The following is a 115,343-nucleotide window of genomic DNA, read 5'->3' as shown; positions in this document are numbered from 1 at the left end:
GAAGGTGAGTTCGTCGCCAGCAACGGCGCCACCATCAAGGCCTCCGTTGCAGCCAATCCCTCTCACTTGGAGGCGGTCAATCCGGTTCTCCAAGGAATAGCCCGGGCGAAGCAGGACATGATCGGGAGGGACGACTTCCCGGTCCTACCGCTTCTTCTGCATGGTGACGCGGCTTTCTGCGGACAGGGGATCGTTTTCGAGACCTTGCAGATGAGTCAGCTGCGCGGCTACAAAACCGGCGGCACCATACACATCGTGGTCAACAACCAGGTGGGATTCACCACGGCCCCCATCGAGTCGCGCACATCCACCTACTGCACGGACGTCGCGAAGGCCATCTCCGCTCCGGTACTGCACATCAACGGCGATGATCCCGATTCCTGCATCCGTGCTGCCCGGCTGGCTTTCGCCTACCGGCAGCGGTTCCACAAGGACGTCGTAATCGATCTGGTCTGCTACCGACGTCGCGGCCACAACGAGGGCGACGACCCGAGTTTCACCCAGCCCAAGATGTACGACTTGATCGAACAGAAGCGGTCCGTCAGGCGTCTGTACACCGAAGCCCTGATCGGGCGCGGCGACATCTCCGTCTCTGATGCGGAGAACGTGATGGACAAGTTCCGGACGCGCTTGGAGAACGTGTTCAAGGAGGCACGCGACGCCAAGAACACCGATGCGGTGATCGAGGAGTACACGAGGGTTCCCTACTACCCGACGAAACAGGGCCAGCGCCTCACCGAGATCACTCCCGAAATGATGCGCCGAATCAGCGAGGTGCACACGGTTCTTCCGGAAGGTTTCCCCCCCCCCCCGAAGGCCCTGCCCCAATGGGAGCGCCGAGCCGAGCAGATCCTCAACGGCCCCATCAACGGGGCAACCGCCGAGCTGCTGGCCATTGGTTCGCTGCTGATGGAGGGACGACCCGTTCGCTTGGCCGGTCAGGACTCGCGTCGAGGAACCTTTTCGCAGCGCTTCGCCGCCATCGTCGATCGTGTCACCAACGAGGCCTGGGTCCCCCTGAAACACCTGAGCGACGATCAGGCCACCTTCGATGTCTACGATTCGCTGCTCAGCGAGTACGCGGCCTTGGGTTTCGAGTACGGCTACTCAGTGGCCAGACCGGATGCACTGGTGGTGTGGGAAGCACAGTTCGGCGATTTCGCCAACGGCGCCCAGATCATCGCTGACGAGTTCGTTGTCTCAGGACAGGCGAAGTGGGATCAGAAGTCCGGTGTGGTGTTGTTGCTGCCACACGGTTTCGAGGGGCAGGGCCCGGACCACAGTTCCGCACGTATCGAACGCTGGCTGCAGTTGTGCGCTGAGAACGCTTTTGCGGTCAGTCAGCCCTCGACAGCGGCCAGTTACTTCCATCTGCTGCGCCAACACGCCTACGTGAACTACCACCGCCCGGTCGTGGTCGCCACCCCGAAGTCAATGCTGCGAAGCAAGCTGGCCGCCTCACCGCCGGAAGAGTTCACATCAGGAACCTGGCACCCGGTGCTGGACGACCCGACGATCACCGACCCGTCGGAGGTCACCCGTCTGCTGTTCTGCTCGGGAAAGATTCGCTGGGAGCTCATGACCAATCGTGAGAAGTTCGGTCTCAACGGGAAAGTGGCCGTGGTCTCACTGGAGCGTCTCTACCCGCTGCCCGGTGCCGAGGTGGCCAAGATCTTGGAGCGCTACCGCCATGTCACCGACATTCGGTTCGTTCAGGACGAACCTGCGAACCAGGGCCCTTGGCCGTTCATCTCCGTCCACCTGCCGAATTCCGTGGCGAATCACACGGATCTTCCATTGCGAATGCGCCGGGTGGCACGCCCTTGGTCCTCCGCGCCATCCGTCGGCTCCGCGAAGGTTCACCAGCAGCAAACGGAAGATCTGATGAACAGCGCCTTTGGTGCATGAGAACGCGCTCTCCCGTAGCGGTAACCCATGCCTGCCGCAAGCAGACCACACCTGATTCATCGAATCCTGAGAACGAGGAGGATGCCGAGTCATGGATCCCGCTGAGAAACTGGTCAGCCGTTATCGAGAATTGGCATGTTCTGCTCCGGAAGGAATCTGGTTCGCCCCCGGACGGGTGAACCTGATCGGGGAGCACACCGACTACAACGACGGCTTCGTACTGCCTTTTGCACTCGAACGGCGTGCCGTCGTAGCAGCAGGTCATCGCCACGACGACCTCATCGTCATGCATGCAGCGGACCTCTCGGAAACCGTTGAGCTTCCGCTGTCCGATCTCTCTCCCGGGCGAGAAGGTTGGGCTGCTTATCTGGCCGGCGTGTTGTGGGTGCTGCGCGAGGAGGGATATCCGATCGCCCCGGCCACCCTCGTGCTCACCTCGAATGTGCCTCTCGGCGCAGGACTGTCGAGCTCCGCGGCAATCGAGTGCGCGGTGATGGCTGCGGCCTGCGACCTCTTCGGCCTGGACATCGCCCCCATGGAGCGCGCACGGCTGGCGCAGCGGGCTGAAAACGTCTACGTGGGCGCTCCCACCGGCATCCTGGACCAGGCAGCCAGCATCCTCTGTCACGCGGGCCACGGACTCTTCCTCGACTGTCGCACTTTTGAGACCACTGATGTACCGCTGCCGTTGCGTGGGCAGGGGTTCGAAATCCTGGTCCTCGACACCCGCACCCCGCACAGCCATGTCGAAGGGGAGTACGGGGAGCGCCGCGCCACATGCGAGCGGGCTGCTGCGATCCTGGGGGTCAGGGCTCTGCGTGATGTCACGGACCTGGACACGGCGCTGGCAAGACTTCCCGACGAACTGATGCGCAGGCGGGTCCGGCATGTGGTCAGTGAAAATGATCGAACCTGCGCAGCGCTGAAACTGGCCAGGAAGGGTCGCCTCGCCGATCTTCCTCCCCTGCTGAACGAATCCCACGCATCCATGCGCGATGACTACGAGATCACGGTGCCGACCGTCGACCTCGCCGTGGAGACGGCCTTGGCACACGGAGCACTTGGAGCCCGGATGACGGGCGGCGGATTCGGTGGCTGCATCATCGCGTGGTGCTTCAGCGGTCAGGCCGAGCACATCGGTTCAGCCATTCGTGAGGCCTTCGAGAAGGTTGGTTTTCAGGAGCCCTCATGGTTCACGGCGGTTCCCGCCGATGGCGCCGGCCGCTTGAGTTGAAGTCTGAATTCCTCCACTGTCGCGGAGCGGCAGGGTTGTTTATTGCTGAGGACCGGAGTAAGTTCTATCCGCTCGAAAGATCATCTAGCCGAAAAAGGAGTGCCATTCATGGACTGGCGCCACAGGGCAGCCTGCCTGACAGAGGACCCGGAGCTGTTCTTCCCTGTCGGCAACACCGGCCCTGCACTCCAGCAGATCGAGGATGCCAAGAAGATCTGCCAGAGCTGCGCGGTCAAGGACCAGTGCCTCAACTGGGCGCTGGACGCCGGCCAGGACCATGGCGTCTGGGGCGGCATGAGCGAGGACGAGCGACGGGCCATGAAACGCCGCGCTGCCCGCTCCCGGGTGCGCGCCAGCTGAGGCGAACTCCACGGGCGAGTTGTGACATGAGGACAGTCTTCGCTGCAATGAACCAGAAAAATACTCGCACGGGAGAGCCGCAGCGAAGAAGTCAGGGCCAACCAGCACGTCACACGGCGGGCCAGGAGTCTCTTGTCCCGCCAGTTTGGAGGATGGGATCACGACAGCGGGGGCAACACCAAGCGGGCACACGCACCAGGCCCGTCCTCCCGATCCCCAATCTCCAGCGTTCCACCCAGGTCTCCGACCAGCGTTGAGATGATAGCCAGGCCAAGACTGGTCTGACGCCCGAGGATGAATCCTTCGGGCAGGCCCGCTCCGTCGTCAACCACGTCGATGACCAGTCCGTCCTCCGACTGTTCCGGTCTCACCTCGATGCGTCCCGTTCCGCCATCCAAACCGTGCTCCACGGCGTTCTGGCAGAGCTCTGTGATCATCATGGCCAGGGACGTGGCGGTCTCGGCCCTGATTTCCCCGAAACTGCCCACACGAACTGCTTCGACCGCTCCCGATGTGGCGGCGAGATCACCAATCATGCGGAGAATGCGATCACACACGCCATCGAAGATCACATCCTCGTCCGAGTTGTGGCTCAGCATGTCGTGCACGACGGCTATGGACGAAACCCTGCGCATCGCGTCCTGCAACGCCTCCCGACCCTCCTCGGATTTGATCCGCCGAGCCTGCATCCGCAGCAGAGCAGCCACCGTCTGGAGATTGTTCTTGACCCGATGGTGGATCTCCCGGATGGTGGCGTCCTTGGTCACGAGCATGCGATCCCGGCTCCGAAGGTCCGTGGTGTCACGACAGAGGATCAAGGAACCCATCGGCTCGTCCTGCACCACGAGTGGAAGCACCACCACACGCATGGAAGCACGTGGCTGTTCCACGTCAAATACAACACTGCGCTGTTCCGCCAGATCGGCCTGCACGGTCTGGCCCATGGATTCGACACCTCGCATGACACTCCGTATCAGGGTGGCGAAATCCTCGTCCGCAATGTCGCCCTGCGCGCCCAGGCGCCGGAAGGCGGTGATCGCATTCGGTGAGGCGTAGCTTATCCGCCCCCCCGGCTGAACCCGGAGCACCCCATCGCAGACCCGGGGGGCGAATGCCTTGTCGGAAACCGGCGCCAAGGGGAAATCTCCCTCGAGGATCATACTGGTCAGGATGTCCGCGGCCTCGAGGTAGTTCTCCTCCAGGATCCCGGTGGCGCGCATCCCCATCTGGTTGGTGTGACGCTCCAGCACAGCTATGCAACGCCCTCCCCTGAGGATGGGTATCGCCCACACGTCCACAGGGATACCGGCGGACAACGCGTTGTCGCTGGTTTCGCTGATCTCGTGGCTCATGTACGCCACCACCACCTGGTGGTCCAGTTCGTAGGCGATCTGTTCCCCGATGACGTCATCCTCCAGGGCTGTCGGACCGGTCACCGGACGGATCTGGGCCACGCACGTGAACACTTCACAATCGGGGCCGTCCTCCTCGGGAACCCACAACAGAAGATCCGAGAAGGACAGGTCACTCAACAGGTGCCACTGCCCCTGGAAGGCCAGGAGCCAGTCGGAGTCGGAGAGTTCCTCGGGGAGATGTGTCCTCGCCATGACCCTACTCTGCCATCGTCCCGGCTGGTGGCGCTACGAGGCATCTGGCACAATGGGCCGTCGCAACTCGAAGAAGGAGGCCCCGATGGGCAAGACCGGTCGTAAACGTCGCGCACGTCGCAAGAGCAAGGCCAACCACGGCAAGCGTCCCAACGCCTGACACGTGGAGGCGATTCGCCCCCGTTCCTACATCAGGAACGGGGGCGTCGGTTCTCGGAAAGATTCAGGAAGAGAGGCAGAGGACCGTGAGTTTGTCGCGCAGCGCTGCCGGAGCGGCGGTGGCCGGCTGGCTTCGGCGGATCATCGCGGTGATGACGGATTCGATTTCGAAGCTCTCCATACATCGCTCGCAGGCGTGAAGATGGTGTCGCACACGATCGGCCTCCGTTTCTGGCAGTTCTCCGTGAAGGAAGGCGTGCACCGCGTCCAGAGCCCGCACGCACTCGTCCATTCCATCGTGCTCATGGCCCGACATGTCAGGATCGCTCATGCCCTGGCACCTCCGATACCACGTTCAGCGGCGTAGGCGGCGAGAGCTTTGCGCAGCTGTGCCCGACCACGATTCAGGCGGGACATGACGGTTCCTATCGGGGTTCCCATGATGGCGGCTATCTCCTTGTAACTGAATCCCTCGACATCGGAGAGGTACACCGCCAGCCGGTAGTTCTCGGCGAGCCCGGCCATCGCCTCCGCGACAACGGTGTCCGGGGTGTTGTCAAGGGCCTCCATCTCTGCCGAACGCAGGCCCTGGGAGTCGTGGGATGCGGCTCTCGCCAGTTGCCAGTCCGTGACCTCCTCGTCGCCACTCGTCCGTGGTGAGCGGGTGGCCTTCCGGTAGGAGTTGATGTAGGCGTTGGTGAGGATCCGGTACAGCCAGGCCTTCATGTTGGTGCCGGGCCTGAACGAGTCGCGGCCTCTCAGAGCCTTCACATAGGTCTCCTGCACCAGATCCTCGGCGTCGGCGGGATTCCGGGTCATGCGCAGGGCAGCCGAATAGAGGCGATCGAGATGGGTCAGGGCCTCGTTCTCGAACGCGAATCCGAGCTCCGCTGCGTCCAGGAGCGTGGTTTCCGTTTCTTCCATCACGGAAGAACATACCGGTGTCCGGTTCCACACCCAAGGAGGGTCCGTCGACAGGGCGGCAGGTGTCATGTGGAGGGAACACGCAGGAGACCGGGAAAAATTCCCGACTTCACCCACCCAATGTCCACGAAATCGCCCCCCGGCCGTTCCAACCGGGCGTGGACATGGGTAAGTTTGGAGCCATGAGTCTGTTGCGCTTCCTAGCCCGTAGCCTTTTCGCCAGCGCCTTCGTCGCCGATGGCGTGCGCAAGGTCAGCTCACCAGCCGAGCTGGCGCCGGAAGCCGAGGCGTTCACGTCTCGCTTCACTCCCCTCGTGCAGCGAGTCGTACCCTCAGGCTATTCCTCGCACGTACCTGATCGTGCCGAGTCCTGGGTGCGTATCTGCGGCGCCGTCGAAGTCGTCGGTGGCGTGATGTTCGCAACCGGGATCGGCCGCCGTATCGGTGCCTGCCTACTCGCCAAGGCCAGTATCCTGAACATCGCAGTGGCCCTTCCCGACAAGGACGCTGACCCCGACGAAAAGCAGGAACGCCGCCCCGATGTGCTGAAGAACGTGGCGCTCCTCGGTGCCTCCCTGTTGGCGACCCAGGATCTTCAAGGCCGCCCCAGTGCATCCTGGCGCCGCAGGAACTCCCCACACAGGTTTCGCCGCGCGAAGGCGCGGGCTGCCAAGAAGGCGCGTCAGGCGGTGGCGTCCTGAGCGTTGTCTTCCTCGCGACGGCTGAAACAGCAGTCCGGGGAGTCGTCGAGGTGCCCGGCTCCAAATCCGAGACGAACCGGGCGCTGGTGTTGTCCTCACTCGCGAGTGGTCCGTCGACGCTGACAGGAGCACTGGAGTCGCGGGACTGCGATCTCATGATTGGTGCGTTGCGCGCTCTCGGGACAGTCATCAAGGAACTCGGCCCGGGCACGTTACACGTCGTCCCTCCGGAACGTTTTCACGGGGCGCCGGAGGGTATCGACTGCGGCTTGGCCGGTACTGTGATGCGCTTCATCCCCCCGTTGGCGCTCCTGGCCGATACCCCCACCCGTTTCTTCGGCGACCCGCAGGCCGCCGCTCGCCCGATGTCCGGTCTTCTGAGCGCTTTGCGTCAGCTGGGCGCGAGAGTCGATGCCGATTCACTACCTTTCACCGTGTTCCCGGGCCCGCTCGCGAGCGACCCCGACGTGACGGTGGATTCTTCCGCTTCCAGCCAGTTTCTCTCCGGGCTGCTGCTGGTCGGGGCACGTCTGCCCTCAGGCCTCAGGCTGCGCCACATCGGAGAGTCCGTGCCTTCCCAACCTCACGTGGCGATGACCCTGGCGATGCTGCGCGCCCGCGGCGTGCGCATTGATGAGGATGGGACGGATGCCTTCTCGTGGCGGGTCCAGGCCGGTCCCGTCATGCCCCTCGATCTTCGTGTCGAACCGGACCTGACCAATGCTGCGGTCTTCTTGGCTGCTGGCGCCGCCACGGGCGGCTCCGTCACGGTGTCGGGCTGGCCCGGGTCCAGCCTTCAACCGGGCGAGCAGTTCTTGGACGTGGTGGAACGGATGGGATGCACCACGACCCGCGATCAGGAGAACGTGACCGTCACCGGTCCCGATCGGCTGCGAGGGATTGACATCGATCTGCACGGCGCCTCGGAGCTGACCCCCGTCGTGGCCGCTCTCGCCGCGCAGGCAGAGGGAACCAGCCGGATCACGGGGATCGCTCACATCCGCGGCCACGAGACCGATCGTCTGGCCGCGCTCACGGCCGAGCTCCGGAAGTTGGGTGTCACGGTCGCCGAGCAGCGCGACGGTTTGGAGATCGTGGGCAGGCCTGAGGCAGGAGACCCCGCCGTGTTGTCCTCCTATGCTGATCACCGCATGGTGCACTTCGCTGCGATCATCGCATTGAACAGGCCGGGAACGGCCGTCGATGACATTGGCTGCGTCTCGAAGACCATGCCGGATTTTCCGCGACTGTGGAATCGCCTGGTGACCGCCTGATGACACGCTGGCAGGACGACCACGCGGCCTTCGACCGTCCCCGGAAACGCAATCGCCCCCGCACCAAGGATCGCCCCGACTACTCGAGCGCTCCGGGTGCTCTGGTTGTTTCCATCGATCGAGGCAGGTATCGCTGTTTTCTCGACGACGGTACTGCGGTCACCGCCACGAAGGCACGCATCCTGGGGCGCAAGGGCGTCATCGTCGGAGACCGGGTGAAGTTGGACGGTGACGTCTCCGGCACGGACGGATCACTCGCTCGTATCGTCGAGGTCGAAGAGCGTCGCACATGGTTGCGCCGTTCCGCCGATGACGCTGACACGTTCGAGCGTCCCATCGTCGCCAACGCTGATCAGTTGATGATCGTGACTGCGCTGGCGGACCCGGAACCAAGAACGGGAATGATCGACCGCATTCTGGTCGCCGCCTACGATGCCCACGTCTCCCCGATCCTGTGCCTGACCAAGGCTGACCTCGCTTCCCCCGATGAGCTCCGCGCCTCGTACACCCCTTTGGAGATCCCCATCGTTGTTGTCCGCCCCGGAAGCGATCTCTCCCCCGTCCAAGACCTGTTGAGACATCACATGACGGTACTGATCGGCCATTCCGGAGTGGGAAAATCAACCTTGGTCAATGCGCTGGTTCCCGGAACGGGCAGGGCCACCGGAGCGGTCAGCGACGTGACCGGCAAGGGCCGCCACACATCCACCTCGGCCGCTGCCATCGCCCTTCCCGATGGCGGCTGGATCATCGACACTCCTGGTGTGCGTTCCTTCGGGATCAGCCATGTTCACACAGACGCCTTCATCGGGGCCTTCCCGGACCTCGAGGAGTTCGTCGCCGACTGCCCTCGAGGCTGTCGGCACGACTCATCCGCACCGGAATGTGCTCTTGACGAAGCAGTTCGCTCCGGCAGGCTCTGCGCGGAAAGGCTGTTCTCCTTCCGGCGTATGGAGCGGGCCTTCGCCTGACGGCTGAGGTCTCGGCTACCTTAGGAACATGGTCGCCAGCAAAGAACTCACCGATGACGTCCGCCTGGCTCATGTGATGGCCGATGATGCCGACTCCATCTCCATGAGCCGTTTCAAGGCCCAGGACCTGAGGATCAGGACCAAACCGGATTCCACCCCGGTCACGGAGGCCGACACTGCCGTGGAGGAGTCGATCCGGCGCACCCTGTCCCGCACCCGGCCCCGCGACGCCGTTCACGGCGAGGAGATGCAGGACACCGGAGAGTCCAATCGCCGCTGGATCATCGACCCGATCGACGGGACCGCGAACTATCTGCGCGGGGTTCCGGTGTGGGCGACGCTCATCGCCCTCGAAGTGGACGGACAGATCGTCGCTTCCGTGGTCTCCGCCCCAGCGCTCGGGCGCCGCTGGTGGGCCAGCCTGGAGGGTGGTGCCTACACGGGTCGTTCGATTCTGAACGCCACCCAGATCCACACCAGCCGGGTGTCACAACTTTCCGACGCATCCCTGTCCTACGCGAGCATCAACGGTTGGGTTGAATCCGGGCGCGGCCAGGGTTTCGTCGACCTGATGCGCGAATGCTGGCGTTCCCGTGGCTACGGCGACTTCTGGAGCTACATGCTGGTTGCCGAGGGAGCCGTGGACATCGCCTGCGAACCGGAGCTCGCACTCTACGACATGGCTGCGCTCGACATCATCGTCCGCGAGGCCGGCGGCCGGTTCACCAGCATCGACGGTGAACCGGGCCCGTACCACGGAAACGCCTTGGCGACCAACGGCCTGCTCCACGACATCGTCCTCGAAAGGCTGCGCCCCTCCGAGGCCGGGTGACGGAGCTTCTTTCAGATCATCCGCACCCGGATGCTCTCCTCAAGGTCCTGGAGTTCGGCCAGTAGGCCCTCGTAACGTTGGCCGGAGACGTCTGTGACGACGTAACCGTACGCGCCCGAGGTGGCCAGGGTCTGGGAACCGATGTTCATGTTGTGGGATGCGAGCGCGTGGTTGAGCCGCGCCAGCACCCCGGGAACATTCCGGTGCAGGTGCAGAATGCGCTCCGCTCCCGGCGCGGAGACGGAGACCTCGGGAAGATTGACGGACATCGATGTGTTTCCATAGGCCTCGTAGTCGGCGAGTTTGCCGGCCACGTAGCGGCCGATGTCGACCTGCGCCTCCTGGGTGGATCCGCCGACGTGCGGGGTGAGGATGACGTTCGGAATACCCTGCAGAGGTGACACGAAGGGTTCCTCCCTGCTCGTGGGCTCGCCCGGGAATACGTCGACCGCTGCACCTGCGATGTGTCCCGACCTCAGGGCTGCCGCCAACGCATCGACGTCAACGACGTTCCCTCTGCACAGGTTCAGGAAAAGGGTTCGCGGCCGCATCTGGGCGAACTCCTTCTCCCCGATCATGTGAGCATTGGATGCTCTGCCGTCCACGTGCAGCGTGATGGTCTCGCAGCGTTCGAACAACTCCTGCAGGCTGTACACCCGGGTGGCATTGCCCAGGGCAAGGCGATCCACGATGTCGTAGAAGTAGACCTTCATGCCAAGGCTCTCCGCCAACACCGACAGCTGAGAACCGATGTTTCCGTAGCCGACGATTCCGAGGGTCCTGCCCCGTACCTCGTGAGACCCCGTCGCCGATTTGTCCCAGATGCCCGCGTGCATGCTGGCGTTCCTGTCTCCCAGGCGCCGAGCCATGGTGATGATCTCTCCGAGCGCCAGCTCCACGACGGAGCGCGTGTTGGAGTAGGGGGCGTTGAACACGGCAACCCCCGCGGCTGTGGCGGCTGGAAGATCGATCTGGTTGGTCCCGATGCAGAATGCCCCGACCGCAACCAGGTGCGGGTGGGTTTTCAACACCTGTTCGGTGACGTGTGTTCGGGAGCGGATACCGAGAAGTTCGACGCCATCAAGGGCATCGATCAGTTCGGTTTCATCGAGTGCACTGGAACGCACCTCGACCTCGTGGCCGCGGCTCTCAAGTGCGCGGACGGCCTCGGAATGGATGTTCTCTAGAAGCAGGGCCTTCACGGCAGGTCATGTTACAACCGCGTCCCATGGTCACAAGGAAAGAGTGGCCTCCAACAACCTCTGCGTGTACTTGTGACGTGGCTCCTCGAAGACCTCATCCACGGGACCTTCCTCGACGATCCGCCCCCCATCCATCACAACGACCCGTTCGCACAGGTGCCGCACTACTGCCAGGTCATGGCTGACGAACAGCATCGCCAGGTTTCTTTCCCGAACGGCTTCACCGAGCAGATTCAGCACCTGGGCACGAACGGAGACGTCGAGGGCGGAGACGGGTTCATCGGCGATCAGCAGATCCGGCGAACTCACCAGTGCCCGAGCAATGGCGACCCGCTGGCGCTGCCCCCCGGACAGTTCGTGAGGAAACCGTTCCAGCATCGCAACGTCCAGTCCTACGCCCCTGATGGCCGCCGCGACAACGTCTTCTTCTCCTTTCCGAACTTTCAGCCACGGTGAGCGGAGTGGCTCGGCAACGATGTCCCGTAATTTCATACGCGGATTCAAGGAGGCGTTCGGGTCCTGGGAGACAAGCGACACCCTGCTTCGGACATCGGCGAGGTCTTTGTCGGGTAGTCCATCGATCCGGCGGCCCTCACAGCGCACCTCGCCCGCTGCGGGACGAACCAGCCCCAGCAGGGTCCTCAGCATGGTTGTCTTGCCCGAACCGGAGCCGCCGACCAGCCCCACCCGCTCCCCCGCAAGGATGGCCACGCTCACCTTGCGGAGGGCCTGGAAGGTTCTGCGGCCGCGGTGAAAGATCACATCGACGCCATCCAGCTCGAGAAGCGCGTTCATTCCTCCGCCCCCTGCCAGTAGTCAGCCACGGTCGGGAGCCGTTCTCCGGGAGCCACGTCGGACAAACGCGCAGAGGCAACCAAGCCGTGGGTGTAAGGATGCTGTGGGGAATCAATCACTTCCTCGATTGGGCCATGCTCAACAATCCTCCCGTCAAGAACGACCATCACTCGTCGGCAGATCTGCCGAACCACCGCCAGGTCGTGACTGACGAACAGCGCGGCCCGGCCCGTGAACTCGGCGTCGAGTAGGTCGAGGATCTGTTTCTGCACGATCACGTCGAGCGCGGTGGTCGGTTCATCACAGATCACCAGGTCCGGCCGGTTTGCCAGGGCCATGGCGATCAGGGCACGCTGTCGTTGCCCGCCAGAAAGCTGATGTGGGAAGGAGTCGGCAATGCGTTCGGGCTCCGGCAGCCCGACACGATCCAGCCACTCCAGAACGAGGGACCGGATTCCTCCTCTGCGTTCGCCGTGGTGCAGGGCCACCACCTCGCCCACCTGGCGGCCGACCCGCATGGTCGGGTCCAGCGCAGTCATGGGTTCTTGGAAAACCATCGAGACGGCGTCTCCGCGAAGCTTCCGCAGTTCCTTCTCGGGGCGTCCCACGAGCTCCCTGCCTGCCAAGCGGATCGACCCGCTGACCTGGGCATTCTCGGGAAGCAGCCCCATGATGGACAGCGCTATCACGGTTTTTCCAGAACCTGACTGTCCGATGATACCGAGACGCTCCCGTTCCCCCAGGACGAACGAAACCCCGTCCACCGCCACTTTCCGGCGTCGCCCGAAGGTGACCCGCAGATCCTCGATCTCCAGAAGATTCACGTCAACTCCCGAAGTTTGGGGTCGAGAAGATCGCGAAGCCCGTCCCCGAGCAGGTTGCACCCCATGGTCGCCGCCGCTATGGCCAACCCGGGCCACAAAGCGATCACGGGAGCCACGAAGATCTCCTTCTGCGCCTCCTGCAGCATTCGTCCCCATGTCGGTGCATCCGTTCCAGAGCCCAGCCCCAGATAGGAAAGCCCGGACTCCGCCAGGATGGCGATGCCGACGCTGACGCTGGCCTGCACGCCCAGCACCGGGGCAACGTTGGGCAATACGTGCCTGAGAGCGATGTGTCGGCGCGGAGTACCGGAAAGCCGTGCAGCCTCGATGAAAGCCAACCCCATCACCTGCATGGTCGCGGCGCGGGCAATCCGTACAAAACTCGGAATCGTGGACAAGGCAATGGCCATGAGAGCGGTCCAGACGGATCCGCCGAGCGCAGCCGCGAAGAGGATGGCCAGCAGCAGGGCGGGGAAACCGTAGAGCACATCGGCTCCCCGCGCGATCAAAGAAGACCCCCAACCACGTGACATCCCCGCGACAATTCCTGCAGGAATACCGATCAAACCAGCCCCGACAACCGATCCCAACCCGACGAGGAGAACCAGCTTCGCTCCGGTCATCAAACGACTGGCGATATCAAACCCACCGCCATCGGTGCCCAGCCAATGTGCCGCAGATGGCACCTCGCGGATGCCGCCAGTGACGGCCACCGGCTCGTAGGGAGTCCAGAATGCCCCCACCAGTGCGAGCAGAAACACGCCAGAAAGCAGCAACATCCCAAAAACCAGATTCGAGCGGCGCATCATGACGTCAATCCCGTTTCTCTCAGCCTCGGGTCAATCACTTGGTACACCAGATCCACCACGAAATTGATCACCAGAACTACCCACACGAGGATCAGGACGATTCCCTGGACCAGCACCAGATCACGTTGAGAAACTGCCAACAACAACCGCGAACCCAGTCCTTGGATGGCAAACACCTGCTCTATGACGATTGTTCCCACCAACAATGTTGCCATTTGAAGCCCGATGACCGTGAGAAGCGATATCGCAATGTTACGTGTCCCATGACGCAGCAGCGCACCCAGCCTGGACCACCCAACCGCGCGGGCGGTTCGGAACCAATCCTCACTGACCACCTCGATCACGGCACTTCGAACATATCTCGAGAGGAGGCTTCCTTGGACGAGCGCCAAGGAAGCCACGGGAAGCACCAGGTGCGTTGCCCAACCCGCCGGATCGCGACTCAGGGGGACATATCCACCTGCGGGAAGCCACCGCAGGTTCACCGCGAAAAGAATGACCAACCACATACCGGCCCAGAAAGCAGGAATCGACAAACCTGCCTGGGAGAGCATGGACGCGATGAACCCGCTCGCAGTCCGTCGCTTCAAGGCGGCGAATGAGCCAAGCGGAATCGCAATCACCAATGCAAAGATCATTCCAAATATCACCAACCAAACCGAAACGCCGAGTCGCGAAAGTATCTCTTCCGCAACGTCGCGCCCACCGATGAAGGTGATGCCGAAATCACCGACCACGATCCCACGAATCCATTCGATGTACCGAACCAGCAAGGGACGGTTCAGTCCGTGACGTTCTTCGAAAGCGGCGATCTCCTGGGCACTTGCTTGGGTCCCGAGCACCACGTTGGCGATACTACCGGGCAGCGCGTTGGCGACCAGGAATATCAGGAACGAGGCCACCAGCAGGCTCGCCACAAGACCGACCACCCGTCGGCCGAGGTCTCTTCGAAGCACCTCAGCGGCTGGTTGCGACGTGGGTCATGTCGAACGACAACCCGGTGGTGTTCGTCGTTATCCCCGAGATCTCGGTCGTGGTGATGACCAGATTGGGGAGCAGGAACAACCAGTCGGCCGCCGCGTCATCCGCCAGCATCTTGGCTGCTTGCTTCAAAGTAGTCTCCTGTTCCTCCTCGGTTGCGGAGCCATCAGCTTTGCTGATCAGCTCGGTGAACTGAGGATTGTTGTACTGCCAGTAGTAATTCGGATTGGCGAACTGGGAAAGATCCCAGGGTTCGACGTGAGCCACGACTGTCATGTCATAGTCGTGCTGGCTGTACACCTGTTTCAGCCAGGTGGAGAAGTCCAATTCCTCTACACTCACATCAATACCGACCTCACGCAACTGGGCTGCGACGAGTTTAGCGACAGGAGGACCGTACGGCAGGGTTGGCACTCGAAGACGCAACGTCAAGCCACTGGCGTAGCCGGCCTCCTCGAGAAGTTGCTTCGCCTTGGCAGAATCGTGCGGATAGGTGTTCGAGAGGTCTTCGTACCACGGATCGGTGGGAGGAACCATTGAGCCGATCAGCGTTCCCTTCCCACCCCAGGCGCCGTCCAGGATGGCCTTGCGATCAATGGCATAGTTGATGGCCTGCCTGACCTTGAGGTCGGCGAGAGCGGGATTGCTGTGGTTGAAGCCAAGCACCACCTCCCCGTTCGTGGTTCCCTCGAGCACCTTGAAGCGGGATGTGTCGGAGAACTGCCCGACGGACTGTGGCACCGTCAGATTGGAGACGATGTCCAACTCCCCCGAAAGCATGGCCGCAACCATGGCATTCGCGTCGGAATAATACCTGAAATTCACCTCGTCCACACGCGGCCCGGTCCCCCAGTATGCGTTGTTCCGCACCAAGGAGACCATGGAGCCGATGTCATGACGCGAGAAGACATAGGGGCCCGATCCGGCGGGTTGCTCGCTCAGGTTCTGCTCGGAGGAAAGATCGTAGATGATCCCAGCCGTGGATGTGATGTCATAGAGCCAGCGCCGACTGGGACCCGTCAGGGCCACCTCCACCGTGTGCTCATCGACGGCGCGCATCTCCTTGACACGACCCATCTGCTTCTTGAGCACCTCGGTGGTGCTCTCGCCATTCCGTGTACGCTCGAAGGAAGCGATGACCGCCGCCGCGTCCACGGGCCTTCCAGATGCAAAAGTAGCGTTGGGCTCCAATTTGAAGGTGTAGACGCTACCGTCGGAGCTGGCACTCCAGGAACGAGCCAGCAACGGCTTGATCTCGCCCTTCTCATCGATGCGCACCAGCGTCTCGTAGACGTTGTAAAGCAGCACGAATGGCGTGCCCGCTCCCGTGTCAGTGGCCGGATCCATGCCCGTGGGCTCGGTCGTCGCACCGACATTGAGGACGATGGGTCCCGCACCCGCCCCGCCGGATCTGCCACAGGACACCAACGCCAGGCTGAGTCCCAGCAACATGGCCAGCATGGCCGTCAGACTGCGGAAAGGCCGGTTGGTTCTCATGTCTACGTTTCTCTCCCGTGATGGACGGCGATGAAGACCTCGGCAATCCTAACCGTCACACACTCTCCAACGTTAATACCGCGCCGACCAGCCGATTTGGCATTCCACCACGCCCCGTGTAAAGTTGGTCAAGCATCGCGGGGTGGAGCAGTTCGGTAGCTCGCCGGGCTCATAACCCGGAGGCCACAGGTTCAAATCCTGTCCCCGCTACCAAGTGTCCGGTCAGTCCGGGCAAGCGGCCTCGAGCTTGGCTCGAGGCCGTGGCGTCAAAGGCGCCGGGTTTCACCCGGCGCCTTTTTTGTGCCCACCCATCGCCGAGCTCCCATCCCGCGGAAATCCAGCGCGAACGCCCCCAGCACCACACGACACCCGGCCACACCCCCGACAAGACGGACGCACGGCACACCGAAGAACCATCTCACCTTGAAGGTGCAGCACCGATGAACAGAAGCGAGGAACTCCATCTCTGAGGAAATTCTCAGCTATCGCTCACCCACCATGGACCCCAACCTCAACCAACCTATGAGTTTCCTGTGAGAGTTTCTCGGTAAAATCCCTAGTCAGAGCAATTTGAACACTCAATCTTTCTGTGATGACCCGCGGAACCCTGAAGCAAACTTGAACTTAACCTGAGAAACCCTCAGGATTGACGACATCTTCCAACCGAAAGGACCGACCATGGGATTCCTGAAGCCCACTCAGCCTCGTCGTGGCTGCGCAGCCTTTGGTCCGGGGGCCATCCCGCGCCGAGCCCTACCGACTCCGCCCGCTCCTTGGCGTCGTCCGCTCGCCGCACTGGTGCTGGCAGGAAGCATAGGGACGATGGGCTTGGCCACCCAGAACGCGGCTGCCGCCGAGATCGATCCGTCCGCGGGGCATCATGACACCATCGCCGACAAATCCGGCGAGCAGGGCTCAGCCTCTGCGAAATCCACGAAACAGGGTCATCAGAAGTCCAATTCCGAGCAGACCGCGAGTCCGAAACGCGCCGCCACCAGCGAGCACGAGAACAACGAGCAGCCCGCTCCTCGACGCGCGTACTCCGAATCGGATCAGGCGGCCTCCAGCGGCGGGAACACCGTCAGCCACTACTCCTCGAACAACCGCAAGAGCTCGACCTCCACCACCAAGAAGTCGACCTCCACCACCAAGAAGTCGACCTCCACCACCAAGAAGTCGACCTCCACCACCAAGAAGTCGACCTCCACCACCAAGAAGTCGACCTCCACCACCAAGAAACGCAGCAGTTCTTCCGGCACCACCGGCAAGAAGTACAGCAGCTCGTCCAAGAAGAGCCACGGCTCCACCGGTGGCAAGAATCGGACCGGATATTCCAAGAACTCCTACAACAGCGGCACCCGCTCAGGAAACTACTCCTACACGAGGGGCAGCTCCGGAACGAGCAGCTCCTCCAGCACATCATCCGCCAGCTCCACCGCCAGCAGTGACGCAGCCGCTCCCAGCAGCACCACGACCGCCAATGGAGCAGCAGCTCCCCTGGCGAAGGGAAGCTATCGGATCGGCGCTGCCTTCGGGGCCACGGGAAGTTGGTCCCGATACCACACGGGCCAGGATTTCGCAGCCAGCAGCGGCACCCCCATCTACGCCGTGACCTCCGGCACCGTGATCAGCGGGAATGTCGGTTCCTGGGCCGGTAACTACGTCGTCATCCGCGCAGCTGATGGTTCTTCAACCCTGTACGCGCACATGAGTGGTACCGACGTGAAGGTGGGACAGCAGGTCACCGCCGGGCAGAAGATCGGGAACGTGGGCAGCACCGGACGCAGCTTCGGCGCCCATCTGCACTTCGAGTACTACCCCTCCGGGGTCACCCCGGGCGACGTGTACTCCGCCACGAACCCGATGAGTTACCTCCGATCGATCGGGATCTCCATGTGAGGCCTCTCCTTCTCTTCCTCAAGCTGCGCGGCGCCGGGTTCTCTACTCGGCGCCGCGCAGCCTCAGCAACGCGTTGGCGGCGATGTCCAGGTCCTTCGTGCGCCAGAACCCCGGAAGGGAGCTGGTCAAAAATCCCCCGTAACGGGCCCTGACAACGCGGGGGTCGAGAATCGCAACCACACCACGGTCGTCCTCGCGCCGAATCAACCGGCCGGCTCCCTGCGCCAGCAGCAATGCCGCATGGGTGGCGGCCACCGCCATGAAACCATTGCCTCCCGCATCGTCCACGGCCTTCTTGCGCGCCTGCATCAGCGGATCGTCGGGCCGGGGAAAAGGAATCTTGTCGATGATGACCAGTTGGCAGGTCTCCCCGGGAACGTCGACGCCCTGCCACAGGGACATGGTGCCGAACAGGCTCGTGGCCGGTCTCTCCCTGAAGCTTTGCTGAAGCTCGGAAAGCTGCGCGTCCCCCTGGCACAGGAACTCCAGCTCCGGCAGCACCCGGCGGCAGTAGGTCACCGCCTGTTCGGCGTTCCTGCGCGAGGCGAACAGACCGAGGGTGCGCCCACCGGCCGCCCAGACGAGTTGTGCGATCTCGGCCAGTACGGCATCCGTGAGCCCGTCCCTACCGGGTGGGGGCAACGCTGCTGCGGCATACAGGATTCCCTGCCTGGCGTAGTCGAAGGGAGAGCCCACGTCGATTCCCCGCCAGCTGGTGGGCTCCCCGGTTCCTCCCGCGCCGCCACCCGGCTCGCCGGCGGGACTCAACCCGATGCTGGTGGCGAAGGCCCGGAAATCACCTCCCAGCGTGAGGGTGGCGGATGTGAGCACGGTGGTTGCCCGCCCGAACACGTGCTCCCGCAGCAGCCCCGCCACCGAGAGCGGGGCGACGTGGGCCGTCTCCCCCACCTGGTCCGAGCGGCTGACCCACACCACGTCCTGATCAGCCAGCCGCGCGATCCGTTCGGAGATGTCGAAGGTTTCCCCCAGAGCCCCGGCCGCCTGGGAGCGTTCAGGGTTGTCCCTGTCCCTTCCCAATTCGCTGATCGCCCGGCGCGAGGCGTCGCGAAGCGCGGCACAGGCCACCGGCAACGGCACATCGACCCCGGTGATGCGCCCCGTGGGGCTGTCGGCCAGGGCATCGCGCAGTTCGCCGACCGCATCCAGCAGGTCACCCCCCAGCCACGCCAGGCAACGTTTCACCACCCGTTCCGTGGCTCCCGCACCCAGCTCCCCGGTCGCGGCCGTGGTGAGACGTCCAGTCAGCTCGTGGGCCTCGTCGATGATCAGCGCCTCGTGCTCGGGGAGTGCCGTGCCGCCGTGCATGGCATTGATCGCCACCAGGGCATGGTTGGTGACGATCAGGTCCGCGGCACGAGCCGACTCCCGTGACCTCTCGACGAAACATTCCGCGCCGAAAGGACAGCGAGATGCGCCCGGGCACTCCCGGGTCGGGATCGAGACCTGCTGCCAGGCCGTGGTCGTGTGGCTCGGAGCGTCATCACGGTCCCCGGTACCGCCCGCGAGGAGCTGCTCCTCCACCCATTCACGTAGCGCCAACACCTCAACCCCGAGCTTCGAGGGGTTTCCGGAGGCACTGGATTCACTCAGCTCGGCCGCCCCCAGAAGGGTTCCCTGGCCGCCTTCCGCCACCTCGCCACGAGCACGAAACAGGCAGGCGTAGTTGTTGCGTCCCTTCAACAGGCAGGACCGGGGACGCTTTCCCGTCATCTGTTCGACCGCGGCCAGGACCGCGGGAATGTCGGAACCGGCGAGCTGGGCCTGGAGGGCCAGGGTGGCCGTCGCGATCACGATGGTTTCGTCGTGTTCCACGATCCGGGCCAGCGCCGGCGCCAGGTAGCCAAGGGATTTACCGGTTCCGGTTCCTGCCTGGACGAGCAGGTGGGTACCACCCTCCAAGGATTCGGCGACAGCCGTCACCATCGCCGCCTGACCGGGTCTCTCTCCCCCACCAATCCCGGAAACCACCCGATCCAGGATCCGTTCCGCGAGGTCAGACACCGTATCTGCTCAGTTCCTCCGCCAGGCCGGGATGGACACGCGCACGCACCCTGGTGCCCTCGCCGGTGTGCTCCAATGTCTCGATGGTTCCCGTCCGGTGGATGCGATCCATGAGGTCACCGCGGCCGTAGGGAATGAGCGTTTCGATCTGCACCTCCGGATTCGGCAGACGGGCCTCCAGCGCGTCGGCCAGCTCCTCAAGACCGTGTCCCGTGCGTGCGGAGACCACCACACAGCCGGGATGCCCGGCCCGCAGGGTCAGCAGCGCGGTCTCATCGGCGCGATCCGCCTTGTTGCAGACCAGCAGCTCCGGCACATCGCTGGCGCCGATCTCGGCGAGCACCTGACGCACTGCCGCGATCTGTCCCTCGGGGTCCGGATCCGAGGCGTCAACCACGTGAAGGAGAAGATCCGCGGCGGTGGACTCCTCCAGTGTCGAACGGAACGCCTCCACCAGGTCGTGGGGAAGGTGCCGGACGAATCCCACGGTGTCGGTCAGCGTGAACACCCTCCCGTCCCGGGTCTCGGTGCGGCGGGTGGTGGGATCCAGCGTGGCGAACAGCGCGTCCTCCACGAGCACTCCCGCTCCCGTCAACCGGTTCAGCAATGAGGATTTGCCCGCGTTGGTGTAGCCGACGATCGCCACGCTGGGTACCTGGTTCCTGCGGCGCTCGGCGCGTTTGCCCTCCCGGGTGGCGTCCATTTCGCGGAGCCTGCGGCGAAGTTGCGCGATCCGGTGGTGGATACGGCGCCTGTCCGTTTCGAGTTTCGTCTCGCCGGGCCCCCGGCCGCCGATGCCCGCGCCGCCGGCGGCACGGCCTCCGGCCTGCCGGGACAGGTTTCCGCCCCAGCCGCGGAGGCGCTGTTTCAGGTACTGCAGTTGGGCGAGCTCCACCTGGGCCTTGCCCTCCGCGGATTTCGCGTGGGAGGCGAAGATGTCCAGGATCAGCGCGGTCCGGTCCACCACCTTCACCTTGATGCGATCCTCGAGGTTCCGCAGCTGCGCCGGTTGCAGTTCCCCGTCGCAGATGACGGTGTCGGCGCCGGTGGCGCGGACCACGTCGGCCACTTCTTCCACCTTGCCTCGTCCGATGTAGGTGGCGGGATCGGGTTGGCTCCTCCGCTGCACCAAGGCCTCCAGAACCTCGGAACCGGCGGTCTCGGCCAGCAGTTTCAGCTCGGCCATCGCGTTGTCGGCGTCCTCCTGCGTCCCGGAGGTCCACACGGAGACCAGCACCACGCGTTCCAGCCGCAGCTGACGGTACTCGACCTCGGAGACGTCCTCCAGTTCGGTTCGCACACCGATGACCCGCCTGAGCGAGTGTCGCTCGGCAAGTTCGGACTGATCACCGTCATGGCTCGGCTGTGTATGAAGGAACGTGTTCATCGTCGAACCATTCTTTCAGGCCCCGACGACAAATTCTCAGCTCCAGTACTCGCCACGAGCAACGATCACAGCCGGACCGGTCAACCAGACCTCATCGCCCTCGAAGGTCACGGTCAGATCCCCGCCACGAACACGTACCTGTACGGGACCCTCGAATCCACTGCGATCGCGGTAGGCGGCTGCAGCGGCAACCACCCCTGTGCCGCAGCTCAGGGTTTCCCCACAGCCACGCTCGTGAACACGCATGAGCAGCTCGCCGGGCATGGCCTCATGAACGAACTCGACGTTCACGCCTGCGGGGAAAGCCGCTGCGGGTTCCCAGACAGGGGCCTTGGAGAGATCAAGTTGCAGGAGGCGGTCGTGGTCCGTGAACACGACGACGTGCGGATTGCCGACATCAGCAGGCCGTCCCGCGAACGTCCGCCCCTCGTGGGTGACGGTGATGGGTTCAGTCCCCAGATCAACGACCCCGAGATTCGTCGCTATCATTCCCCCACGAGCGACCCGCACCTGCTTGAGCCCTGCCCGGGTTGCGACGGTGAATTCCCCGCTCTGAACCAGTTGATCGTTCAGGAGGTGGCGGGAGAACAGCCGTAGACCATTTCCACACATCTCAGCGATCGACCCATCGGCGTTGCGGTAGTCCATGAACCACAGATCCGGATCGAATTCGTGTCCGGCAACCTGACCAGCACGCACCACCCGGAGCAGGCCATCCCCTCCGACACCTGTGTGGCGGTCGCAGAGCGCAGCGACCGCTTCGGCGCTCAGGTCCTGCATCCCGTGCGGATCATCGATGATGACGAAGTCGTTGCCGGTGGCATGACCCTTGGCGAACGTGTACCGGAACAAAGTGCCCACCTATCCTTCCAGCCCGATTCAACAATTCTACGTCCCAGAGATTTCCATGATCCGAGCGGGGTTGTCCGAATCCCCCGCGGGCAACCACACGATCCTGGGGTCCCGCCGGTACCAGCCCAGCTGTTTGCGGAAAAACCTCCGGGTGGCCCGCTTCACGTCCTCCTTCGCGTCCTCCTCGCTGCACCGCCCGTCGAGGAAGGTGAGAACCTGACGGTACCCGATCGCACGGGATGCGGTCCGCCCCTCACGTAGCCCGCGAGGAATCAGGTTCTCAACCTCCGCCACGATGCCCTGGCGCCACATCGCCTCCACCCGGGCATCGATGCGGTTGTCCAGATCGGCCCGACCCAGTTCCAACCCGAACTGGTGCACCCCGTCGAGTTCGTAGGTCCACTCCGGGAGCGCCGCTTGATGCTCCCCCGTCAGCGCACGGATTTCCAGCGCCCTCACGATGCGCCTGCCATTTCCGGGGTCGATGCGGGCCGCGGACTCCGGTGCCAGGACGGCCAGACGGGAATACAACTCTTGCACCCCGACGCGCTCCAGCTCGGTTTCCAGCCCTGCTCTGAGAACCGCATCGGAACCCGGGAACTCGAAAACATCAGTGATGGCCCGCGTGTAGAGGGCGGAACCACCGACGAGGATCGGAACGACTCCCCGCGCCCGCAGATCCGCGATCACGGCCCGGGCACGAGCCTGGAAATCGGCGACGGATGCGGTCTCAGTGACCTCCAGGATGTCGATCAAGTGATGTGGAACCCCGCATCGCTCGGCCTCGGAGGGTTTTGCGGTTCCGATGTCCATGCCCCGGTAGACCAGCATCGAGTCCGCGTTGATCACTTCGGCGGCCCTCCCACACCTCATGAACTCATGCGCGAGCGAGACCGCAAGCGCCGACTTGCCCGTCGCAGTCGGTCCAACGAGCACTATCAGTGGCGGATGCATGGCCACCATACTGCCAGTCCCGGTGCGGAACTTCGCCGGAGCGGGCATGATGGACCCCTATGGTGCGCCAGGCACCCGAAGCAGGAAGGCTGTACACATGGGAATCTTCGACAACATCGGCGAACAGGTGGCCCAGCACGGGGAAGCCATTGACCAGGCGATCGAGAAGGGCGCCGAGTTCATCGACGAGAAGACCGGCGGCAAACACAGTGAGCAGATCAACCAGGCAGCCGATTTTGTCAAGGATCAGGTTGATGGCCTCGCAGGCAGGAAAGAAAAAGAAGCCGAGTAGAAGGCCCAGCGGGCAGGATGCCGCTGGGCCAACCGCCCGGGCGGCACGGTGAATCACGGCGTTTCCCGGAAACACCCCGGCTCGATCCTCATCGCGCCACCGTGCCTGCACCACCGTGAAATTCTCCCCAGCGGTTTTCCGCGCCGAGGCGCCTCTGCTGTCTCGTGTTCCGCTCGGCAACCTCCGGTCCCGGACCGGGGGTTGCTTTCTCTCAGGGGCGTCGCAGGCTCGGCATGCCCAGTGGAACCCCTGTGGGTTCAGGTACCGCCGTGTTCGCCGCCTCCCACGCATCGCCGCCCCGTGTTCGCCGCAGTCCTCGGAGCGGGGCATCGGAATTCAGATGATGCGGCGCGGCATGGGTGATGGTCGCGTATGCGATGTCCCCGGGCCTCGGCCGCTCCGATGGCTCCTCGCCAACCGCCACGTGCACCAGCCTGTTGTCACGGGCCCGCCCGCTCATGCGATTCGTTGCGGAATCCTTGCGTCCCTCTCCCAGAGCGAACATCACCTCGATCTCCCGGCCCTCGAATCGACGGTTCTCCGCCCATGCGATTTCCCCCACCAGCTCGACGAGTCGCTCATAGCGTTCCTGAACCACTTCACGGGGCACCTGATTCTTCATCTCGGCAGCCGGGGTTCCCGGTCGTTTCGAGTACTGGAAGGTATAGGCGGCAGAAAAACGCGCCTCACGCACCACATCCATCGTGGCCTCGAAGTCGTCATCGGTCTCCCCCGGAAAACCGACGATGATGTCCGTGGTGATCGCCGCATGCGGCATGGCCCCCCGAACGCGTTCCAAGATCCCGAGGAACCGTTTCCTGCGGTAGGAGCGACGCATGGCCTTCAGAACCGCATCCGAACCGGACTGCAGAGGCATGTGTAGTTGTGGCATGACATTGGGGGTCTCCGCCATGGCAGCGATCACGTCATCAGTGAAATCCTTGGGATGCGGGGATGTGAACCGTACCCGCTCCAGACCCTCGATCTCGCCACAGGCGCGAAGCAGTTTCGCGAAGGCCAGCCGGTCACCGAACTCAACCCCGTAGGCGTTCACGTTCTGCCCCAGGAGAGTGATTTCCTGCACCCCTTGGTCAACCAGCATGCGCACCTCGGCGAGAATGTCCCGCGGTCGCCGATCGGTCTCCTTGCCACGGAGCTGCGGAACGATGCAGAAGGTGCAAGTGTTGTTGCACCCGACGCTCACCGACACCCACGCCGAATACGGTGACTCGCGACGGCTCGGCAGGTTGCTCGGGAAGGTCTGAAGAGCCTCGACCACCTCCACCTGGGCGGCCTCCTCCACACGTGCCCGCTCAAGCAGCGCCGGCAGACTACCCACGTTGTGGGTGCCGAAAACGACGTCCACCCATGGCGCCTTCCGCAGGATCACGTCTCTGTCCTTCTGGGCCATACAACCACCCACCGCGATCTGCATCCCGGGGTGGCGCGCCTTGATGGCTGCCATGTGTCCCAGGTTGCCGTAAAGACGGTTGTCGGCGTTCTCGCGTACCGCGCAGGTGTTGAAGACCACCACATCCGCTCCTGAGCCGAGAACGGGTTCGGCGGGTTCCGGAGCACGCATCAATCCGGCCTCCTCCAACAGCCCCGCGATCCTTTCGGAGTCGTGGACGTTCATCTGGCAGCCGTAGGTGATGACGTGGTAAGTGCGCGAACTCATGGTGGCCCAACTCTAGTGGTGCGCAACGCGAAACAGTATTTTCCCGGAGGACCCGCCGACTGTGCTCGTCCCGCACTGCCCAAAGCGCTTCTCCCACGCACACTGCTCAATCCGCCGACCTCGCGACCTTCCCCTGTTGACGTAGCCTCTACTGTTGATTCATGGTCTTCCCTACAGGCGAGCAATACGAGATCAACGCCGGGAGCTACAGCGCCGTGATCACCGAGGTGGGCGCCAGACTGCGCAGCTTCACCCTCGAAGGCGCAGAGCTCCTCGCAACACACGGGCCTGACCAGGCCCCGAAGGGCTGGGAGGGAGCGCATCTGTTTCCCTGGCCCAACCGACTCCGTGATGGACGCTATCTGCTGGGCGGTCAGGAATTCCAGCTGCCCATCAACGAACCAGCCCGAAACAACGCGAATCATGGCCTGAACGTGGGTCTTGCTTGGAATCTCTTGGCCCATCTCGGAGATTCCGTTCGGCAGCGAGTCATCCTCTGGCCCCGACGCGGCTGGCCCAGGATCCTCGCGGTGGAGATCCTGCACCAACTGAATGCCGAGGGACTGAGAGTGGAGATCACTGCCACGAACCTCGGAACCACGCCCGTTCCCTGGGGCTATGGCGCCCATCCCTACTTCCGCTTCGAAGACATCGCGAACGTGAAGTTGACGGTGCCGTTCGATGCGGAACTGGCGGTCGATCCTGAAAGACGGCTTCCCATCCGCCTCGGCCCCATCGCCCCCGCGCACGACTTCACCCGTCCCCGCGCCATCGGGGAAACGATCCTGGACGCCACCTTCACCGATCCCCTGACCAGGGACTGGACCGTCAGCCTGAACGGCGACGACCGTACGATCGAGGTGTGGGGTGAGGCGACCACCCAGTGGGTGCAGGTGTTCACCGCGCCACGGCGTGACAGCATCGCGGTGGAACCGATGACCTGCGGCCCTGATGCCTTCAACGAGGGGCCGACATACAGGGACCGGGTCATGTTGCGCCCGGGTGGCTCGGCGAACGCGGTCTGGGGTGTACGCGCACGCGGACGAGTTCAATGAGCCAACTCCGTGGCGCGTGACTCACGCACCACCGTGATGCGGATCTGTCCCGGATAGGTGAGATTCGCCTCCACCTCGGCAGCAATCTCGCGCGCCAGCACCCTGCTCATCACGTCGTCCACGACCTCGGGGGCCACCATGATCCGAACCTCTCTGCCTGCCTGCATGGCGTAGGCCCGGGTCACGCCTTCATGCGCCATGGCAATGGATTCGAGATGCTGCATCCGCTCCACGTAGGCCTCCAGTGACTCACGCCTCGCTCCTGGGCGAGAACCGGAGATGGCGTCCGCCGCTTGGGTGAGGACGGCCTCGACGGTGCGGGGCTCGACCTCGTTGTGATGTGCCTCAACCGCGTGAACGATGTCGGGGTGTTCACCGTGACGACGCAACAGATCGGCTCCGATGATCGCATGCGGCCCCTCGGACTCGTGGGTGAGGGCCTTGCCGATGTCGTGCAGGAAGGCCGCTCGCTTGCACTGTGTCACGTCGAGCCCCAGCTCAGCAGCCATGACCCCGGCGAGGTGGGCACACTCGACCAGGTGGGCGAGGACGTTCTGCCCGAAGCTGGTGCGGTAGGCCAAGGAACCGATCACGGCTATCAGCTCCGGGTGAAGATCGGCGATCCCCACCTCCAGGAGGGCCTCATTCCCCGCAGCCCTGATGCGCTCGTCCAGAACCCGGACGCTACGGGCGTGTACTTCCTCGATGCGCGCCGGGTGAATGCGCCCATCGGCGACCAGATCCATGAGGGTCAGTCGTGCGGCTTCGCGCCTCACCGGGTCGAAACAGCTGAGAAGCACCGTTTCCGGGGTGTCGTCCACCATCACGTTGACACCGGTGATCTGTTCAAAGGCCCTGATGTTACGGCCCTCACGCCCAATGACGCGCCCCTTCATCTCATCACTGGGAAGATCGACACTGGAGACCACGGATTCGCTCGTCTGTTCAGCAGCGCATCGTTGAATAGCGGTCACGACTATCGCCCGGGCCCGTTGGTCAGCTTCCTTCTTCGCGGTTTCCTCGATGTCGCGCGCCAGAGTGGCGGCAGCCAGGCGCGTCTGTCGCTCCACTTCCGCCATGACCTCGGCCTGCGCAGCACTCGCCGTCAACCCGGCCACTCGTTCGAGTTCTGCCGTCGTTCGCTTCTGTTCCGCCACGAGTTCCTCACGTTGTTTTCTGAGGTCCGCACGTTGTTGTTCGAGGAGTTCTGAGCGTGTGGCGAGTCCCTCTGCTTCTGCCGCGAGCCGATCCTCTTTCTCGTTGAGGCGCTCCTCCTGTCGCTCCTGTGCACTGCGTTGCTCACGTAGCTCGGCCCTCTGTGTTGCTATTGACGCTTCCAACTCTTCGCGACGCCTGTCGATGTCCGCACCCGCATCTTGAACCCACTCCTTCGCCTGCTCGAGCGTGCGTGCTGCATCCGCCCTGAGCTGCTCGGCCGCCTCGATCGCCTGCTTGCGGATCGAGGCGGCGTCAGAACGGCTCCGACGCTCGATACGGGCCCGTTCCTGGATGAATGAAAGAGCAACCCGCCTCTGTCGCCATGCGAGAACCCCCAAAATGACGCCCAACAGTCCGGCGATGATCCAGCCCAGCCATTCCATGGCTACCCCTTTGCACCTGACGAAGTGACCTGGAGGTTCAGGGCACCCCAAACCGCTGCACGGCAGACGTGACCACGCCATACCGAGCCGCGCACGGACCCATGGGACCAACCAAGATGTCTCGAACCGTGAGTCAACGACCCTACGACCGCCAAGGTTAGTTCACAAGGGCATATCTCTCGTGTCGGGGTCCATTTCTTCGAGCACCTCATCCGTGACGAGCGATATCACGGACCCCCTGAATCCCCTGCGTCCGAGGGCCCCGATCAAGCGGCGACGAGCAACCTGGGGATCCAGCCCCGCCAAGGTGCGGACGCGCCGTTGCGCAAAGGCGCGTGCCGTCTCCAGCTCTTCCTCCTGCCCGACCTGGGCCAACGCCTCGGCCACCACGTTCTCATCCACTCCCCTGCGTCGCAGCTCTGCTCGAATTCGGGTGGGGCCGTGCCGATCCACCTGAACCCTGGCCCGCGTGAGCGCGTCCGCGAAGACGGCGTCATCCAGCAGCCCGACATCGCGGAAACGCTTGATCAGTTCCTCGGAGATCTCTTCCGGCACACCACGGGAAGTCAGCCGAGCCCGAAGCTCCGCCTCCGAACGGCTCCTGGTGTCCAAGAGTCTGAGCGCGATGCGCCTGGCGAACTCAACCTGCTCCGCGCGGCTGATTTCAGGACTCAACCTTGACCTCACCCGTCTCGGGATTGATAGTGCCGCCCGGGGTCTCCTCCGCAACGCCGAGCGCTGCCCGGATCCGGCGATCGATCTCCTCCGCAATTTTTGGATTGTTCCTCAAGAAGTTTCGCGCATTCTCCTTGCCCTGCCCCAGCTGATCGGCTTCATAGGTGAACCATGCGCCTGCCTTGCGGATGATCCCGTTGGCGACGCCCATGTCGATCAGACTCCCTTCCCGTGAAATACCCTCTCCGTAGATGATGTCGAATTCGGCCTGCTTGAAGGGCGGCGCAACCTTGTTCTTGACCACCTTCACCCGGGTTCGGTTACCGACCATCTCGGAGCCGTCCTTCAGCGTTTCGATCCTTCTGACGTCCAGGCGCACGGAGGAGTAGAACTTGAGCGCACGGCCACCCGTGGTGGTTTCGGGAGAACCGAACATCACGCCGATCTTCTCACGCAACTGGTTGATGAAGATAGCAGTGGTGTTGGCGGATTTCAGAGCTCCGGTCATCTTCCTCAGGGCCTGACTCATCAGGCGCGCCTGCAGACCGACGTGCGAATCTCCCATCTCACCCTCGATTTCAGCACGCGGAGTCAGTGCTGCAACCGAGTCGATGACGACGAGCGCCAACGCTCCGGAGCGCACCAAAGTATCCGCGATCTCGAGGGCCTGCTCACCGTTGTCCGGCTGGGATACCAAGAGCTCATCGGTGTTGACGCCGAGCTTACCCGCATAGTCAGGATCCAAGGCGTGTTCCGCGTCGATGAAGGCGCAGATCCCACCCTCGGCCTGTGCATTCGCGATGGCATGGAGCGCAACGGTGGTTTTCCCCGAGGACTCGGGGCCATAGATCTCAATGATCCGCCCGCGCGGCAGGCCACCGATCCCCAGGGCCACGTCCAGGGCGACGCTTCCGGTGGGGATGACATCGATGGGCAAGCGGGTGTCCTCCCCCAGGCGCATCACCGATCCCTTCCCGTGCATCTTCTCGATCTGGGCGAGGGCGGCTTCGAGCGCCTTGGCGCGATCCGCAACAGCCATGGTGTGTTTCCTTTCGATTTCCTGAGCCGCTCCTTCAGGTCCGGCTCAACCTTCACCCTCACTGTAGGAATCGGGGGTGACAAAAATCCGACTCACCTCCAGGCTGTGGAAAACCCGAAGACATGCAGAGTCTAGCCGAACATGTGTTCGATTGCATTGCGACACACCACACCCCCAGGCCACGAGATCCACACCCGGGATGCCTCACAGATCGCCCGGTTCCCGTGGACACCAGTGGCACCGCGCGACGCAACCCGGCGCCACCCTCTGAACCCGACACGCCGATCCTGCCGCACGTTTCCCGGATACGGTTGCGTATTCTCGGCGCGAGCCACCCGCAGGTCTCTCAACAGGATCCACGGCACACGCTCACCGGCGTGACCTCGACTTTCAACGCATCGTTGGCGGCAACTCGAGTGCAATCCATACGGCCCTCCAGATCACCTTGCAAGGAACCCCTGCCGCCAAAGCTTCATCAACGGTGCGGCTCTCGAGTTCCTGCAAGGCAACCGTCGATGCCCAGCTCCCGGCGTACTCTCCACCGAGCGCAGCTCTGAGTCTCGACCACAATTCCACTTCGCGCATGTGGGCCACCTTACGCAGCCTTCAACTTCCGGACCACGCACCACGACCCATCTTCATTCCGTTTCAGGACGTGGTTAAGCGCCCTCTTCGTGAACCGCAGCGCATTTTAACATCACGGGCACCCGCCGCCCGTTCACGAACCTCCTCCACGGGATATTAACCTGTACCCGCCAATCGAGAAACCTCTTATCCCAAGTGGCTTGCGGCAAGCCGGGGAACTTTCTCGTTACACTGACTTTCGAACACGATCACCAAATGGTCAGAAAGCGCACGAAGGAGTCGACATGAACGCTGCGGGTACGCATTCCCACAAGCGCTCCGATCGAATGCTCGCGATGCTCGCGTTGCTACAAGAGAATGGGCAGATGTCGCTGTCCAGCCTTGCCGCCGAACTGGGGACTTCCGAAGCCACCATCCGGCGTGATGTCGCTGTGCTCGCATCCCAGGGCCTACTGGACCGCACCCATGGTGGTGCACGCCCGATCCAGGGCAGTCGTGAACTCCCGGTGAGGTTGCGCGACGGACGCAATCAAGCGGCCAAGTCGCGTATTGCAGCAGCTGCCGCCAAGCTGGTCCCCGAGGGCAAGCACGCCATCGGTCTGAGCGGTGGAACCACGGCCGCCGAGGTCCTTCGGGCCCTGCATCACCGAACCGACCTGACGATCATCACCAACTCGTTGAGCATCGGTTTGGAAGCAGCAGAGCAGGGACAGGGACGTGTTCTCATTGCCGGCGGGGTGCTGCGTTCCAATTCCTTGGAACTCGTGGGATCCCTGGCCGAGGCGACGCTCCGGCTCGTGAACGTCGGAACCGCACTGGTGGGTGCCGACGGGCTGAGCTCCTCCGGGGGACTGACCACCCATGACGACATCGAAGCACGCACCAACCACACGATGATCGAGCGAGCGCAGCGGGTGATCGCCGTGGCCGACGCATCCAAGATCGGTCACGTCACCTTGGCGAAAATGGCGGATCTGAGCGAGATCGACGTTCTCGTCACCGATTCCAACGCCCCTGAGGACGAGCTAGCCCGCATCCGGGACCTGGGTGTCGAGGTGGTGATCGTCCCGGTTCCGGCCGACCCGAAGGCGGCTAACGGCAGCTGATCCCTCCTCCGGTCATTCGGAGGAGCGCCGTGGTTGCTTCCCACGGGCGCGGATCCGAATGGCCTCGCGTATGTAGTCGACACCGGTCACCAAGGTCAGGATCAGCGCCACCCACATCAACACCCAGGCCGAGAGCTGAACTGCTCCCGGTAGGCCCGGCAGCCATGCCAGGAAGACACTCAGGGCCAGCGACTGGGTGACGGTCTTCAGCTTGCCGCCGCGATTGGCGGCCATGATCCCGTACTTGGCAACGGCTGCCCGCAACAATGTGATTCCCCATTCACGCACCAGGATCAGCACGGTGAAGTACCAGGGAAGCTCCCCCAGAAGGCTGAGGGAGATGAATGCCGCTCCCGTCAGGGCCTTGTCGGCTATCGGATCCCAGAGCTTTCCGAAATCCGTGATCAGGTCGTAGCGCCTAGCGATGTAACCGTCCGCCAGGTCGGTGAGAATCGCGGCCACGAAGATACCGGTTGCGAAGAACCGCCAACCCTGGTTCGCCGGTTGCCAGAACAACACCACGACGAACAAGGGCACCATGATGATGCGGAGCACCGTGAGCACGTTGGGGACGTTCAGATTGCTGGGCCGTGGTTCTTTCACCGGGGCTCTCCCACCATGTCTATTCCTGTGGCATCGATGAACTCGACGTCGATGAATTGCCCGATGCGGGCATCAATTCCGGGAAGCTCCACCACCCCGTCGGTTTCGGGCCCTTGGTGTGGGGCACGCCCCGAGACTCCGTCGGCGCCGGTTTCCTCGACAAGGATCGTGGCTCGTTCTCCCACCCTTTCCGCAGCGCGGGACTCACACACCAGGTTGGCGACGTCGGCCAGCGTCTCCCGTCGCGCATCCACTTCCGCCCGGTCCAGGTGGGAGTCCAGGCCCTCCCCCTCCGTGCCCTCCTCGTCGGAGTATCCGAACACCCCGAGAACGTCCAGGTTGGCGTCGATGATGAACTCACGGAGGATTTCGACATCCGATTCGGTCTCCCCGGGAAACCCTGCGATCACATTGCTGCGGATCCCTGCCGTTGGTTCAGCTTCCCTGATCCGTTCAATCAGTCCGAGGAAGGAATCCGGGTCGCCAAAACGCCGCATCCGCCGCAGCACCCCGGGCGCGGCGTGCTGGAAGGAGAGGTCGAAGTAGGGCACCACCTTCTCGGTGCCGAACATGGCCTCCAGCATGCCGGGCCGGATCTCCGCAGGTTGCAGGTAGGAGACCCTGATCCATTCCAGCCCGTCCACCCGGGACAGCTGGGGCAGCAGGGTTTCCAGACTTACGCCGGGGAGATCCTTGCCGTAGCTGGATGTGTTCTCGGAGACCAGAAGTATCTCCTTGACCCCTTGGTCCACGAGCCAGCGTGCCTCGGCGATGATGTCGGCCACGGGACGAGAGAGGTAGGAGCCCCTGAAGGCTGGGATGGCGCAGAAGGCGCAGCGCCGGTCGCATCCCGAGGCTATCTTCAGGGGCGCTGCGGGTCCCGATCCGATGCGGCGGCGGATCACGCGCGGCCCCGTCGCCGGGGCCAGCCCTTCCGGCAGGGGAGCGTGACCCGGGGTCACGATCCGGCCTGCGACCCGCGGACGGTCAGCCGGCGCGAGCGGCAACAGCTTGCGGCGATCCCTCGGAACGTGAGCATCGTGGTCGCCCCCGGCGAGGATCAGGCGGAGACGATCAGCGATGTCCGCGTAGTCGTCGAATCCCAGTACCGCATCCGCCTCGGGCAGGGCCCCGGCGAGCTGGACCCCGTAACGTTCCGCCATGCACCCCACCGCCACGACTGCTCTCGTCGTGCCGGATTCCTTGAGATCGGCGGCCGTCAGCAGGGTGTCGATGGAGTCCTTCTTGGCCTGCTCGATGAAACCGCAGGTGTTGACCACCACGGTCTCTGCCTCCGCGGGATCATCCACCAGCACGAATCCCCCCGCCTCCAGCAGGCCCGCGAGTTCCTCCGAATCGACGTCGTTGCGGGCGCAACCCAGCGTCTGGATGTGAACCTTGTTCATGATCTCCCCAGTATCACTCACCCGGTCCCGAGGGAGGCGAGTAGGTCTTCGAGGTCGTCGGGTTTCACCAGCACCTCACGGGCCTTGGAGCCCTCCGAGGGGCCGACGACCCCGCGGGATTCGAGGATGTCCATCAGGCGTCCCGCCTTGGCGAAACCGACGCGCAGCTTGCGTTGCAGCATCGATGTGGAGCCGAGCTGGAGCTCCACCACGAGACGGGCCGCATCCAGCACCAGTTCGAGATCGTCGCCGATGTCGTCCACGACCTTCTTCTCGGCCGCTGCCGTGGTCACGTCCTCCCGGTAGGTGGGCTGCAGCTGCCCCGAGATGTGGGCGACGATCTCGCGGATCTCGGATTCGTTCACCCACGCGCCCTGCACTCGAATCGGCTTGCCGGCCCCCATGGGCAGGAACAGCCCGTCGCCCTTGCCAACCAGTTTCTCCGCCCCAGGCTGGTCGAGGATCACCCGGGAATCGGTCATGGAGGAGGTGGCGAAGGCCAGGCGCGACGGCACGTTGGCCTTGATCAGCCCGGTCACGACATCCGTGGAGGGCCGCTGCGTGGCCAGGACCAGGTGAATCCCCGCGGCCCGCGCCAGCTGAGTGATCCGCACCACCGACTCCTCCACGTCTCGTGGGGCGACCATCATCAGGTCGGCGAGCTCATCCACCACGACGAGCAGGTAGGGGTAGGGGGCCAGCACCCGCTGCGAACCCTCGGGAAGTTTGACCTGCCCGGCCTTGACGGCCTTGTTGAAGTCGTCGACGTGCCGGAAACCGAAGGCGGCCAGGTCGTCGTAGCGCATGTCCATCTCGCGAACCACCCAGGCGAGGGCCTCCGCGGCCTTCTTCGGGTTCGTGATGATGGGGGTGACCAGGTGCGGAATGCCCTCGTAGTGGTTGAGTTCCACCCGTTTGGGATCCACCAGCAGCATCCGCACCTCCTCCGGGGTGGCGCGCATCATGATCGAGGTGATCAGCGAGTTGATGAAGCTGGACTTCCCGGATCCGGTGGCGCCCGCCACCAGCAGGTGCGGCATCTTGGCCATGTTGGCCAGCACGAACCCACCCTCGACGTCCTTGCCCAGCCCGACGGTGAGGGGATGGTGGTCGGATCGTGCCTTCGGGGAACGCAGCACGTCCCCGAGGCTGACCACCTCCTTGTCGAGGTTCGGGATCTCGATCCCGATGGCGGACTTCCCGGGGATCGGGGTGAGGATGCGGATCTCGTTGCTGCCGACGGCGTAGGCGATGTTGTCCGCCAGGCCCGTGACCTTCGAAACCTTGATGGCGTTGCCGAGCTCGACCTCGTAGCGGGTGACGGTGGGGCCGCGCGTGTAACCGGTTACCCGGGCGTCGATCGCGAACTCCTCAAGGGTGGCCGCGAGCTGCCGCACGATCCGGTCGGAGGCCTCCGTCCGGGCCTTCGGGCGGGTTCCGGGTGCGAGCAGCGACTCGTCCGGGAGCTGGTACATGATGTCGCCGCTGAGCTGCAGCTGTTCGGCGCGCCCCGTCATGGGGGTGTGCACCGGCGGGGGCAGGTCGGGTTTCTCCTCCAGCCCGGGAGCCGTCGGGGCATGGACCTGCGGCGTCGGGTCGTCCAGCCCCGTCCCGGATTCGAGGGGGTAGTCCTCGTCGGCCTCGTAGTTGTAGACCGAGTCGTCGTGGGAGGGTTCGTCGTCCTCCGTTATCAGCGGGGTGTCATAGGGCACGTCGACGCCGAGTTCCAGCTTCTCCTGTGGTTCCTCCGGGCGCTCCACCAGCGACGAGAAGGCCGTCCGGATCCCGGCGAGGATCACCCGCAGGGGTTTGCCGATCACGAAGAAGACACCCAGGAGGGTGACGATGAGAAGCACGGGAACCGCGACCCACGTGGAACTCAGGTCGGCTATGAAACTGCTGGCCAGGAAACCGAGCACCCCGCCGGCGCGCTGCAGCTCGGCCATCTGGTCCGGGCGGGGGAGCCCGCGGGAGAGGTTGATGAGCCCGAGCCCGCCCATGGTGAGCAGGAACCAGCCCAGCCCCGTGCGGGGCGCCCCGTCCACGTCCTTGGGGCGCCGCAGGACTCGCCATGCACCGTAGAACAGGACCGCCGGCACCAGCGGGGCGGTCAATCCGAAGAGGGTCGAGGTGATGGCCCCTATGGTCTCCCCCACGGGTCCCGGCAACATGAACCAGGTCCGTGAGGCGAACACGAGGGCGAGCACCAGGATGAACAGGCCTGTGCCGTCCCGGCGCCGCTCGGGTTCGACATCCTTTTCCACTCCCCCGAAGCTCCTGGCGAGCGTGCCCACCCCGTGGGCGAGTCCCCGGAGCATCCGCCCCAGGAACTGCACCACGGGATTCGGTTCCGTGGCCTGGTTTCGAGCACCGGACGAGCTGGCGGCCGGTTTGCGGGTACCGGATTTCTTCGAGCCGCCTCGGGATGCGGTGCTCGATTTCTTGGTCCGCTGCCCGGCACCCGACTTGCTGGAAGAACTCCTGGCAGAGGAAGAGCCGCGTGTCGCCATGATTCCAACCTAGTCCAGAGAGCGGATCAGATGCTAAAACCGCTCCGGTGACCCGCCCGGTCGGGGTTTGGCACGCGATTTCTCCGGCCTCGGTGGGAGGAACCCCTCAGTCCTGCACACCCACCATCACGGAGGAGGCCTTGATCAATGCAACCGCTTCCCCGCCGACCTCGAGGCCGAGGTCCCGGATGGCCTCGTTCGTGATCGAGGAGCTGATGACCAGTCCCGGCGCGACCTCGATCTGGACGATGCCGTTGACGGCCCCCCGATCGATGGAGACGACGGTTCCCCTGAACTGATTGCGGGCGCTGATTCTCACTGGTTTTCCTTTCATGCGAAGTGATCCCAGCCGACGCTACCCGTCCACGGCATGCCGTCCACAATCACTTCCGCACCTGAGGTCACCGTGCCGATTCGCAGCCAGCCCTGCGGGAGTTCCACCTCCGCCGGGAAGGTCGCCGCGAGGGCGTGGTCCTCACCACCGGCGAGAACAAAGCCCAGCGGATCCTTGCCCGTGGCGGCCGCGAGGCGCGCCAAGCTGTCGTGTATCTTCAGTGCCCCGGTCCTCACGTCGATGCCCACCCCGGATAGCTCACAGATGTGCCCGAGGTCCTGCAGCAGGCCGTCAGAGACATCGATCATCGCGGTGGCACCGGCCTCCGCGGCCACTTTTCCCTGCCCGTAGGGAACGGTTGGGCACTGCTGTTCCAGGACCAGATCCTTGGGGGAACCGAATCCCCGCTGCAGGACCAGCAGGCCACCCGCCGAGCAGCCGAGCCGACCGCACACCGCGACCTGGTCACCGGCCCTCGCGCCTGCCCGGGTGATCGCGGGACGCCCGGACAGGTTCCCGAGCGCGGTCACCCCGAGTGCGATGTGCGCCGACGACGACAGGTCGCCCCCCACGAGGCTGACCCCGGCCCGGGAGCACTCCTCGACCACCCCCTCCTGGAAGTCGCTGACCCAGCGCCGGTCCAGGTTTCTCGGGAAGGCCAGCCCGATCACCACCGCGCAGGGTTCGGCCCCCATGGCCTCGACATCCGAGACGTTGACCGCCACCGCCTTCCTCCCGGTCTGGAAGGCGGGCGACCAGGAACGTTTGAAGTGGACGTTCTCGATCAGCACATCGGTGGTGATGACGATGTCGCCGCGCGGCACCAGCACTGCCGCGTCGTCGCCGGGGCCCAGCCGCACATCGGGGCCGAATGCCAAACCATCGGTGAGTTCGGCGATCATCTCGAACTCGGCACTCATCAACGCAACCCCACCGGGCGTTCGAGGGCGAGTTCGATGAGCTTGGTGACCAGCTCGGGATACGGAATCCCGGATGCCTGCCACAGGGCCGGGTACATCGAGATCCGGGTGAATCCGGGCATGGTGTTCACCTCGTTGATCCACGCCTGGTTCTCGGTGGCGAAGAAGTCGGCGCGCACGAGCCCTTCGGCGTCGAGCGCGTTGAATGCCCGGCAGGCCAGTTCCCGGAGCCTGGCGGCCAGCTCCGGGGTGGTCCTGGCCGGGGCGTCGAGGGCGGCCCCGTCATCGTCCAGGTACTTGGTGGCGAAGTCGTAGAAACCGTCCCCGTCCTGGACCCGGATCTCACCGACCACCGAGGCCCGGCATCCCTCGGGGGATCCGGGATCGCCCAGCACCGCCACCTCCAGTTCCCGGGTTCCGACGAATCCCTGCTCGAAGATCACCTTGGGATCGTGGCGCTGCGCCTCCGCTATGGCGGCCTCCAGCCCGGACGGATCGGTGACCCGGGTGATTCCGATGGAGGAGCCTCCCCTCGCGGGTTTGACGAACACCGGGAAACTGAGCCCGGCCACCTCGGCCAGCACGGCCTCCCGTTCGAGGCGCAACCGGCGCTCCGAGGCGACGACGTAGGGACCTACCGGGAGCCCCGCCGCCTCGAAAGCCAGTTTCATGAAGTGTTTGTCCATGCCCACCGCGGAGGCCAGCACCCCCGGCCCGACATAGCGGATACCCATCATCTCGAACATCCCCTGGATGGTGCCGTCCTCGCCGTAGGGGCCGTGCAGCGGGGCGAAGACAACATCCACTTCCTGGACGTCCACCAACTGGTCGCCGACCCGGGTCGCGACCTGGCCACCGTGTTCACCGACCAGCCAGACCGCGTCGTGTTCCGGTTCCGGAACCTCCGGCGTGGCGTCCTCGGTGATGTGGAGGTCCGCGACCTCCTCCAACGACATCCGGGACCACCGGCCGCTCTTCGAGATGCCTACGGCGACGACGTCAAACCGTTCCCGGTCGATGGCTCCGAGCACACTGACCGCCGTCAGGCAGGAGATGCCGTGCTCCGACGATTTTCCACCGAAAACCAGGGCGATCTTGGTTCGTTCCGACACTGGGGCCTCCTGAGCTCGATTGCCGGTTCATCCTACTTGCCACATGGCCCGGACGGATCAGTTCCTGCGGCCGGCTCCGGCGAGGATCTCGTTCAGCTCGGAATCGGTCAGCTCGTGGTGGTAGAAGAGCGAGTAGAACTCCTTCACCTCCTTCGGCAGGTCGAAGTTGTAGACGTCCGGGTAGATGGCCTCCGCCGCCCAGACCGCGCCGATCACCTGGTTCACCGAGGGCGGGCCGTCCATCCAGGCCCAAGGGGCCTGCGGGGAGATCAACACGTTGCCCTGGGAAACCGCCCGCAGGAGCTTGAAGGCGTCACTCGATGCCAGGTCCGTCCCGCCCTTCCCGGGCATGGCGATGATCCAGTCGGGATCCCAGGTGAGCAGCTGCTCGGCGTTCACGTCGACCCGGCCCGAGGCCTTATCGGCCGTTCCGTAGACGTTCCTGGCGCCGATGGCGTCGATCACCTGGGCGTGGATGTTCTTGCCCCCCGCGGTGCTCAGGCCTGCATCGCCCGTTGCGTAGTAGACGGAGACGCGCTGCTCGTCGGTGATTTCCGCCGATCCCCGCGCGAGTTCAGCGTTGATCCTCTCGATGTAACCAGCCAGCTGCTCGCCTCGCGCATCATCGCCGAAGATGCGACCCATCATCCGGTAGGACTCCGGCAGTTTCTGGAGCTCCGTCGACAACTGGACCACCTGGATCCCGCTCTGCTGCTCGAGATCGTCGTCGATCTTCGCGTACTCGGTGGAGACCTCGCCCGCGTCGAGGATGACGTTGACCCCGTGACCCAGCAGGGTTTCGGCGTTGAACGTGCCGTCTTTGCCGTTCGCCCTGCCGAGAACCGGCAGCGCCGCGGCCTCCGGGGTCACGTACCGGGAAACCTGCTCGGTCACCTTGGTGTTCCAGCCGGCGAGTTTGTCCGCCCCGAAGGTGTAGATCATGACGGTGGCGGGAGGGCCCGCCCCGAAGGCCAGTTTCGCCGGGGCCGCCAGCTCGGTGTCACGCCCGCCCATGTCCTTGAAACTGAGCGGGCCTCCTGATGCGGAGACCGCGGGAGTCTGGGACCCGGTCGTCTGCGCGGGGGCCGACGAGCAGCCCGTCAGGAGCGTGGCCAGGGCGACCAGCCCCGCGAACAACGGTTTCCACTGCGTTTTCATGGGTTCCTCCTGATGATGTGGTTGAACATGCGGAGTCCTTGGCGGGCCTCCGCCATCCCGCCTCCGAGGCCGATGGCCCGTCGGACGTGATCGGGATCGATCACCAACGATCCCCCGATCTCAGCGACGCAGGCGGGCAGCACCTCGGGTGCGAAGGGCGCGCTCGGACCGACGAGGATCACCTTGGCCCCGCTGCACAGCTCGAGCAGCCGGGGCAGGGTTTTGTTGGTGAGGGCGGAGCCCGTGATGAAGACGAGTTCGCGGTCGGCCAGCAGGTACTCGGCCGCGGGATCCGGGAGATCGCTTCCCGAGGGCGACCGCTCCAGGACGATGAGGTCACGGCCCTCGGCGTATTTCTCGATGTCACCGAAATGACCGATGGTGGCGATCCTGAGGTCCGGGCGGGTTTCCGCGTGACGTTCGAAGGTGGATCTCTCGTCCTCGCCCGCAAAGGGGTGGGCGCCGAGCCGTTCCTTCGTGGTCAGGAAGGAGTTGATGGCGGCCACCCCGAGAGCGGCCAGTTCCAGGTCCCAGGACTTCACGGCGGACGCGGCATCCCGGAGGTCGCGTCCGACGATGTCGCGTTCGGCGAAACCGGCCCGGGGGCCGCCGCGGTAGATCATCGCCACCCCGGTTCCGGTGTCGGATGTGACGCAGGCCCAGTTGCCGATATGGGCCTCACGCACCTTCACCCCGGGCGGGATCAGGTCGATGAGGTCGTCGTAGAGCTGCCACGGATTGTTCATTGGTCTCCTCTGGTCTCGGGCCGGGTCACACAGAGGCGTAGCCCGGGCATTTCCGTCAGGTCAACCACCCTCATGGGAAGGTCGTAGAGGTGGCTGAGGTCCTCCCCGGTCAGGTCGGCGATGGGTTTCAGCCCGGGGCCGCGCCCCTGCTTGAGGAGCAGGACGTCGTCGGCGAACTCGAAGGCGTGGTTGGGCTGGTGGGAGCTGAGCAGCACCGTCAGGCCCTGGCTGTCCACAAGCCGGCGGAGCCGCCTCAACACCCGGATCTGGTTTCCGGCGTCGAGGGCGGAGGTGGGCTCGTCCAACACGAGCAATCGCCCGCCCTGGCAGAGGGCACGAGCAATCAACACCAGCTGCCTCTCGCCGCCGCTGAGTTCCTGGATCCCGCGTTCCTCGAACCCCGCCATCCCGACCGCTTCGAGGGCTTCAGTGGCCGCCTTCCAGTCGGCCTCCCGGGGGCTGGCCCGCAAACCCCGCCTGGCCACCCGGCCCAGCACCACGGTGTGCCGTCCGGAGAAATTGAAGGGCACCTCGCTGGACTGCGGGATGTAGCTGATCACCCCGGCCAGGGCCGCCGGACCGTAGCTCTCCAGACGACGCCCGCCGACCTCGACCTCGCCCGAGTCGGCGCGCAGCAGCCTCAACAGGATCCGGAACAGGGTCGACTTCCCCGACCCGTTCGGGCCGAGCACGAAGGCCAGCCGGTTCTCCGGGAGCTCGAACCCGAGATCATCCAGGGCCGGGGTTCCGCGTCCGGGATAGCGGTGGGTGAGACCGCGAACCGTCAGCGCGCTCACCATGACCTGTTTCCCATCAACAGCCACGCCAGGAACGGCGCACCGAGCAGGGCGGTCAGGATCCCCAGCGGGATCTCCGCCTCGAGCAGGGTTCGGCTGATCGTGTCCACCCCGATCAGGAACAGGGACCCCAGCAGGAAGGAAACCGGGATCAGGAGTCGGTGCTGGGGTCCGAAGAGCATCCGGGTCACATGCGGCACGATGAGCCCGACCCAGCCGATCACTCCCGAGATGGAGACGGAGACGGCGGTCAGGACGGTGGCGCACACGATCACCCCGGCCCTGAGCCAGGTCACGTTCGTCCCGAGGGATTTCGCGGTTTCCTCCCCGAAGGTCACGGCATCGAGCTGCCAGCGGAGCAGCCACAGCACGACGGCGCACGTGAGGATGGGAGCGACCAGGGCGGGCAGGTCCACATGACGCACCCCGTTCAGTCCTCCCATGAGCCAGAAGGTGATGGCGGGCAGTTCCCTGTCCGGGTCCGCCAGGTATTTCAGGATCGACACCCCCGCGGAGAACAGGGCGCTGACGATGATGCCCCCGAGAACCAGGGCCAGCATCTGGTCCCTGCGGGTCATCCGGGACACGCTCCACGCCCCGAGGACGGCCAGCAGCCCGAAGATGAAGGCAACCCCCTGGAGCCCGGCCGACCCCAGTCCCAGCACGATCGCGAGCGCGGCCCCGAACCCTGCCCCGCTCGATGCACCCAGCACGTCGGGGGAGACGAGCGGGTTCCGGAACAGGCTCTGGTAGGCGGCCCCCGCGACGCTGAGCGCACCGCCCACGAGCAGGGCAGCCATCATGCGTGGGAACCGGATGTTCCAGATCACGTGCGCGACCTCCGGGTTCCCGGTCCATTCGGTGCCGAGCAGCCGGGAGCCCAGGTAGTCGAGCAGGGTCGCGGGATCCGTGTGGAAACGTCCCAGCGTGAACACACCGACCATGGCGGCCAGGTTGGCCACCACCAGTAACAGCAGCAGCATCGCCACTCGCCGCTTGGGCATCTCCTTTGACATCAGGGAGATTCTAACGATTTGATCCGCTTTGGCGGACGTAGGTCAGGTTTGTGATCCGCTTTTGCGGTTTCTTGGAGATCGTCCGTCGATACGGTGCGTCAGGGATGCCCCGGTCGGCGGCGGGGATCATTCCGGAGGCGTGCGTTTCCGGAGGGCGACGCGGCCTGGTCCGTTGACCGGCCGGCCCTGTTGACGTGACCTCCCGGGGTCACCGGTGAGCCGATGCGTATCGCGGGATAGAATCAACCGGAGAATTTGTCCTGACAATGTGGGCATTGCTGCCCGGAACGGACCGCAGATGATTGACTCCCTGCCCCAGCCCCGCACCACCGACCCGGCCTCCGTGCCCGCCCTTCGCTGGGGCGTGATCGGAACCGGATGGATCGCCGATCAGTTCGTCACCACGGTGACCCGGAACACCTCCCAGCGCATTGTCGCCGTCGGCTCCCGCTCCCCGGAACGGGCACGCGAGTTCGCCGAAGGACACGGCATCGAGATGGCCTGTGGCTCCTACGAGGACCTCGTGGCCCAGGACGTGGACGTCGTCTACGTCGCAACGGGCCACCTGGACCACGCATCCCACGCCCGGCTCGCCCTGGAAGCCGGGCGGAACGTGCTCGTCGAGAAACCCATGACCCCCACCGTCGCGGCCACGCGGGAACTGGTCGAGCTGGCCCGCGACAAGGGCCTGTTCTGCATGGAGGCGGTGTGGTCGCTGGCCCTGCCCCGCTTCGACGTGGTCCGGCAGGTGCTCGCGGCGGATCTGCTGGGTCGGATCGAGGCCGTCACCGTCGACATGGGTGAGTACCTGGTGGATCACCGCCGCGCCATGGACCCGGTCCAGGGCGGCGGGGCCATGAACGACCTCGGGATCTATCCACTGATGTTCGCCGACTGGGTCCTGCCCGGGGTCGAGGTGGTCTCAGCCGCCGGTCCCCGACACGCAACGGGCGCCGTCGGGCAGTTCATGGCCCTGCTGGAGGACGGCGAGGGACGCCAAGCGAGCGTGCTCGCCTCGATGCTGACCGACACCCCGAGTGTTGCCGTCATCGGGGGCAGCGAGGCGACCCTGGTGCTCGACGGCCCGTTCTACCGCCCGGGCCCCGTCGAGGTGAGGTTCCGGGATGGCCGGGTGTTGTCCTGGGAGGAGCCGCGCATCCACCACGAGGGCCTCTTCCACGAGGCCGTGGAGGTGGCTCGCTGCATCGAGGCGGGGCTCACCGAATCCCCGCTGCGTCCGCTGGACGCCACCATCGCCACCGTGGAACTGATGGAGCGGGCCCGTGCCCTGATGAACGATCCCGCGTGAGGCTCAGCCCCGCTGGGGCACGCGGGCCCCGACCCGCATGTCCCAGCGCCCCTCGGGGGCAGGTTCGCCCCGAAGCTCGGCGACCACCGCGGTGATCGCGTCCATGATCGCGACGCCGGCCCGTTCCACGTCCTCCCGCGCGGGCTCCTCCCCCACGGGGAATGCGCTGAGGTCGACGGGTGGCCCCGCCTGCACCTTCACGGGGCGCCTGCGCAGGGAGAACAGCCGGTGGAACTCGAGTTTCTTCCGGCCCAGGAGGGCATCGGTTCCTACCTGGCAGACCGGGATCACCGGCACCCCGGTCATGAGCGCCAGGCGGGCGGCGCCCGGGCGCCCGGTCATGGGCCAGCCATCGGGATCGGCCGTGATGGTGCCCTCAGGGAAGATCGCGACGCACTCCCCCGCTTCCAGGGCCTCGCGGGCGTGCACGAGCGAGTCCTTGGCCCGTTCGGAGTGACGTACGACGGGGATCTGGCGGCACTCGCGCGCGAACCAGCCGACGACCGGCACCTTCCAGATCTCCGACTTGCCCAGGTAGCGGGGCCAGCGCCCGGACCAGATGAGGAACTCGCCGGTCGTGGGGACGTCGAAGTTCGACAGGTGATTGGAGACCACCAGCACCCCGCCGGACGGGAGGTTGCCCTGTCCCCGCCAGGTTCGCCTGACCAGACCGCCCAAGACCAAATGGACCAGCCGCGCCAGGAAACGATAGGCGCGGGGCGCCGGTTCATGGTTCGCCTCACGCAGAGAACGTTGCCAGGGGCATTTTTCGACTTCCACGGAGCAGGAGAATACCGGCGGATTCGCCGCCTGACCGAGCGGCGGTCCTCAGGAAACGGTGTCCGCGGTCCGCACGGGCAGGGTCCTCGGTTTGAATCCGGGACGGGTCGCCTCGTACGCCTCGATCTCGTCGTCGTGCTGCAGGGTCATGGAGATGTCGTCCAGACCGTTCAGCAGGCGGTGCTTGGTGTACTCGTCGACCTCGAACCCGATCACGAGATCCCCGCGGGTCATGGTCTGCGCCGACAGGTCCACCGTCATCGGTTCTTCGGGGGCCGCCTCGATGGCGGCCCAGAGCCGGTCCCGCTCCTCCTCCGTAATGAGGGCGACGAGCAGTCCTGCCTTGCCCGAGTTGGAACGGAAGATGTCCCCGAACCGGGTTCCCACGATCACCTTGAAGCCGTAGTTCTGCAGAGCCCAGACGGCGTGTTCCCGTGACGAACCGGTCCCGAAGTCGGGTCCGGGAACCAGGATGGTCCCGTGCGTGAAGGGTTCGCGGTTCAGCACGAAATCGGGGTCGCTGCGCCAGCCTGCGAACAGCCCGTCCTCGAAACCGGTCCGGGTGATGCGCTTGAGGTAGACGGCGGGAATGATCTGGTCGGTGTCGACGTTGCTGCGCCGCAGCGGCACGGCGATCCCGGTGTGGGTGGAGAAGGCTTCCATGTCTCAGGCTCCGATCAGGTCGGCGGGGGCGGCGAGATGCCCGGTGACGGCGGTCGCGGCGGCGACGGCGGGGCTGACGAGGTGGGTGCGTCCTCCCTTGCCCTGGCGCCCCTCGAAGTTGCGGTTGGACGTGGAGGCCGACCTCTCCCCGGGGGAGAGCTGGTCGGGGTTCATGCCGAGGCACATCGAGCATCCCGCCGCCCGCCACTCGGCCCCGGATGCGAGGAAGACCTTGTCCAGTCCCTCGGTCTCCGCCTGGAGCCGGACCCGGGCCGAGCCAGGAACGACGAGCATCCGTACGCCGTCGGCGATCCTGCGTCCCTGGAGCACGGAGGCCGCCAGTCTCAGGTCCTCGATCCTGCCGTTGGTACAGGAGCCGAGGAACACCGTGTCCACCGCGATCTCCCGCATCGGGGTGCCCGGGGTCAGGTCCATGTACTCGAGGGCCCGGCGGACGGTGGCCTGTTCCACCTCGGATGCGAAGTCCTCGGGAGCGGGCACCACACCTCCGAGAGGCACGCCGTGTCCGGGGTTGGTGCCCCATGTGACGAAGGGGGTGAGTCGGGTCGCGTCGATGTCCACCTGCGCGTCGAAATGGGCGTCGTCGTCGGAGCGCAGGGTCCTCCAGTACTCGACCGCGGCGTCCCAGTCGGCCCCCTCGGGAGCGTGCGGGCGTCCCTTCAGATAGGCGAGGGTGGTCTCGTCCGGGGCAATCATGCCGGCCTTGGCGCCCCATTCGATGGACATGTTGCAGATCGTCATGCGCCCTTCCATCGACAACTGTTCGATGGTGCTTCCCCGGTATTCGACGATGTAGCCCTGGCCACCACCCGTGCCGACCTTGGCGATCAGCGCCAGGACGACGTCCTTGGCGGTGACCCCGGGCGGCAGGTCGCCGTTGATGTTGACGGCCATCATCCTCGGCTTCTTCTGCGGCAGCGTCTGGGTGGCGAGCACGTGCTCCACCTCCGACGTACCGATCCCGAAGGCCAGCGCCCCGAAGGCGCCGTGGGTGGAGGTGTGGGAATCGCCGCAGACGATGGTCATGCCCGGCTGGGTCACCCCGAGCTGCGGACCGATGATGTGGACGACGCCCTGGTCGCGATCGCCCAGGGAATGGATGCGGATGCCGAACTCGTCCGCGTTCCTGCGCAGGGTTTCCACCTGGGTCCGGGAAACGGGATCCGCGATGGGTGCGAGGATGTTGAGCGTCGGGGTGTTGTGGTCCTCGGTTGCCAGGGTGAGATCCGGACGGCGCACCCTCCGGCCGTTCATTCGCAGGCCCTCGAATGCCTGCGGGCTCGTGACCTCGTGCACCAGGTGCAGATCGATGTAGAGGAGGTCGGGTTCACCATCGACAGCGCGCACGACATGCGCATCCCACACCTTCTCCGCGAGGGTCTTCCCCATTTTCACGCTTCCTTATTACGATTGATTGCAGGACAGGGCCCGCGAGTTGGCGACACTCTATCTTGCATGTCCAGCATTCGAAACGATAGTCTCGGAATATGGACGAAGGAAGCGGAGTAGGAGTTCTCGACAAGGCGGCGGCCGTGCTGACCGCCTTGGAAAACAGCCCTCTGACACTCGCCGGCCTGGTGGGTGCCACCGGCTTGGCGCGGCCGACTGCACACCGGTTGGCCGTGGCCCTGGAACACCATCGTCTCGTCACCCGAGACCTCCAGGGACGTTTCGTTCTGGGGCCACGGCTCGCAGAGCTGGCGAGTTCTGCTGCGGAGGATCCCCTGCTGACCACCGCGGGACCCATCCTCACCCGACTGCGCGACATCACGGGCGAATCGGCCCAGTTGTTCCGCAGGCAGGGCGACTTCCGGATCTGCTCCGCAGCCGTGGAACGTCCCTCGGGTCTGCGGGACACCGTTCCCCTGGGGGCGCAGCTGTCCATGACCGCGGGATCGGCGGCACAGGTGCTGTTGGCCTGGGAGGAACCCGAGAATCTGCCACGCCTGCTCAAGGAGGCCACGTTCACGGTGTTGTCGCTGCAGCAGGTGCGCCGCCGCGGTTGGGCTCAGTCGGTTGCCGAACGCGAACCCGGGGTGGCCTCGGTCTCGGCCCCGGTGCTCTCCCCCTCCGGGAAGATCATCGCTGCCGTCAGCGTCTCCGGCCCCATCGAACGCCTGACCCGGCAGCCGGGACGACTTCACGCCCCGGCCGTGATGGCCGCTGCCGAACGTCTGAGTGAGGTGCTGCGCCGCAACGGCACCGAGTAATTCGGTGGAAGAGCACCTACTGCGAGACCACCGGCCGTCGCCGCACCACCAGAACCGTCACGACGACCATGACGACGATCAAACCCGCCGCCGAGCAGACCAGTGGAAACACCTCATCCAGGCCCTGTCCGCCGCCTGAGGCGACGGCGGCGGACCCCAGGAGCACGGTCCGGGTGATGACGGCCTGGGGGATCAGGAGGTCCAGCGGTCCCGTCCCGGCTCCCGAGGCGGCGGTGGCGAAGCCGATCATGCATCCGGCCAGACATATTGCCACGGGGGCGGCGAAGGATCTCATCAGCATCGACATCAACGATTGCAGCAGAACCAGCGGTGCGCACACGGGAACACAGAGCGCCGCAGCAGCGAGGAAGGATGACGGCGGCGCGCCCCGGAGTCCCAGCAGCAGCCCGGATCCCCAGCTGAGCCCGACGAACATCACTTGGACGAGAACCACCAGTAGCAGAATCATGACGGACTTCATCAACACCAGCGAAACGGGCGATCGTCCCGTGGTCAGAATGCGGTTCCATGAGCTGCCCCGATGCTCCGGACGCCACACCGCGGCTCCCAGGAGCGCAACGCCGGTGGAGAAGAACATCATCGCGTAGAACAGGGTGATCTGCCCGGTCAGGACATCCCAGCCCGTCTCCAGGGCCCCGTTGGTCGTCTGGAGCCAGTAGTTGGCGCCGCCCGAGGCAACCGCCAGCGACGGCAGGAGCACCACGACCCACCACACCATGGAACGGCGCAGCTTCATTCTCTCCGCAGCGAACATCATCCTCACCTCTCAATCCGGTCGAGTCGTTTCGTGCCCCGGACAAAAGCCGCCGCCCCGATCACGACCAGACCGGCCAGCCATGGCCACGGCGGCAGGACGGGAATGAGCCCGTCCGATCCGGCGGCCATCGTGACCGGGGTGATCATGGCGTAGTAGCCCCACGGAACGAGGCGGGCAACGGCTGGCATGAGAAACATGTAGAGCGCGATGAAACCGCCGACCAGTCCGATACCGACACTGACGAGCTGGTTCTCACGAAACGCGGAGAGCCAGATGTGGAAGGCAAGGAGGACCGCGTCAATCAGAACCAGCGAGATCACGTACCAGGACCACATCGGGACGTCGAGGGGCACCCGGACGCCGGCCACCCACCCCAACTCCACGACGGCCCCGGTCTGGACGAGGGTCGCCGGGGTCACCACCGCCATGAGGGCGAAGAACTTCATTCGGCACAGCATCCCGGGGGTTCTGCCCGTGGTGGCGTTCAGAAGCCATCCTCCGGAGGAGTGTTCGATGTCGGTCTGCCGGGATGCCAGCACCGCCACGAGAATGGGATGGATGAGCGCATTCGCGAATGCGAGGTTGAGAAGTGGTTGGCCCCAGGGCAGCGCGTGGGGATCGTTGAGCCGGGAAACGGCCCGGGGAGCGAACAGGGAAAGAGCGACGATCGGGATCGCGGCGGCCAACAGGGCCAGCGTCAGGGGCATCACGTGAAGTCTCCGCATCTTCGTCATCTCCAAACGGATCTCGCCCATCACAAGGCCTCCGCCCCACCGGTCAGGTCCATGAAGACCTCCTCCAGCGACTGCTGGAGGCGACGGACCTCGTGAATGGGGATCCCCGCCTGCACCAGTCGCACGATCAACCGGGCGGCGTCCTCCTGACCGTAGCCCTGCGCCCTGATCCCGTTCCTCTCCCGGCGGCAGCCCCTGATCAGGTTGGCGGCGGCATCGGCCTGCGGTGTCACCACGAGCAGGTCCGGAATGGACCGTTCGAACAGTTCCTCCCTGCTTCCCTGGAAAACCAGCCGTCCCCGCGAGAGGACACCGAGCACGTCCGCCATCCTGTCGATCTCGTCGAGAAGGTGACTGGAGATCATGACCGTCACCCCTCCGGAGGCCAGGTGGATCATCAGTTCCCTGATCTCCTCGATGCCGGCGGGATCCAGCCCATTGGTGGGTTCGTCGAGGATCAGGAGCTCCGGCTCCCGCACCAGGGCCATCGCTATTCCGAGGCGCTGCTTCATCCCCAGCGAATAGGTTCGTTGCAGCCGATCCCGGTGGTCGGTCAGGCGCACCAGTTCGAGTGCCCTGTCGATCCGGGAGGTCTCCAGGTTCAGCAGCCGGGCCAGGAGCATCATGTTCTCGGCCCCCGTGAGATGACCGTATCCGGGCGGATGTTCGATCATCGATCCGATCCGGGGCATGAGTTGCGCCCGGGCCTCGCCCCGCGGATCCTCCCCGAGCAGGGAGATCTGTCCCGAAGTCGGGTGGAGCAGCCCCAGGAGCATCTTCATGGTGGTCGATTTCCCGGATCCGTTGGGCCCCAGGAAACCGTAGATGACCCCTCGGGGAATGGCCAGATCCAGACCGTCGACGACAGTGCGTTTCCCGAAACTCTTCGTCAAGCCCCCGGTCCTCACGGCCAGGTCGGTGTCTCGTAACTCCATGACGTCAGTCTCGGGATCCGGGAACCGGGAAACGTCATGCCGGAGGATGGTTCCGGCACGGTTGACGCCTCATACCCGGGGATGATGAAACCGGTTCGGAGCGCCCGTAGGTTTTCCCCATGCCCATCGCCTCCCCGCGTGTCCGTGCGTTTCTGCCGAAACCGGTGGATGCCGTCGTCGCTGCCCTCGTGCTCTGGCTGGGCGCGGTGGCGCCGGGGGCCTCCGATCTGCCGCACTCGGAAGTGGTCCACCCGCTGCTCCTGGTTGCGTGTGGAGTCGCCCTGGCCTGGCGCCAGCGGTATCCCGTGTTCTCGGTGTCGGTCATCGGCGGGGCCATGGCCGTCCATGCCCTGGTGTTCAACTCCATGTCGTTGCTGGCCATGAGCTCCACCCTCCTTGCCGTGTGGACCGTTCAGGCGCACCTGAACGGACCGTTGCGGTGGGTGTTCCTCGGGTTCTTCACGGCCGGATCCGGGATGGCCGCCGGCCTGGCCTCGGTTGCCGCGAGTCCGAGACGGGATCCGCGGGAACATGTGGTCCTGGTGGGCACGGTTCTGCTCGCCGTGGCGGTGGTGGCACTGGCCGGTGCGAACAGGCGTGCCGCTCGTTCACGGACCGAGAGGGCCCTGGAGCGGGTGGCACTCCTGGAAGCGCAGCAGGACGCCCTGCACCGCCTTGCCGCCGCGGAGGAACGGGCACGGTTCGCACGCGAGCTCCACGACGTCCTCGGGCACACCCTCGCGATCATCGCCGTCCAGGCCGAGGGAGCTCTTCTGATGTTGGAACGCTCCCCGGAACGTTCCCGGGAGGCGCTGCGCGCCATGGCGGCCACCAGCCGCCGGGGGGTCGACGAGACGCGTGCCCTGGTGGATGTGCTCCAGAACGACGAAGACGCACCCACGGCCCCGGTTCCCGAACCGGGACGGATCCCGCGGGGAACCGCTCCGGGTCTTTTCCCGGAAATCGTGATGCTGGCCGAGAGCTCCGGGCTCCCGGTCCGGGTCACGCTGGATCTCTCGCAGCAGGCCATGCCACCGTCCCGGGCCGCGCTCATCCTGGACACGGTCGAGGAGGCGCTGGCAAATGTGGCGGGGCATGCCGGATTCGTCCCCGTCCGGCTGTCGTGCACCATGGCCGGGAGCGGTATCGTCCTGGACGTGGAAAACGGGTCAGTGTCCCGGGGAACCGTCCCGGGTGAGGTGTCCCGCACCGGAACCGGTCTGTCCGGGTTGCGGAAACGGGCAACAGCTCAGGGGGCGACCCTCGATGCAGGACCGTGCGATGACGGCTGGCGCGTCTCGCTCACGGTTCCGCGGGAGCCGCGGCAACCGTGACGACCGTCGCACTGGTGGACGACGAGCCGTTGTTCACGGCGGGACTCGCCATGATCATCGAGTCGCAGGAAGACCTCGAGGGCATCTGGCAGGCGGACAGCGGGCCCCCGGCCCTCGAACGGCAGCGGCGGAACCCGGCCGATGTGATCCTGATGGACATACAGATGCCGGTCCTGGACGGTCTGGAGGCCACCGCGGAGTTGATCGCGCGCGGGCTCCCGGGACGGGTGATGGTGTTGACCACCTTCGACACGGATGACCACGTGATACACGCCATCGAGACCGGCGCGTCCGGTTTCCTGCTGAAGAACACGCCGCCGGACCGTTTGTTGGATGCCATTCGAACAGTTGCCAGCGGCGATTCGGTGATCTCCCCGGGCCCCACCCGTAGGCTCCTGCACTCCCTGCGGCGGGGACCTGCCCATGGCGGTTCGCCCACACCCGCCCGGCTTCTTCCCTCCGATCGTCTCGGCCTGGAGCAGACGACCCCCAGGGAGAGGGAGGTCCTGGCGTTGGTCGCGGCCGGTTTGACGAACCAGGAGATCTGCGACCGGCTCTGGCTGTCGATGCCCACGGTCAAGACCCATGTGGGCCGGTTGTTGTCGAAGACGGGGTCGAGGGACCGGGTGCAGTTGGTGCTGTTCGCTCTTCGAACCGGTGTGACGACCCTTGAGGAGATCCTGCGGGGAGCCCCGTGAACGACGGAGGCCTTGGCCGGACCAGTGTCCGGCCAAGGCCTCCGTCCTGGTAGCCCCGACGGGATTCGAACCCGCGCTACCGCCTTGAGAGGGCGGCGTGCTAGGCCGCTACACAACGGGGCCAGGTGATGGGATGGGACCTCCTGAAAGGCCCGCTCCGCAGGGGTACCTGGACTCGAACCAAGACTAACTGAACCAGAATCAGTCGGGCTGCCAATTACCCCATACCCCTGTGCGCTCTCCCGAGCACGGAGAGAAACAGTACACGGCCCGTCACGGGCGCGCAACTCGGTGATTCATCCGTTCAGGGAGGCGAGGTTCTCCTCCAGCTCGGGGCTGATGCGGACCTCACCCGGGGAGCTGGTAACCGGGTGTCCGAGGCGGTTGAGGATGGCGTCGACGACCTCGAAACGCCCGCGGCCCATGCCGTCGGAGATCTTCACCGCGATCCCGGTCCCATCGGGCAGGCCGACGGCGAGGATTCCCTCGGCGCCGACCTTCGCCACGGCCCCCGGCACCTGCTCCACGAGCCTGACCACGGGATGGGATGTGCCGGAGGTGTACTCGGGGTAGCGACGGAAGGCGTCCGCCACCAGCCTGCCGGGGCCCTCCTGCTCCAGGGACCAGCGTGCGAAACCACGCGCCAGCCCGGGCAGGGTGGTGGCGAAGGCGGGTGCCGTGCAACCGTCCACCACCGGATCGCCGAGCACACCGCAGTACTCCTCGATGACGGCCCTGATGGCCTGTTGCAGGGGATGCGACGGGTCGCGATAGCCCTCGACGGGCCAACCCGCGAGCCGGCAGGTGCGCAGCATGGCCGCGTGTTTCCCTGAGCAGTTGTGGGCCAGCGGCTCCTTTCTCCTGCCGGCGGCCAGCCAGGCCGCGAGCGACGCCTCGTCGCCGGGGAGGTCGGCGGTGTGCTGGAAGTCCGACGTGCTCAGCCCGGTCATCTCGAGGATGCGCAGCGCCCCTTCCGTGTGGATGGACTGTCCGAGGTGCGACGCCGCGGCCAGCGCGAGCAGCTGGTTCTCGAGATCCAGGCCGCTGCGCAGCATCGCGATGGCCTGGAACGGTTTGAGGGCCGACCTGGGCAGGGTCGGCATGGTCATGTCCCCGAGGGACAGCAGAACCTGCCCGTCCTCGCGAACCACACTGATCCGGCCCCGGTGGTGGCTCTCGGCCACCCAGCCCCGGTCCACGATCCCCAGAAGCACATCCATCATGAGGGAAGTGTAAGGCGCAGCCAGCCGCTGTTGTCCCGGCGGCGGACCGGGCGCAGCCGAAGGGGTCAGGGGGTCAGGGTCGCGACGCGCATCCTGCGTCCGATCCACCAGGCGGCGACACCGAAGACCGCGAAGCTCGCGAGGTTCGAGCATGCGGCTTCCCAGGAGATCTCCGAGGTCGCCTTGAGCGCTGCAATGCCGCCCGTGAACAGCGCGTATCCGTAGGCGAGGACGTTGTTGGCCACGTGAACGGCGATCGCGGCCTCCAGGCCACCCGTTGCCCACACCAGGGTCCCCGCAATCAGGCCGAAACCCAGCCGGTGCGCGAAGAGCGCGACGTTCTGGTTTCCGTGGAAATAGGCGAAAACCAGGGCCGAGCACACGATCCCGACCCATGCCCTACCCACCAGGGAACCGATGACCTGCTGCAGGTAGCCGCGGAAGAAGAACTCCTCCGCGGCGGCCTGGAGAGGCGATGTGAGGAGAATCAGCGCGAGGTAGGTAACCCAGTCCGGCTGCGTTGCCTGCCAGACCACGTCCTCGCCGGGGAAAAGCCACCTGAAGACGTTCAAAACCACGACTGCCACCGCGAGACAGATCAGCAGGTATCGCCAGCGCCCCCCGGGCTGGACGGAAATCGCCCAGTCGGCCTTCCTGTCGTGCCAGTAGCGATGAATCAGCAACACGACCGGCAACAGGCTCGCTATCCCGAGGTGGCTCGCCAGGATCCCATCGGGAAGCTCATACGCCACTGCCCTGGAGTAGTAGTCCCCGAAGTCCGGCCGGCCTCTGAACAGCCAGCCGATCCTCAGGACGAGTTCAACCACCAGCCTGACCACCACCAGGAAAGCGAGCAGGGCCCCTGACACCCCCGTCACCAGTTTCAGGGGATCCTCGCCCCGCAGGGCGACCGGCTGGCTGAGCCCCGATCCGGGCGGGCGGGTGATCACGCCGCGGTCACGGGATTGCTGAGCACCCCGAGTCCATCGATCTCCACCGAGACCACGTCCCCGTCGGCCATCGGTCCCACCCCGGCCGGGGTCCCGGTGAGGATGACGTCCCCGGGAAGCAGGGTCGAGAACGAGGAGATGTAGGTCACCAGCTCCGGGATGCCACGGACCAGCTGGGATGTGTTTCCCCGCTGCCGCACCTCCTCACCCACCCGGGTCTCGATCGCGAGATGACCCGCCTCCGCCGGGGTGAGGTGCGTGTTGATCCAGGGACCGAGGGGGCAGAAGGTGTCGCATCCCTTGGCGCGGAACCACTGGTCGTCCTCCCTCTGCCAGTCGCGCGCGGTCACGTCGTTGGCGATGGTGTAACCGAACACCACCTCGGCCACCCGCCGCTCCGGAACCTGTTTGCAGATCCGCCCTATGACGATGGCCAGCTCGCCCTCATGATGCAGATCCCTGCATCCCTCGGGGCGCACGATGGGTTCGTTGGGTCCGATCACACAGGTGTTCGGTTTGAGGAACAGCATCGGTTCCCCCGGGACCGGTGCTCCCTGTTCGACGGCGTGATCGGCGTAGTTGCGCCCGATCGCGACGATCTTGCTGCGGGGAATGACGGGGGCCAGCAGCCGGACATCCGCGAGGTCGTGCCTGGCACCCGTGTAATTGACGGGCGCCCCGGCCAGCGGGTCCCCCGTTATTGCAGCGACGGTTTCCGGGTGCTCCCCGCCGTCGACCTCCAACTCGATGATGCCGTAGGCGGGATCCTTGCCGGCCGCGGCGAAACGGGCGATGCGCATGCAGCAAGCCTAGCGACGGAATCAGGGTCGGGGCGCGGGCCGCGGCGGTCGCGCCCATCTCGGGGAGTGGGAACCGCGTTGCCGCCGCCGATGGCGCGCCTAGTCTTCCCGCATGACACGACAGACCCTGGCAGTGATTGGTGGCGACGGCATCGGCCCGGAGGTGACTGCCGAGGCGCTCAAGGTGTTGCGGGCCGCCGTGGACGGGAACGCCTTCGAGGAGGTGCGTTTCGATCTCGGGGCAGAGCGTTGGCTGCGCACCGGCGAGGTTCTGCCCGAATCCACGCTGGAGGATCTGAGGGCCACGGACGCCATCCTGCTCGGGGCGGTCGGGGCGGCCCCCGGTTCGGACAGGATCCCGAGTGGTCTGCTGGAGCGGGGACTGCTGCTGAGGCTGCGATTCGCCTTCGATCACGCAGTGAACCTGCGTCCGTCACGGCTCTATCCGGGGGTTTCCACTCCCCTGTCCCCCGAGGTCGTGGCCCGGGGCGACATCGATTTCGTGGTGGTGCGTGAGGGAACCGAGGGACTCTACTGCGGCAATGGTGGCGCGGTGCGGACCGGCACCCCCCAGGAGATCGCCACCGAGGTCTCCGTCAACACCGCGTTCGGGGTGGAACGGGTGATTCGTGACGCGTTCGCGCGCGCCCGGGCACGTCGAGGCAGGATCACCCTGCTGCACAAACACAACGTCCTGGTCAACGCCGGGGGCCTGTGGCGCCGGCTCTTCGACCGGGTGGGTGAGGAGTTCCCCGATGTCGAGCGCGACTACCTGCACATCGACGCCGCCATGATCGCCATGGTGGTCGACCCGGGCCGGTTCGACGTGATCGTCACCGACAATCTGTTCGGCGACATCGTCACGGACCTGGCTGCGGCAGTCACGGGGGGAATCGGCCTGGCGGCCTCCGCGAACATCAATCCATCGGGCGAGTACCCGTCGATGTTCGAACCCGTTCACGGTTCGGCCCCGGACATCGCCGGCCGGGGAATCGCCGATCCGACCGCGGCCATCAGCTCCGTGGCCCTGTTGCTGGCGCACCTGGGGCATCCCGAGGCCGCCCGCCGCGTTGACGACGCGGTTGCCACCGACATTGCGGAACGCCGCCCCGGTCCCGTCCGGACCGCCGAGGTCGGGGATCGGATCGCCGCTGCCGTGGCCGGCTGATCCGGTAACGGGAACGCGGGGGTCGGACCCGATCGGTTCCGACCCCCGCGTTCCCGGGGCTCTCACTCGGCGGTTTCGCCCTTGAGTGCCTTGCCGCTCGTGTGACCCTTCAGGACTCCTCCCCCTGACCGGCCTCCAACTTGGAGCGGACGGCTGCGAGCGCCGAACCACTCGTATGGTTCTTCAGGACGTCGAGCAGGTCGATGCCCGTGGTGTTCTTGATCATCTCGACGGTCTGCAGCACGTTGTCGTTGACCTGGCGGGGCAACGCGGCCGCCCCTTCCGTGGAGACGACGGTGAGTTTGTCGATGCTGCCCATGGGGGCGGCGACCTTCTCGGCCACCTGCGGCAGCACCTCGATGAGCATCTGCAGCACCGCGGCCTCGTTGTAGTTCGCGAAGGCGGCGGCTCGTTTGTTCATGGCCTCCGCCTCAGCGGTACCGACCGCGAGGGCCGAAGCGGCCTTGGCCTCGCCCTCGGCGCGGATGGCGTCGGCCTCGGCAATGCGGCGCGCCTTCTCCGCCTCACCGCGACGCGCGCCCTCGATGGCCTCGGCCTCGGCGAGTGCGGCACGGCGCTGTTTCTCACCCTCACCGGTGAGGCGTGCGGTCTCGGCCTGGGCCTCGGCATTGGCGATGGCAGCCGCCTTGCGGGCCTCGGCCTCGAAGATCTCGGAGTTGCGCCGTCCCTGGGCCGCGGTCTCGGTCTCGTACCGTTTCGCGTCCGCGGGTTTGCGGACCTCGGTGTCGAGCTGACGGTCCTTCAGGGCGGCCTGACGCACGGCGACCTTCTCCTGCTCGGTGAGGATGGCCTGGTCACGGTCGGCCTGGGCCAGTGGCCCGGCGGCCGCGGCCTGGGCGCGGGCGGCGTCCGTCTCGGCCTTGATCTCGGCCTCCTTGAGCACCAGCTCGCGCTCCGAGATCGCGATCTCCTGCTCGGCGGCCAGCCTCGCCTGTTCCGCCTCGCGACGGGCGTTGGCCTCGGCGATCGCGGCGATCTGGCCAACCTTGGCGGATTCAGGGCGTCCCAGGTCGGAGAGGTAGGTGCCGTCGTCGGTGATGTCCTGGATCTGGAAGGTGTCGAGCACCAGGCCCTGACCGGTCAGGGAGGCCTCGGACTCGTCTGCCACCCGCTGGGCGAAGGCGGCGCGGTCGCGGATGATCTGCTCCACGGAAAGACCACCGACAATGGACCGGAGCGCACCCGCGAGGGTTTCCTGGGTGAACGTCTCGATCTCCTCCTGCTGCATCAGGAAGCGCTGCGCGGCGGCCCGGATGGAATCCTCGTTGCCCCCCACCTTGACGATCGCGACGCCGTCGAGGTTCAGTTTGATGCCCTGCCCGGAGACTGCGTTGCGGATCTGCACCATGATGCGGCGACTGGACAGGTCGAGCACGTGCAGACGCTGGATCAGGGGAATCACGAAGACACCGCCGCCCATGATGACCTTCTGACCGGACAGGTCGGTGGAAACCAGACCGGTCTCGGGGTTGGTGACCGCCTTGCCCTTCTGGCCCGTGATGATGTAGGCCTCGTTCGGACGAGCCACCCGGTACCTGCTGGCGATCAGCCAGATCACCAGGGCGACCAGTAGAACTATGCCTCCCACTCCGGTGATCAGGGAGGAGAAATTATTCATGGATGTGTGAACCTTTCTGTTCAGGACTGGAGAAATTCATCAGTGGCCGGACGCACTTCGACAGCGGTCGGCGACAACACACCGGAAATCCACACCGAGGTTCCGGCCGGAATCGACAGCTGCGCCCGAGCAGCGTATTTGTGGGTGCCGACCCGGATCTCGCCGAGCCCTCCCATCGGGATGTCCGTGATGACGCGGCCTTCCGCCCCGAGCAGATGATCGTTACGGGGCGCCTGTCCGCTCTCGGAACGCTTCAGCCAGCGGGTGAGGGCCACCGCCCCCCACCCCGCGAGGCTGCCGGTGACGAGACCGACCACCGAGGCCAGCCAGAGGCTGTCGGTGAATTCGTGGACAGCAACCCCTCCGAACCCGAAGGCCCCGGTGAAGGCGGCGATGACCGAGGTTGAGAAGACCTCGGAGTCCAGGCCGTCGAAGTGCAGGGCCGAATCCAGCAGGTCCCCCAGGATCAGGGACACCAGCAGGACCAGGATTCCCACGATTCCGAGAATCAGGAAGACGCTCACCTTGGGTGCCCTCCTGTCGTGTACTACAACTCCAATTCTATCAAGACGGGGGTGCAGGGCAGAGTGTGTCCGGTCTCACGGCAAAGCGATTGAGAAGCAACGGATGACGCGGACCTGACGGCCTGGGCGTGCCCCGGATGTTCAGCACTCCGATTCATTCGGCCCCATTCAATCCAATGGTGGTCTTTCACTCCCAGTGCAGGCGAATCGCCGAGGTGAGCTGCCACGGATCGATGCCGCGTACCGCTCGCGTGATGCCCTCACCCTCGGGGCTGCGGGCGTACCGGACCTCCCCCTCCCCCACCCATCGCCGCCAGGCGAGCAGATAGGCGTCGGCCCGGTCCCTGTTGGAGGCGAGCACGCTCGGGACCGGATGCCAGGTTTCCAGAACGGTTTCCCGCCCGATCAGGCCGAGTCTCAACACGTCCCGGAGCCGGGGCGGGTCGGCGGTGAGGCGGGAGATCAAGTATCGGGGTCGGGAAACGGGTTGCAACGCTTCGTCCAGCGCCTCCGCAAACCCGGCCGATTCCTCCGCGGGCACCCCGGACAGCCGGCAGCGCAGTTCCTGTCCTCTGATCTCCACCGCGACCGCCCCGGCTCCCGCACTGACCAGCCCGCGCGCCTGGAGGGCATCGGCAACCGCCCTGGCCACCCTGCCGACACCGACGTTCGCCGCCAGCCCGGTGAGCCTGCGACCCGCCCGGATCCCCCGGATCAGCAGATCCACTCCCGTCAACACCAGTGCGGCGGCCGCCCACCAGGACAGCCCCAGCACCGCCAGCACCAGGGCTGCGCCCAGCGCCCAGGGCCACAGCACGGGCCCCAGCCTCCGGGGCGCCGCCTCCCCGAAGCCGCTTCCGGTCAACGGTTCCTTCGCCCTGGAACTCACCCGCACCACCGACACCTCCCGGCCGGTCCTGATCCGCGGGTCGTTCCATTGCTCCGTAACCCGGTCGCGTTCCCGGGAACGCCGGGCCGCAAGAACGTTGGCGGCCTCGATCCCGTCCGATTCCGGAGTCCGGAACTCGCTGAACTCATCGGCCAGGTGCGCCACCCCGTCCACCAGATCGCCCTGCTCGTCCGGGGCGAGATAACCACGGTGCTTGCGCACGAGACGACGCCAATCCGCGTCCCCCATCACCCCGTCGGCGACGCAGGCCACCGACCAGTTGATCGCGACCTTAGCCGGATTCTCCGGATCGCGTCGTAGGCTGCGCCCGCGAAGCTGAACCACGGCACCGGGCGTGGTTGCGCTGGTCAGGTCCACCAGGCAGTTGACGCCCGGGGCGTCCCATCCCTCCCCCAGCAGCCCACGGGTGCCTATCAGGAGCCTGGTGCCACCCATCTGGAAGAAATCGGTAACCACCGGCACCCACTGGCGGACATTCCAGCCGAGAACCCGCACCAACCCCTCCTCCTCCGCGGTATCCAAGGAGTGCCCGGGAAGCCGATCCGCGGCGAAGTCCATCAGCGCCCGGGAGCTCGACGGGGTTCCCGCGACGACCCCAGCGGTGACGAGCAACGGTTCGAGGCGCTGCCCGACCGGGTTCTCGGCCAAGGCCTTCAGGGTCTGCCAGGCCGATCCCGAATCCGCGGTCACCACGTCTCGCAGACCGTGTGGCAGCGCGGCCGCCCGCTCGAAATCGCACACCACCAGGGCGCGCAGGTCAGCGCCGAGGTTCTCCTCCTCCAGAGCCACTATCTCGGCCGCGGCGAGGGCCTTGGATGCGCTGCGGGCCAGTACCCGGTCCATGGTGGAGGCGGCCGCGCTGATGCCTCGCCGGGTCCAGCGGTAACCGATGGAGGGAAGAACCTCCCGGACCTCCAGGATCAGGGCGTGGTCCCGCGGGTCGGGGCTGTCGACCAACGGAAGGAGCCACTGGTTCAGTACCGCCACCCAGTCTTCGATCCCGGGATCGCGTCGGTGGCGCTCGCCGAACGCAACTCCAATGGGTGGTTCGGCGTAACCCGCGTGGGCGAGGCGCAGCAGGGCATCGGTCAGGCGTTCATCCGTGGCCGCGAGTTCCTCCCAGGAGACGTTGGTCTGCAGCTTCGCCACCGCCTCGAAGAGTGGAACGCTCGCCCTGTCCGGGGCACTGAGATGGGTGAGCAGTTCCTGGACCCGCACCTGTTGCTCTCCCAGCCAGTCGCGTTCAGCGGCGGTGGGGCTCGTCAGCCAGCCGAGTTCCTGATAAGGGACCAGGTCACCGGCCGCCACCACTTGGGGAATGTTCGCGGAATACGTGATCTCGCCGAAGAGTTCGTTCTCCAGGGTGGCCTCCGCTCCGGTCAGGGCGGTTGCCGGAGTGGCCGTGAGACCCAGTACGACGGCGTCGGGCAACAGCCCAAGCACCTCGGCCAGCAGCCGGCCCCACGTCCGGAGCAAGTGATGGCATTCGTCCAGGACGATCATCAGGTTCTCAGTGGCTGCAAGCTCGGCCACCAAGGCTCTTCCGTTCGGGTGCAGACGAGCCAGCTGCGTGCTCCCACCGGAGTCGTCCCCGAAATTGGCGAGCGCCTGATAGGTCAGGCAGCGAACCTCCGGCACAGCGGCCTGCCACTGGCCGCGAATGGCGATGTTCGGACTGAAAATCACACCGGTGCGCCCCGACTCGCGGATCGCCCGCACACCGACCATGGTCTTGCCGGCACCCGGTGGCAGGACGATCCAACCCCTGGAAACCCCCGCCGAGATGCTCCGACGCCAGGCGTCGAGAGCCTCCCGCTGGTGCAACCTCAAGGGCATCAAGGTTCCGGAACGCTCTCTACCCGCCCATCGATGCGCTGCTCCCCGGCCCGGCCCATGTCAATCGATCCCGGCGTCGCGTTTCTCGGGAAGCAGGAAAGCGGCACCCGCGGCCAGCGCGAAGGAAACCGCGAAGACCGCGAAGGTGGTCACGATGCCTCCGCCGCCCATCAGCACCGGAACGAGCAGGGGCGCGATTATCGACGCGAGCCTACCCACCCCGGCCGCCGCCCCGGTACCGGTGCCACGCAGCGACGTCGGATACAGTTCGGGGCCGATGGCGTACAGCGCACCCCACGCACCCAGGTTGAAAAACGACAGGGCACATCCGGCTGCGATGATCATGCCCTCCATTCCCGCGACCGCGAAACCCAGCGCGGAAAGGGCCGATCCGGCGAGGAACAGCGCCAGGGTCAGGCGGCGGCCGATGACCTCGATCAACCAGGCCGCCACGGCATATCCGGGAAGTTGGGCCAAGGTGATGATCAGGGTGAACTCGAAGGACTTGACCAGGGTGAAACCCTGCTTCACCAGCAGCGATGGAATCCAGATGAAGGCCCCGTAGTAGGACAGGTTGATGCAGAACCACACCAACCAGAACGCCAGGGTGCGGCGCCTCAGCTGCTTGGAGAACAGAGTGAGCCCGGTCGTCTCGATCGTCTCTCCCCGGTGTTTCGCGGCCTGCTCGGCGGTGTCGATCGTAGGGCCGTCGTAGGAGGTTTTCGCCGACCTCTCGAAACGCCCGACCGTCGCCTCGGCCTGCTCATAGCGTCCTGCGGTCTCCAGGTATCGCACGGATTCGGGGGTGCCGAGCCGGATCAGCAGCGCCCACAGGGCAGGCACGGCACCCAGTGCCAGCGCCCAACGCCATCCCTGTTCAGAGCCGGCCACCACGAAATACCCGATGATCGCCGACAGGATCCAGCCCACGGCCCAGAATGCCTCCAGCCAGATCACCACGCGGCCCCGGATCCGACGGGGGGCGAATTCCGAGATCAAGGTGGAGGCAACAGGGAGTTCAGCTCCAAGCCCCAGCCCCACCACGAAACGCAACAGCAGCAGGGCGGCCACCGAGGACACGACGGCCGTGGCCCCGGTCGCCAGCCCGTAGACCAGGAGCGTGAGCGCGAACACGGAACGACGCCCGATCTTGTCGGCCAGCAATCCCCCGAATGTGGCACCCAGGGCCATGCCGACGAATCCAATCGAAACGACCCACGACTTGGTGGCGTCGTCCAACCCCCACTGCTGCCCAAGAGCGACGATGACGAAGGAGATCAGGCCCACGTCCATCGCGTCCAAGGCCCACCCGACCCCCGATGCGCCCAATAATCTGCCGTGTTCGCGCGTCATGGGTAGTCGTTCCAGGCGTTCTGTCCTGGTCAGCATTTCAATTTTCCTCCGATTCGGGGCACCCGTTGTCCGTGTTGGGGTCAACGAGCGGCCGTACCCTCCACGTAGTCATCGGTACCGTGATCCTTGACCCAGCTCATGAGCTTGCGCAGCTCACGGCCGGTGGCCTCGATCGGGTGGGCCTCACCCTTGGCGCGCAGTTCCTTGAACTTGGGGGCCCCTGCGTCCTGGTCCTCGATGAAACGCTTCGCGAAGGCCCCGGAACGGATGTCATCCAGCACGGCCTTCATGTTCTCCTTGACATGCGCATCGATGATGCGCGGCCCGGAGACGTAGTCACCGAACTCTGCGGTGTCGGAGATGCTCCACCGCTGCTTGGCGATGCCCCCCTCGTACATCAGGTCGACGATCAGCTTCATCTCATGCAGGCACTCGAAGTAGGCCACCTCGGGCTGGTAACCGGCCTCGACCAAGGTCTCGAAACCCGACTGGATGAGAGCGGAGACGCCGCCGCAGAGAACCGCCTGTTCGCCGAACAGGTCGGTTTCGGTCTCCTCCGTGAACGTCGTTTTGATACCGCCGGCGCGCAGCGCACCGATGGCCTTGGCATAGGAAAGCGCCAGCGGCCAGGCGCTCCCGGTGGCGTCCACTTCGACGGCGATGATGGCGGGCACCCCCCTGCCCTCGGAGTACTCGCGGCGCACCAGGTGCCCCGGACCCTTGGGTGCGACCATGCAGACGTCGACACCTTCCGGGGCCTTGATGTAGCCGAACCGGATGTTGAAACCATGGGCGAAGAACAGGGCGTCGCCGGGCACCAAGTGGGGGGCGATCTCCTCGGCGTAGAGCTTGCGCTGCACTTGGTCCGGGGCGAGGACCATGACGAGATCCGCCTCCTCGACGGCCTCCGCCACGGAGACCACGCGCAGTCCCTCCGCCTCGGCCTTCGCGACGGACTTCGACCCCGGCCGCAGCCCGACCCGGACATCGACCCCGGAATCACGCAGGCTCAACGCATGGGCGTGTCCCTGGGAGCCATAACCGATGACGGCGACGCTGCGGTTCTGGATGACGGACAGGTCGGCATCCGAGTCGTAGAACATCTCAGCCATTTCTGTTTCCTCACTTCTTCTGGTGAATTACTTGGACTTGTGATCGGCGAGGGTTCTGACCCCCCGCCCCAGGGCCACCTGACCCGACTGCACCAGCTCCTGGACACCGTGCGGGGACAGCATCTCCAGCAGAGCGGCGAGCTTCTCGGGGCTGCCGGTGGCCTCGATGGTGACGGACTCGGGACTGACGTCCACGGCCTTCCCCCGGAACAGACTCACCACGTCGATGATCTGGCTGCGCGAGTGCACATCTGCGCGGACCTTGACCAGCACCATCTCACGGCGCACGGTGTTGGGCCCGAGCTCCAGCACCTTGCGAACCTCGATCAGCTTGTTCAGTTGTTTGACGATCTGTTCCAGAACGGCCTCGTCCTCGACGGAGGCCACCACCGTCATCCGGGAGATCTCCGGACGCTCGGTGGGACCGACGGCGAGCGAGTCGATGTTGAAACCCCGACGGGAGAAGAGGGCGGCGATCCGGGCCAGGACGCCCGGTTTGTTGGAGACCAGAACCCCGAGGGTGTGCGTGTTCACAGTTCTTCCTCTTCCCACACTGGGGCCATGTTACGGGCCACCTGGATTTCATCGTTGCTGACCCCCGCGGCAACCATGGGCCACACCATCGCGTCCTTGTGAACGACGAACTCCACCACGACGGGACGGTCGTTGATCTCCAATGCCCTCGCGATGCATTCATCCATCTCGGTCTCATTGGTCGCGCGCAGGCCGACGCATCCCATCGCCTCGGCCAGCATCGGAAAGTTCGGGAGGTGTTCGGTGTGGAGGTCGGTGTTGGAGTAGCGGGAGTCGTAGAACAGCGACTGCCACTGCCGGACCATGCCCAGTGCATGGTTGTTGATGATCGCGATCTTGATCGGGATCCGGTTGAGGGCGCACGTGACCAATTCCTGATTGGTCATCTGGAAGCAGCCGTCGCCGTCGATGCCCCACACCACTTTGTCCGGTTGGGCCACCTTGGCGCCCATCGCCGCGGGGACGCAGAATCCCATGGTGCCGGCGCCGCCGGAGGTGAGCCACTTCATGGGTCGCTCGTGGGGCAGGAAGTGTGCGGCCCACATCTGGTGCTGCCCAACCCCTGTGACGTAGATTGCATCGGCGGGGCTGAGTTGTCCGATGCGCTGGATGACCTCCTGTGGTGAGAGCTTCCCGTCGGGCGCCTCCTCCCAGCGGGGTCGGTAGCGTTCCTTCATCCTGCCGAGGACCTGCACCCACTCCTCGGTGTCGGGGGCGCGGTCAATCTCCTTGACGAGCAGCGTCAGGGTCTGGCGGCAGTCGCCCACGATCGGCACGTCGACCGCCCGGTTCTTGCCGATCTCGGCCGGGTCGATGTCGGCGTGGATCACCTTGGCGTTGGGTGCGAAGGAATCCAGCCTGCCCGTGACCCGGTCATCGAAACGGGTGCCGATTGCGATGATCAGATCTGCACGCTGAAGCGCACCCACCGCAGCCACGGTCCCGTGCATACCGGGCATCCCCATGTGCAGCGGATGGGAGTCGGGGAGCACACCCCGGGCCATCAGGGTGGTGACCACGGGTATCCGGGCCTTGTCCACAAGGGCGGCGAGCTCCTCGAACGCCTCGGCCCTGACGATGCCCCCGCCGACGTAGAGGACGGGTCTCCTCGACTGCGAGATCAGTTTCGCAGCCGCCCGGATCTGGCGAACGTGCGGTTTGACGGTGGGTTTGTAACCGGGCAGGTCCAGTTCCTCGGGCCAGTGGAACGGGGCCTTCGCTGCCAGCGCGTCCTTCGCGATGTCGACGAGCACGGGGCCGGGTCTTCCGGTCGCCGCGATGTGGAAGGCCTCCTTGACCGCCAAGGGGATGTCCTCGGTGCGTTTGATGAGGAAGCTGTGTTTCGTGATCGGCATCACGATCCCGCGGATGTCGGCCTCCTGGAAGGCGTCGGTGCCGATGGCTGTCGCGTTCACCTGCCCGGTGATCGCGACGAGCGGGGTGGAGTCCATGTAGGCGTTGCCGATCGCGGTCACCAGGTTCGTCGCCCCGGGTCCGGACGTGGCGATGCAGACCCCGACCCCGCCGCTCGCGATCGCGTACCCCTCGGCCGCATGCCCTCCGCCCTGCTCGTGACGCACCAGGATGTGACGGATCCTCGAGTCGAACAGCGGGTCGTAGGCAGGGAGAATCGCCCCGCCGGGAATACCGAAGGCCACCTCGACCCCAGCGCGTTCGAGGGACTCGACGAGCGCCTGCGCGCCCGTCAGCAACTGGCCGTCTGTCCTGGACATCGCTCTCCCTTCGGTCTCAGCCCGGAACTGCTTCGTTCAACAAAAAACCCTCGGCGCCATCTGGCACGCGAGGGGGCGTCTCGATGTTGGATCGAAACGCTGTCAGACGATTACGAGCTGACTGTTGGTCATGTGCCCAAGGATTGCGGGAGGCCCGGGTGCTGTCAAGCAAGGCACTCCGCGCGTCCTGAATGGTGAGACACCCTCGCCCGACCCGGTCCGGCGAACACACGCGCCTCGTCGTCGCCGAGACCTCTTCCGCAATTTTCGCGAGCATTTTCCACACCATTTCCGACGTTTCCCACCGACGTCACCACCAACGCCTTGGGGAAACCCTCAACCTCGATCATCGCTCGAGGGTTTCCACGAGATTAACGGATCCACTCAAACTGCGTCTGACTAGGGGATTTACATATTCACACCACGAAATGTCCGCGTTTCTGCTTGAGCTTCGGACTCATGTTTCCTAGCGTGCCGGAACAACCCGGTTCGCGTTCACGAGAAAGGACCAACGATGATCGGCTCCCCAGGAAAGGGACACGTGCTGAGGCTGTTGCGTGACTCGGCCATCGGGTTGGTGCTGACCGCCCAGTTGACGGTCGTCGTGCCCGCCATCTTCCCGGACGGCAGGGCCGAGGCCGCCAATGGGAGCGTCACTGCGCGGGTGGCCGTGAATATCCGCTCCGGCCCCGGGACCGGTCATTCCCGTCTCGGCGTGCTCTATCCCGGTGAATCGCTGTCAATCCGAGGGGCGGCCTCGAACGGTTGGGTTCCCGTCGCCTGGAAAGGCCGGAACGCCTGGGTGGCATCGGCCTACGTCACCGGTGGGGAAAATCGGGAGTCGGGTTCCTCCAACGGCGAGAAGGGTTCCGCCTGGACACGGGTGAGGCTCAATGCACGCAACTCCCCCTCCCTCAGTGCCGGTGTCCGGACGGTCCTCGACAAGGGAACCCGGATTTCCCTGACCGGCCTGGTCTCCGGGCGGTGGAGCCAGATCGGCCTGGACGGTGACACGGCCTGGGTGGCGACCCGATACCTGGGATCCTCCGCTCCTGAGGGCTCCACACCCGCCCCCGATTCGGCATCCGTGTCGGCCGCCAGCGTTCCCGAGACAATCGGTTCCCGCTGGGGAAGCGCCGAACTCAACCTGTGGACCGGGGCGCGCGGCGACCGGTTCGTGGAGGTGGCGCCGAAGGGCACCGAGTTCAAGGTCACCGGTACGGTCTCCGGCGGTCGCGCCCAGGTCGTGTGGAAGGGCGCGGTGCGCTGGGTGACCGCCCGCCACCTGACCACCGACGCCCCTGCCAGGTCGTCTGGTGCATCCGGTGGGGAGACCTGCCTGGCCTCGTTCTACAGCGACGACTCCGCCACGGCCTCCGGTGAACCCTTCGACCAGTGGGCGATGAGGACGGCCCACAAGACACTGCCCCTCGGCACCAGACTGCGGGTGACCAATCCTGCGAACGGCAGGAGCGTCGATGTGACGGTGAACGATCGGGGCCCCTACGTCGCCGGTCGTTGCCTCGACCTGACCACGGGCGCTTTCAAGGCCATAGCAGACACTCGGCAGGGGGTCGCAAAAGTCAGCTACGAGATCATCAGCTGAGAACACACCCACCCACCCTCGACAGGTCGGCGGCCATGGAAGATAGTTGAGCCATGGTAGACACCGCAGCAATCGCCGCCATCAACCTGAGATTGAACCTGCTGGGCCTGAAGGTCCCGGCGGCCGTCGACCACACCGAGGGATCCGAACTGGTTCGTCCGATACTGGCGCGGCAGCGCGAACTGGACCGGCGGCTCTCACACAAACTTCCCGCGGTCGATGGCCGCGTCCAGGCCTTCCTGGACTCCTACCTGGAGGGAACCGGCACATCCCCGAAACTTCCACGGCAGACCTTCGTGCTGGATCAGGCCGGTTTGGCCAGGACGTTGTCGCTACCCGTCGAGGCCGACCAGTTCTCCTCGAAATACCTGAGCAGTTACCGCCTGGTCAACGGGGTGCTGCACAATCCCCTCAACGATCGCCGCACCACCAAGGGGGTCTTCCACATCGCCGAGGGCGGCACGGCGGTGCAGGATGACAAACTGGCGGTTCCCCGCGAGGTTTACGGGCGTCTGCTGGAACACGCCCTGAACCCTCCCGCGGAGTTGATGACCCTGCCCTACTGCGCGGGCGACGAGGCCCCCGCCCGGGCGTGGGTGTCCCTGCTGCTGCGCCCCGTGGTGGTTCCCCATGTCCCGGGCTTCGCCCGGGAACGCAGCCTGGAGGTGCGCTTCTTCGCCCCCGGCACGTTGGTGGCGAACCTCGACTTCGTGGAGGGCATCTTCGGCAACGGGGGCGACCCCTACCTGCCGGACAATGACGCATCCCTCAAACCCAGGGGCTGGACCGGTCACACGGGCGCGGTGATCCTGGCCCCGCACCTGACGCAACTGACCAAACGGGAACTCGGTCTCCCCCACCACGCCGACGCCACGGAGCGCCAGCGCCGCGACGGCATGTGCTGGCAGGACCCCGACGAGCTCTACAACGGCGGCAGCGCATTCAAGGTGTGCGCCCGTGACGAGCGTGGGGTGATCGTCACCGTGATCGCCGACAACTACTTCGGGTACTGCAAGAAGGAGGTCAAGGCCCAGATCAGCTACTCCGCCAACCTGCTCGGCCTGGTGGAGGAGGAGCACGCGGGGGGTGCGATCTGTTTCCCCCGCTACAACCTGGGCCAGCAGTTCACCGACAACTATGCCGACCCCAGTTACCGGTTGGCCGACATCGTCGCCCGCGACCCGCAGCGTTTCATCCCCCAGCCCGAGGGACACGCCATCGACCTGGAGAACGACCACATCGTCCTGGTTCCCGAGCGCTCCACCTACAGCCTGCGCGACCAGACCGTCACCTGGGAGGTTGACGGCCACGCGGGCCAGATTCCGCTGCACGCCGACAAGACCTACGTCGGGCCGGATGGTTACCTCGTGCGGCTGCACCATCTGGAGGCCGACGGCGACCAGTGGACCCTGGTCGGAACCGCGCCCAGGGCCACCCACTGCCACAAACCAGCCACGGTCTCGGGTGGCGGAAAGTCCGAGATCTCCAAGGCCATCACCGACGCCGTCATCTCCGGCGACGCCTACGTCCGGGATTTCGACGAGGACATGGCTGCGGTCGCCCGGATCCTGGACCACGACTTCAGTCAGCGTTTCGCGGATCCGGCCCGCAACGGCCACGACGCCCGACCCGTGCTGTCCGACCGGCGTTCCGTGGGTTCCGTGATCAAGCTGCTCACCCCGAGCCGCGACTACAACGACGAGTACAACGCGTGGCTGGAGGCGATCCCCAACCACGTCAAGGAACTCGTGTTCGTGGTGAAACGGTTCTACCGCCCCGAGTGGGGCGAGGACTGGTCCAGCCATTTCACGGTCGGCATCATCAACGGGCGCAAGGGAAGCTCGTTGCGCCTGGACGGGGAGAAGATCCGAGTGAACATGCTGCGGGTGGGCTTCGCCCCCGACGGATCGTGGCGTCTGTTCGGTCTGCGCCACGACTTCCAGCCCGCTGCGAAGGTGCAGACCGAGGACGACATCACCGCCAGCATCGTCGTGCCTCCCCGCCCCTCGGGCAGTGCGCTTTCCCGGAAGTTCGTCACCAACTGCGAGCGGTTGCTGTTCCAGCGTCCCGACGATGCCATCCACCGCGGCTACGACAAACAGGCGGAGTGGGACATCTCCCGGCCCGGGACCTTCCTGTCGAATTTCGAGCCGCTCTCCCGCCGGGACGCCCAGGCGCTTGTGGACAACGCGATCGAGTTCAGCCAGTTCACGGCTCCCATGCAGGAGCTGATCCGTTCCTTCGCCGCCTCGACCTCCCCCTCACCCGCATGGTTCGTGAGCTCGGCCCATCCGCGCCTGGTCAAGGGCACACCATCCAAGAACCCCCGATACCTGCAGCACCGCCCCGACATCACCAACCCCGAACGCTCCGCTGAGGCGGAGCTGGCCGCCCGGCTGCACCGCAAACTTCCGATGAGCCAGGAGCTGCGCCTGCCGGTCGACGTGGTGGCCGCGGGCCGCCGGAACAACGCCGCCGAGCCCGGCATTCCACCGCTGTGCGCCTACTCCCCCCTGCACTACATGGAGCTCCCGGAGCTGTTCATGGAGTTCATCAGCTCCATGACGGGCAAATCGCCCTCCACGACGGGCGCCGGTTCTGAGGGAGCCATGACCAAGGGCCCCTTCAACGCCCTGCCGTCGGTCATCGACCTGAACGCAGCCTTCCTGTCCTTCGCCCTGACCGGCTACGACGGGTGGCTGTCCAGCGCAGGGGTGGTGGGCCCACACGTCCGGGTCGATCACGACATCAGCCTTCTGGTTCCCGAGGTGTTCTCGCGAATGTCCGATTCCGAACGTTCCGCGGCGAGCCTGATCGAGGAGGGCTGCCTGGAACGCATCCAGGACTACGAGGTGGACGGTGAGCTGATCCTCGCCTCCCGGCTGGGTTACCGCATGACCGAGAAGTTCGCATCCAAGTACTTCGGACGGATCTTCCTGCACCCCCACGTCGTCTTCACCCCCGAGATGCTGCGACCCGAGCTGCAGGACCCGGAGGTGTTCGCCGAGTCGGTGCGGACCATCTCGACCACGCACGCCCGGGTCGCGCAAACGTATTTCGACGACGGCACCGTGGCCCTGGCAGTCCCCCCGGTGCGGGCACTTCTCGAGATCATGGCCACCGGCCGCACATCGGATCGCCTGACCCTCGACGACGCCCCGTTCCGGGAACTGTTCAGCCGCGACTCCGTGCTGACCTCCGGCTGGTACGCGGAGCGCGTGTCCGCGCTCCGCGAGGTGGAACTGGCACGCCTGGAACGCTCGCTGGGTTCCATCGACGCCTTCACGGCCAATGAACTGCACACCGCAACCGCTGAACGTCTCGGCCTCGCGGCGCGCCGCGCCTCGGTGGAGTCGCGGATCGAGGAGTTGAATCAGGTTCCCGATCTGCTCTGGGGCACGATCGGTCGGCAGGTCACCTGGCGGCTGTGAGCCTTCCCCGGGAATCAGTTCCGCCCTCTCCGCCCGCAACGGAACGACCGATGTGACCCGCTGCGACCACCTGGCGGCGGCTGTCGTCGCGGCGACCGCATCTGCGCGAACGCGAGTGTTTCGTCTCTCTCGTTCCGCGCGTCCCCGGTCGGTGGGGGAACAAAACCATAATGCCGGGTGCCCACGCCTGCCCTCGCCTGCGCGACGGCTTCCATTCCGTGGCGACAGAATCCGATTCCGGATCCGGTGGTGGACCTCCACCACACAGACCCTGTTGACGCGATCTCTCAGTAGGCTTGCAGTGATCCCGACTTCCCAACGTGACTGATGCGAAACGAGGCGCCGGATGGAGATCAACTCCAACACCGAGGCGAGAGCCGAACGCACGCAGAGGATACTCCAGGCCCTGCGGGCGAAGGAGGAAACCACCCTCACGGAACTCACAAGGATGACGAAGATCTCCCGTCCAACCGTCGGCAACATCATCGCCGATCTGGAGTACTACGGAATTATCGTGCAGCGTTCAACGAGCACGGGGGCCGGCCGGCCCGCGGCGCTGTACGGCTTCGCCCCCCAACACGGTTTCGTCGTCGCCCTCGACATCCAGCGGGACACCTTGTCCACCACCATCGCGTCCCTGGCCGGCGACATCCTCCATGCCACCATCATCCCCGTGGACACCCTGGCACGCGAGGAACGCCTGGAGACCATCTCGCAGCATGTGAGAAAGGCCGTCGACGGGTTGCGCATCCAGCACGGCAACCCGATCTGCGGATTCGCCTCCACCACCGGAATCATCGACGGCGACGGCACGGTGCTGCGCAGCTATCTCGTCCCGCAGTGGCACGGACTCAATCTCGCCGAAGAGTTCACACACCGTTGCGGTTTTCCCTTCCGCGTCGACAACGACATCAACACCGCCGCCTACGGTGAGTTCATGATCCGCGTGGCGGAAGCACGACTCAACGCTCTCGACGGCATGCTCTTCTTCCGCCTGTTCGCTGGATTCAGAACAGGGTTCGTCCTGCGAGGCGAGATCCACCACGGGCACAACTGGCACGCGGGAGAGGTCAATGACCGACTCGACATGGATCTTCGTGCCCGCACCATCCCCGATGATGAGAAATCCGGCTGGGAACTGCGTGCCGCAACGACGATCGGGACGATCTGCTCCGTGATCGATCCCACGCTCATCGTCCTGTCCCCTGCCCCCGAAACCACGCCTCTCCTGCTTCTCCGCAAACACCTCGCGACCATGCGCCTACCCACCGCACCTCGCCTCAGGATCGAGGAGGCGGAGCTGGGACATGCGGCGGCGTCGCTCGGCGCGCTGTCCCTCGCCCTCCGGGACGCCGAGAAATCCTTCCTACGCGCCGCTGGCCCGATTCCGATAGCACCGAAGAGGATCGACGACGTGCTCACCCTCCACCGGGAGTGGGAAGCACAGCACGCAGCACAAACCCGTCGAGTGGCCGTGGACATCACCGAGCCCCTCAGAGTGGGGGTCGTGGGACTGGGCGCGCGCTCGAGGCTCGCCACGCACGTCGAGACCGATCAGAACGGCGCCCGAATCGTCGCCGCTTGTGACCCTGATCCTGCCGCACGCACCCGATGCGCCGAACTCCTGGGCAAGGATCCCGAGACCTTTCCCATCGTCGGCTCGGTGCGTGAACTCATCGAACTGGGGTTGGGAGCGGCCTTCGTCACCTCGCCGGACGCCACCCATTGCCACGTGACGGCGGAGCTGCTGGAAGCAGGCATCCCCGTCTACCTGGAAAAACCCATGGCAAACACCCTGGAGTCGGCAACGAGAATCCTGACCACGGCATATGAGACCAGGGCTCGCCTCCAGATCGGACACACCATGCGACGCGCACCGTTCGTTCAGCAGATGCGCGATCTGATACTCGAGGACGCGATCGGAGAAGTGAAGACCATCTGGTGCCGGCACTTCATCGGAAACGGCGGGGACCATTACTTCAAGGACCGGCACGCCAATCGAGAACGCTCACGCGACCCGCTGCTGATGGCGGCTGATGATCTCGACGCAATGCACTGGTTGACGGGCTCGCGGGCTCGCGACGTGGTTGGAATGGGCGACCTACTGGTTTACGGGAGAACGAACAGAAACGAATCGAAGAATGATCAGTCGATGACCAGTTCGTTCTCACTCGACGACTGGCTTCCGGAGGAGCAGGCCGGCCTCAAGGACGCCATGGATGTCGAGGACGTTTCCATGCTCATGGCTCGAATGGAATCAGGTGCTCTCGCTTCCTATCAGCAATGTCATTTCAGCCCTGACAACTGGCGGAATTACACGGTGATTGGCACCCGGGGACGTCTGGAGAACTTCGGCAACAGCGATGACGGAGTCATTCGCCTGTGGGATCGCCGCAGTTTCTATGACGCGAAAGGAAGCCTCGAGGTAGCCATACGGGGCGACGACAAGGATGCGGATTCCTTGACCGTTGCCGAGTTCCTTCGTTTCGCGCGCACCGGGACCTCCACGGGCGCCACTCCCCTTGATGCCTGGCAAGCCGTGGCCACGGCAATCCAGGCCACGGAATCCCTGCGTGACGGTTCGACACCACGTCGCATACCCTCACTCCCGGTGCAACTCGTCGAGTACTTCGCGAACGACCAGAGAATCTGACACCCCTTTTCCATGAGCACAGGGGATCCTCTCCCGACCCACCCTTTCAGCGGCGACGCAGCAATGAGTAGGCCGCACCTCCCCCACCGAGCAGCACCAACGCGCTGCCACCTGCTAGCAGCCCCCAACGCCCGTGACCATCGGCCCGGTCAGCTCCCTCATCCTGAGGGGGAATCGGCGACACCGTGCTGACCGGCTCACCGGACACGTCTCCGGAGACCTTGATCGAGAACTTGAACTTGACGGGCTTTCCGTCCAAGGAACTCTGGTCTCCGAGAGAAAGCGCATAATAGTAATACCCCCCCATCGAGAAACCCAGGCTTTGATCATCGAACATTCGCGGGGAGTCCCAGCGGTTCCGATATCTCACCTCGGGGACCTCGTTGATGACCGGAACGTTGGTCGTCACCATTTTGTTCCCTATTACCTTGAAGCTGTAGGGACCCATCAGCTCCTGCGAGTTCATCCGACTGAGATCTGGCCCATAGACAGCAGGAACGTATGTTCCATAAGCACCTTCATCACTCTGGAGAACAGCCGGATCCGGATCAATACCATCCAACGAGAAGAGACCGCTCTGCCCATATTGTATCCGGGTTTTGAAAACAACTACCTCGCCCGGCAAAATCTCGGTGACATATGTTCCTGATCCTACCTCGAAGGCGTCATTGAAACTGGATCCACCAACCACGGACTCAGGATCACCGGAGGCAGGGGAACTGAGCTGTTTGGAATTGTTCTTGGGAACTTTCTGCACCCCGGCAGGAAGCTGATCGATGTTCTCCACGGGGGGCTCTTCGAGCACCCTGATCTCCACCTGGGTTTCCCCGCCGACACCAGCGCCGCGCCCCACCTTGACCAAGAACTCATCAGCCTTCCCACACGCCTCGACATCGGCTGTCGATTGGGAGGCCTTGGGATCCAGGGGCAGGGCCAGCATCGTGCGTCCGACCACTATCCCCATGTTTCCGGTGTCCAGCGCCAAATCGTTGTACCGAGAACAGCTGGCACCGCCGTCAGCGGTTGTGAGTTCATAGTCCCAGTCGCCACGGCCTGCCGATCCGCCCTGATCGGTCACGCTCATGCGTCCCAGAACATTGATCCGCAGGGTGGACCCCTGCCATGTCCGTCTCACCTTGTAGTACTTCTCGCTCTTCCCGCGGCTGGCGACCGTTGAGACGTCCGTGTACTGGCCGGGGGCCAGCAGGGGGGCGTCCTCCTGTTTGGTGGAGCCTTGAACCGGAGTGCCTGCGACGGTGAAATCCCGCTCGGGGTACCCGCCGACACGCCGAGGGGCAGGACCCGAGCCCGCCGTCGCGCCGTCAGCACGGGCAGCGGGCGACCCGATGCTGCACGGTGACACCAGCAGCAGGGCGCCACACACCGCCATCACGCGATTCAAGACCTTCATCTGCTCACCTCCGGTATTCACAAAAGCAGATCCATGGTTCACCCTCCCACACGGCATGGTCCCGAGGCATCAGCATTCACGTTCGCAACGAAGCGCACCAACCCCTCAGAGTGCGTACGGACCGGATGCAGCCTTGACCGCGTGTTCGAGGTCCACCTCGCGTTCACCGATCCGGAACCGGTAGCGACCGAGCCTCGCGGTCTCCGGCAACGGCCCGAGATAGCCCCGCAACATCTCCTTCTCCTCCTCCGTGAGCCAGTCCGGTGGATCGGAAACACCCCGGAAACCCGACAACACGGCACTGTCACGCAACCACTGGCGCTGCTCCGGGGTCAAGAGATTACGCGTGTCACGCGCGAACACCACATCAGGGTCGAGTCCCACCAGGTGACGCATCCACAACCGCTCCACAGCGTTGCGCAACGCGTTGTGGGCGAGCGCATCCGACGGGTCCTGCGTGGCGTAGTTCGTCCACATCGGCGCCACGTCCGGGCCCGTGCGCACCGCGTTCAGGATTCCCAGCGATGGCATCATGAGCGCCCCGGAACCCAGAAGATAGACCGAGTCACCCGCGGCCTCTCGAACGGTGGCGATGGCCCTGCGATAGATGGCCTCACGGTCCATGTCCCCGTTGTGGGCACCGGCTGCTGCAGCCGCCTGGAGGAAGTCCAGCTTCAGGTAGGTGAATCCCCACTTCGACACCACGACATCGATCAACTCGGACAGGAGACCGCAGGCGTCCTCCCTGGTGTAGTCGTAGGCGAAGTAGGTGGCTCCCCAGTTGGTTCCTGCCGGAACCAGTTCCCCCGCCGAGTCGCGGAGCAGCATGCCGCGGTGCTTCTCGAACGCCTCGGATTCTGGTAGCACGATGAACGGCGCCAGCCACAGTCCGGGACGCAGTCCACGCGTCTCGGCGGCACGGGCGAGATCCGCCATGCCCTCCGGGAATTTGTCGTTCGCCTCCCAGTCCCCAACGGTGCGTTCCCAGCCGTCATCGACCTGGAAGGTGTCGAATCCGAGCCCGGGGAGTTCACCCATGATCTCGTCCAGTCGGCTGCGCGAAACATTGTCGTAGAGCGAATACCAGGACGACCAGACCGTTCCGGGGTCCTCCTCGAGGACCCCGTAGCGAGTGGCGAGGAGTTCCCGATATCGCGAGAAGACCGCCAGTTCCTCACCCTCGATGAGCACCCAGCTGCCTTTGCGCCCGGTTTCGGTCCATCCCACGAGGACGTCCAGATCTGCGTGCAGGCGTGGCGTGTCCGCTTCCAGCGCTCCCAGCAGAATCGTTCTCGGCCCCTCGGAGAGCGCCATCACCCAGGACGAATGATGCCTTCCCGGGTCGTCCCACACCGTGTCGTCGGCAGTACGGCGTCGTTCGGGGTTCGCAATGCGAAGTGGCCCGTCCGTCAGGAGACGCCAACCGGCAGGCGACCACGAGTTCTGCCCAGTTCTGTAGACCTCTGCCGATGGCTGGAATCCGTGCAGGAGCGCCACCCGCGATTCACGGAAGTGGATTTCACGGACGTCGTCATCACCCGGCGGGATCCAGCCGGGGGCTTCAACGGGTTGAATGTGCATTTCCCTCCAAACGTGCGGGTGGCGGACAGCTGCCCCATCCGGTGCGACGACGGTGGCTCGTTCCCCACCGATGTCGCGACTCGCTGGGCGATGGTCCTCACCACCCATGTTGACGTAGCTCCTAAAATCAGGGGAATCATCCCCTACCCGATCCGGAAAATGAACTCGACCCACCAGTCCGATTCCCATTCCCGCCGGCCCTCCGGCCCGCAGCCCCCTCAGGATCGCCGCCAGGTGATCGCCGAACACGTCATCGCCCGGGGCAGCGTCCGGGTGGAGAACCTGGCCCGGGTCGTCGGCGTCTCGGCCATGACCATCTACCGGGACGTGGCGAACCTTGAACAGGCGGGCATCGTCCACCTGGACCGGGGCCTGGTACGCGCGGTGGCAACCAGCCTGAGCGAGGCCGATGCCGAGTTCCGCCTCCGGCAGAGCCCGCGGATCAAGCAGGCCATGGCCGAGACGCTGGTCCCCCGCATCCCCCAGGGAAGCTCCGTGATGCTGGACGACTCGACCTCCGCGATGTGGGTACTGCGTGCCCTGGGCGATGTCCACCCCTTGACCGTGATCACCACATCCCTGCTGGTGGCCAACGAGGCGAAACAGATGGAGGGTGTGCGCCTGCTGGTGGCGGGCGGCGAGTACGAGCCCTGGGCGCACGCGACGATGGGCCCGACCGCGGCGGCGAACCTGCGGGCCTGGCAGGCCGACCACTGCGTCATGTCGGCCTCCGGGATCGTCGGGAAGCGCTGCCAACACCCCTACGAGAACGCCGTCCAGGTCAAGCAGGCCATGATCGCATCCTCCACGAATCGGTACCTGCTGCTGGACCACACCAAGTTCGCGCGCAAGGCGCTCTACACCTTCGCCGAGATCACCGACTTCGACGCCGTCGTGGTGGACGCCGCCACCCCCCGGGCGATCCGAGACGAGCTCGCCGGGCACGGGGTCGAGGTCATCGTCTCCGAGTGACCCAACGCCCGAACAACAGCACGACACACCGCACTGACTAGGCGCGATGCCATTTTTCACCAGAAACTATGGTGTTTTTCACAACATCACTGTTACTCTTCAGGTCATCCCCGGAACAAGGAAGTTGAGGAGACATGGGACTGACCATAGTTGTCGGCGCCGACATCGCCGGAGTGAACTACAAGGAGACCCTGAAGGCCGACCTGGAGGCAGACGAGCGCGTGACGAAGGTCATCGACGTGGGCGTCCATCCTGGCGAGGACATCGATTACCCGCACGTTGCGGTGGAGGCGGCGCGGAAGGTCGCCGCCGGCGAGGCCGACCGGGCCCTGCTGGTGTGCGGCACGGGAATGGGCATGGCGATAGCGGCCAACAAGGTTCCCGGCATCCGCGCCTCGGTGGCCCACGACAGTTTCTCCGTGGAGCGGCTGGTGCTGTCCAACGACGCCCAGGTCCTGACCCTCGGTGAGCGCGTGATCGGCCTCCAGCTGGCCCGCCGGCTGGTGCGTGAATGGCTCGGCTACACCTTCGACCCCGGCTCCTCCTCCGGCCCCAAGGTGGCCGCCATCCGTTCCTACGAACCGGACCCCCGCTGACCCCACGAATCGCAAGGAACAACGATGTTCGATCCCGGAACTGCCAGCTACCTTCTCGGTCTCGTGGTCGCCATCGCCGGCGGCTTCTTCGGTGCCGCGATCGGCGGCAACTTCGCATTCGCCATCACCGGCATCACGGTGCTGACCTCGTTCGGCATCTATCTCGGAACCGACTCGACGGCAGGTTTCACCTATCTGGCCTTCGGGCCCTTCGTCGGCCCCCACGTCGCCTTTGCGGGTGGAGTTGGTGCGGCTGCCTACGCGGGTCGCCGCGGATACGCCGACGGCAAGGACGCCACCAGTCCCCTGGCGCGCCTGGGCAAACCCGATGTGCTCTGGGTGGGCGCCGCGTTCGGGGTCCTCGGATACGTCGTCCAGAACCTCGTCACCAAGATCCCGTGGTTCGGCACCCACACCGACTCCGTGGCCCTGACCGTCGTGCTGTCGGCCGTGGTCGCACGCATCGTCGCGAAGGGGTCGTTCCTCAATCCGGAGAAGTACAACGATTCCCCGTCCTTCCTCGGCAGGATCGCTCCGCGAGAGGACGCCGCGTGGCTGCGTTACCAGGAGAAGGCGGGCCAGTACCTCTCGCTCGGGGCCATGTTCGGTCTCCTGGCGGGCGGCGCGACACTGTTCATCGCGCTGGCCTTCCCCGGCCTGGCCGCCACCGGCAACGCACAGACCTTCACCTTCGCGATCTCCGCGGTCTGTGTGATGTTCCTGATTCTCGGTGCGCAGATGCCGGTGACCCACCACATCACCATCAGCGCAGGCCTGGCTGCGGTCGCCTTCCTGCCGGTTCTCGCCGACAACCTGGTCGAGGGGCTGTCCGGAACCGATTTCTGGGACAAGCTGAGTTCCAACAAGGTCTCGCTGGCCTCGCTGTTCGACCCGAGCCACGCCTCCTACGGGATGCTGAGCGAGAGCGCCAAGGGTCAGCTCATCATGATGTCCATCGTCGCACTGCTGGTCTCGGTGACGGTCGGCATGCTCGCGGCCTGGCTGGCGGAGTTCCAGGCACGGTTGTTCTACAACAGGGGCAACACGCACTTCGATCCCCCGGCAGCCGCCATCTGGATCGCCAACACCGTCATCGTCTCCCTGGCCAACATCGCCGCACCACTGTTCTAGGAGGAATCCTCGATGCTCCCGACCGAGCTGCACCAGGCCTACGTCTTCGACCTGGACGGAACCATCTATCTGGGTGATCACCTGCTGCCAGGTGCGGCCCGGTTGATCGGGGAACTGCGCCGCCGCGGAATCCCGGTGCGTTTCCTGTCGAACAACCCGACGAAGGATCCGCGGCAGTACGTCGAGAAACTGACCCGGCTGGGACTGCCCACCGACATCTCGGACATCGCGAACACGGTGGTCACCACCACCCGCTGGTTGCGGGAACACCATCCGGACGCCACGCTGTTCGTGGTGGGTGAGGAACCGCTGAAAAGGGCTCTCACCGAGGCCGGGTTCCGGTTGAGTGACGATCCCGAACGGATCGACATCGTCATAGCCTCCTACGACCGCACCTTCGACTACTCCAAGCTCCAGATCGCCTTCGACGCAATCTGGTTCCACCGGCGCGCCATCCTCATCCAGACCAACCCGGACCGGTTCTGCCCGTTCCCGGGTGGCCGCGGGGAACCGGACTGTGCTGCGATCACCGCAGCAATCGAGGCCTGCACCGGCGTGAGGTCGGTGGCGAACCTGGGCAAACCCTCCCCCATCATGCTGACGGAGGCCCTCCAGGGACTCGACGTGGATCCCGCCGACTGCGTCATGGTCGGCGACCGCCTCCACACCGACATCCAGATGGCCCTCGACACCGGAATGGCCTCCTGCCTGGTGCTCACGGGCGAAACGACCACTGACGACGTCGCCGCCCTCGACGAGGACCACGAACCCACCTATGTACTCGACCGCGTCGACCGGCTCATCCCCCAGCGCCTGTGGGACGAGCTCGGTTGGACCGAAACAAACTGGAAGGACCAATGATGACCGACAACACATATCTCCTCGGCATCGACTTCGGCACTGAGAGCGTGCGGGCCGCCATCTTCGACCTGGCCGGCCGGCCGGTTTCCTTCGCCGCCACCGCGTACCGCACCACCCACCCCCACCCCGGCTGGGCCGAACAGGACCCGGAGGAGTGGTGGGAAGCGCTGCAGGCCTCGTGCCGCAAGGTGATCGCCGCCTCCGGTGTCTCCCCCTCCGCCATCCGGGGCATCTCCTACGACGCCACCACCATGACGGTGGTGGCCATGAACAAACGCGGTGAGGCGCTCCGTCCCGCCATCATGTGGATGGACGTGCGCGCCACCGAGCAGGCCGCCCGCGCGGAGAAGTCGGATTCGGTGGCGCGCCTCTACAACGGCCGGGGCACCGCCCCGGCGACCGCCGAGTGGTACCCGTTCAAGGCGGCCTGGCTGCGCGAGAACGAACGCGACACCTACGACGACGCCTTCCGGCTGGTCGACGCCCCCGACTGGGTGACCTACAAGCTGACCGGCGAGTGGACCACGAACATCAACTCGGCCGCGCTGCGCATGTACTACAACCGGGATCACGGCGGCTGGCCCGTCGACTTCTACGAAACGATCGGATGCGGCGACGTCTTCGACAAGATCCCGGAGAAGGTGGTCGATCTCGGCACCCCGGTCGGTGAGCTGTCGGTGATCGCGGCGCAGCTCCTCGGCCTGCACCCCGGCACCCCCGTCGCCCAAGGACCGGCCGACGCCTGGGCCGGGCAGATCGGGCTGGGTGTGGTCGACCCGGGGGTGATGGCGTTGATCACCGGATCCTCCCACGTCCTGACGGGGCAGACCGACAAACCGATCCACGGCAAGGGGTTCTTCGGCGCCTACACCGACGGCGTGGTCAAGGGCCAGTACACCGTCGAGGGCGGCCAGGTCTCCACCGGTTCGGTCCTGAAGTGGTTCAAGGACAACTTCGCCCGCGACCTGATCCAGGCGGCGGAGGTCACCGGACTCAACGTCTACGACATCCTCAACAAGCAGTCGAAGGACCTGCCGCCCGGCTCCGACGGCCTCATCATCAACGAATACTTCCAGGGCAACCGCACCCCGTACACCGATTCGAAGGCCCGCGGGGTGATCTGGGGTCTGTCCCTGCACCACGGCCCCGCCCACATCTACCGCGCCATCCAGGAATCGGTGTGCTACGGCACCGCACACAACCTGCGCGCCATGTCGGCGGCGGGTTTCGAGGTGAAGAAGATCGTCGCCGCGGGCGGCGCCACCAAGAGCCGCGACTGGATGCAGATGCACGCCGACGTCACCGGCGTGCCGATCGCCCTGACCGAGGTCGGCGACGCCGTGGTGCTGGGTTCCTGCATGCTGGCGGCGGTCGGGGCGGGCCTCCATCCCGACCTCGGCACCGCCGCGAGGGAGATGGTCCACGAGATCGACCTGCTGGAGCCCGATCAGCAGCGACACGAGGAGTACCGGTACTTCGTCGACGCCTACGCCAACACCTACCCGCAGCTCCAGTCCATGATCCACGACATGGTGGACCGCGAGAACGCGAAGCGGGGCTGACATGACGGATCTCATCACCCGGGCGTTGCGCAACGCCACCGACACCAGGGCAGTGGTGATCGGCGAGGGAGCCGTGGACCGGACCGGGCAGGTCTTCACGGAACTGTTCGGGACGGCACGGGCGATCGTGGTCGCCGACGAACGCACCTTCGCGCTGGCCGGGAAACGGGTCTCCGATTCCCTGGGGGCGGCGGGGGTGGAGCTCGCGGATCCGCATGTCTTCCCGGGGGAACCCGAGCTGTACGCGAGGTACGAGAACTGCGAGGTCCTGAGGGATGCCCTGGCGCCGGTGGATGCGATCGCCGTGGCCGTCGGCTCCGGCACGCTCAACGACATCACGAAACGGGCCTCCGGGGAACTGGGCAGGCCCTACCTGGTGGTCGGCACGGCGGCTTCCATGGACGGCTACACCGCTTTCGGTTCCTCGATCGCCCTCGATGGGTTCAAACAGACGCTGAGCTGCCCGGCCCCGTGTGGCTGCGTCGCCGACCTGACCGTGATGGCCGCCGCGCCGCAGGTGATGACGGCCTCCGGTTACGGCGACCTGCTGGGCAAGATCCCGGCCGGGGCAGACTGGATCCTCTCCGACGCTCTGGGGATCGAGGCCATCGACCAGGGGGTGTGGGAACTCGTCCAGGGTCCGCTGCGGGGCGCCGTCTCACGGCCCGCGGAACTCGCCGTCGGTGACATCTCCGCGACGGGCGATCTCGTCGAGGGGCTCCTGATGAGCGGGCTCGCCATGCAGGCCCACCAGTCGAGCCGCCCCGCCTCCGGGGCTGAGCACCAGTTCAGCCACCTGTGGGAGATGGAGGGGCACGGTGTGGACATCACCCCCAGGCGCCTGTCCCACGGTTTCAAGGTCGGTATCGGCACGGTGGCGATCGCGGCCCTCTACGAGCGGCTGTTGGAGCGGGAGCTCGCCGAGCTGGACATCGACGCTGCTGTCGCCGCCTGGCCCACACGGGAGGAGATGGAGGCCAGGGTTCGGCGGCTCCATCCCGATCCCCGGCTGGTCGAGGAGACCGTCGTGCAGGCGCTCGCCAAGTGGCTTCCGCCCGAGCAGCTGCGGACCCGCCTGGAGTTGCTGGTATCGGTGTGGCCGGAGCTGTCGGTGAGGCTGCGGGAGCAGTTGCTGCCCGCCGCCGAACTGCAGGGGATGCTGCGCGCGGTGGGTGCCCCGGTCCATCCGCAGGACATCGGCCTGGGCTGGGATCGGTTCCGCGACACCCATGTCCGGGCCCAGATGATCCGCAAGCGCTACACCGTCCTCGATCTCGCCCTGGAGACCAATCTCCTGGGTGAGCTGGTGGAGGAATTGTTCGCACCCGATGGTTTCTGGGGTCGCCAGGCCCCGGGGCACTGAGCAGGAAAGATGGAGAAGACGCCATGAGCAAGGCAGTTGTGGGAATCGACTTCGGCACTCTTTCGGGACGTGCCGTCGTGGTGTCCGTGACCGACGGGAGGATCCTCGGAAGCGCCGAGCACGCCTACCCGCACGGGGTGATCGACCGGGAACTCGCGGGCCAGCCACTTCCCCCCGACTGGGCGTTGCAGGTGCCGGCCGACTACGTCGAGGTCCTGGGCAGGGCGGTTCCGGAGGCCCTGGCGGCCTCCGGGGTGGCGGCTGAGAACGTCGTCGGGATGGCCATCGACTTCACCTCCTGCACGGTCTTCCCCACCGACGAGGCCTACCGGCCGCTGTGCGAGCGGCCGGAGTTCGAGAAGCGTCCCCACGCCTACGTGAAGCTGTGGAAGCACCACGCCTCCCAGCGGCAGGGGAAGGTCGTGAACGAGGTCCTGGCCGAGCTGGCCCCGGAAACCCTCGCCCGGTACGGCGGCGAGGTCTCGGCGGACTGGCAGCTGGCCAAGGCCCTGGCCCTGTTCGAGGAGGATCGGGAGGTCTGGGACGCGGCCAGTCACTTCGTCGAGGCGGGGGACTGGGTCATCCAGCTCCTCACGGGCGAGATGACGGCCTCCATGTCGATGGCGGGCTACAAGGGCAACTTCGTCGACGGTTCGCGCCCGTCCGCGGAGGTCCTGGAGGCGATGGCCCCGGGGTTCTCCCGCCTGCTGGAGCTGGTTCCGCACCCGGTGGCGCGTCCCGGCGAGCGGGTCGGGTCGTTGACGGCGAAGGCCGCGGCGTTGACGGGCCTGCCGGAGGGCATCGCCGTAGCGGCCGCGAACATCGACGCCCACGCGACGGTGCCCGCCGCGAACGCCTGCGAACCCGGGCAGCTCACCCTGATCATGGGCACCTCGACGTGCCACATGATGACCTCGGAGAGCTTCGGTGAGGTCCCGGGGATCGGCGGCATCGTGCCGGACGGGATCGTCAAGGGCCTGTGGGGTTACGAGGCCGGGCAGGCCGGGGTGGGAGACATCTTCGGCTGGTTCGTCGACCACTGCGTCCCGCCGTCGCACGTCGAGGCGGCGGCGGCCCGGGGGGTCGGGGTGCACGAGTACCTCACCGAACTGGCGGCGGACCAGCGGGTGGGCGAGCACGGTCTGCTGGCCCTCGACTGGCACTCCGGGAACCGTTCGATCCTGGACGACACGGAGCTGACGGGGCTCATGCTCGGCACGACGCTGACCACCACCCCGGAGGACCAGTACCGGGCGCTGCTGGAGTCGACGGCCTTCGGCACCCGGGTGATCATCGAGGCGTTCCGGGACGCGGGCATCGAGGTGAAGGACCTGGTGGTGGCGGGCGGGCTGGTGAAGAACCCGCTGCTCATGCAGATCTACGCGGACGTGACCAACCTGCCGTTGGCGGTCTGTCCCTCGGTGGCCTCGGGAGCCCACGGATCGGCGATCTACGCGGCCGTCGCGGCGGGCGAGTACGCCGATGTGCGGGAGGCGGCCCCGGTCATGGCCCATCGGGAGACCACCCCGGAGACCGTCTTCACCCCGGTCCCGGAGAACGTCGCGGCCTACGACGACCTGTACCGCGAGTACCGCAGACTGCACGACCACTTCGGCACGGGCGGAAACGACGTGATGCACCGCCTCAAGGCCCGCCGCAGGGAAATCCTGGTGGCGAAGTCAGCTGGATGAGAGTCCGGGGGTGCCCCTCGGGGCACCCCCCATCTCCCTATTTCTCGCAGGCGATCCCGTCACCATCCCGGTCGAGTCCCGCTCGGTATCCAGGATCACCCACACGAAGCGGAGCGGCCCCAGCCTTCTTGGCCTCCTTGCATGAGCTGTAATAAGCGCTTTCTCGAGGATCCGCGCTCCCATCACCGCCCGTTGATTCCTTTTGCTCCTCGGTGGCGGGGACGGATGCAGCAGGTTGCGCGGTCTCCGTCACCGCAATCGTCTCCGTGGCAGTGACGGTGGCTGTTTCCGTCGCCGTTGCCGTCTCCGTAACGGTGGCCATGATGGTCTCCACCACGGGTGCTGGAGTCACGGAAACGGTCGTGTAGGAAGCCGGCACCGCTGCGTACTCCTTGTTGTTCCCTGCCATCCCGTTCCCAAGGACGATACCCACGACACCCGCAAATGCGGCAACTCCCCAGCGCGTCTTGTACCAAGCAGTTTTCACGCCAGACATCCTTCCCCCATGCCTTTCTCGGCGAATCTGTTGTATCGGCATCGTATCTCCGACTCTCGCCTGTTGGCATTTCTCGCGCACTCGGTCCGCTCACCCGCCCACGCCGAGATGAAGCAGGAGAATGTCACCCTGCCCTCGCTCTTGATCGGGCGACGGGCAATCACCCAATTCCCGCGACTCGGGCGTAATGGCACGGACGGTTGCTATTCTCCCGACAGGCTGTTGCTGCGGACAAGCCTTCACGACTCTCCGCGATACCCGAGGGAAAGCTGGAAGATTATTCACATTCACCACCCCTTCCCGGGCAAGCCCTGTCACCACGTCCCCATGGCACCACGGTCAACCTCATCACCGAGGCTTATTCACAGCCATCCTCAAGCGCGCTCCGACCAAGAGTTTCACTGGCCAACACGCCACCTTTGAATAAGCCTCAAGGTCTCGAAAGGTGGCAGCCGGTTGAGCCGGCCTGCTCGCTCTGCGACCCGGCCTTGAGGGAGCGCCACGCAATGCTATATCATCAAATTTTCAAGAACTTAGAGGGAGATCGTTTCGGCGCTCGGCCGATCGCCGACCCCGCAAGGGTTGGAAAAGAGTTTGGAGGCGACGTAGATCGATGCGGCACACCGAGGCCCCGGAACCTGATGCATGGCGTTCACGCTTCGCGGCACTGCCTGCGGCGGAGCGTTCCCGTCAGCGTTCGAACCTGATCGTCTCCGGCCTGGGAGCCGGCCTGACCCTGCAGGAGCTGGGGAACCTGTTCGGGGTCAGCCGCGAACGCATCCGGCAGATCGCCAAGGAACGCGGCGTCACCACCAGGAGACTCCGGGAGGAACGACGCAACCGGGCCGCGCACCGTCTTCACGCTCTCGTCCGCCACATCCACGAGACCTCCCTGGCCCACCCGGAGCTGACCGTCACGGAACTGGCCGAGTGGCACGAAACCGACGAGTCGACGGTCCGGACGGCGCTGAAACACCGACTCGCCGTCCACGAGGCCCGGCCCTGTACGGGCGAGACCGATCGCACATCCGACGAGGCCCTGCTGGCCGCGCTGGCCGCCTGGGGCGCCCAGACGAAGACCCACACCAGCGACAACTACACCACCTGGGCCGTCGCCCACGGACACCCGGGGAAACAGACTCCCATGAATCGTTTCGGGGGCTGGAACAACGCGCTGCTGCTGGCGGGACTCGGCGAACACGTACAGCACCGAGGAGGGCCTCGCCCCCAGATCAGCGACGAAACCATGTGGGCATCGGTGCTGCAGTTCTACCGCGACGACCTTCCCTCCTATTCGTTCGACAGTTACAACGAATACGCCCGCCGCACCGGCCTGGCGTCCGGGGCCGCCGTGAGAATTCGCCTGGGCAGCTGGTCGCAGATTCACGAACGCGTTCACGAAATCCTGCGTTACGCGACCCGAAGGGACGGCTCCTGGGAATGGGCCGAGAAAATTCTCGGGATCGTCCCGGACAAGGAGCCGCGAAGAATCTCCAGTCAGGCCGAATCCCTGGCATCCCTGATCCGGGTCGCGAAACGAACCACCGGACCCATCACAATCGCCTTCTACGAACGTCACCGTGACCCCCGGGACGCGCAACCGGCGGTGATACAGCTTCGCTGCGGAAGTTGGGTGGAGGCCCTTCGGGATGCCGGCCTCGAACATCGCATGTCGGCCCGGGCGCGGGCCCGGCTGCAGGAACACGGCGAGATCCGGGAAATCCCGGGTGATTCCCTCCAGAAGCCGCTGGAAGGTCTCTGAGAAACAACTCTGGGAGGTTCCACAGGAAGCGGACAGGAAACCCATGGACTCATCCTGTTGGCTGTGATCTGACAGCCTCAAGCCCCCAGGAGCCAGCATGGATCTCAATCGTCGTTCCCTGTTCAGATCGGCCATCGCCTTCAGCCTCTTCAGCGGCCTCGGGTTGGCTGCCTGCAGCAGCGGCGCCTCCGGTAACGGAACCACCTCCGCCAGTGGTTCGGGGACCGCGGCGACGGGAACCCTGGCCCTGAACAACGCGGCGTGGAACCACGACGCCGACAATGACGTCTATTACCAGATCGGCCTGAGCTACGTCGCCTCCCCGGCCGCACCGGACTACGAAACCCTCGGGATCTACGTGCCGGGCGCATACTTCTCCGGCACCGACAAGGGCGACGGCACCTACGAGGTGGTGATCAACCCCTCGGGCAGTGTCAACGGGTTCACCCCGGCCACCGCTCCCATCGTGCTGCCGGTCAACACCCCCGGCTACGCCTCCCAGAAACCACCCACCCAGTACTCCTATGATTCGGTCTCGGACTACCTGGCGGCCGGTTTCATCCATGTCCACGCGGGCCTGCGCGGCAAGGACTCGAACACCGATTCCTATGTCGGCAACGCCCCTTGGGGGGTCACCGACCTCAAGGCGGCGGTGCGTTACCTGCGCTACAACTCGGCCTCGTTGCCGGGCGCGATGGACAAGGTGTTCGTGTTCGGGCACAGCGGCGGCGGCGCGCAGAGCTCCGTGATGGGGGCCTCCGGTGATTCGCCGCTCTACACCAGGTACCTGGAACACCTCGGAGCGGCCATGACCTCCAGCGACGGCACCGCCATCAGCGACGCGATCGCGGGTGTGATGGCCTGGTGTCCCATCACCAGCCTGAACACCGGGAACGCCGCCTACGAGTGGAACATGGGCCAGTTCGTCAGCAGCGGGACACGAGCCGAGGGCACCTGGACCGCCGCCTACAGCAAGGACCTGGCGGAGGCGTTCGCAAAAACCGTCAACGAACTCGGCCTGACCGATTCGAAGGGCACCGCGTTGAAGCTGGAGCAAAGCGGCGAGGGCGTGTACCTGGCGGGCAGCTACCACGACCACGTGGTGGCCGAGATCACCACATCCCTGAACAACTTCCTGGCCGACACCACCTTCCCCTACACCCCCAGCTCTCATCAGATGGCGGGCATGGAACCCGGCGGTGGGAATGGGGGTCCCCCCGACGGGGGCGGCACTCCCCCCTCCGGTGAGGCCCCGGGGGGACAGAACCCGGGTGGGGGTCAGCCCTCGGGTGGCGGACCCGGTTCTGGTGGCGGGCAGCCCCCGGGCGGCGAGTCGTCCGATACGTCGACCACCTACAACACGGTGGAGGACTACATCGCGCACCTGAACGGCGAAACGCCGTGGGTCACCTACGATTCCGCCAGCAACACCGCGACCATCACCGGCCTGCGGGGTTTCGTCACCAGCCAGAAATCCCCCAGCAAGGATGTCGGCGCTTTCGACGCCCCGGATCGCAGCGCCACCGAGAACATTGTGCTGGGCAAGGGCACCCAGGGACTTCACTTCTCGAAACTGTCCCGCGATGTGCTGGCGGCCAACGAGTCCACCTACTCGTCGCTGACCGGCTGGTCCGGTGACCATGCGGCCTCCACGTGGGACAGCGATTTCGCCGCCACCGATGAGGTCGGGGGCGACGTGGTCTCTCGCGAGCAGATGTACGAGCCCCTCTACTACCTGCTGGAAGCGCAGGGCGGGCAGGGCAGTTCACGGGTGGCCCCGAACTGGCGCATCCGGACCGGCATCACCCAGGGGGATGCGGCCAGCACCGTCGAGATCAACCTGGCGCTGGCCCTGCAGGCCCTCGGGGACACGAAGGTGGACTTCGCGACGGTGTGGGGGCAGGGCCACACGATGGCCGAGCGCACCGGCGATGGCACCACCAACTTCATCGCCTGGGTGAAGGAGGCATCGGCCTGAGCCCGGGCCGGTCCACCCGGCTTCGACGCGGGCCGGCCCCGTCAGAAGGTCCCGAACATCACGGCGCCGACCACGGCCGCCGACCAGATGCACACGAACAGCGTCAGCGGCATGAAACGGGCGGCGAACCTCGTCCCGAAGGCCCCGGACTGCATGGCGAACAGCTTCACGTCCACCATCGGCCCGACCACGAGGAACACCAGCTGCGCGGTCGGGGAAACCCCGGGCAGGGAGGCGGCGACGAAGGCGTCGGCCTCGGAGCACAGCGACAGCAGCACCGCCAGCAACGCCATGACCACGATCCCGAGCCACAGGTTCTCGGTCAGGAAGGTCAGGAAACCGGCGGGCACCGCAGCCTTCATGAGTGCCGCCACGGCGGCCCCGACCACCAGGAAGCCGCCCGCCTGCAGCAGGTCGTGCATCGCGGTCTCGCGGAAGACCGCTGCCCTGGACCGGTGGCCGTGGTCGTGTCCTTCCTGGGGTTTCATCCATTCGGCCTTGCCGACCCCGACCCACAGCCAGCACACCGAGATCACCGCCACCAGGGATGCGATCAACCGGGCCCAGACCATCATCGGGTTGCTGCTGGCGAAGGCGACGGCCGTGGCGACGAGCACCACCGGGTTGACTGCCGGCGCCGCGAGCAGGAAGGCGAGGGCGGCGCCCTGGGGAAGTCCCCGGCGCATCAACGACTGCGACACCGGCACCGAGGCACATTCGCAACCCGGCAGCACCATGCCCGCGATGCTCGCTGCGGGCACCGCGAGCATCGGGGATCTCGGGGTGATCCTGGACAGCAGGTCCTTCGGGACGAAGGCGGCGATGAATCCCGACACCAGCACCCCGAGCACCAGGAAGGGCAGGGCCTGGACGACGATCCCCATGGTGAGCGTGCCCCAGGTCGCCGCGCCGCCCTCCAGGGGCAGGAGCGGACCACGCACGGTGGTTGCCCAGAGAAGGACGATGACGACGGCGACACCGGTGAACGGCAGCGCCCAGACCCGGACGAAGGTGCTTCTCACAGGTAGGGATCCTCCGGTTGCTGGATCACCTTGACCCCGGATGCGGTCAGCACCGGATGCTCCTTGCTGGCGTCGAGGTTGATGACCCCCTCCACCTCGACCCAGACGTTGTCCCCCTCGGGTTGTGCCATGCCCTCGACGGGGACGGTGAACAGGGATGCGTCGGCGACGCAGCAGTAGATGCGGAACCTGTTCACGCTCCACTGCCCTTCCGGGAGGCCCGACTGCCTGGCGACGAAACCGAGCAGCCGCACGGGCCGTCCGACGAGCAGTTTCGGGTCCCCGAAGGTGTAGCGGTCCTCGAAGTCCTGCACGGACATCTCGGTGACGGAGTCCGTCGGCAGCGGGGGGAACTCGATCGGGTCGGACGTGGTCGGCCTGGGTTTCGCCGCGGTGCTACCGGCCGCGTTCGCCCCCAGCGACGCGGGGGCCGAGATCGCGAACAGCAGGGCGGGCAGCAACAGCAGCGCCGCGACCTTCGGGGAGCCGTGTTCGTGGGTGCCGCGTTTCAACCCGGCGAGCTTGTCGGTGGCATCCAGCAGGGTCCACAGCGACAACGCGCCCATCGCGACCGCCGATGCCAGCAGCCAGGGACCCAGCCACTCCTGCAGATAGTTTCGAAAACTACCGGAGATCGCCATGGTGAAAACCACCGTGGCGAGCAGCAGCACCAGCGTCGCCCCCACGACCTGCCCCAGTGTGCGCGGGGATTGGTCGGTGTCTCGCGAGGTGTCCATGTCCATTCAGCCTAGCGGGGAACCCAACAGCAGCCACGCGACGGCCTCGGGGTCGGGGTCGGTGGACAGCACGCAACGCAGCCGTGCCCCGGCGGTCCGCAGCCCGCGTTCGAGCTCCTGCTGGGCCGGGGATTCGGGTTTCCCGTCGAGTCGGAACCGGGTCAGCGTCACGTCCCGGGCGGTGAAATCGATCCGGGCGGAACTGGGATGCGGGGTCAGTGCGAGCCCGCCGGCAGGCCCCTGCCCGGCCAGTGCCTCCTCCACGCTGAACCCGTCGGCGACCGCCTCCACCTCGTCCCGGATCGGCAGATCGGTGATCTGGGTGGCACGCAGACCGGCCAGCACGCTCCACAGTCCCGGGCTTTCCAGGCAGTCGCCCAGGGCCAGGTCGAGCCGGTCCAGGAGTTGTTCCCGCTCCCCCAGGGCCGGTTGGGCGAGCAACCAGGTGAGCAACCAGGCCTCCAGGTCGGGGCGGTTGCCTGCCCTCCCCAAGGCCTTCGACACCAGCTGCTCCGTGGGCAGATGCCAGCCAATCTCCAGGAAACTGACCCCGTTGGGACCGTGGATCGCGAGCTCGTGGCAGCCGATGGGGCCGCGCACCAGGCTGCCCTCGTCGGTGGTCTCGAAACCGAGACCGTCTCCCGTGCACGCGACATCGAGGTCCGGCACCTCGACGGCCCCACCCTCCGGGAGATAGCGTTCCGGGGGCACCCAGCCGGGCAGGGGTGGGGTCTCGCGCTCGGGATACAGCCGCCAGCGCGACCACGCCCGCCGCCCCGGAAACAGCGTCGTGCCTTCCCCGAAAACCCGGGCCACGCGCCCCTCTGGATCGACTCCACCTTCACCGCACCAGCCGCTCAGCATCACCCAGGCGGCACCGTTCAGCAGCATCCGGCCCGTCGCCCCGGCCAGCCAGCCGACCACGCAGCCCTCGACGACGAACCGGAAACTCGGCGCCTCTGCCACGGAGTCCCCGAGGCCCTGGAGGGTGAACTCCAGGGCCTCGCGTTCCCCGGACCGGAAACGCACCTCGGCGAGGACGTCGCGGGATTCGAACGCCCAGTGTCCGGGTTCACCAGTGGGAACCTTCACGCAGCCCCCGGGCACCTCCACCCGGACCGTCCCGGCGCCGGTAGGGATGGTGATGACTCGTTCCGGGTTCAGTCGACCACCACCAGGTCCTGCTCGTGGGGGGCCTCAGGCACGTTAGCGGTGATGACGGAGCCGTCGGCGCGACGCCCGCCCGTCACGGGATGGCGTCCCGTCAACGACGGCAGCTCCTCACCCTGGTGCTCCAGGGGAACCCGGATCGGCGTGCCGGGCTGGATGACGAGTCGCTCCCCGCGCACGTTGCCCTCCAGCGGCCCGCCGGTCTCCACCTCGAAGGAGATGGCCTCGCGTTCCAGCAGCACCCGCAGCCTTGATTCGCGAACCTGGAGGGGGAAACGCAGGTACTCCCAGCCCCTCGGCAGCCGCGGATCGAAGCTGATGTCGCCGTGGTGGTCACGCAGTCCACCGAAACCGAACACCAACGCGTTCCACACCCCACCGGTGGAGGCGATGTGCACGCCGTCACGGGAATTGGCGTGCAGATCCGCCAGATCCACGTAGAGCCCTGTCAGGAAGTACTGCATCGCCATGTCCTGGTAGCCGACCTCGGCGGCGATCACGGACTGCACCACCCCGGACAGGGTGGAGTCCCCCGTGGTGATCGGGTCGTAGTACTCGAAATCGGCGCGTTTCTGTTCCTTGGTGAACTGGTCGCCCTGCAGGAACAGCGCCAACACCACGTCGGCCTGCTTGAGCACCTGGAACCGGTAGATCACCAGGGGATGGAAGTGCAGCAGCAGCGGGAACTTGTCGGCCGGGGTGTTCTCCAGGTCCCACAGCTCGCTGGACAGGAACTTCTCGTCCTGGGGATGGATCCCGAAGGTCTCGTCGAAGGGAATGACCATGCCCTTGGCGCAGGCCCGCCACTCCTCGACCTCCTCCGGGGCCACGTCCAGGGTCTGCACCAGCCGGTCCCAGCAGAGCGGATCGGCCTCCTCGAGTTCCTGCACGAGGTCGGCGGCCAGCCGCAGATTGGCCCGCGCCATCACGTTGGTGAACATGTTGTTGTTCACCACGGCCGTGTACTCGTCGGGTCCGGTGACGCCGTGGATGTGGAACCGCTTCGACCCGTCGGCCTCGGTGCGCCAGAAACCCAGGTCGGCCCACATCCGTGCGGTCTCCACCAACACGGCTGCCCCGTCGCGGTACAGGAAGTCCACGTCACCGGTGATGTCGCGATACTTCCCGAAGGCGTGAGCGATGTCGGCGTCGATGTGGTACTGCGCGGTGCCCGCCGCGTAGTAGGCGGACGCCTCCTCACCGTTGATGGTGCGCCACGGGAACAGCGCCCCTTCCTGGCTGAGCATCTGGGCGCGTTCCCGGGCCTTCGGCAGCAGGCCGACCCGGTAGCGCAGGGCGTTGCGGGCGACCCTGGGGGCCGTGTAGGTCAGGAAGGGCACCAGGTAGATCTCGGTGTCCCAGAAGTAGTGCCCCTCGTAGCCGGAGCCGGTCACCCCCTTGGCGGGGATGCCGAGCTGGTCGGAACGGGCCGTCGCCTGGGCCAGCTGGAACAGGCACCAGCGGACGGCCTGCTGGATGGCCGGCTGGCCGCCCACCTCGACATCCGAGTTGGCCCAGAAGTCGTCGAGCCAGGCGCGCTGCCCCTCGAAGAAGGAATCGAACCCCCGTTCGCTCACCCGGTCGAGGGTGCGGCGGCAGCGATCGAACAGTTCCGTGACGGGCACTCCCCGCGAGGTGTGGTAGGCGACCGCCTTGCGGATGATGATCGGGACCCCTTCGCGCGCCTCGATGCGGTAGACCTGCTTGGCCTGGTCCTCCTCGATGCGGGAGATCACCTCGTAGGGGTTCGCGGTGTCGAGGGTGTGCTCGGCGGCCACGCACAGCGTCATGTGGGAGTCGGTGGTCTCGTATCCGAGCGCCATTCGCTGGTCGTCGTGCCACTGGCCGCGCGGTTGCAGCACCCGGCCGTCGAACTTGCCCGCGCGTCGAGGGTCGAAGCCCTCCTCGTTCCTCGGCTGCCGGTAGTCGTCGAAGCCGTCCTGCCGGTTGACCACCTGGGAGCTGAGCACGATCGGCGCATCGCCCTCCATCATGGTCAGTTCGATCTCGAACAGCGCGAGGTGCCGATCGGTGAAGCTGACCATGCGGCGGGAGCTCAGTTTCACCCGTTTGCCCGCCGGGGTGCGCCAGACCAGGTCGCGGGTCAGGCATCCCGCGCGGAAGTCGAGGGCGCGTTCGTAGTGGTCCAGGTCGGACTGCCCGAGGGTGAGCGGTTCGTCGTCGACGTAGATCTTGATGAGTTTCGCGTCGGGCACGTTCACGATGGTCTGGCCCGTGCTCGCGAACCCGAAGGCCTCCTCGGCGTGTTTGATGGTCCAGGTTTCGTGAAAACCGTTGATGAAGGTGCCGTGGGAGTAGGACTTGCGCCCCTCCTCGGGATTGCCGCGCATCCCCAGGTAGCCGTTTCCGATGGAGAACAGGGTTTCGGTGACGCCCAGATCGTCGAGCCCGGGTTCCACCTCGACGAAGCGCCAGTCGTCGATGGGGAAACGGAAACGGTTCAGCGGGTCGGAGGAGATCCAGCGCATCAGGCCACCAGCTCCCCAAGATCGGCGACCACCAGGCCCGCTCCGGCTCGGCGCAGGGCTTCGGGGCCGACCCCCCGGTCCACCCCGACCACGAGCCCGAAGCCACCGGCGGCACCGGCGGCCACCCCGGACAGGGCGTCCTCGACCACGACGGCCCGGGCGGGTTCCACCCGCAACTGCTCAGCGGCGTACCGGAAGGTGTCGGGGGCGGGTTTGCCCGTCAGGTCCTGTTGTTTCGCGACGTTCCCGTCCACGATCACGGGGAAGGCGTCCTCCAGTCCGGCGGCGCGCAGGACGGGCACGGCATTGCGGGAGGAGGAGACGACGGCCAGTTTCGCGCCCCGCGCCCGGAGCGCGTTGACGAGCGCCCCGGATCCGGGATAGGGAGCGACGCCGTCTCGGCGGATGATCTCGTTGAAGGTCTCGTTCTTGCGATTCCCCAGGCCACAGATGCTCTGTTCCGTGGCGGCATCCGAGGGATCGCCCTCGGGCAGCTCGATGCCGCGGGATGCGAGGAAGTCGCGGACACCGTCATAGCGGGGTTTTCCGTCCACATGAGCGAAGTAGTCGGCGTCGGTCCACGGTTCCCGGCCGGGAAAACCGGCGAGAAAGGCGGTGAACATCTCGCCCCAGGCCTTCATGTGGACTTCAGCGGTGGGAGTCAGGACCCCGTCCAGGTCGAAGAGGTAGGCGTCGAAGGCGCTGAAATGCATGTCGAACAGATTAGTCGGAAGCGCTGTTGAATCGCTGACACCTTGAGCACCAGTAGAGGTTTCGTCCCTCCAGCACGGTGGTGCGCACCTCTGTTCCGCACACCAGGCAGGGTTGCCCGGCACGCCGGTACACGTAGACCTCGCCACCGTGGGCGTCCACCCTGGGAGGACGTTCCTGGGCCTCGGGCCCGTGTTCGTCGGCGACGGTGTCGATTCGGCCGCGTTCCAGCGCCACCGTCATCAAACCAACCAGGTCCTCCCACAGCACCCCCCATGTGGCCTCGTCGATCTCCCGGCCCGGGGTGGTGGGGTCGATTCCGTGCCGGAACAGCACCTCGGCGCGGAAGATGTTGCCCACCCCGGCGGCGACCCGTTGGTCCATCAGCAGGGCGGCGATGGATTTGCCCGATCTGCGGATCCTCGCCCATCCGCGTGCGGGGTCCGCGTCGTCGCGCAACGGGTCGGGTCCGGACTCCGAGAGAACTTTCTCGTATCGCTCACCGGTGATCAGTCGGCACCACTGCGGGCCGCGCAGATCGGCGGCCCGGTCGCCGGCCACGATTCGCAGCCGCACCTGTCCGACAGGGTCTGCTACCGGGGAGAAATCGAGTTTCCCGATCAGCCCCAGGTGGATGTGGATGCGGTTGGCCCCGGGAACGTCGAAGTTGATGAACAGGTGTTTCCCGACGGCCTCGGCGCCGGTGAGGGTGTGGCCGTCAAGGGTGGCGGCCTCGTCGGCGAACCTTCCCTGCGGGGAGCTGACCCGCACCGCGCGGTCGGCGAAGTCCTCCTGGAAGGTGTTGGCGAGGCGGTGGATGACGTGTCCTTCGGGCATTGCCCTATTCCAGCAGACCCCGGATGTCGGCGGCGGTGATGGCGGCGCTGCGGAACTCCCCCGTGTCGACGACGGATGCGAACAGGTCGCGTTTGCGCTGCTGCAGGGCCACGACCTTCTCCTCGATGGTGTCGGCCGAGACCATGCGGTAGACGTTGACCGCCCGGGTCTGGCCGATGCGGTGTGCCCGGTCGACGGCCTGGTTCTCGGCGGCGGGATTCCACCACGGGTCCAACACGAAGACGTAGTCGGCCTCGGTGAGGGTAAGTCCGAACCCACCGGCCTTCAGGGAGATCAGGAACACCGGGGCGTCACCTTCCCGGAATTGTGCGATGCGGGCCGGCCGGTCGCGGGTGCGTCCGTCGAGGTAGACGTATTCGATGCCCTCCGCATCCAGCGCACCGCGCACCAGTTTCAGGAATCCGGTGAAGGAGGAGAACACCAACGCGCGGTGCCCCTCCTCGGCCAGTTCCCGGATCTGCCCGAGCAGGGCGGTGATCTTCGCCGACGGGGCGGGCGGCAGATCGGTGTCCACCAGGCGGGGGTCCAGGGCGAGTTGCCGCAGTTTCGTCAGGGCCCGGAAGATCGCCACCCGGTTCCGGTCCATGTCCTCGAGCATCCCGAGCACCCGGGTGCGTTCCCGGGTCAGGTGCTGGTCGTAGCGGCGCCGGTGCGCCGGGGTGAGTTCCAGCCGCGTGACCTGCTCCACCTTCTCGGGTAGTTCCCTGACCACCTCGCGTTTGGTGCGACGCAGCATGAACGGGCGGATCCGTGCGCGCAACCTCCCCAGAACATCCGTCTCGCCGTTTCTCTCCACCGGTTTGCGGTAGTTCTCGGTGAAACCCTCCAGGCGCGGGAACAGACCCGGCGCGGCCAGCGAGAACATCGACCACAGGTCACCGAGGGAGTTCTCCAGCGGGGTGCCGGTGATGGCCAGGGTGAACGGGGCCCCGATGCGGCGCGCCACCTGGTAGGTGCGGGAGCGGTGGTTCTTGACGAACTGGGCCTCGTCCAGCACCAGGCCACGCCATCGCTGCTCCAGGTAGGCCTCGTCCTCCATGCGCAGGAGGGTGTAGGAGGTGACCACCAGGTGCGCGCCGCGGATCTCCTCGGCCAGTTCCGTGTCCCGCCTGGCCCGCGTGGCCCGGATGGTGGCGACCTTCAGGCCTGGTGCGAACCGGGCCGCCTCCTCCGCCCAGGTGCCGACGACGCTGGCGGGCGCCACGACGAGCACCGGCGCGGCGTCCAGTTGGCCGAGTTCCCGGGCGCGTTCCAGCAGAGCCAGGCTCTGGAGGGTTTTCCCGAGCCCCATGTCGTCGGCGAGCCCCCCGCCGAGGCCCGCGTCCCAGAGCGCGGCGAGCCAGGTGAGTCCCTGCTCCTGGTAGGGGCGGAGCATCGCATCCAGCCCGTCCGGAACCGTGACCCTCTTCTCGTCGGAGCCGAGACCCAGCAGGGTCTGCACGCGTTCCCGCCAGCGCCGCGACTGCTCCTCCACGACCCCCAGTTCCGCGAGTTCCTCCCACAGGCCGGCCTGGTAGGCGCTGATCCGCAGCTGCCCGCCCGGGCCGGGGTCCACGAGTTCCCGGGCCTCGGCGAGGAGTTGCCGCAGCCGATCGAGTTCGGGGCGGTCCAGCGGGAACCAGGTTCCGTCGTCCAGCAGCATCGCCTCGTCCCCCACGGCGAGCGCCCGGAAGAGCTGTTCGAAGGGCACGTCGCTGCCTGCGACCGTGACCCGGACGTGGAGGTTGAACCAGTCGTTGTCGCCGGTGTCCTCCGCGCCGACCGAAATCACCGGGGCCTCGGTGGCGCGCGAGTACTCGGGGACCTCGCCGCTGTGGGTGACGATGACTCCCTCATCCTCCAGCAGGGGCAGGGTTTCGGTGACGAATCGGGCCGCGTCGGCCCGGGTCACCGTCGCGTTCGGATTCAGTCGCTGCCAGTGGGGTTCCCGCAGGGCCGGGTAGTCCCCCACCAGCCGGAGCGCGACCTCCTCGAGGAACTGCTCGGCCTCCTGGTCCCGGAAGGCCTCCCCCGCCCGGGGATGGAACGCGACATCGACGGTGGTTTCCCCCGCTACGTACCTGAAACCCCATTCGAGCAGCAGCCGATGCCCGGGTTCGTGGGTCAGGCCGAGGGTCAGTTCGGGGTGTGGGAGGTCTTCCGGGTCCCACGTGCCCGGGGGGACGAGTCCTTTCTGCACCAGCGCCGGGAGGTACATCAGCTGGAACCGCCCGGCGTCCCGGGCCGGGACCGTGACCGCCTGGTCCCGGTTGAACAATCCGCGGATCGCGTCGGGTACCGTCCCGGCCAGCGGGTGCAGACGCAGCCGGCCGCCCGGTCCCAGCTCCCCCACCCCGTGGGCCGGCTCCCCGATCAGGAATCGCCTGCTGCCCGGGGGCACCGGCCCCAGGTCCCCGGACATCGCGAGCTGTCGCGATCCGTCGTCCCGGAGATCGACGTCCAGCCAGATCCTGACCGGTTCGAATCCGACCTCCACGTCCTGGAATCCCTGGCCCGCGATCAGCTGGATCCCGGCGTCCACACCCTGACGCAGGAGCGACCAGCCCAGCGGGCCGAGGTCGGACAGAGAAACCGAGGCCGGGGTGGCGTAGGTGTACTGGTGGCGCCCCGTGAGTCTCGCCATCTGCAGCAGGACCTCGCGCTGCGCGGGTTCGTAGGTCAGCCCCCGGTAATTCGTGACGATGTCCAGCCAGCCGGCCTGGGATTTCACCCAGCCCTGTGCCCCGAGCCGCAGGGGACGCAACGCCAGCCCGTTCGGCTGCTCCAACGGACCGTCGATCCGGAACTCCAGGCCGAGTTCGACGACCCGCCCCCCGGTCTCGGCCACGGGCAGCAGCCCGGCCAGCGCGTTCTCCCAGGAGGATGCCGGGGAAACGGTCTCGATCATCGATTCCCGCACGGCCAGCAACACCGCGACGGCGTGTTTGCACCCCATCCTCATCGGGCACGAGCAGGCGCTGTTGACGCCTCGGTGGTCGTGGTGGAGGAACGTCCGGTAGACCTTCCTTCCGTTGCCCTTGACCACCGCTTCGATGGAGCCGGTGCGGTCCGTGGAGTACTTCAGGACGTGCCCGGCGGCCTCGTAGGAACGTCCCCGCAGGAACGTGGCATCACCCCAGGAGGCTCGGATGGCCTCGTCGCTGACCTTCGTGACCCAAGCTGTGGAGTGGGGACCCATGCCGCCCCACCCTAATGCGTTCCTAGACTGTTCCCATGAACAATCGGAGCACGCCACGGGAACTGGGGCGCGACGGCATCAGCGGGCTGGTCACTCGTCACCGGGCGATCCGGGCGCAGATGTTGCCGCGTCGCCGTCGCCGCTGAGCCCCGCGGGTCCCTTCTCCAGGAGGGTCAGGAATCCGGCCTCGTCGAGGATGGGTACCCCCAGTTCCTCCGCCTTGCCGGCCTTGCTGCCGGCGTTCTCCCCCACCACCACGTAGCTGGTTTTCCGGCTCACCGACCCGGCGGCCCTGCCGCCCCGGGAGACGATGGCCTCCTTGGCCCCGTCGCGGGTGAATCCCCCGAGGCTTCCCGTGACGACCACGGTCAGTCCCTCGAGGGTCGCGGAGGGCCGGTCGTCGTTTCCCGGCCCGGGGGTCTCGTCGGCCATCCTGACCCCGGCGGCGGTCCAGGCGTCGACGATGTCGACGTGCCAGTCCACCTCGAACCACTGCTTCAGCGACTGGGCGATCACCGGGCCCACGCCCTCGGTGTCGGCCAGTTCGTCGACGGAGGCGGCGCGGATCGCCGCCATGTTCCCGAAGCGGGATGCGAGCGTGCGGGCCGCGGTGGGACCGACGTGGCGGATGGACAACGCCACCAGCACCCGCCACAGCGGCTGCTGCTTGGCGGCCGCCAGGTTCTCCAGCAGCTTCAGGCCGTTGGCGGTGATTCCCCGCCGGGTGGCGTAGATGGAGCTGCGGGCCAGGTCCTCCTCGGTGAGCGCGAACAGACCCGACTCGTCGGTCAGCAGCCCGGATTCCAGGAGGTCGCGGGCACCCACCTCGCCCAGCGCCTCGATGTCGAAGGCCCCACGGGCGGCCAGCGAGTAGAGGCGTTCCCTGAGCTGGCTGGGGCAGCTGCGGGCGTTCGGGCAGCGCAGGTCCTTGTCGCCCTCCTTCTGCTGCGCCAGGGCGGTGCCGCAGGACGGGCAGTGGGTGGCCATCACGAAGTCGCGTTCGTTGCCGTCGCGCAGCGAGACGACGGGGGCGACGATCTCGGGAATCACGTCACCGGCCTTGCGGAGCACCACCGTGTCCCCGATCCGCACTCCCTTGCGCGCCACCTCGTGGGCATTGTGGAGGGTGGCCATGGCGACCGTGGATCCCGCGACCAGCACCGGTTCCATCGCACCGAACGGGGTGACGCGCCCGGTGCGTCCGACCCCGACGCGGATGTCGAGGAGCCGGGTGTGGACCTCCTCGGGCGGGTACTTGTATGCGATCGCCCAGCGGGGCGCCCGGGATGTGGATCCCAGCCGGCGCTGGGCGGCCAGGTCGTCGACCTTGACCACCACCCCGTCGATCTCGTGTTCGGCGTCGTGGCGGTGTTCGCCGTGATGGGCGACGTAGGCCTGAACCGCGGAGGCCGAGTCGACCACCCGGGTGTGGGCCGACACCGGCAGCCCGTAGGAGTCGAGCACGTCGTAGGCCTGGCTCTGGCGGGTCAGGGAGAGGCCGTCGTGGGTTCCGATGCCGTGGACGATCATCCGGAGGGGACGTGCGGCGGTGATCCTTGGGTCCTTCTGCCTGAGCGATCCGGCGGCGGCGTTGCGGGGGTTGGCGAAGCGGTGCTGGCCGGCCTCCTCGAGGGCCTCGTTCAGTTCCGCGAAGGCCTGCTTGGGGAAGAACACCTCGCCGCGCACCTCCAGCACGGCGGGGATGCCGGCTCCCCGCAGCCGGTGTGGGATGCCGTGGATGGTGGCGACGTTGCCGGTGATGTCCTCCCCCACCCGCCCATCCCTCCGGGTGGCCGCCTGCGCGAGCCGCCCGTCGAGGTAGGTGAGGTTCACCGCCAGCCCGTCGATCTTCAGCTCGCACAGGTAGTGCTCGGCGGGCACCCTGGTCAGCCAGGCCGCCAGTTCGGCCTCGTCGAAGACGTTGTCGAGGCTCAGCATCGGCTGCCGGTGGGTGACGGGGGTGAACTCGGTCACGCGCGCATAGGCCACCCGCGTGGTGGCGGAGTCCGGGCGCCGCAGCCCGGGATGGCGTTCCTCCAGCCCCGCGAGTTCCTTGAGTCGTTCGTCGTACTCGGCGTCGGAGATGATGGGCTCGACTCCCCCGTAGTAGGCGTCGCTGGCGGCCAGGAGAAGCTGGTTGAGTTCCTGCCAGCGGTGTTCGGCTCCGGGGGAAATTGTCATGGCCCCATGCTGTCACAGTCCCTGCACGAGGAATGATGCGATAAAGTGCTTGAGCTTGGCAGAACAGCAACGATGATTGAAGGTGTCCATGGCAACCGCCAATATCACTCGCGAAGAAGCCGCCCGCCGCTCCCGCGTCGTCAAGGCCGGGGCCTACCGGGTGACGGTTGACGTGACCGGCAATGGTGTCGCCGATCCCGAGCGCACCTTCGCCTCTCACACCGAACTCGACTTCACATCGAAGGGCGGATCCACTCATCTGGACGTGATCGCGGACGAGATCCTTTCCGCCAGCCTCGACGGCAACCCTCTTCCAATCGATGGATTCGACGGCTACCGGCTGCCGTTGAACGACCTTCCGGAGGGTGACCACACGATCGTCGTCGACGCCATCGGCCGCTACTCCCACACCGGTGAGGGGCTGCACCGTTTCGTCGACACCGACGGCAAGGTCTACCTGTACTCCCAGTTCGAGACGGCGGATGCCCGGCGCATGTACGCCACCTTCGAGCAGCCCGACCAGAAGGCGACCTTCCAGCTGACCGTCCTCGCGCCCGCCCACTGGAGCGTGTTCACCAACTCCCGCTCCGTCGAGGGCCAGCCTGCCGGGGAGGGGATCGCGCGCTTCGAGCACGCTCCCACCCCCGTGATATCGACCTACATCACCGCTTTGGTGGCCGGCGAGTACCACGTGGTCGAGGGCCGGATCAACTCCGCGGCCGGAGTGCTGCCCGCCTCCGTGGCCTGCCGCGCATCCGTGGCCGAGTTCCTCGACGCCGACCGGATCCTCGAGACCACGCAGCGTGGTTTCGAGGTGTTCGAGTCGGCCTTCGGGGTGCCCTACGCCTTTGATTCCTACGACCAGATCTTCGTGCCCGAATTCAATTTCGGGGCCATGGAGAACGCGGGCTGCGTCACCTTCCGTGACCAGTACCTGTTCCGTTCCCGCGTCACCGCCCGCGAGATGGAGGCCCGCGACAACACCATCCTCCACGAGCTGGCCCACATGTGGTTCGGCGACCTGGTGACGATGCGCTGGTGGGACGACCTGTGGCTCAATGAGTCGTTCGCGGAATGGGCCTCGCACTTCGCGGCGGACGAGATCGCCAGGAAGTACGGCACCGGCGCCAATCCGTGGGCCTCGTTCTCGAACGAACGCAAGGCCTGGGCATACTTGCAGGACCAGCTGTCCACCACCCACCCCATAGCCGCGGACATGAGCGACCTGGAGAAGGTGGAGCAGAACTTCGACGGCATCACCTACGCCAAGGGTGCCTCCGTGTTGAAGCTGCTGGTTTCCTTCGTCGGTATCGAGGCTTTCACCAAGGGGGTCGGGAACTACTTCCGCAAGCACGCCCACGGCAACACCACCCTGGCCGATCTGCTCACCGAGCTGGAGGCCGCCTCCGGACGCGACCTGTCCTGGTTCACCGGGCAGTGGCTGGAGAGCGCCGGGGTCAACACCCTGCGGGCCGAGTTCGAGGTTGACGAGACCGGCACCTTCACGCGGTTCGCGATCGTCCAGACCGCCCCCGAGGCCTGGCCGACGCTGCGCACCCACCGTCTCGGCATCGGCATCTACGCCAACACCGACAATGGTCTCGAACGCGTTGACTACGTGGAGACCGACATCTCGGGTGAACGCACCGAGGTGCCCGACCTGGTGGGACGGCCCCGACGCGACGTGATTCTTCTCAACGACGGTGATCTGACCTTCGCGAAGGTGCGCCTCGACGAGATGTCCCGCAACGCCCTGGTGAAAGGGATCGACAGGCTGACCGATCCGCTGGCCCGGGCAGTCACCTGGTCGCTGTTCTGGGACTCGGTCCGCGACGCCGAGATCGCACCGCAGGAGCTGGTCTCCCTGGCCCTCCAGGGCATCGGCTCCGAGAAGGACATGGCAGCCATCGCGACGGTTCTGGCTCAGGCGGCGGTCTGCTCGGGCCGGTTCATGGCCCCCGAGCTGCGCGAGGCCGCGAACATGAAACTCGTCACCGGTCTGGCGGGGCTGCTGAAAGATGCCGAACCCGGGTCCGATGCGCAACTCATCATCGCAAAGACCCTGATCGGGGTTGCCCGCAGCGAGAGCGCCTGCGAACTGATCCGCGGTTGGCTGCACGACGAGGAGGTCCCCACCGATCTCGCGGTGGACACCGAGGTGCGCTGGCTCATCGTCACCACGCTGGCACGACGCGGTGTCTTCGGCGAGAAGGAGATCGCCGCCGAACTGGAGCGGGACAACACCAATACCGGCGCCGAGCACGCCGCCGGAGCGCGCGCGGGACTCCCGACCACGCAGGCCAAGGCGGAGGCGTGGCGACTGGCGACCGCGGACCCGGACGTCCCGAACGAGACCCATCGCAGCATCGCCGTGGGATTCATCAACTACGGGCAGGAGGATGTGCTGGCCCCCTACGTCGATGCCTACGCGAAACTGGCCGAGGTCATCTCGAAGCGTGAGGACGGTTGGGAAAAGCGCGGCTACGCGGCCATCGGGGCGGTGCTCAGGTGGTTGTTCCCGGAAACCCTGGCGACAGCCGATGTGATCGAACGGTTCCGCCGTTATCTCGCCGAGGGGGAGCCAACGGACCAGGTGCGGCGCCTGCTGAGCGAACGCCTCGACGAGGCCGAACGAAACCTGCGGGTCCAGGAACGCAGCCGCCACTGATCCACGTCCCCGGAGGAGCCCGGCCATGAAGCATCTGCTCAGCATCACCGATCTCGGCACCGACGAGATCCACTCGATCCTTCACCTGGCCGGGCGGATGCATCAGCTGCAGGAGGCCCGGGTCAAGAAACTGCCCTACCTGAAGGGCCGCACCGTGGTGAACCTCTTCTTCGAGGACTCCACCCGTACCCGCAGCTCCTTCGAGCTCGCCGCCAAGTGGCTCTCAGCTGACGCGATCAACGTCTCGGCACGAGGGTCGAGCGTCTCGAAGGGCGAATCGATGCGCGACACCCTCATGACCCTGGATGCCATGGGGGTGGACGCCATCGTGATGCGCCACCCGGGTTCCGGATCGGTGGCCCAGGCAGCAGGATGGGTGCGGGCCTGCATGGTCAACGCCGGGGACGGTACCCACGAGCACCCGACCCAGGCCCTTCTGGACGCCCACGCGATGCTGACACACTTCACCCGTGCCAGGCTGGGAACCCTCGAGGGCAAACTGGTTGCCATCACCGGGGATCTGCTGCACTCCAGGGTCGTCCGCTCGAACGTCGCGCTGTTGGGCAGGCTGGGCGCGCGGGTGGTGCTCGTCGCCCCGCACACGCTGCTGCCGCCCGGGGTGGGGACCTGGGGGGTGCAGGTCACCCCCGACCTGGACGAGGTGATCTCGGACGTCGACGTCGCCATGATGCTGCGGGTGCAGCGAGAACGCATGCAGGGCGGTTTCTTCCCCTCGGAACGGGAGTACGTCGCCGCCTACGGGTTGACGGCCTCCCGGCTGACCAGGCTGCGTCCCACTGCGGTGATCGCGCACCCCGGACCCATGAACCGTGGCCTGGAGATCAGCTCCACCGCCGCCGACGACCCGCGTTCCATCGTGCTCGATCAGGTCTCCTCGGGGGTCGCGGTCCGCATGAGCGTGTTGCATCACCTGCTGGCCGACTGACGGGAGGAAACCAATGTCGAAGCTCGCCATCACCGGGGTGACCCTGCCCGACGGTTCTCGAACGGATCTGTTCGTCGATGCGGGTCGTCTCGTCGATCAACGCCCCCTGGGCGCAACCACCGTCGACGCGGACGGCTTGATCGCGCTACCCGGTCTGGTGGACATCCACACCCACCTGCGTGAACCGGGACGCGAGGACGCCGAAACCGTGGATTCCGGTTCCCGCGCCGCCGCCCGCGGGGGTTTCACCGCTGTCTTCGCGATGGCCAACACCCAACCCGTCACGGACACTGCCGAGAATGCGGAACATGTGCTGGCCCTGGGAACCGCGGCCAACAACTGCCAGGTGATCCCGATCGGCGCCATCACCAAGGAACTGGCCGGCAGGGAGCTGGCGGAGCTGGGACTGATGCACCGTTCGCGGGCCCGGGTGTCGATGTTCTCCGACGACGGGCACTGCGTGATGGACGCCAGTTTGATGAGGCGTGCCTTCGAGTGGGTGAAACCATTCGACGGCGTGCTGGCGCAGCACGCCCAGGACGCGACCCTCGCGGGACCCGAGGCGTGCTGCCACGAGGGTGAGATCTCGGGTCGATTGGGGCTCCCCGGCTGGCCTCCGGTGGCGGAGTCGGTGATAATCGCCCGCGACGTCGCCCTGGCGGAGGCCACCGGGTCCCGCCTGCACGTGTGTCACGTCTCGACGGCGGAGGGCGTGGACGTGCTGCGCTGGGCCAAGAAGCGGGGCATCCGGGTGACCGCCGAGGCCACCCCCCATCACCTGTACCTGACCACCCCGGAGGTCGTCGGATACGACACCACGTTCAAGGTCAATCCCCCGCTGCGCACCGACGAGCACGTCGAGGCGGTGCGTGCCGCGCTGGCCGACGGCACCATCGACGCGGTCGCCACGGACCACGCGCCCCACGCGCCGCAGGACAAGGACCACGCCTTCGTGGATGCCAGGCCGGGGATGCTGGGGCTGGAACAGGCCCTGGCGGTGGTGATGGAGACCATGGTCGCCCCGGGCCGCCTGACCTGGCCGCAGGTGGCGGATCGGATGAGCCACGCCCCGGCCCGGATCGGGAAGGCGACGGGGCAGGGCCGTCCCCTGGCCCCCGGTGAGCCGGCGAACCTGGTGCTGATCGACCCGCAGCGGAGAGCGACGGTGGATCGGAACGATTCCGCCTCCATCAGCCACAACAACCCGTACCACGGCCGGGATCTCCCCGACCCGGTGGAGATGACCCTGTGGAACGGCAGGGTCACCCACAGGCGCTGAGGAATCGTGGCAGGGGGCGGCCCCGAGTCACCCCTCCTCGGCAACGGGTAGGCCGGATTCCTTGAGGATCTCCTTCGAGGTGGTCTCGGTGACGGCGAAGATGTCGGTCACCTTCGCGCCGCCCGCCACCACCTCGTCGGCCTTCTCCTTCATCTTCTGGGTGACGGTGGAGAAGCCGGGAATGTAGCCCCATTCCGAGGGCAGCTCGCCGTTGGCCTCGGCCAGCACCTGGTAGACGTCCTGGTTGCCGAACTGGCGCAGGGTCTTCTCGGGGGTGGTGACCGCGCCCTTGGCGGCGGGCAGGAGCCCCTGGGAGGCCAGGTCGGCCACCTGGGTGTTCAGCCAGTTGTTGAACTCCATGGCCTCGGTCCTGTGCTGGCACCCCTTCATGACGGCCACGCCGGATCCTCCGTCGGGTCCGGTCATCCGGGCACCCCCGACGGTGGGCAGTTTCGCGACGCGCCACTGTCCCTCGTAGGGGGTGCCGTCCAGCTTGTCGAGGGCGTAGCCGACCTCCCAGGCGGGGGCGATGTTGCCGATCAGGGACCCGTTCGTCAGGGCCTGTTCGTAGGAGTCGTCCGCGCGTTTGTTGGTGAGCGCGGCTTGGGCGTCCAGGACGTCCTGCCAGAACTTGGCCACCGCCTGTGTCTTCTCGTCGGTGGTGTTGATCCTCCACTTGTTGTCGACCGTCGAGTACCACACGGCGCCGGCGGCGGCGGCCTGGGCGGAGAGCCAGTAGCCGGCCTCGTCGGGTTCGAAGTCGAGGATGTACTTTCCTTGGGCGGCGGCCTTCTTGGCGGCCTCCAGGAGCTCGTCGAAGGTTGTGGGAACCGCGATGCCCAGGGCAGTGAACTCGGCCTCGTTGTACAGGTAGACCAGAGGCCCCGTGTCCTGGGGCAGACCCACCATCTTGCCGCCGACAGACATCTGGGAGTAAGCGGCGTCGTTGTAGTTGTCCTCGTACTTGGCGGCCTCACCGGATACGTCCTCGAGCATGTTCTGCACGAACATCTCGGGGGCCTCGCCGTAACCGACCTGGGCCAGGCAGGGAGCGCTCTTGTTCGCGACGTCGGACTTCAGCTTGGTCATCAGCTCCGATGATTTGCCGGTGAACTTGGTCGCGGTGACCTGGATGTTCGGATGTGCGGCATTCCATTTCTCAACCATGTCGACCACCGGAACCGTTCCCGGACCGTCGGGAAGCCGGTGAACGTATTCGATCCTGATCACGTTGTCGCCCTGCTGGGCGGATTCGGAGCCGCCGCTGCCGGCTGCGGTTCCGCATGCGGAAAGAACGATGGCTGCCGCTGACAGCAGGCCCGTGACGACCATCAAGCGCTTGCTCTGCATTGAATTTTGTTCCCTCTACGTCGGTTTCATACAGAAGAGAGGTCCCGACGGCGCAGCAGCCCGAAAGGCCAGCCGGACAGGACACGCAGCTTTTTTCTTCCGCGCACGATTAATGTACAGAACCCACTGCCCGGCCCACGCCCGCGGGGTCACGAAGCGGACACCCGCAGCCGGGCCCGGGGAGTTCGCACTCGCCGCACCGGATCACGGACGACCGCCGCGTCCGGAACGTGCTCCACGTCGACACCCTCTAAGCTGGCTGCACGGATTTGAAGAGCTTCCGAGCAGTCGAGGAGTCACATGAGCGAGCAGTTGGCCCAGGTCGGAGTGATCGGAATGGCGGTGATGGGGTCGAACCTGGCCCGGAACCTCGCGCACAAGGGATTCCGGGTGGCCCTCTACAACCGGACGGCCGCCCGCACCGACGAGGTCATCGCGCTCCACGGCTCCGAGGGGGATTTCGTGCCCTCTCACGAGCTGGCGGATTTCGTCACCTCCTTGGAACGACCCCGCCGCGTCATTCTCATGGTCAAGGCAGGTGCCGCCACCGACGCCACCATCGATTCCCTCATCCCGCTCCTGGAAAAGGGGGACATCGTCGTCGACGGCGGCAACTCGTTCTTCCAGGACACCCGCCGCCGCGAGCAGCGTCTCCGTGGCCTCGGGTTGCATTTCGTGGGCGCGGGCATCTCGGGAGGGGAGGTGGGAGCACTGGAGGGGCCGTCGATCATGCCCGGCGGATCCCCGGAGTCCTACGAGGCCCTCGGCCCGGTCCTGGAACGGATCGCCGCCGACGTGGACGGGGAGCCGTGCTGCACCCACATCGGCACCGACGGCGCCGGACATTTCGTGAAGATGGTCCACAACGGCATCGAGTACGCCGACATGCAGTTCATAGGCGAGGCCTACGAGCTGTTGAAGGCCATGGGCCTCGACCACGCCGAGATGGCCGACATCTTCGCCACCTGGAACACCGGGGACCTGGACTCCTACCTGATCGAGATCACCGCCGAGGTGCTCCGCAAGACCGATCCCCGCACCGGTGTTCCGCTGGTGGATGTGATCCGGGACGCCGCGGGCATGAAGGGGACGGGCACCTGGACCGTGCAGTCGGCGCTCGACCTGGGCACCCCGGTCAACACCATCGCCGAGTCCGTGTTCGCCCGCGCCATCTCCTCGGCCCCCGAGCTGCGCGCCGCCGCCCGGGCAGCCCTCCACGGACCGGACCGGAGCATCCGGGTGGCCGATCGCGGCGTTTTCGTCGAACAGGTCCGCCAGGCGCTGTGGGCCAGCAAGGTGGTTGCCTACGCGCAGGGCCTGGACGAGATTCGCATGGCCGCCGCCGAATACGGTTGGAGCATCGACATCGCGGAGGTGGCGCGGATCTGGCGCGCCGGTTGCATCATTCGCGCCCGGCTGCTGGAACGGATTCGTTCCGAGTACGCGGCCGGCAACCTCGTCACCCTGCTGGAGGCCCCCTCCATCGTGGCGGGCCTCACGGAGGCCCAGGAAGGCTGGCGCACCGTCGTGGCCGAGGCCGTGCGGGCCGGGGTACCGGTGCCCGGTTTCTCGGCGGCGCTGGCCCACTACGACCAGGCCCGCGCCCCGCGTCTCAACGCGGCACTCACGCAGGGGCTGCGTGACTACTTCGGGGCGCACACCTATCGCCGCGTCGACGACGAGGGTTCCTTCCACATCAACTGGTCGACCGACGGGGCGGAGGTCGCCGCCGACTGACCGCAAGTCCCCGGGCAAGCGCGAGATGGTTTCGACACCGGCCGGCTCAACCAGCTTCGGGGCAGGTTCAGTGACCTGTCGGGGCCGGGTGGCAGACTTCCGGCATGCCGATGAGTCGTTTCTCCGCCCCGAGCAGGGACTGGTTCGTGAACACCTTCGGGGCGCCGACGTCCGTGCAGAAGGAGGCGTGGCGAACCATCGCCGACGGGGGGCACGTCCTGGTGGTGGCGCCGACCGGCTCCGGGAAGACCCTCGCGGCCTTCCTGCACGCCCTCGATTCCCTGTTGCGACCAGGCCACTGGGACCGGGGCACGAGGGTGGTCTACGTCTCCCCCCTGAAGGCGCTCGGGGTGGACGTGGAACGCAACCTGCGCGTCCCCCTGGCCGGGATCCGCGGGGAGGTCGAGAAACAGGGCCAGCGGACATCCGAGGTCACCGTCGGCGTGCGATCGGGCGACACCCCGGCCCGCGACCGCGACCGGATGCGGCGCAGGCCACCGGATGTGCTGATCACCACACCCGAGTCGCTGTACCTGATGCTCACCTCCTCGGCCCGGGAAACCCTCCGCGACGTCGAGACGGTGATAGTCGACGAGATCCACGCCGTCGCCGGTTCCAAACGCGGCACCCACCTGGCCCTCAGCCTGGAGCGCCTGGACCTGCTGGCCGGGCGCGACGTGCAACGCGTGGCACTGTCCGCCACGGTGCGCCCCGTCGAAAAGGTGGCGGCCCTCCTCGGGGGCGACCGGGACGTGTCGGTGGTGGCTCCCGGGACCGGGAAGAGCTGGGATGTCCAGGTCGTCACTCCCCCGCTGAACGATCCCTGGCCCCACGTGGAGAAGAAGATCCTGGATTCGATCCTGAAGGCACGCTCCACGCTGGTGTTCGCGAACTCCCGCCGGGCGGCGGAGAAACTGACGGCGCGCCTCAACGAGCTGTGGCTGGAGGCCGGCGGCGACGAGGACCTGGCCCGCGCCCATCACGGTTCGGTCAGCAAACACCTCCGGGCCGAGATCGAGGATGCGCTCAAGGCGGGGCGGCTGCGGGCCGTCGTCGCCACGAGCTCTCTGGAGCTTGGTATCGACATGGGCGCCGTCGATCAGGTGATCCAGATCAGCGCCCCCTTGTCCACATCGAGCGCGCTGCAGCGTTTCGGCCGGGCCGGGCACCAGGTGGGGGCGACCTCCAGGGGATGCCTCCACACCCTGCACCGCGGGGAGCTGGCGGCCGCGGTCGTGACCGTCTCCGACATGATCGCGGGCCGGATCGAGGAGCTGCGCATCCCCGTCCTGGCGCTCGACGTCCTGGCCCAGCAGACCGTCGCCGCTGCCGCCGCCGTGGGGGATGCGGGTCTGGAGATCGGAACTTGGCTGGCTGCGGTGCGGCGCTCCCACCCCTACTCCGCGCTGGGGGATGAGGCCTTCGACGCGGTTCTGCGGTTGCTGCTCGGCACCTATCCCAGCGCGGATTTCTCGGAGCTGCGGGCCCGGCTGGAGCGGCGCGGCGACCGGTTGTTCGCCCTGCCCGGGGCCGGGCGGCTCGCCGTCACATCGGGTGGCACCATCCCGGATCGGGGACTCTACGGGGTGTTCCTGGCCGACGGCGACGGCCCCGGGCGCAGGGTCGGGGAGCTCGACGAGGAAATGGTCCACGAGACCCGGGTGGGTGAGACCTTCACGCTCGGCGCCTCCTCGTGGACGGTGGTCGGGATCACGCGCGACCAGGTGCTGGTTGCCCCCGCGCCGGGCCGGCCCGGGAAGCTGCCCTTCTGGATCGGTGAGGATCTGTCCCGCCCCGCGGAGCTGGGATGTCGCATCGGGGAGCTGCTGCGCCGGGTCGCCGGGGACCCCGACGACCTCGGCCTCCCCTGGATCGACGAGAACACCCGGAGGGAGCTGACGGCCCTCGTGGCGGAGCAGCGCGAGGCCACCGGGGTGGTGCCGGACGAACGGACCGTCGTGGTGGAACGGTTCCGCGACGAGCTGGGTGACTGGCGGGTCGTGGTGCACAGCCCGCTGGGACGGGCGGTGCTGGCGCCCTGGAGCGTGGCGGTGGCTGCCCTCGTGGAACGGCGTTCCGGGATCGACTCCCAGCCCGTGGCCACTGACGACGGCTTCATCCTGCGGCTGCCCGACGGGGAACTGCCCGCCCTGGTCGCGGGCCTGGCGCGGATCTCCCCACACGAGGTGGAACGCCTCGTCGCGGACCAGGTGGGCGGCACCTCGCTGTTCGCGGCCCGGTTCCGGGAGTGCGCATCCCGCTCCCTGCTGCTGCCCCGCCGCCACGGCCGCCGGATGCCGCTGTGGCAGCAGCGCCACCGGGCCGCCCAGCTGCTCCAGGTGGCGCGCCAGCACCCGAACTTCCCCATCACCCTGGAGGCGGTGCGCGAATGCCTGAACGACCGGTGGGACCTGCCTGGGCTGACCGGGCTGCTCTCGCGGATCCGTTCGGGTGCGGTGCGGCTCGTCGAGGTGGTCACACCCTCCCCCAGCCCGTTCGCGGCCAGCATGCTCTACGGCTACGCGGGCAGGTTCATGTACGAGGGGGACCTGCCGATCGCGGAGAGGCGGGCCCAGTCGCTGGCCCTCGACCCGGCCCTGCTGGCCTCGGTTCTCGGATCACTGGATCTGCGGGAGCTGCTGGATCCCGTCGTGGTCGAGCGTTTCCTGGCGGAGCTGCAGCACACCGCCGACGGTTTCCGGGCCCGCAACGTCGCGGAACTGGTGGACCTGCCCCGCCGCCTGGGGCCGTTGTCCCCCGAGGAGCTGGGGCTGCGCAGCGAGTTTCCCCCGCCCGATCCGCCGCCCGCCGGCCTGGTGCCCGTGACCGTGGCCGGTGAGGAACGCCTGGCAGCCGAACCGGATCTCGCGTTGCTGCGCGACGCCCTGGGCGTGGCGGTGCCCGGCGAGGTGAACGCCGAACCCGGCGGCCGCGATCCGCTGACCCAGCTCACATCCCGGTTCGCCCGCACCCACACGCCCTTCACGGCCGCGGCCCTCGCGGGTTCGCTCGGGCTGGGCCGGGCCGTGGCCGGCCGCCTCCTGGAGTCGGAGGCCGATGCGGGCCGCCTGGTCAGGGGCAGGTTCACCGATGGCGAGACCGAGACCGAGTACTGCGATCCGGGGGTCCTGGACCGGCTGCGGGGACGCTGCCTGGCGGCGGCCCGGGCCGCCGTGGAGCCGGTGCCCGCCGAGGCCTACACCCGTTTCCTGCTGGACCGGCACGGTGTCACGGAGCCGCGCCCCTCCTCCCCCGACGAGGTGCTCCTGGCCCTGCAGCAGCTGGCCGGCGCGGTGCTGCCGGCCAGCGTGTGGGAATCGCACGTGCTTCCGGCACGGGTCTCCGGATACCAACCGTCCCATCTGGACCAGCTGCTGGCGGAGGGCGAGGTGCTGATCAGGCTCCGCGGCGACGGGCCGGACCCGTTGCTGGCCATGGTCGCGGCCGACGACCTGGACCTGGTGCCGCCACCGTTGGAGGCGGCGGACGAGGAGGTCTGCACCTTCGCGGCCGGGCTCGGTGGCGGCCTGGTGACACCCGAGCACGCGGGGCTCCTGTGGCGGGCCGCCGCGGCGGGATTGATCGCCCCCGCCTCGATGGCCCCGATCCGCGCGCTGCTGACCGGGGCGTCGTCCCGCCGTGCCCCGCGCAGCAGCAGCCGCCTCAGGGCCAGGCGTCCCCGCCCCGCGCGGCCCGTCAATCCCGCGGTCCGGGCGCTTGCCGGTCGCTGGTACACCGTCACCGACGACTCCTCGACGCCCACCGAGGTGCGGCTGGGGCGTGCAACCGGCTGGTTGGAGCGGTACGGCGTCGTGACCCGGGGGATCGCTGAGGGAGCGCCCGGGGGGTTCGCGGCAGCCTACGGGCTGCTGCGGGAGCTCGAGGACAGCGGCCTGGTGCGTCGCGGGGTTCTGGTGGCGGGGCTGGGCGCGGCCCAGTTCGCCGCCCCCGAGACCATCGATGCGCTGCGGTCCTTCCGCGAACCCGACGCCTCCGCGGCGAGGGTGCTGGCGGCGGTCGATCCCGCGAATCCCTTCGGCCGGGTGCTGCCCTGGCCTGCCCACGACACCGCCCGGCCGTCGCGTCCGGCCGGGGCCGTGGTGGTGATCGCCGACGGGAACTGCCTGGCCCACCTGGGACGCGGCGGGCGGGCGCTGACCCTCTTCCCCTCCGGCTCCCCCGGCGAGGCGGCGACCAGGGTGATCCGCGCCCTGGGCGAGGCGGTGGCCCGGGGCCGGATGGCGCGGTTCCGCATCGAGGAGATCGACGGCGTCCGGGCCACGGCCCATCCCCTGGCGCCCGAACTGAGGAAGGCCGGGGCCGGGCTCCACCCGCAGGGACTCGTGGTGGAGGGCGCACCCACACCACGCCGATAGATCAAATCATGCACATCTAGCTTTTTTGATATATAGTCTCTATCGTTCTGATTGACCGACGAAAGGTGACCGCCATGTCCTTGATCAACACCCCGATCAAGCCCTTCGCCACGACCGCCTACCGCTCCGGAGCCTTCGTGGATGTCTCCAGCGACGATTTCCAGGGCAAGTGGAACATCGTCTTCTTCTACCCCGCCGACTTCACCTTCGTGTGCCCGACCGAACTGGCCGATCTCCAGGGAATCTACGCCGAGCTCCAGTCCCTGGGCGTCGAGGTCTACTCGGTGAGCCGCGACTCCCACTTCGTCCACAAGGCGTGGCACGAGACCTCCCCCGAGATCGGCACCCTCGAGTTCCCGATGCTCGGTGACGTCAATGGCGTGATCACCACCAACTTCGACAACGCCCGCCCCGATTCCGGTCTGGCCGACCGCTCCACCTACCTCATCGACCCCGACGGCGTCATCCAGTACATCGAGACCACGCCCGAGGGTGTGGGCCGCAACGCCGCCGAGCTGCTCCGCAAGGTCAAGGCCGCCCAGTACGTCCGCAACCACCCCGGCGAGGTCTGCCCCGCCAAGTGGGAGGAGGGCGAGGAGACCCTCACCCCGTCCTTCGACCTGGTCGGCAAGATCTGACGAACCGGTAAGGAGAAACCACACAGTGCTGGACGCCAACGCCACCGCGCAGCTCAAGAAATACCTGGAGCTCGTCTCGCTCCCGATCGAACTCGCCGCCTCACTCGATGACTCCGCCGCATCCACCAGGATGCGGGAGCTCCTCGACGAGATCGCTGCCCTCAGCCCTCTCGTGAGTGTCGTCGAGGAATCCAACCCCCGTACCCCCTCCTTCGCGATCCGACGCGTGGGCACCGAGATCGAGGTCCGGTTCGCCGGGCTGCCCATGGGGCACGAGTTCTCCTCGCTGGTGCTCGCCCTGATCCAGGTCGGCGGCCACGCCCCTCGCCTGGATGAGGAGACCACCGATGCGGTGCGCCGGCTCGACGGGGGAGAATTCGTCACCTACATGTCGTTGACCTGCCAGAACTGCCCGACCGTGGTTCAGGCCCTCAACACCATGAGCGTCATCAACCCGAGGATCCGCCACGTGGCGGTCGAGGGCGGGGCCTTCAAGGACGAGGTGGAGGCGCTCGGCATCAAGGCGGTTCCCGCGATCTACAGGAACGGGGAGCTCTTCGGACAGGGTCGCATGGACGTCGCGGACTTCGTCGCCCGCCTCGACTCCGGGGCCGCAGCACGCATCGCCGAGGCCCTGGACGCGAAGGATCCCTTCGAGGTCCTGGTCGTCGGGGGCGGCCCAGCGGGGGCGACTGCCGCCATCTACTCGGCCCGCAAGGCGCTGCGCACCGGACTGGTCGCCGCGCGATTCGGCGGGCAGGTGCTCGACACCATGGCCATCGAGAACTTCATCTCGGTACCCCACACGGAGGGGCCGCGTCTCGGTGCCGCTCTGGAGGAACACGTGCGCGCCCACGATGTGGACATCACCACCGGGGTGAAGGCCTCTGCGCTGCACCCGGCTGGTGAGGACGGATTGATCGCCGTCGACATCGAGGGCGGTGGGACACTGCGCGCCCGCAGCGTCGTCCTGGCGACGGGCGCCCACTACCGCACCATGGGTGTCCCCGGTGAGGAGGAGTACCGGAACAAGGGCGTCACCTTCTGTCCGCACTGCGACGGTCCCCTGTTCAAGGGCAGGCCGGTGGCGGTGATCGGTGGCGGCAACTCGGGCATCGAGGCCGCCATCGACCTGGCCCAGGTCGCCTCGCACGTGACGGTGGTGGAGTTCCTCGACGTCCTCAAGGCCGATGCCGTGCTGGTGAACACGCTGCGCTCCCTGCCCAACGTCGAGGTCCTGACCTCGACGCGGGTGGTGGAGGTCGTCGGCGACGGCTCCCAGGTGACGGGACTCGAGATCGAGGACCGCACCTCCGGGCAGGTGCGCCGCCTGGACCTGGAAGGGGTTTTCGTCCAGATCGGGCTCCTGCCCGACACCGGCTGGCTGGATGGCGTGATCGAACGCAACCGTGCCGGGGAGATCGTCATCGACTCGCGCGGCGCCACATCCCTGCCCGGGGTGTTCGCCGCCGGCGACTGCGCCAACCCCCCCTACAAGCAGATCGTCATCTCGCTGGGTTCCGGGGCGACCGCGGCACTGTCCGCCTTCGATCATCTGATCCGTTCCCGGGAGGAGGCGGAAACCCCCGCCACTGCTACCGTCCAGGCATGAACCTGAGGGATCTGGAGTACCTCGTGGCCCCCCCCCCCCCCCCCCCCCCCCCCCCCCCCGCCCCCCCCCCCCGCCCCCCCCCCCCCCCCCCGCCCCGCCGCCCCGCCACAGGCGTCAGGTGCATCCGCTCCTTGTGATCCTCGTAGCCCGCCGCGAGCGTCGTCAGCTGCTGATTGAGTTTGGCCGAGCCGGCCAGAGCCTGCGTGATGGCCTGCTCGTCCCGCCCCG

The 115,343-nt window shown here is 66.2% G+C and carries 92 protein-coding genes and 3 tRNA genes (1 of these 95 only partly in view); 37 read left to right on the top strand and 58 right to left on the bottom strand.

Annotated elements, in window-relative coordinates; translation table 11 throughout:
* From E0E39_RS06065 to E0E39_RS06055, 3 genes are all read left to right on the top strand, one after another.
* On the top strand, positions 1–1,908 hold the 3' portion of the coding sequence (locus E0E39_RS06065; RefSeq protein WP_130873930.1) for a multifunctional oxoglutarate decarboxylase/oxoglutarate dehydrogenase thiamine pyrophosphate-binding subunit/dihydrolipoyllysine-residue succinyltransferase subunit. The gene continues 1,797 nt to the left of window position 1, outside the view; the window shows 1,908 of its 3,705 coding nt (coding positions 1,798–3,705); the start codon falls outside the window, past its left edge; the stop codon is at positions 1,906–1,908.
* A 91-nt stretch (positions 1,909–1,999) separates the two neighbouring features.
* Positions 2,000–3,142, top strand: a complete 1,143-nt coding sequence (gene galK, locus E0E39_RS06060) for a galactokinase (protein ID WP_130873929.1) — start codon at positions 2,000–2,002, stop codon at positions 3,140–3,142.
* Positions 3,143–3,250: 108 nt separating this feature from the next.
* A complete protein-coding gene (locus tag E0E39_RS06055; protein ID WP_130873928.1) occupies positions 3,251–3,502 on the top strand; it encodes a WhiB family transcriptional regulator in 252 nt (83 codons plus the stop codon).
* A gap of 158 nt (positions 3,503–3,660) precedes the next feature.
* Here the strand turns inward: E0E39_RS06055 and E0E39_RS06050 are convergent, their stop codons facing one another.
* Positions 3,661–5,109, bottom strand: a complete 1,449-nt coding sequence (locus E0E39_RS06050) for a sensor histidine kinase (protein ID WP_130873927.1) — start codon at positions 5,107–5,109, stop codon at positions 3,661–3,663.
* Between the two features lie 85 nt (positions 5,110–5,194).
* On the opposite strand from E0E39_RS06050, the gene E0E39_RS16765 reads away from it, so the two are divergent.
* Positions 5,195–5,269: a 50S ribosomal protein bL37 gene (locus E0E39_RS16765; RefSeq protein ID WP_395858221.1), complete on the top strand. Its 75-nt coding sequence runs from the start codon at positions 5,195–5,197 to the stop codon at positions 5,267–5,269.
* Positions 5,270–5,332: 63 nt separating this feature from the next.
* On the opposite strand, the gene E0E39_RS06045 is transcribed toward E0E39_RS16765, so the two are convergent.
* Together E0E39_RS06045 and E0E39_RS06040 are read right to left on the bottom strand one after the other, a co-directional pair.
* Positions 5,333–5,599, bottom strand: coding sequence for a zf-HC2 domain-containing protein (locus E0E39_RS06045; RefSeq protein ID WP_130873926.1), 267 nt, complete (start codon positions 5,597–5,599; stop codon positions 5,333–5,335).
* Positions 5,596–6,192: a sigma-70 family RNA polymerase sigma factor gene (locus E0E39_RS06040; protein WP_207302435.1), complete on the bottom strand. Its 597-nt coding sequence runs from the start codon at positions 6,190–6,192 to the stop codon at positions 5,596–5,598. The genes E0E39_RS06045 and E0E39_RS06040 overlap by 4 nt, the downstream gene beginning before the upstream one ends.
* Before the next feature lie 182 nt (positions 6,193–6,374).
* Here E0E39_RS06040 and E0E39_RS06035 point away from each other — a divergent pair, with 182 nt between their 5' ends.
* From E0E39_RS06035 to E0E39_RS06020, 4 genes are read left to right on the top strand one after another with little or no spacing between them, the layout of a single operon-like run.
* Positions 6,375–6,893 carry a DoxX family protein gene (locus tag E0E39_RS06035; protein ID WP_165444659.1) on the top strand — a complete coding sequence of 173 codons (519 nt, stop codon included), beginning with the start codon at positions 6,375–6,377 and terminating at the stop codon, positions 6,891–6,893.
* On the top strand, positions 6,890–8,167 hold the full coding sequence (aroA, locus tag E0E39_RS06030) for a 3-phosphoshikimate 1-carboxyvinyltransferase (RefSeq protein WP_130873923.1): 1,278 nt from the start codon (positions 6,890–6,892) through the stop codon (positions 8,165–8,167). The genes E0E39_RS06035 and aroA overlap by 4 nt, the downstream gene beginning before the upstream one ends.
* Positions 8,167–9,138 (top strand): ribosome small subunit-dependent GTPase A, encoded by a 972-nt coding sequence (rsgA, locus tag E0E39_RS06025; RefSeq protein ID WP_130873922.1) that lies wholly within the window; start codon positions 8,167–8,169, stop codon positions 9,136–9,138. The genes aroA and rsgA overlap by 1 nt, the downstream gene beginning before the upstream one ends.
* A gap of 28 nt (positions 9,139–9,166) precedes the next feature.
* Positions 9,167–9,970: an inositol monophosphatase family protein gene (locus tag E0E39_RS06020; protein ID WP_130873921.1), complete on the top strand. Its 804-nt coding sequence runs from the start codon at positions 9,167–9,169 to the stop codon at positions 9,968–9,970.
* Positions 9,971–9,981: 11 nt separating this feature from the next.
* Here the strand turns inward: E0E39_RS06020 and serA are convergent, their stop codons facing one another.
* The 6 genes from serA to E0E39_RS05990 are packed head-to-tail and all read right to left on the bottom strand — an operon-like array spanning position 9,982 to position 16,078.
* On the bottom strand, positions 9,982–11,172 hold the full coding sequence (gene serA, locus E0E39_RS06015; RefSeq protein ID WP_130873920.1) for a phosphoglycerate dehydrogenase: 1,191 nt from the start codon (positions 11,170–11,172) through the stop codon (positions 9,982–9,984).
* A 30-nt stretch (positions 11,173–11,202) separates the two neighbouring features.
* Complete coding sequence (locus E0E39_RS06010) at positions 11,203–11,967, bottom strand: ABC transporter ATP-binding protein (RefSeq protein WP_130873919.1); 765 nt, start codon at positions 11,965–11,967, stop codon at positions 11,203–11,205.
* Positions 11,964–12,791 carry an ABC transporter ATP-binding protein gene (locus E0E39_RS06005; RefSeq protein WP_130873918.1) on the bottom strand — a complete coding sequence of 276 codons (828 nt, stop codon included), beginning with the start codon at positions 12,789–12,791 and terminating at the stop codon, positions 11,964–11,966. The genes E0E39_RS06010 and E0E39_RS06005 overlap by 4 nt, the downstream gene beginning before the upstream one ends.
* Positions 12,788–13,597, bottom strand: a complete 810-nt coding sequence (locus tag E0E39_RS06000) for an ABC transporter permease (RefSeq protein WP_130875640.1) — start codon at positions 13,595–13,597, stop codon at positions 12,788–12,790. The genes E0E39_RS06005 and E0E39_RS06000 overlap by 4 nt, the downstream gene beginning before the upstream one ends.
* Positions 13,597–14,529, bottom strand: coding sequence for an ABC transporter permease (locus E0E39_RS05995; RefSeq protein ID WP_425470612.1), 933 nt, complete (start codon positions 14,527–14,529; stop codon positions 13,597–13,599). Before E0E39_RS05995 ends, E0E39_RS06000 begins: the two co-directional genes overlap by 1 nt.
* A 28-nt stretch (positions 14,530–14,557) precedes the next feature.
* A complete protein-coding gene (locus tag E0E39_RS05990) occupies positions 14,558–16,078 on the bottom strand; it encodes an ABC transporter substrate-binding protein (protein WP_130873916.1) in 1,521 nt (506 codons plus the stop codon).
* A 136-nt stretch (positions 16,079–16,214) separates the two neighbouring features.
* Between E0E39_RS05990 and E0E39_RS05985 the strand changes: the two genes are divergently transcribed.
* Positions 16,215–16,291, top strand: a tRNA-Met gene (locus E0E39_RS05985).
* A gap of 609 nt (positions 16,292–16,900) precedes the next feature.
* Positions 16,901–17,977: a M23 family metallopeptidase gene (locus tag E0E39_RS05980; RefSeq protein WP_130873915.1), complete on the top strand. Its 1,077-nt coding sequence runs from the start codon at positions 16,901–16,903 to the stop codon at positions 17,975–17,977.
* Positions 17,978–18,019: 42 nt separating this feature from the next.
* On the opposite strand, the gene E0E39_RS05975 is transcribed toward E0E39_RS05980, so the two are convergent.
* Genes E0E39_RS05975 through miaA form a run of 4 tightly spaced genes read right to left on the bottom strand, consistent with a single transcriptional unit; the run spans position 18,020 to position 23,192 of the window.
* Entirely contained in the window at positions 18,020–19,999 is a 1,980-nt protein-coding gene (locus tag E0E39_RS05975) for an ATP-dependent DNA helicase (protein ID WP_130873914.1), read from the bottom strand.
* Complete coding sequence (hflX, locus tag E0E39_RS05970; RefSeq protein ID WP_130873913.1) at positions 19,992–21,386, bottom strand: GTPase HflX; 1,395 nt, start codon at positions 21,384–21,386, stop codon at positions 19,992–19,994. The genes E0E39_RS05975 and hflX overlap by 8 nt, the downstream gene beginning before the upstream one ends.
* Positions 21,387–21,422: 36 nt before the next feature.
* Positions 21,423–22,247 carry a diaminopimelate epimerase gene (dapF, locus tag E0E39_RS05965; RefSeq protein WP_281275571.1) on the bottom strand — a complete coding sequence of 275 codons (825 nt, stop codon included), beginning with the start codon at positions 22,245–22,247 and terminating at the stop codon, positions 21,423–21,425.
* Positions 22,248–22,274: 27 nt separating this feature from the next.
* Positions 22,275–23,192, bottom strand: coding sequence for a tRNA (adenosine(37)-N6)-dimethylallyltransferase MiaA (gene miaA / locus E0E39_RS05960; RefSeq protein WP_245988217.1), 918 nt, complete (start codon positions 23,190–23,192; stop codon positions 22,275–22,277).
* 97 nt (positions 23,193–23,289) lie between these two features.
* On the opposite strand from miaA, the gene E0E39_RS05955 reads away from it, so the two are divergent.
* Complete coding sequence (locus E0E39_RS05955; protein ID WP_130873911.1) at positions 23,290–23,484, top strand: antitoxin; 195 nt, start codon at positions 23,290–23,292, stop codon at positions 23,482–23,484.
* A 211-nt stretch (positions 23,485–23,695) separates the two neighbouring features.
* On the opposite strand, the gene miaB is transcribed toward E0E39_RS05955, so the two are convergent.
* Positions 23,696–25,162 carry a tRNA (N6-isopentenyl adenosine(37)-C2)-methylthiotransferase MiaB gene (miaB, locus tag E0E39_RS05950; protein ID WP_130873910.1) on the bottom strand — a complete coding sequence of 489 codons (1,467 nt, stop codon included), beginning with the start codon at positions 25,160–25,162 and terminating at the stop codon, positions 23,696–23,698.
* Between the two features lie 161 nt (positions 25,163–25,323).
* Between miaB and E0E39_RS05945 the strand changes: the two genes are divergently transcribed.
* Positions 25,324–26,217: an aldose epimerase family protein gene (locus E0E39_RS05945; RefSeq protein ID WP_130873909.1), complete on the top strand. Its 894-nt coding sequence runs from the start codon at positions 25,324–25,326 to the stop codon at positions 26,215–26,217.
* Here the strand turns inward: E0E39_RS05945 and rny are convergent.
* From rny to E0E39_RS05925, 4 genes are all read right to left on the bottom strand, one after another.
* Positions 26,211–27,818 carry a ribonuclease Y gene (rny, locus tag E0E39_RS05940; protein WP_130873908.1) on the bottom strand — a complete coding sequence of 536 codons (1,608 nt, stop codon included), beginning with the start codon at positions 27,816–27,818 and terminating at the stop codon, positions 26,211–26,213. The genes E0E39_RS05945 and rny overlap by 7 nt on opposite strands.
* A 162-nt stretch (positions 27,819–27,980) precedes the next feature.
* Complete coding sequence (locus E0E39_RS05935) at positions 27,981–28,493, bottom strand: regulatory protein RecX (RefSeq protein WP_165444658.1); 513 nt, start codon at positions 28,491–28,493, stop codon at positions 27,981–27,983.
* Complete coding sequence (gene recA, locus E0E39_RS05930) at positions 28,483–29,532, bottom strand: recombinase RecA (RefSeq protein ID WP_130873906.1); 1,050 nt, start codon at positions 29,530–29,532, stop codon at positions 28,483–28,485. The genes E0E39_RS05935 and recA overlap by 11 nt, the downstream gene beginning before the upstream one ends.
* A 390-nt stretch (positions 29,533–29,922) precedes the next feature.
* Positions 29,923–30,117 (bottom strand): DUF3046 domain-containing protein, encoded by a 195-nt coding sequence (locus tag E0E39_RS05925; protein ID WP_130873905.1) that lies wholly within the window; start codon positions 30,115–30,117, stop codon positions 29,923–29,925.
* 326 nt (positions 30,118–30,443) lie between these two features.
* Between E0E39_RS05925 and E0E39_RS05920 the strand changes: the two genes are divergently transcribed.
* A complete protein-coding gene (locus tag E0E39_RS05920; protein ID WP_130875638.1) occupies positions 30,444–31,223 on the top strand; it encodes a DeoR/GlpR family DNA-binding transcription regulator in 780 nt (259 codons plus the stop codon).
* Between the two features lie 12 nt (positions 31,224–31,235).
* Here the strand turns inward: E0E39_RS05920 and pgsA are convergent, their stop codons facing one another.
* From pgsA to E0E39_RS05870, 10 genes are all read right to left on the bottom strand, one after another.
* A complete protein-coding gene (gene pgsA / locus E0E39_RS05915) occupies positions 31,236–31,763 on the bottom strand; it encodes a CDP-diacylglycerol--glycerol-3-phosphate 3-phosphatidyltransferase (protein ID WP_245988411.1) in 528 nt (175 codons plus the stop codon).
* Between the two features lie 59 nt (positions 31,764–31,822).
* On the bottom strand, positions 31,823–33,232 hold the full coding sequence (gene rimO, locus E0E39_RS05910) for a 30S ribosomal protein S12 methylthiotransferase RimO (protein WP_130873903.1): 1,410 nt from the start codon (positions 33,230–33,232) through the stop codon (positions 31,823–31,825).
* A 17-nt stretch (positions 33,233–33,249) separates the two neighbouring features.
* The gene (locus E0E39_RS05905; protein WP_207302433.1) at positions 33,250–35,742 is read right to left on the bottom strand and encodes an FtsK/SpoIIIE family DNA translocase; all 2,493 of its coding nucleotides are present in this window, start codon (positions 35,740–35,742) and stop codon (positions 33,250–33,252) included.
* Between the two features lie 106 nt (positions 35,743–35,848).
* Positions 35,849–36,061, bottom strand: coding sequence for a TOBE domain-containing protein (locus E0E39_RS05900; RefSeq protein WP_130873902.1), 213 nt, complete (start codon positions 36,059–36,061; stop codon positions 35,849–35,851).
* 11 nt (positions 36,062–36,072) lie between these two features.
* Positions 36,073–36,996 carry a thiamine-phosphate kinase gene (locus tag E0E39_RS05895; protein WP_130873901.1) on the bottom strand — a complete coding sequence of 308 codons (924 nt, stop codon included), beginning with the start codon at positions 36,994–36,996 and terminating at the stop codon, positions 36,073–36,075.
* A complete protein-coding gene (locus E0E39_RS05890; RefSeq protein WP_130873900.1) occupies positions 36,996–38,108 on the bottom strand; it encodes a D-alanine--D-alanine ligase family protein in 1,113 nt (370 codons plus the stop codon). The genes E0E39_RS05895 and E0E39_RS05890 overlap by 1 nt, the downstream gene beginning before the upstream one ends.
* A 57-nt stretch (positions 38,109–38,165) precedes the next feature.
* Positions 38,166–39,266, bottom strand: a complete 1,101-nt coding sequence (locus E0E39_RS05885; protein WP_130873899.1) for an ABC transporter substrate-binding protein — start codon at positions 39,264–39,266, stop codon at positions 38,166–38,168.
* Complete coding sequence (locus E0E39_RS05880; protein ID WP_130873898.1) at positions 39,263–40,012, bottom strand: DUF364 domain-containing protein; 750 nt, start codon at positions 40,010–40,012, stop codon at positions 39,263–39,265. The genes E0E39_RS05885 and E0E39_RS05880 overlap by 4 nt, the downstream gene beginning before the upstream one ends.
* Entirely contained in the window at positions 40,009–40,812 is an 804-nt protein-coding gene (locus tag E0E39_RS05875) for an ABC transporter ATP-binding protein (protein WP_130873897.1), read from the bottom strand. Before E0E39_RS05875 ends, E0E39_RS05880 begins: the two co-directional genes overlap by 4 nt.
* Positions 40,806–41,825, bottom strand: coding sequence for a FecCD family ABC transporter permease (locus E0E39_RS05870; protein WP_245988216.1), 1,020 nt, complete (start codon positions 41,823–41,825; stop codon positions 40,806–40,808). The genes E0E39_RS05875 and E0E39_RS05870 overlap by 7 nt, the downstream gene beginning before the upstream one ends.
* A 298-nt stretch (positions 41,826–42,123) precedes the next feature.
* Here E0E39_RS05870 and E0E39_RS05865 point away from each other — a divergent pair, with 298 nt between their 5' ends.
* Positions 42,124–43,134 (top strand): Gfo/Idh/MocA family protein, encoded by a 1,011-nt coding sequence (locus tag E0E39_RS05865; protein ID WP_130873896.1) that lies wholly within the window; start codon positions 42,124–42,126, stop codon positions 43,132–43,134.
* A gap of 3 nt (positions 43,135–43,137) precedes the next feature.
* Here E0E39_RS05865 and E0E39_RS05860 read toward each other — a convergent pair whose 3' ends face one another.
* From E0E39_RS05860 to leuC, 3 genes are read right to left on the bottom strand one after another with little or no spacing between them, the layout of a single operon-like run.
* Positions 43,138–43,914: a lysophospholipid acyltransferase family protein gene (locus E0E39_RS05860; RefSeq protein WP_130873895.1), complete on the bottom strand. Its 777-nt coding sequence runs from the start codon at positions 43,912–43,914 to the stop codon at positions 43,138–43,140.
* Between the two features lie 48 nt (positions 43,915–43,962).
* Positions 43,963–44,577 carry a 3-isopropylmalate dehydratase small subunit gene (leuD, locus tag E0E39_RS05855; RefSeq protein WP_130873894.1) on the bottom strand — a complete coding sequence of 205 codons (615 nt, stop codon included), beginning with the start codon at positions 44,575–44,577 and terminating at the stop codon, positions 43,963–43,965.
* A 3-nt stretch (positions 44,578–44,580) separates the two neighbouring features.
* Positions 44,581–45,987 (bottom strand): 3-isopropylmalate dehydratase large subunit, encoded by a 1,407-nt coding sequence (leuC, locus tag E0E39_RS05850; RefSeq protein WP_130873893.1) that lies wholly within the window; start codon positions 45,985–45,987, stop codon positions 44,581–44,583.
* A gap of 98 nt (positions 45,988–46,085) precedes the next feature.
* Here leuC and E0E39_RS05845 point away from each other — a divergent pair, with 98 nt between their 5' ends.
* Positions 46,086–46,808, top strand: coding sequence for an IclR family transcriptional regulator (locus tag E0E39_RS05845; RefSeq protein WP_130873892.1), 723 nt, complete (start codon positions 46,086–46,088; stop codon positions 46,806–46,808).
* Between the two features lie 16 nt (positions 46,809–46,824).
* On the opposite strand, the gene E0E39_RS05840 is transcribed toward E0E39_RS05845, so the two are convergent.
* From E0E39_RS05840 to E0E39_RS05830, 3 genes are read right to left on the bottom strand one after another with little or no spacing between them, the layout of a single operon-like run.
* Positions 46,825–47,583, bottom strand: a complete 759-nt coding sequence (locus tag E0E39_RS05840; RefSeq protein WP_130873891.1) for an ABC transporter permease — start codon at positions 47,581–47,583, stop codon at positions 46,825–46,827.
* A gap of 5 nt (positions 47,584–47,588) precedes the next feature.
* Positions 47,589–48,320 carry an ABC transporter permease gene (locus E0E39_RS05835; RefSeq protein WP_281275614.1) on the bottom strand — a complete coding sequence of 244 codons (732 nt, stop codon included), beginning with the start codon at positions 48,318–48,320 and terminating at the stop codon, positions 47,589–47,591.
* A gap of 20 nt (positions 48,321–48,340) precedes the next feature.
* On the bottom strand, positions 48,341–49,255 hold the full coding sequence (locus E0E39_RS05830) for an ABC transporter ATP-binding protein (protein WP_130873889.1): 915 nt from the start codon (positions 49,253–49,255) through the stop codon (positions 48,341–48,343).
* 119 nt (positions 49,256–49,374) lie between these two features.
* On the opposite strand from E0E39_RS05830, the gene E0E39_RS05825 reads away from it, so the two are divergent.
* Together E0E39_RS05825 and E0E39_RS05820 are read left to right on the top strand one after the other, a co-directional pair.
* A complete protein-coding gene (locus E0E39_RS05825) occupies positions 49,375–50,589 on the top strand; it encodes a sensor histidine kinase (protein ID WP_130873888.1) in 1,215 nt (404 codons plus the stop codon).
* Positions 50,586–51,287: a response regulator gene (locus E0E39_RS05820; protein WP_130873887.1), complete on the top strand. Its 702-nt coding sequence runs from the start codon at positions 50,586–50,588 to the stop codon at positions 51,285–51,287. Before E0E39_RS05825 ends, E0E39_RS05820 begins: the two co-directional genes overlap by 4 nt.
* Positions 51,288–51,334: 47 nt before the next feature.
* On the opposite strand, the gene E0E39_RS05815 is transcribed toward E0E39_RS05820, so the two are convergent.
* From E0E39_RS05815 to E0E39_RS05795, 5 genes are all read right to left on the bottom strand, one after another.
* Positions 51,335–51,410, bottom strand: a tRNA-Glu gene (locus E0E39_RS05815).
* Between the two features lie 37 nt (positions 51,411–51,447).
* Positions 51,448–51,519: transfer RNA gene (locus tag E0E39_RS05810), tRNA-Gln, on the bottom strand.
* A 64-nt stretch (positions 51,520–51,583) separates the two neighbouring features.
* A complete protein-coding gene (locus E0E39_RS05805; RefSeq protein WP_165444657.1) occupies positions 51,584–52,510 on the bottom strand; it encodes an asparaginase in 927 nt (308 codons plus the stop codon).
* Between the two features lie 65 nt (positions 52,511–52,575).
* On the bottom strand, positions 52,576–53,460 hold the full coding sequence (locus E0E39_RS05800) for a CPBP family intramembrane glutamic endopeptidase (protein WP_130873885.1): 885 nt from the start codon (positions 53,458–53,460) through the stop codon (positions 52,576–52,578).
* Positions 53,457–54,260 (bottom strand): fumarylacetoacetate hydrolase family protein, encoded by an 804-nt coding sequence (locus tag E0E39_RS05795; protein ID WP_130873884.1) that lies wholly within the window; start codon positions 54,258–54,260, stop codon positions 53,457–53,459. The genes E0E39_RS05800 and E0E39_RS05795 overlap by 4 nt, the downstream gene beginning before the upstream one ends.
* Positions 54,261–54,372: 112 nt before the next feature.
* On the opposite strand from E0E39_RS05795, the gene E0E39_RS05790 reads away from it, so the two are divergent.
* A complete protein-coding gene (locus E0E39_RS05790; RefSeq protein ID WP_130873883.1) occupies positions 54,373–55,428 on the top strand; it encodes a 3-isopropylmalate dehydrogenase in 1,056 nt (351 codons plus the stop codon).
* 109 nt (positions 55,429–55,537) lie between these two features.
* On the opposite strand, the gene E0E39_RS05785 is transcribed toward E0E39_RS05790, so the two are convergent.
* From E0E39_RS05785 to E0E39_RS05755, 7 genes are all read right to left on the bottom strand, one after another.
* On the bottom strand, positions 55,538–57,067 hold the full coding sequence (locus tag E0E39_RS05785) for a flotillin family protein (RefSeq protein WP_130873882.1): 1,530 nt from the start codon (positions 57,065–57,067) through the stop codon (positions 55,538–55,540).
* Positions 57,068–57,087: 20 nt separating this feature from the next.
* A complete protein-coding gene (locus E0E39_RS05780) occupies positions 57,088–57,591 on the bottom strand; it encodes an NfeD family protein (protein WP_165444656.1) in 504 nt (167 codons plus the stop codon).
* A gap of 187 nt (positions 57,592–57,778) precedes the next feature.
* Positions 57,779–60,331 (bottom strand): DEAD/DEAH box helicase family protein, encoded by a 2,553-nt coding sequence (locus E0E39_RS05775; protein ID WP_165444655.1) that lies wholly within the window; start codon positions 60,329–60,331, stop codon positions 57,779–57,781.
* A gap of 66 nt (positions 60,332–60,397) precedes the next feature.
* Complete coding sequence (locus tag E0E39_RS05770; RefSeq protein ID WP_130873879.1) at positions 60,398–61,726, bottom strand: MFS transporter; 1,329 nt, start codon at positions 61,724–61,726, stop codon at positions 60,398–60,400.
* A gap of 44 nt (positions 61,727–61,770) precedes the next feature.
* Positions 61,771–62,802: a ketol-acid reductoisomerase gene (gene ilvC, locus E0E39_RS05765; RefSeq protein ID WP_014846386.1), complete on the bottom strand. Its 1,032-nt coding sequence runs from the start codon at positions 62,800–62,802 to the stop codon at positions 61,771–61,773.
* A 27-nt stretch (positions 62,803–62,829) separates the two neighbouring features.
* A complete protein-coding gene (ilvN, locus tag E0E39_RS05760; protein ID WP_130873878.1) occupies positions 62,830–63,336 on the bottom strand; it encodes an acetolactate synthase small subunit in 507 nt (168 codons plus the stop codon).
* Entirely contained in the window at positions 63,333–65,069 is a 1,737-nt protein-coding gene (locus E0E39_RS05755; protein ID WP_130873877.1) for an acetolactate synthase large subunit, read from the bottom strand. The genes ilvN and E0E39_RS05755 overlap by 4 nt, the downstream gene beginning before the upstream one ends.
* A 514-nt stretch (positions 65,070–65,583) precedes the next feature.
* Between E0E39_RS05755 and E0E39_RS05750 the strand changes: the two genes are divergently transcribed.
* The 3 genes from E0E39_RS05750 (at position 65,584) to E0E39_RS05740 (ending at position 72,759) form a co-directional block, all read left to right on the top strand.
* Positions 65,584–66,675 carry an RlpA-like double-psi beta-barrel domain-containing protein gene (locus tag E0E39_RS05750; protein WP_130873876.1) on the top strand — a complete coding sequence of 364 codons (1,092 nt, stop codon included), beginning with the start codon at positions 65,584–65,586 and terminating at the stop codon, positions 66,673–66,675.
* A gap of 53 nt (positions 66,676–66,728) precedes the next feature.
* Positions 66,729–70,106, top strand: a complete 3,378-nt coding sequence (locus tag E0E39_RS05745) for a PPi-type phosphoenolpyruvate carboxykinase family protein (protein WP_130873875.1) — start codon at positions 66,729–66,731, stop codon at positions 70,104–70,106.
* A 346-nt stretch (positions 70,107–70,452) separates the two neighbouring features.
* Positions 70,453–72,759: an ROK family protein gene (locus E0E39_RS05740; RefSeq protein ID WP_130873874.1), complete on the top strand. Its 2,307-nt coding sequence runs from the start codon at positions 70,453–70,455 to the stop codon at positions 72,757–72,759.
* A 46-nt stretch (positions 72,760–72,805) separates the two neighbouring features.
* Here the strand turns inward: E0E39_RS05740 and E0E39_RS05735 are convergent, their stop codons facing one another.
* Positions 72,806–73,843 (bottom strand): hypothetical protein, encoded by a 1,038-nt coding sequence (locus tag E0E39_RS05735; RefSeq protein ID WP_130873873.1) that lies wholly within the window; start codon positions 73,841–73,843, stop codon positions 72,806–72,808.
* Positions 73,844–74,275: 432 nt separating this feature from the next.
* The gene (locus E0E39_RS05730; RefSeq protein WP_130873872.1) at positions 74,276–75,751 is read right to left on the bottom strand and encodes a glycoside hydrolase family 36 protein; all 1,476 of its coding nucleotides are present in this window, start codon (positions 75,749–75,751) and stop codon (positions 74,276–74,278) included.
* A 159-nt stretch (positions 75,752–75,910) separates the two neighbouring features.
* Between E0E39_RS05730 and E0E39_RS05725 the strand changes: the two genes are divergently transcribed.
* The 7 genes from E0E39_RS05725 to E0E39_RS05695 all read left to right on the top strand — a co-directional run bounded on the left by E0E39_RS05725 (position 75,911) and on the right by E0E39_RS05695 (position 83,927).
* The gene (locus E0E39_RS05725; RefSeq protein WP_165444654.1) at positions 75,911–76,723 is read left to right on the top strand and encodes a DeoR/GlpR family DNA-binding transcription regulator; all 813 of its coding nucleotides are present in this window, start codon (positions 75,911–75,913) and stop codon (positions 76,721–76,723) included.
* A gap of 134 nt (positions 76,724–76,857) precedes the next feature.
* Positions 76,858–77,319 (top strand): ribose-5-phosphate isomerase, encoded by a 462-nt coding sequence (locus tag E0E39_RS05720; protein WP_130873871.1) that lies wholly within the window; start codon positions 76,858–76,860, stop codon positions 77,317–77,319.
* A gap of 24 nt (positions 77,320–77,343) precedes the next feature.
* Positions 77,344–78,450, top strand: a complete 1,107-nt coding sequence (locus E0E39_RS05715; protein WP_130873870.1) for a DUF7973 family transport facilitator — start codon at positions 77,344–77,346, stop codon at positions 78,448–78,450.
* Positions 78,451–78,462: 12 nt separating this feature from the next.
* Complete coding sequence (locus tag E0E39_RS05710; RefSeq protein ID WP_130873869.1) at positions 78,463–79,311, top strand: HAD-IIA family hydrolase; 849 nt, start codon at positions 78,463–78,465, stop codon at positions 79,309–79,311.
* A complete protein-coding gene (locus E0E39_RS05705; protein ID WP_425470611.1) occupies positions 79,311–80,873 on the top strand; it encodes an FGGY-family carbohydrate kinase in 1,563 nt (520 codons plus the stop codon). Before E0E39_RS05710 ends, E0E39_RS05705 begins: the two co-directional genes overlap by 1 nt.
* 1 nt (position 80,874) lies before the next feature.
* Positions 80,875–82,236, top strand: coding sequence for a sn-glycerol-1-phosphate dehydrogenase (locus E0E39_RS05700; RefSeq protein ID WP_130873867.1), 1,362 nt, complete (start codon positions 80,875–80,877; stop codon positions 82,234–82,236).
* 23 nt (positions 82,237–82,259) lie between these two features.
* Complete coding sequence (locus E0E39_RS05695) at positions 82,260–83,927, top strand: ribulokinase (RefSeq protein WP_130873866.1); 1,668 nt, start codon at positions 82,260–82,262, stop codon at positions 83,925–83,927.
* A 37-nt stretch (positions 83,928–83,964) separates the two neighbouring features.
* Here the strand turns inward: E0E39_RS05695 and E0E39_RS05690 are convergent, their stop codons facing one another.
* Positions 83,965–84,414 (bottom strand): excalibur calcium-binding domain-containing protein, encoded by a 450-nt coding sequence (locus E0E39_RS05690; protein WP_245988215.1) that lies wholly within the window; start codon positions 84,412–84,414, stop codon positions 83,965–83,967.
* Between the two features lie 622 nt (positions 84,415–85,036).
* Here E0E39_RS05690 and E0E39_RS05685 point away from each other — a divergent pair.
* Complete coding sequence (locus E0E39_RS05685; RefSeq protein ID WP_130873864.1) at positions 85,037–86,185, top strand: sigma factor-like helix-turn-helix DNA-binding protein; 1,149 nt, start codon at positions 85,037–85,039, stop codon at positions 86,183–86,185.
* A gap of 97 nt (positions 86,186–86,282) precedes the next feature.
* Entirely contained in the window at positions 86,283–88,163 is a 1,881-nt protein-coding gene (locus E0E39_RS16570) for a subtype A tannase (RefSeq protein ID WP_130873863.1), read from the top strand.
* A 41-nt stretch (positions 88,164–88,204) separates the two neighbouring features.
* Here the strand turns inward: E0E39_RS16570 and E0E39_RS05675 are convergent, their stop codons facing one another.
* The 8 genes from E0E39_RS05675 to ligA all read right to left on the bottom strand — a co-directional run bounded on the left by E0E39_RS05675 (position 88,205) and on the right by ligA (position 100,509).
* Positions 88,205–89,185 carry a permease gene (locus E0E39_RS05675; protein ID WP_130873862.1) on the bottom strand — a complete coding sequence of 327 codons (981 nt, stop codon included), beginning with the start codon at positions 89,183–89,185 and terminating at the stop codon, positions 88,205–88,207.
* Positions 89,182–89,922 (bottom strand): TIGR03943 family putative permease subunit, encoded by a 741-nt coding sequence (locus E0E39_RS05670; protein WP_165444653.1) that lies wholly within the window; start codon positions 89,920–89,922, stop codon positions 89,182–89,184. Before E0E39_RS05670 ends, E0E39_RS05675 begins: the two co-directional genes overlap by 4 nt.
* Before the next feature lie 6 nt (positions 89,923–89,928).
* A complete protein-coding gene (locus tag E0E39_RS05665; protein WP_130873860.1) occupies positions 89,929–91,014 on the bottom strand; it encodes a hypothetical protein in 1,086 nt (361 codons plus the stop codon).
* A gap of 68 nt (positions 91,015–91,082) precedes the next feature.
* Complete coding sequence (locus E0E39_RS05660) at positions 91,083–93,581, bottom strand: glycoside hydrolase family 65 protein (protein ID WP_130873859.1); 2,499 nt, start codon at positions 93,579–93,581, stop codon at positions 91,083–91,085.
* Positions 93,581–94,294 (bottom strand): HAD family hydrolase, encoded by a 714-nt coding sequence (locus E0E39_RS05655; protein ID WP_130873858.1) that lies wholly within the window; start codon positions 94,292–94,294, stop codon positions 93,581–93,583. The genes E0E39_RS05660 and E0E39_RS05655 overlap by 1 nt, the downstream gene beginning before the upstream one ends.
* Before the next feature lie 10 nt (positions 94,295–94,304).
* Complete coding sequence (locus tag E0E39_RS05650; RefSeq protein ID WP_130873857.1) at positions 94,305–95,129, bottom strand: Fpg/Nei family DNA glycosylase; 825 nt, start codon at positions 95,127–95,129, stop codon at positions 94,305–94,307.
* A 4-nt stretch (positions 95,130–95,133) separates the two neighbouring features.
* Entirely contained in the window at positions 95,134–98,328 is a 3,195-nt protein-coding gene (locus tag E0E39_RS05645; protein WP_130873856.1) for a DEAD/DEAH box helicase, read from the bottom strand.
* Between the two features lie 90 nt (positions 98,329–98,418).
* On the bottom strand, positions 98,419–100,509 hold the full coding sequence (ligA, locus tag E0E39_RS05640) for an NAD-dependent DNA ligase LigA (protein WP_130873855.1): 2,091 nt from the start codon (positions 100,507–100,509) through the stop codon (positions 98,419–98,421).
* Between the two features lie 88 nt (positions 100,510–100,597).
* Between ligA and pepN the strand changes: the two genes are divergently transcribed.
* Genes pepN through E0E39_RS05625 form a run of 3 tightly spaced genes read left to right on the top strand, consistent with a single transcriptional unit; the run spans position 100,598 to position 105,402 of the window.
* Positions 100,598–103,177, top strand: a complete 2,580-nt coding sequence (pepN, locus tag E0E39_RS05635) for an aminopeptidase N (protein WP_130873854.1) — start codon at positions 100,598–100,600, stop codon at positions 103,175–103,177.
* A gap of 25 nt (positions 103,178–103,202) precedes the next feature.
* A complete protein-coding gene (locus E0E39_RS05630; protein WP_130873853.1) occupies positions 103,203–104,123 on the top strand; it encodes an aspartate carbamoyltransferase catalytic subunit in 921 nt (306 codons plus the stop codon).
* Positions 104,124–104,136: 13 nt separating this feature from the next.
* Positions 104,137–105,402: a dihydroorotase gene (locus tag E0E39_RS05625; protein ID WP_130873852.1), complete on the top strand. Its 1,266-nt coding sequence runs from the start codon at positions 104,137–104,139 to the stop codon at positions 105,400–105,402.
* 27 nt (positions 105,403–105,429) lie between these two features.
* Here the strand turns inward: E0E39_RS05625 and E0E39_RS05620 are convergent, their stop codons facing one another.
* Positions 105,430–106,734, bottom strand: a complete 1,305-nt coding sequence (locus E0E39_RS05620; protein ID WP_165444851.1) for an ABC transporter substrate-binding protein — start codon at positions 106,732–106,734, stop codon at positions 105,430–105,432.
* A 318-nt stretch (positions 106,735–107,052) separates the two neighbouring features.
* Here E0E39_RS05620 and gndA point away from each other — a divergent pair, with 318 nt between their 5' ends.
* The 4 genes from gndA to ahpF all read left to right on the top strand — a co-directional run bounded on the left by gndA (position 107,053) and on the right by ahpF (position 115,115).
* Entirely contained in the window at positions 107,053–108,489 is a 1,437-nt protein-coding gene (gene gndA, locus E0E39_RS05615) for an NADP-dependent phosphogluconate dehydrogenase (RefSeq protein ID WP_130873850.1), read from the top strand.
* Positions 108,490–108,593: 104 nt separating this feature from the next.
* Entirely contained in the window at positions 108,594–112,865 is a 4,272-nt protein-coding gene (locus tag E0E39_RS05610) for a DEAD/DEAH box helicase (RefSeq protein ID WP_130873849.1), read from the top strand.
* A gap of 74 nt (positions 112,866–112,939) precedes the next feature.
* Positions 112,940–113,503, top strand: a complete 564-nt coding sequence (gene ahpC, locus E0E39_RS05605; RefSeq protein WP_130873848.1) for an alkyl hydroperoxide reductase subunit C — start codon at positions 112,940–112,942, stop codon at positions 113,501–113,503.
* 25 nt (positions 113,504–113,528) lie between these two features.
* A complete protein-coding gene (gene ahpF / locus E0E39_RS05600) occupies positions 113,529–115,115 on the top strand; it encodes an alkyl hydroperoxide reductase subunit F (RefSeq protein ID WP_130873847.1) in 1,587 nt (528 codons plus the stop codon).
* The last annotated feature ends 228 nt before the right edge of the window (positions 115,116–115,343 follow it).

Source organism: [Pseudopropionibacterium] massiliense (assembly GCF_900607225.1).
Taxonomy (GTDB): Bacteria; Actinomycetota; Actinomycetes; order Propionibacteriales; family Propionibacteriaceae; genus Arachnia; species Arachnia massiliensis.
This window is presented reverse-complemented; position numbering and strand designations above follow the sequence as displayed.

Coding starts and splice junctions, on each gene's coding strand:
- galK (WP_130873929.1), top strand. CDS start 2,000: ATGGATCCCGCTGAGAAACTGGTCAGCCGTTATCGAGAATTGGCATGT.
- E0E39_RS06055 (WP_130873928.1), top strand. CDS start 3,251: ATGGACTGGCGCCACAGGGCAGCCTGCCTGACAGAGGACCCGGAGCTG.
- E0E39_RS06050 (WP_130873927.1), bottom strand. CDS start 5,109: ATGGCGAGGACACATCTCCCCGAGGAACTCTCCGACTCCGACTGGCTC.
- E0E39_RS06045 (WP_130873926.1), bottom strand. CDS start 5,599: ATGAGCGATCCTGACATGTCGGGCCATGAGCACGATGGAATGGACGAG.
- E0E39_RS06040 (WP_207302435.1), bottom strand. CDS start 6,192: ATGGAAGAAACGGAAACCACGCTCCTGGACGCAGCGGAGCTCGGATTC.
- E0E39_RS06035 (WP_165444659.1), top strand. CDS start 6,375: ATGAGTCTGTTGCGCTTCCTAGCCCGTAGCCTTTTCGCCAGCGCCTTC.
- rsgA (WP_130873922.1), top strand. CDS start 8,167: ATGACACGCTGGCAGGACGACCACGCGGCCTTCGACCGTCCCCGGAAA.
- E0E39_RS06020 (WP_130873921.1), top strand. CDS start 9,167: ATGGTCGCCAGCAAAGAACTCACCGATGACGTCCGCCTGGCTCATGTG.
- E0E39_RS06010 (WP_130873919.1), bottom strand. CDS start 11,967: ATGAACGCGCTTCTCGAGCTGGATGGCGTCGATGTGATCTTTCACCGC.
- E0E39_RS06000 (WP_130875640.1), bottom strand. CDS start 13,597: ATGCGCCGCTCGAATCTGGTTTTTGGGATGTTGCTGCTTTCTGGCGTG.
- E0E39_RS05990 (WP_130873916.1), bottom strand. CDS start 16,078: ATGAGAACCAACCGGCCTTTCCGCAGTCTGACGGCCATGCTGGCCATG.
- E0E39_RS05980 (WP_130873915.1), top strand. CDS start 16,901: ATGGGCTTGGCCACCCAGAACGCGGCTGCCGCCGAGATCGATCCGTCC.
- hflX (WP_130873913.1), bottom strand. CDS start 21,386: ATGAACACGTTCCTTCATACACAGCCGAGCCATGACGGTGATCAGTCC.
- miaA (WP_245988217.1), bottom strand. CDS start 23,192: ATGCATCCGCCACTGATAGTGCTCGTTGGACCGACTGCGACGGGCAAG.
- E0E39_RS05955 (WP_130873911.1), top strand. CDS start 23,290: ATGGGAATCTTCGACAACATCGGCGAACAGGTGGCCCAGCACGGGGAA.
- miaB (WP_130873910.1), bottom strand. CDS start 25,162: ATGAGTTCGCGCACTTACCACGTCATCACCTACGGCTGCCAGATGAAC.
- E0E39_RS05945 (WP_130873909.1), top strand. CDS start 25,324: ATGGTCTTCCCTACAGGCGAGCAATACGAGATCAACGCCGGGAGCTAC.
- rny (WP_130873908.1), bottom strand. CDS start 27,818: ATGGAATGGCTGGGCTGGATCATCGCCGGACTGTTGGGCGTCATTTTG.
- recA (WP_130873906.1), bottom strand. CDS start 29,532: ATGGCTGTTGCGGATCGCGCCAAGGCGCTCGAAGCCGCCCTCGCCCAG.
- E0E39_RS05925 (WP_130873905.1), bottom strand. CDS start 30,117: ATGCGCGAAGTGGAATTGTGGTCGAGACTCAGAGCTGCGCTCGGTGGA.
- E0E39_RS05920 (WP_130875638.1), top strand. CDS start 30,444: ATGCTCGCGATGCTCGCGTTGCTACAAGAGAATGGGCAGATGTCGCTG.
- pgsA (WP_245988411.1), bottom strand. CDS start 31,763: ATGGTGCCCTTGTTCGTCGTGGTGTTGTTCTGGCAACCGGCGAACCAG.
- rimO (WP_130873903.1), bottom strand. CDS start 33,232: ATGAACAAGGTTCACATCCAGACGCTGGGTTGCGCCCGCAACGACGTC.
- E0E39_RS05905 (WP_207302433.1), bottom strand. CDS start 35,742: ATGGCGACACGCGGCTCTTCCTCTGCCAGGAGTTCTTCCAGCAAGTCG.
- E0E39_RS05895 (WP_130873901.1), bottom strand. CDS start 36,996: ATGAGTGCCGAGTTCGAGATGATCGCCGAACTCACCGATGGTTTGGCA.
- E0E39_RS05885 (WP_130873899.1), bottom strand. CDS start 39,266: ATGAAAACGCAGTGGAAACCGTTGTTCGCGGGGCTGGTCGCCCTGGCC.
- E0E39_RS05880 (WP_130873898.1), bottom strand. CDS start 40,012: ATGAACAATCCGTGGCAGCTCTACGACGACCTCATCGACCTGATCCCG.
- E0E39_RS05875 (WP_130873897.1), bottom strand. CDS start 40,812: ATGGTGAGCGCGCTGACGGTTCGCGGTCTCACCCACCGCTATCCCGGA.
- E0E39_RS05870 (WP_245988216.1), bottom strand. CDS start 41,825: ATGTCAAAGGAGATGCCCAAGCGGCGAGTGGCGATGCTGCTGCTGTTA.
- E0E39_RS05865 (WP_130873896.1), top strand. CDS start 42,124: ATGATTGACTCCCTGCCCCAGCCCCGCACCACCGACCCGGCCTCCGTG.
- leuD (WP_130873894.1), bottom strand. CDS start 44,577: ATGGAAGCCTTCTCCACCCACACCGGGATCGCCGTGCCGCTGCGGCGC.
- leuC (WP_130873893.1), bottom strand. CDS start 45,987: ATGGGGAAGACCCTCGCGGAGAAGGTGTGGGATGCGCATGTCGTGCGC.
- E0E39_RS05845 (WP_130873892.1), top strand. CDS start 46,086: ATGGACGAAGGAAGCGGAGTAGGAGTTCTCGACAAGGCGGCGGCCGTG.
- E0E39_RS05840 (WP_130873891.1), bottom strand. CDS start 47,583: ATGTTCGCTGCGGAGAGAATGAAGCTGCGCCGTTCCATGGTGTGGTGG.
- E0E39_RS05835 (WP_281275614.1), bottom strand. CDS start 48,320: ATGACGAAGATGCGGAGACTTCACGTGATGCCCCTGACGCTGGCCCTG.
- E0E39_RS05830 (WP_130873889.1), bottom strand. CDS start 49,255: ATGGAGTTACGAGACACCGACCTGGCCGTGAGGACCGGGGGCTTGACG.
- E0E39_RS05825 (WP_130873888.1), top strand. CDS start 49,375: ATGCCCATCGCCTCCCCGCGTGTCCGTGCGTTTCTGCCGAAACCGGTG.
- E0E39_RS05805 (WP_165444657.1), bottom strand. CDS start 52,510: ATGATGGATGTGCTTCTGGGGATCGTGGACCGGGGCTGGGTGGCCGAG.
- E0E39_RS05795 (WP_130873884.1), bottom strand. CDS start 54,260: ATGCGCATCGCCCGTTTCGCCGCGGCCGGCAAGGATCCCGCCTACGGC.
- E0E39_RS05790 (WP_130873883.1), top strand. CDS start 54,373: ATGACACGACAGACCCTGGCAGTGATTGGTGGCGACGGCATCGGCCCG.
- E0E39_RS05785 (WP_130873882.1), bottom strand. CDS start 57,067: ATGAATAATTTCTCCTCCCTGATCACCGGAGTGGGAGGCATAGTTCTA.
- E0E39_RS05770 (WP_130873879.1), bottom strand. CDS start 61,726: ATGCTGACCAGGACAGAACGCCTGGAACGACTACCCATGACGCGCGAA.
- ilvC (WP_014846386.1), bottom strand. CDS start 62,802: ATGGCTGAGATGTTCTACGACTCGGATGCCGACCTGTCCGTCATCCAG.
- E0E39_RS05755 (WP_130873877.1), bottom strand. CDS start 65,069: ATGTCCAGGACAGACGGCCAGTTGCTGACGGGCGCGCAGGCGCTCGTC.
- E0E39_RS05750 (WP_130873876.1), top strand. CDS start 65,584: ATGATCGGCTCCCCAGGAAAGGGACACGTGCTGAGGCTGTTGCGTGAC.
- E0E39_RS05745 (WP_130873875.1), top strand. CDS start 66,729: ATGGTAGACACCGCAGCAATCGCCGCCATCAACCTGAGATTGAACCTG.
- E0E39_RS05740 (WP_130873874.1), top strand. CDS start 70,453: ATGGAGATCAACTCCAACACCGAGGCGAGAGCCGAACGCACGCAGAGG.
- E0E39_RS05735 (WP_130873873.1), bottom strand. CDS start 73,843: ATGAGCGTGACCGATCAGGGCGGATCGGCAGGCCGTGGCGACTGGGAC.
- E0E39_RS05730 (WP_130873872.1), bottom strand. CDS start 75,751: ATGCACATTCAACCCGTTGAAGCCCCCGGCTGGATCCCGCCGGGTGAT.
- E0E39_RS05725 (WP_165444654.1), top strand. CDS start 75,911: ATGAACTCGACCCACCAGTCCGATTCCCATTCCCGCCGGCCCTCCGGC.
- E0E39_RS05720 (WP_130873871.1), top strand. CDS start 76,858: ATGGGACTGACCATAGTTGTCGGCGCCGACATCGCCGGAGTGAACTAC.
- E0E39_RS05715 (WP_130873870.1), top strand. CDS start 77,344: ATGTTCGATCCCGGAACTGCCAGCTACCTTCTCGGTCTCGTGGTCGCC.
- E0E39_RS05710 (WP_130873869.1), top strand. CDS start 78,463: ATGCTCCCGACCGAGCTGCACCAGGCCTACGTCTTCGACCTGGACGGA.
- E0E39_RS05705 (WP_425470611.1), top strand. CDS start 79,311: ATGACCGACAACACATATCTCCTCGGCATCGACTTCGGCACTGAGAGC.
- E0E39_RS05700 (WP_130873867.1), top strand. CDS start 80,875: ATGACGGATCTCATCACCCGGGCGTTGCGCAACGCCACCGACACCAGG.
- E0E39_RS05695 (WP_130873866.1), top strand. CDS start 82,260: ATGAGCAAGGCAGTTGTGGGAATCGACTTCGGCACTCTTTCGGGACGT.
- E0E39_RS05685 (WP_130873864.1), top strand. CDS start 85,037: ATGCGGCACACCGAGGCCCCGGAACCTGATGCATGGCGTTCACGCTTC.
- E0E39_RS16570 (WP_130873863.1), top strand. CDS start 86,283: ATGGATCTCAATCGTCGTTCCCTGTTCAGATCGGCCATCGCCTTCAGC.
- E0E39_RS05670 (WP_165444653.1), bottom strand. CDS start 89,922: ATGGACACCTCGCGAGACACCGACCAATCCCCGCGCACACTGGGGCAG.
- E0E39_RS05660 (WP_130873859.1), bottom strand. CDS start 93,581: ATGCGCTGGATCTCCTCCGACCCGCTGAACCGTTTCCGTTTCCCCATC.
- E0E39_RS05655 (WP_130873858.1), bottom strand. CDS start 94,294: ATGCATTTCAGCGCCTTCGACGCCTACCTCTTCGACCTGGACGGGGTC.
- E0E39_RS05650 (WP_130873857.1), bottom strand. CDS start 95,129: ATGCCCGAAGGACACGTCATCCACCGCCTCGCCAACACCTTCCAGGAG.
- E0E39_RS05645 (WP_130873856.1), bottom strand. CDS start 98,328: ATGGGTCCCCACTCCACAGCTTGGGTCACGAAGGTCAGCGACGAGGCC.
- ligA (WP_130873855.1), bottom strand. CDS start 100,509: ATGACAATTTCCCCCGGAGCCGAACACCGCTGGCAGGAACTCAACCAG.
- pepN (WP_130873854.1), top strand. CDS start 100,598: ATGGCAACCGCCAATATCACTCGCGAAGAAGCCGCCCGCCGCTCCCGC.
- E0E39_RS05630 (WP_130873853.1), top strand. CDS start 103,203: ATGAAGCATCTGCTCAGCATCACCGATCTCGGCACCGACGAGATCCAC.
- E0E39_RS05625 (WP_130873852.1), top strand. CDS start 104,137: ATGTCGAAGCTCGCCATCACCGGGGTGACCCTGCCCGACGGTTCTCGA.
- E0E39_RS05620 (WP_165444851.1), bottom strand. CDS start 106,734: ATGGTCGTCACGGGCCTGCTGTCAGCGGCAGCCATCGTTCTTTCCGCA.
- gndA (WP_130873850.1), top strand. CDS start 107,053: ATGAGCGAGCAGTTGGCCCAGGTCGGAGTGATCGGAATGGCGGTGATG.
- E0E39_RS05610 (WP_130873849.1), top strand. CDS start 108,594: ATGCCGATGAGTCGTTTCTCCGCCCCGAGCAGGGACTGGTTCGTGAAC.
- ahpC (WP_130873848.1), top strand. CDS start 112,940: ATGTCCTTGATCAACACCCCGATCAAGCCCTTCGCCACGACCGCCTAC.